This window comes from Tropicibacter naphthalenivorans, from assembly GCF_900176475.1.
Taxonomy (GTDB): Bacteria; Pseudomonadota; Alphaproteobacteria; order Rhodobacterales; family Rhodobacteraceae; genus Tropicibacter; species Tropicibacter naphthalenivorans.
On the sequence record NZ_FWXX01000001.1, the window covers coordinates 57,672 to 169,587 of the forward strand.

A 111,916-nucleotide genomic window follows, 5' to 3' on the forward strand; every position below is an offset into this window, starting at 1 on the left:
CCGCGATCTGCGCCAATTCGTTCGGCATCAAGGGGCGCATCCGCCGTCCGTCGAACTTGGACAGGCTGGAAAATGCGACGTGGTCAATATCAAGGTTCAACCCCATCCCGATCGCGTCGGTGGCCACCAGATAGTCGACCTCGCCGTTCTGATAGAGCTCGACCTGCGCGTTGCGGGTCCGAGGGCTCAGCGCCCCCATAACCACCGCCGCACCGCCCTTTTGACGCTTCAACAGTTCGGCAATCGCATAGACATTATCAATAGAAAATCCGACAATTGCTGTACGATTGGGCAGGCGACTTATCTTTTTGGAACCAGAATAGGCCAATTGGCTCATTCTCTCACGGCGGACAAATTCGACGCCGGGAACCAGAGCGCTGATCGGCCCGCGCATGGTGTCAGAGCCTAGGAAGAGCGTCTCATGGGTGCCGCGCATCCGCATCAGGCGGTCGGTGAACACATGCCCGCGCTCGGGGTCGGCGCAGAGCTGAATCTCATCGACCGCGACGAAATCGGCGCCCATGCCTTCGGGCATCGCCTCGACCGTGCAGACCCAATACTGGGCGCGCGGCGGCACAATGCGCTCTTCGCCCGTGACCAAAGCCACCACCGAAGGCCCCTTCAGCCCAACGATCTTGTCATAAACTTCGCGCGCCAGCAGGCGCAGCGGCAGACCGATGATGCCAGAGCGATAGCCGAGCATCCGCTCAATGGCGTAGTGGGTCTTGCCGGTGTTGGTCGGGCCGAGAACGGCCGCGATCCGCTTTTGCATGGCCATGCGTGGGGCCGCCTTTTATGTCAGAGCTGGACGCCCTTTACCTCAACTTCCAGCCGCTTCATGGCCTCGATCACTTCCGAGTCATGCGGCCGCAGCTGCAATACCTGTTCATAGGCCTCGTAGGCAAGAAATGGGTTGCCGGTCTGCTCGTTCAAGGCACCCACCCCCTTGAGCGCCGCGAAATGATGCGGGTTCAGGGCAAGGACACGCTCCAACGCTTCCATGGCCGGACCAAACCGTTCCGCCTGATAATAGGCCAGGGCCAGCCCATGCCAGCCCTCGGCGAACTCCGGCGCGTGGTCCGTCAAAGCGCGAAAATGTTCGGTCGCTGCCGAAAGATTGTCCACCGCCAGCGCATCCTGCCCCCGTTTAAGCAGCAAATCCATCGCCGCAGAGCCGCTTTTCGACCACTCGGTGAACAGCTGATTCTCGAGCCTTTGGGCGATTTCGGCGTTTTCCGCCTGCGCCAACTGGTCCAGTAGGTCGTCTGCGCGAGTTTGCGCCCATAAACCCGCAGGTAGGGAAATCATTACTATAGTGGCAAATGCCGTGACGGTAGATTTGTAATCCATGGGACCCGTGCTCATAACTTGGTTCGAGTGTAGCGCCTGTGTGCCGGTTTGCCAGCGCACAAATTCTTGAGACTGTAAGGAGCAACTATGAGCGACACCGTTAACGAAGCTGTCAAAGCCCTGAACGCCAAACTGGACGGCGAAGGGTTCGACGGCACCGCCAAGTTCGTGATCGAGGACGAAGGCAGCCTGATCATCGACGAAAACGGCGCCCATGCCGGGGACGAAGACGCGGATGTCACCCTCAGCGCCTCGCAAGAGACGTTCGAAGGCATCCTGTCCGGCGATCTTGATCCCACCTCTGCGTTTATGTCCGGTAAATTGTCTGTTGACGGCGACATGGGCGCCGCAATGCGTTTGGCACAGGTTCTGTCGTAATGAAGTTTCCCCCCGCACCCTTTTATTCCGATCTCTCCGAAGGCCCCGCCAATGCGCGCGGCTGGTGGGCGACGACCTCTGACGGGCTGCGCGTGCGTGTCGCGCACTACCCGTCCGATGGGGCGCGGGGGACCGTCCTGCTGTTTCCGGGACGTACCGAATACGTTGAAAAATATGGCCGAACCGCCGCCGATCTGGCCGCAGCGGGCTATCACACCCTGTGCATCGACTGGCGCGGCCAAGGGCTGGCCGACCGGATGCTGGACGACAGCCGCACCGGCCACGTCGACGTTTTTGCCGACTATCAAAAAGACATCAAAGCCATGCTGGAGCTGGCCGATTGGCTCGAAGTGCCCGGCCCGCGCCACCTGATTGCGCATTCCATGGGCGGCTGCATCGGCCTGCGCGCCCTGATGGAGGGGCTGGATGTGGCCTCGGCGGTGTTCACCGGCCCGATGTGGGGCATTCGCCTCGCGCAGCCCGTGCGCCCCGCCGCCTGGGCGCTGTCCCGGCTGTCGAAAACCGTCGGCCTCAGCCATCTTTACGCGCCCGGCACCAAACCCGTCGCCTATGTCGTATCCGAACCGTTCGAGGGCAACACCCTGACCACCGACGCCGATATGTTCGACTATATGCGCCGTCAGGTCGTCGCCATCCCAGAGCTGCAACTGGGCGGCCCCTCGCTGCATTGGCTGCACGAGGCGCTGTCCGAGACACGCGAACTGGCCCGCTGCAAATCCCCCGACGTGCCCTGCATCTGCTTTACCGGCACCAATGAACGCATCGTCGACGTGGACCGCATTCGTGACCGCATGGCGCGCTGGCCGCACGGTCATCTGGAAATGGTCCCCGAGGGCGAACATGAAATCCTGATGGAAGACCCGGCCACCCGCGCCCGCGTCACCGCCCAGATGATCGACCTCTTTCAGGGCGCAGGCCAAGCGCAGGCGTTATCTGCCTAAACCACCCGCTTAAACCACTGGAACCAAAGCGCGCGCCGCCTATTATCAACTCATGCGCGCGCCCGTTCTGACCTTTACCGACCACGGCATCTACTGCCCCGCTGGCGATTTCTACATCGACCCGTGGCGGCCGGTTTCGCGCGCGCTGATCACCCACGGCCATTCCGATCACGCCCGCCCCGGTATGGGATCGTACCTGGCGACCGACGCCGCCTTGCCGATCATCCGCCACCGCCTTGGCGAGATCACCGCCGAGGGCATTCCCTACGGCGAGACACGCCGGATCGGCGGGGCGAGCGTGTCCTTTCACCCCGCGGGCCACATCCCCGGCTCGGCGCAAATCCGCGTCGAGGTGGCGGGCGAAGTCTGGGTCGCCTCGGGCGATTACAAAGTCCTGCCGGACGGGCTGTCCGAAGCCTTTGAACCGGTCCCCTGCCACAGTTTCATCACCGAAAGCACCTTTGGCCTGCCGGTTTTTCGCTGGCCAGACCAGACAGAGGTCGCCCGCGAGATGACCGCTTGGTGGGCCGCCAATGCCGCCGCCGGGCTGACCACCTTTCTGGGCGCCTACTCTCTGGGCAAGGCGCAACGGCTGCTTCGGATGCTGGAGCCCATCGGCCCGATCCTCACCCACGGCGCGGTCGAGGCAAGCAACGCGGTGCTGCGCGCCCAAGGCTATGATCTGCTAGAGACACTCCCCGTGACGCCCGACCTTGATGTCAAAGCGCATCCCGGCGCGCTGGTGCTCGCGCCACCGTCGGCGCTGGGGTCACAGTGGGCCCGGCGGTTTGGCAAGGGCAGCACAGGCTTTGCCTCTGGCTGGATGCGCCTGCGCGGGGTGCGGCGGCGGCGGTCGGTGGATCGCGGCTTTGTCGTCTCAGACCACGCCGATTGGGACGATCTGCACCAAGCCATCAAGGCCACAGGCGCAGAAAACATATATGTTACACACGGTTACACGGATATCTTCACCCGTCACTTGATCGATCAGGGGTACAATGCCCAAGTGGTCCCGACGCAGTTCGGCGAGACCGAGGAAGAGCCCGCATGAAACGCTTTTCCGCGCTGTTCTCCGCGATTGACCAAAGCACAAAAACCACCGTGAAAACAAAGGCTTTGGCCGAGTTTTTCGCAACCGCCCCGGACGAAGACAAGCTGTGGACCATCGCACTGTTCTCGGGGCGTCGTCCCAAGCGCGCGGTGACAACAACGCAGCTGCGCGAATGGGCCGCCGAGGTGGCGGGCATCCCGCTGTGGCTGCTGGAAGAAAGCTACCCCATCGTAGGCGATCTGGCCGAAACGATTGCATTGATCCTGCCCGAGGCCACGCAGACCTCTGATCACAGTTTATCCCATTGGATCAATACCCTACACGCACTTCATGACATTCCGGCCGAGGACCGCAAGGCGCAAATCCTGGCCGCTTGGGATCAGCTTGATCCGACCGAACGGTTCTTGTTCAACAAGCTCATCACCGGCGGCTTTCGTATTGGTGTCAGTCGCAAGCTGATGACCCGTGCGCTGGCGCAGGCCACCGGACAGGATGAAGCCGAGCTTGCCCACAAACTCATGGGCGACTGGACCCCCGCCACCACCACCTACGCCTCCCTGATCGAAGCGGACGACCCGGCGGCGGCGCAGTCGCGCCCCTATCCGTTCTACCTTGCGCATCAGCTAGAGGACGCCCCGGAAAACCTCGGCGCGCCAAGCGATTGGCAGGCGGAGTGGAAGTGGGACGGCATCCGCGGACAGCTGATCATCCGCGACGAGCATCACCTGTGGTCCCGCGGCGAAGAGCTCATCACCGACCGCTTTCCAGAGTTCGCCCGCGCCAGGGATTTCCTGCCAAAGGGCACCGTTCTGGATGGCGAGATCGTCACGTGGGACGGCACCGCCCCCATGCCCTTTAGCACGCTGCAACCCCGCATCACGCGCAAGACCGTGCCCAAGAAACTGCTCAAGGAGGCCCCGGTGATCCTGCTCGCCTACGACCTTTTGGAACATCAGGGCCAAGACATCCGCAATCAGCCGCTGGAACAGCGACGCGCTGCGCTGGAGACGCTGCTTGACGCCATGTCAAGTGACGCCCCCGTGCGAGCTTCGCCCGCTATCACCTTTGACTCGTGGGAAAATCTCAAAGCCCTTCGCCAGACCTCGCGTGAGATGCGCGCCGAAGGTTTGATGCTCAAACGCAAGGCATCGCCCTACTTGGCAGGGCGTAAAAAGGGCGATTGGTGGAAGTGGAAGCTGGACCCGCTGACCATCGACGCGGTGATGATCTATGCCCAACAGGGCCACGGCCGCCGCGCCAACCTCTTCACCGACTTCACCTTTGCCGTCTGGAAAGGCAACGAACTGGTCCCCTTTACCAAGGCCTATTCGGGCCTGACCGACAAGGAATTCGCGCAGATCACCGCTTGGGTCCGCCGCAATACGCAAGCCAGGTTTGGCCCCGTCCGCCAAGTCACGCCCGAGCATGTTTTCGAGATCGCCTTCGAAGGCATTCAGGCCAGCCCCCGCCATAAATCCGGCATTGCCCTGCGGTTCCCACGCATGGCCCGCTGGCGGCAGGACAAACCCGTGCAAGAGGCCAACACTCTGGACGATTTGCACGCCATGCTGGCCACTTACGGCTAAAAGCTCTTTCCCACCCCCTCCCCCCGTGCCATTCTCGCTGCAAAGCAGAAAGCCCCCGATATGCGCCACGCCCTGATCGCTCTTTTCCTTGCGCCACTCGCCGCGCAGGCCCAGTCCTTGGACGTCACGGGACGCATCGCGCTGGGGGCGACGGACGCCTATGCGCATGGCGGGATCGGCACCGCCGATGTCACGCTGAGCCTGCCCATCACGCAAAGCGCGCCCCTAGGGTTCGAGATGGGCACCTACCTGTTTGCCCGCGACGGCAAGCGCCCGCATGAAACCTACGCCGCCTTTGTCTGGAACGATCAATGGCGCGCGGGCGTGGTGCGCCCCGCCTATGACAGCGTGCTGACCTCGGTGTTTGAACGCAGCGCGCCCTTCCTCGCCTACACCCGTGCCGAGTTCACGCGGGCCGAGACGACCACCGCCGCCATGCGCCGCACCGCCGTGCCTTGGGGGCTGAGTTTTACCAACACGGCCAATGGCTTGGGCTACGCAGTGTCGATCCATGACGCCAGCAAGGGCGACTTTCGCTCGGCCTCTGTTGCGCTGACCCAAGGTGCCGGCGCATGGCAGATCGCCGCCGCCATCGAGGGCGTCTGGAGCCGCAACAACACCTACGACGGGATCAACGCCAAGCTGGGCGCCCAGTATGACGCAGGCGGCCTGCGCGCCACGATCGCCTACCTGCACCCGGACGCCAACAACCGTCCCGACGCCATCGCCCTGAGCGCCCAGTACGACTGGACCAAGCTGTCCGTCGGCGTCATGGGCGAATTCACCGACGCAGGCCAGGACGATGCCTATGGCCTGTCTGCCGAGGTTCGCCTAGGCGGCAGCACCGGCGCAATCCTGTCGGCCACGGACGGCGCGGCGGGTCCGGCTTGGCACCTGACGCTGGACCACCAGTTCTAACACCTGCACGAAAAATTCACGTACATCCCTTAGCGATCCTGCGGCAAAGGCTTGAACCTTGCCTATGGGGGCGCTTACCTCTCGGGGACACAAATAGGAGACAGACATGACCATTCAGCCCACCTTTGACGCCAACGCCAATGCCGGTGGAAAGGATCTGGGCGGCCTGCCCGAGTGGGATCTGACCGATCTGTATCCGTCGGACGACGCCCCCGAGCTGAAACGCGATCTGGACTGGCTCGAAGAGGCCTGCCGCAGCTTTGCCGCCGATTACGAGGGCAAGCTGGCCACGCTGAGCGCCGATGAGCTGCTGACCTGCGTGCAGCGCAACGAGCGGATCGACAATATCGCCGGGCGGATCATGTCCTTTGCGGGGCTGCGCTATTACCAGCTGACCATCGACGCCGAGCGCGCCAAGTTTCTGTCCGATTGCCAGGAAAAGATCACCAACTTCTCGACGCCTCTGGTGTTCTTTACGCTTGAGCTGAACCGCCTCGAGGACGACCATCTGGACAAGCTTTTTGCCCAGAATGGCGATCTGGCGCGCTACAAGCCGGTGTTCGACCGCATTCGCGCCATGAAGCCCTACCAGCTGTCCGACGAGCTGGAAAAATTCCTGCATGATCTGGGGGTTGTGGGCGACGCTTGGGAACGGCTGTTCGACGAAACCATCGCCGGACTGACCTTCACCATCGACGGCGAAGAGCTGAACATCGAAGCCACGCTGAATTTCCTGACCGAGCAGGACCGCTCCAAGCGTGAGGCCGCTGCCCGCGAGCTGGCCCGCGTTTTTGCGGATAATATCAAGACCTTCGCCCGCGTTCATAACACGCAAGCCAAGGAAAAAGAGATCCTTGATCGCTGGCGCGGGATGCCCAGCCCGCAGATGGGCCGCCACCTGTCGAACCACGTGGAACCCGAGGTGGTCGAGGCGCTGCGCAACGCCGTGGTCGACGCCTACCCGCGCCTGTCGCACCGCTATTACGCGCTGAAAGCCAAGTGGCTGGGGCTGGAGACTATGGAGGTCTGGGACCGCAACGCGCCCCTGCCCATGGAAACCGACCGCATCGTCGGCTGGGACGAGGCGCGCCAGACGGTGATGGACGCCTACAACGCCTTTGACCCGCGCATGGGCGAGATCGCCACGCCCTTCTTTGACAAGGGTTGGATCGACGCGGGGGTGAAACCCGGCAAGGCGCCCGGTGCATTTGCCCACCCCACCGTCACCGACGTGCACCCCTACGTGATGTTGAACTATCTCGGAAAACCCCGTGATGTCATGACCTTGGCGCATGAACTGGGCCACGGCGTGCACCAGGTTCTGGCCGCAGGGCAAGGCGAGATGCTGTCCTCGACCCCGCTGACCCTCGCGGAAACCGCGTCTGTCTTCGGCGAGATGCTGACCTTCCAGACCATGCTCGACAAGGCCAAGGATGACGCCGAGCGCAAGGTCCTGCTGGCCGGCAAGGTCGAGGATATGATCAACACGGTGGTCCGCCAGATCGCGTTTTACGACTTCGAATGCAAGCTGCACGACGCGCGGCGCGGCGGCGAGCTGACCCCGGACGACATCAACGCGCTTTGGATGTCGGTGCAGGCGGAATCGCTTGGGCCGGTGTTCGACTTCATGGAAGGGTACGAGACCTTCTGGGCCTACATCCCGCATTTCGTGCACTCGCCGTTCTACGTCTATGCTTACGCGTTTGGCGACGGTCTGGTGAACGCGCTCTATGCCGCCTACCAGGAACAGCCCGAAGGCTTCCAGGACAAGTATTTCGACATGCTCAAGGCGGGCGGGTCCAAGCACCATTCCGAGCTGCTGGCCCCCTTTGGTCTGGATGCCTCGGACCCCAAGTTCTGGGATAAGGGCCTGTCGATGATCGAAGGCTTCATCGACCAGCTTGAGGCGATGGAAGCTTAGTGCCAGAACTCAGCATCAAAATTGTGAAGGAAGCGGCGGAGCGTTTTTTAGACGCTCCGCATTCCGCTGAGCGCCTAAAAAACAATATCAATTTAACCGCCCTCTTGGCTGACGGTAGGTTTAAAATTGCTCCAACAGGCTGGATACTCTCTGAAATTAACTACCCTGGAAGTGCCGCAAAACGTAGCAACCATTCCGTTCCAACTGTCGCTCGCAACAATTTTGAGGCGAAACTCCGAAAACTAGGATTCACAAGAGTCTCCGAATCGGATCCGGCGTTCCAGTCCCTTGTCGATCAATGGTCCGAGGCGGCTGAGCCCGGCGAGAGGAAAATATACCCCGTCTTCCTCGTCGCTCCCAACATTGTAGAGTCTGACGAAAACGTCGCTTTTCCTTCAGAAATTGAATCCCTTCCAGACAAAGAAGGTTCTGCCGTACAGATCACGACCAATCGCTATGAACGAAACCCCGCTCTTCGTACAGCCTGCATCAAACACTGGCGAAGCAAACACCATGGCTCTTTGAATTGCGCATCCTGCGGCTTTGATTTCGAAAAAACGTATGGACCACTCGGTGAAGACTTCATTCACATCCATCATTTGGACCCACTCGGGAACGGGCAGGAGGAACGTTTGGTAGATCCAACCAAAGACCTCATTCCGCTCTGTCCCAACTGCCATGCAATGGCACATCGCAACCTACGAATGGACGAACCACCAAGGACCGCAGACGAATTATCAAATATCCGAAAAGCTCGTGAATGAACCCGTCACTTCAACTGGCTGTCCTTGGACCCACGCCGGTTATAGCTAGATGCGCGCACCTCGCGCCCCTGCCGTTCGGACGCGCATTCCACGCACAGCTTGACTCCCGGCAACGCCAGACGCCGTTTTTCGGGGATCTCCTCGCCGCATTTCGCACACTCTAGAAAGCTCTCACCGGACGGCATCCGGCGCAGCTTCATGCGGTCCAGTTCCTCCTGGATCGAGGCTTCCATCTGCTCGTTTTCCGCGCCATCGCGGCTCCAACCACCGGCCATGTCCCACCTCTTTTGATCGCCCCACTGCACCACAGCCAGCGGCCTGTTTGCAAGCGTGGTTTGACCTTTCGCGCGACGCGCCTAGATCAATGCGAAACCGGAGACACGCCATGACCCGCCTTGCCGCCCTGTTCCTTGCACTTGCGCCGCTTGCCGCCCACGCCGCGCCGAGCTTTACCTTTGACAATATCGACGGCGGCACCCTGTCGCTGGACGACCTGCGCGGAAGCCCCGTCCTGGTGGTCAACACCGCCTCGCGCTGTGGGTTCACGCCGCAATACGACGGGCTGCAAGCGCTGCAAGACACCTACGGCGCGCAAGGGCTGGTGGTTCTGGCAGTGCCCTCGAATGATTTCCGCCAAGAGCTGGCGACCGGTGAGGCGGTCAAGGATTTCTGCGCCATCAACTTTGACCTGACGCTGCCGATGACCGACATCACCCATGTCAAAGGCCCGCAGGCGCACGCGTTTTACCAATGGCTCAAGGACACCCAAGGCTTTGAACCGTCTTGGAATTTCAACAAGGTGCTGCTGGATAAGGACGGCGAGTTCGTCGCCAGCTTTGGCTCGACCGCCCGCCCGCAGTCGCGCCCCATCACCTCGGCCATCGAAGCGGAGCTTGAATAGAAAACCCCCCGGCCAATCTGACCGGGGGCCTGTGAACCAAGTTCAGAACATCGTTCAGAACACTGTTCAGGATGCTTTCAGCAGCCCGTAAATCTCATCCTTCAGGGCCGAGCGTTCCTTGCGCAGCTGCTCTTCGGCCAGCTGTTCCATCGGCTCGACGTTGGTCTCTGCGCGGTGCACCTGACGGTTCACCTCGTGGTACTTGTCAGCCAGCTTGGCGAAATGCGCATCGGACGTTTTCAGCGCCGACATCTTGTCAGCGAATTCCGGGAACTCTTCGTGAAGCTCATGCGGGGTGTGGGACATTTGCGTCTCCTCCTTGTCATCTTGTTCGCAGTCAGAATGCCCCCAAGCGCAAAACAAGACTTTGACATCAATCAATCAGACAAGGTTTTCGGCGCAAAAATGCGAAGGGCCAGGGAGACCACTAACCCTTTGAATTTAAACACCTTTATTTCTTGGCCCGGCGCCATCCGCTGTCGATGGCATCCCTTTCGCTACAAAAATAACGCTCGCCCTTCTCCGGGGAAATCACCGTATCCAGGTAATACTCCTGCCCCGGAACGTGGTAGATTTTCTCGCCGCTGCGCAGGCTGATGTTGCCTTTGATCTGGCAATCTTCGGGCACCGAAGCTGCCTTTTGCGCGCGCAGCCCATCGCGGGCCGCCTTGCGAAAAGTTGCAGGCGTGGCGACGCCCGTGCCGAACAGACCGGCTTTGACATTGCGCGCGTGTCGCTCGTCCCCGACATAGTTCATGGAATACTTGGGGTAGGCAAAGGCCAAACCGCCGCGCACCAGCTCGCGGTTCAGGTCTCGTTCGCCGTCGTAACAGACCGCCACCATGCGTCCGTAGCGATCCACGTCACGCTCAAAGCACGACAGATCGCGCCCGCCATAGCGCGCCTTGACCTCGGCAGTCACCCACTTGCCGCAAGGCCACATGGGCGCGCCCTGCCCGCCGCACATCTGGTTTTTCTCTACGGCATCAATGCCATGCAGGCGAATGCGCACGTCGTCGATCACCAAGGTATCGCCGTCGACAATATAGGCCGGACCGGTCACCGCGCGTTCGGCAGAGGCAGCGCTGGACAAGGCCAGCGAAAATATCAGGGCAAGTCTTAACATGCAGTTAAGATCGGCAATTCAGGCCAAAGTTTCAACCCTAGCCTGAATTAATGATTAACGCTGCGAGGTCTCCCACGCGGGATTCACCCAAGGCTCGGCGTTTTCGGCGGGCAAACGCCGCCCCAGCACGTGATCGGCGATCTTTTCGCCCACCATAATCGACGGCGCGTTAAGGTTTCCGTTGGTAATCCGTGGGAAAATCGAGCTGTCGGCCACACGCAGCCCCCGCACACCGATCACGCGGCCTTCGGGGTCGACCACGGCCATCGGGTCGTCCGCCCGCCCCATCCGGCAGGTGCCGCAGGGGTGATAGGCGCTTTCGGCGTGCTGGCGGATAACCTCGTCAAGCTGGTCGTCGCTCTGCATCGCCTCGCCCGGCTGAATCTCGTGACCGCGATAGGGGGCAAAGGCCTCTTGCCCGAAAATCTCGCGCGTAAGGCGAATGGCCGTGCGGAATTCCGTCCAGTCATCAGGGTGCGACATGTAGTTAAAGAAGATCTTCGGCGCGGTCTCTGGGTCGTTCGAGCCAAGGGTGATCGCCCCGCGAGACTTGGACCGCATCGGGCCGGTGTGGGCCTGAAAGCCATGGCCCTCGGGCGCGACCTGCCCGTCGTAGCGCACGGCGATGGGCAGGAAATGGTATTGAATATCAGGGTATTGCACGCCCGCCGACGAGCGAATGAAACCGCAGCTTTCGAACTGGTTCGACGCCCCGGGCCCGGTGCGGGTCAGCAACCAGCGCGCGCCCACATAGGCTTTGCCCAAGAGGTTCCAGTATTTCGCCAGCGACACCGGCTGCGTGGCGGCCATCTGGATATAAAGCTCGAGGTGGTCTTGCAGGTTTTGCCCCACGCCCGCGCGGTCGGCGACAACCTTGATCCCATGTTCGCGCAAATGCTCCGCCGGGCCGATGCCAGAGTGCATCAGCAAGGCCGGAGAGTTGATGGCGCTAGCGGCCACGATCACCTCGGCGTTGGCGCGGATCACATCGACACGCGCGCCCCGGCGCAGTTCGACCCCCACGGCGCGCCCGTCTTCGATCACCACACGCCGCGCCAGACCGCGCACAAGCTGCGCGCCTTTTTGCACGGCGGGACGCAGGTAAGCCTTGGCGGCGGACCAACGCTCGCCCTTCCAGACCGTCATGTCAAAGGCGCCAAAGCCCTCTTGTTGCTGGCCATTATAGTCGCCGGTCACGGGATAGCCCGCCTGCCGCCCCGCCTCGACAAAGGCCTGCGTCAGCGGGTTGTCGCGCTTGCCGCGCGTGACGTGCAAAGGCCCACCCTGCCCGCGCCACGCGGCGTCCCCGCCGTGCCCGCCGTCGTGCCAGTCTTCCATGCGCTTGAAGTAGGGCAGAACGTCGGCGTAGCCCCAGCCGTCCGCGCCCTGATCCCGCCAGTGCTCATAGTCCAGCGCATGGCCGCGCACGTAGATCATCCCGTTGATCGAGGACGACCCGCCAATGACCTTGCCGCGCGGGGTGGCCATGCGGCGCCCGCCCAGCTGCGGCTCTGGCTCGGACCGGAATCCCCAATCGTACATCTTCATGTTCATCGGGTAGCTGAGCGCGCCGGGCATGTTGATGAACGGCCCCCAATCGCTGCCGCCATGTTCGATGACAATCACCGATTTGCCCGCCTCGGTCAGGCGATAGGCCATGGCGCAGCCCGCGCTGCCCGCCCCGATGATCACGTAATCCGCTTGCATGTGCTTGATCCCCTTGGGCTTTTAAAAGGCCGCTTCGACGTCGCCCATGCGGACGTAGACGCTTTTGAGTTGGCTGTAGTGTTCGATGGCCGCCTTCGAGTTTTCGCGCCCGACGCCGGACGCCTTGACCCCGCCAAAGGGCAGTTCCACCGGCGCGTCGTTGTAGCTGTTGATGAAACACGACCCGGCGCGCAGTTGGCCGATCACGCGATGGGCGCGGCTGATGTCGCGGGTAAAGACCCCGGCGGACAGGCCGAATTCGGTGGCATTGGCGCGGGCGATGACCTCTGCCTCGTCGTCGAATGTCAGCACCGCCATGACCGGGCCAAAGATTTCCTCGCGGGCGATGGTCATCTCGTCCGTGACGTCGGCAAAGACGGTGGGCTGGATGTAAAAGCCCGCGCCTTCGGGCGTCTCGCCCCCGGCGATCAGGGTTGCGCCTTCGGCCTTGCCCTTGGCGATATAGCCCTCGACGATGTCACGCTGGCGCTGGGACACCATGGGGCCGATGTTGGTGGCCTCGTCCTGCGGGTCGCCCATGACGATCCCGGCCATGCGGCCCTTGAGGCGCGCAAGGAAGGCGTCCTTGATGCTGGAATGCACAAAGACCCGCGTGCCGTTGGAACAGACCTGGCCCGTCGAGTAAAAATTGCCGTTGATCGCGCCGCCGACGGCGTTGTCGATCTCTGCGTCTTCGAATACGATCAGCGGGGATTTGCCGCCCAGTTCCATGGTGACGTGCTTCATGCCCTCGGCGGCGGCGGCATAGACCTTGCGGCCCGTGGGCACCGATCCGGTGAGCGAGACCTTGTCGACGCGCGGCTCTGTCACCAGCTTGCCGCCCACCGCGCCCATGCCCTGGATCACGTTATAAAGCCCCGCTGGTGCGCCCGCCTCGTGCAGGATTTCCGCGACTTTCAGCGCGCAAAGCGGCGTGGTTTCCGACGGTTTAAAGATCATCGCATTGCCGCAAGCCAGCGCAGGCGCGCCCTTCCAGCAGGCGATTTGCGTCGGGTAGTTCCACGCGCCGATGCCCACGCACAGGCCCAAAGGCTCGCGCACCGTATAGCCCCAGTCGCCGCCCAAGTTGACGTGCTCGCCCGTCAGGCTGCCCGCCAGACCGCCGAAATACTCCAAAGCATCCGCGCCCGAAGTCGCATCGGCCACCAGCGTTTCCTGCAAGGGTTTGCCGGTGTCAAAAGTCTCCAAAACAGACAATTCATGGTTGCGCTCGCGCATGATGTCCGCGGCACGGCGCAGCACACGGCCCCGCTCTGTCCCGGACATTGCGGCCCACTGAGCCTGCGCGCGGCGGCCCGAGGTGATGGCCGCCTCGATCACCGCATCGGTGGCCGCATAAACGCGGGCGATGACCTCGCCGGTGGCCGGGTAGATCACCTCGATCAGCTCACCGGCGGTGTCTTCGAGGTAGGCGCCATCGACGAAATGGCTGGCTTTGGGTTGCGTATCATACGCCATCAAAAAACTCCTTTCGGGGCGCGGTCCCTGCGGGCGCACCTGAGATTAGTGCGGAACGTCAGAGGGTTAATCGCCGCGCGGGAAGCGCTGGCTTTCCTCGAGATCGTTCAAATCCATGTGGTTGCGCATGTAGCGCTCGGACGCATCGCGCAGCGGCTGGAAGTCCCACGGGAAATAACCGCCCAGCCGCAACGCCTCGTAGACGACCCAGCGGCGGGCCTGCGATTGCCGCACCTCGGCGTCGAAACGGTCCAGATCCCAGCGGGCATCGGCCAGCGTTTGAAAGTGTTTCAGCGTCTCGGCATGGGCCGGATCACCCGCGAGGTTCTGCAACTCATGCGGGTCCGCCTCCAGGTCGAACAGCTGTTCGGGGTCCAGCTGACAGCGGGTGAATTTCCACCGCCCTTCGCGCAGGCACACCATCGGCGCATAAGACGCCTCGGCGGCGTATTCCATCGCCACGGGGGTGGTGCGCGCCTCGCCCTGCATCTGCGGCACGAGCGACTGCCCCGCCGTCCAAGGCTCCACCTCGGACATATCCACCCCGGCCAAATCGCAGAGCGTCGGGCAGACGTCGATGTTGGACACCGGCTCGGTGACCAAACCGCCCTCGCCCCCCGGCACGGCGATCATCATCGGCACCCGCGACGAGCCCTCAAAGAAGGACATCTTGAACCACAGGCCGCGCTCGCCCAGCATGTCGCCATGGTCGCTGACAAAGACCACGATCGCCTCTTGGCGGGTGTCTTCGAGCACCTGCAACAGCTCGCCGATCTTATCGTCGAGGTAACTGATGTTGGCGAAATAGGCGCGGCGCGACCGCTGAATATCGTCTTGCGTGATGTCAAAGTTGCGCCAGTCGTTGGCGTCGAAAATGCGCTTGGAATGCGGGTCGTGATCCTTGTAGTCCATGGCGGGGACTTCGGGCAGCAGATGGTCGCAATCCTCGTACAAATCCCAGTACTTACGCCGCGCAACATAGGGGTCATGCGGGTGGGTAAAGCTGGCCGTCAGGCACCACGGGCGGTCGTCCTTGCCGCGCGCCAGATCATAGAGTTTCATCTTGGCGTTATGGGCGACCTCGTCGTCATATTCCATCTGGTTGGAAATCTCGGCCACACCGGCGCCGGTCACCGAACCCATGTTGTGATACCACCAGTCGATGCGCTCGCCCGGCTTGCGGTAATCGGGGGTCCAGCCGAAATCGGCGGGGTAGATGTCGGTGGTCAGGCGTTCCTCAAAGCCGTGCAGCTGGTCCGGCCCGACAAAGTGCATCTTGCCCGACAGCGCGGTGTAATAGCCCGCGCGGCGCAGGTGGTGCGCGTAGGTGGGGATGTCGCTGGCGAACTCGGCGGCGTTGTCATAGACGCGGCTGACGCTGGGGAGTTGCCCCGACATATAGGACGCGCGCCCCGGCGCACACAAAGGCGAAGCGGTATAGGCATTGCGAAACCGGGTCGACCGTGCGGCCAGCGCCTTTAGGTTGGGCGCGTGCAACCATTCTGCCGGGCCATCGGGAAACAACGTCCCGTTCAACTGGTCCACCATAATGATCAGGATATTCGGTTTCATTGTGCCTCCGGGGTTAACAAAGCCTGTGCCACGCTCAGAACCTGCGCCTGAGCATCCCCTATCCCCGCCCCGCCAAGCGCGGCGCGCAGGTACACGCCGTCGATCAGCGCGCCGAGCGTGTCGGCGGTGGCCTCTGGGGTCGCGGTGCGCCCGCGCAAAGCGTGGATGAGATTGGATCGCAAACGTCCTTGGTAGATGCGCAGCAGGCGGGCCGCGTCGGGGTCGCGCTGCGCAAGGACGTAAAAGTTCAGCCACGCCGAAATCGTCGCGGGCTGGAAATGGGAAGGGTCGAGGTTGACGGCGATCAACGCCTCGAGCCGCGCCTCGGGGGCGGCGTCTTGCAGCGCCGCGCGCACGTCTTGGCCGTAGTCGGTCAGGATTTGGCGCATGGCCGCGAGGAAAATCTGCGCCTTGGAGCCGAAATAATGGTGCGCGAGCGCGCTGGACATCCCGGCGCGTTTGGCGATCTGGCTGACGGTCACGTCAAGCGATCCGGCTTCGCCGATCACTTCGATGGTGGCAGCGACCAGCGCCGCCCGTCTGATGGGTTCTTGTCCGACCTTGGGCATGAATCCGGTTTGAAGTTTATTGACTGACGCGTCAATAAAAATTCATCCGGCGCAAACCCGCAGATGCAGGACGCGCCTGTTTAGAGCCCAAAACCGACCTTCAAACGACCGCTTTAGATGGCAATCGTGCCCAAAACTTCGTTTTTCGGCAGTTTTGCGACCTCGATTCCCTCGTCCACCCGGCGCAGGTTGTAGCCGTAACCGCGCATCCGGAACCGCCATTCGGCCTCGGACAGGGTCTTGGCGCGCTCGTCCAGCAGGAACTCGGCGATTTCCAAAAGGTCGTGTGTGACCTTGTCGTTCGTAAACATGTCTGCATTCCCTCGAATTTATCTTTATTTTTCGAGGGTCCGCGACAATCGGGGCGAAAATGCGCCGAGCGTGGGGAGTTTTCGTGAATCGCGCACAATGCGTGTGAGGTTAGACCTTTGTTTCCGAAACCACCGGAGTGACGCGCCGTTTCAGCACCGCTTCGCGCCAGGTAATGAACACCACCGCCCCAAGGATCACAGAGCCCCCGGCGATGACCCAGGGGTCGACGGATTCGTCAAAGAACAGCGCGCCGATGGCCACCGACCAGACCAATTGCAGAAAGGTCACCGGCTGCGTCACCGTCACCGGGGCGGCGGCAAAGGCCAAGGTCATGGTGAAATGCCCCGCCGTGGCAAAGCAGGCCACGCCGAACAACACCGCCAGCTCGAACGGTGTCGGCCAGACCCAAACCGCGATGGCCAGGGGCGCAAGGCCAATGGTCACGGTGATCGACAGCATCCCGACGACGACCGAGGCGCTGACCTCGCCCGACAGGATCTTGGCCAAGAGATAGGACACCGCGAACAGCAGCGCCGTGATCAGCATGGCGAAATGCCCGGCGTCCAGCTCTCGGAACCCCGGACGCAGGATGATCAACGCCCCGACCATGGCGGCGACAATCGCCATGATCCGCCGCAGCGCCAGTTTCTCGCCAAGGAAAAACACCGCCAGAACAGTGACATACACCGGGTTGAGGTAGTTCATCGCAGTCACTTCGGCAATGGGAATGCGCGTCATGGCAAAGAACCACAAAACCACGCCGCCCGTGTGCACCAGCCCGCGCAGGCCGAACAGCTTCCACTGGCGCGCGCTTAGCCGCACCGCCCGCATGGACCCCCACATGGGGATCAGGAACACAAGGCCAAGCAGATAGCGCAAAAAGGCGCTCTCGCTCGCGGGGATACGCCCACCGCTGAGTTTCACCAGCGCCGTGACCATGACAAAGCACAGCCCCGTCAGGACCATCCAAAAGACGCCGCGCGCCGGGTTGTGATATTCGCTTTCCATAACCAAAGGCTTAGCCTGTCTGGCGGCAGCGGCAAGCGGTTAACCCCCCTTCAGCAGCGATAGGGCGATGGCGAACATGGTCAGGCCGATCAACAGGTCAAGAATGCGCCACGCGGCGGGCCGGGCAAAGACCGGCGCCAGCGCCCGCGCGCCGTAGCCAAGGGTCACGAAAAACACGCCAGAGGCGCTCATCGCCCCGATGGCAAAGGCGAGGCGGTCGTCATACCCCGCCGAAATCGCCCCCAGCATCACCACCGTATCAAGGTACACATGCGGGTTCAGCCAGGTCAGCGCGAGGCAGGTCAGCACGGCGCTTTGCCATGTGCCGGTCTCGCCGCCTGCGGTCAAAGCTTCGCCGCCGCGCCACGCCGACAGCAAGGTGCGCGCGCCGTACCAGATCAGGAAGGCCGCGCCAAACAGACGCATCCCCCATTCCAGCCCCGGCACCAACCGCGTCAGCGCGCCAAACCCCGCCACCCCGGCGGCGATCAGCACCGCGTCCGACAGCGCGCAGACCAGCACCACCGGCAAGACATGCGCCCGCCGCAGCCCCTGCCGCAGGACAAAGGCGTTCTGCGCACCAATCGCCACGATCAAGCCAAGGCTCAGGGCAAATCCGGCCAGTGCTGCGTCCATCGTTTGTTCCTCTTTTACGTCTTGCCAAGGGATTAGCCGCTGACGCATCCTAAGCCAAATTCATCTGGCTAAACCTGATTAAGAATAGCTAATGCGCTACGACCCTGCCCAACTGGCCGCTTTGGAGGCGGTGCTGCGCCTTGGGGCGTTCGATCTGGCGGCAGCGGAGCTGGGGGTGACGCCCTCTGCGATCTCGCAGCGGATACGCGCGTTGGAGGATCGGACCGGCGCGCCCTTGATCCTGCGCGGGCCGCCCGCGACCCCCACCGCCACCGGCGCGCGGCTGGCGCGGCACGCGCAGGAACTGGCCTTGCTGGACGCCGCCCTTGCCCGCGATCTGGGCGAGACGACGCAGACCCACCTGCGGGTCGCCATCAATGCCGACAGTTTGGACACCTGGGCCATTCCGGCCCTAGCGCGCACATCCTATCTATTTGATATCGTTGTCGAAGATGAAAGCGTTTCCGACCAGCGCCTGCGCAGCGGCGATGTGGTCGCCGCCATCACCAGCCGCGATACGCCAGTGCAGGGCTGCGATGTGATCCCGTTGGGGCAGCTGCCCTATGTGGCCACCTGTAGCCCCGATTTCCATGCCCGGCATTTCGCGGATGGCGTCACACCCGAGGCGCTGAAAACCGCGCCAATGCTGGATTTTTCCGGCAAGGACGTGCTGCAAAGGACGTGGCTGCGCGCTGTCACCGGGCAAACGCTTGCCCCGCCGACCCATCACCTGCCCTCGACCTTGGGCTTTGTCCTCGCCAGCCTGGCCGGCCTTGGCTGGGGGCTGAACCCGCGCCCGATGGTGGACCGCCACCTAAGCTCCGGCGCGCTGATCGCGATGCGGCCAGATCACACCCACAGCGTGCCGCTGTACTGGCAGGTGCGTAGCCTCATGGCTCCGGCCCTGCGCCCGCTGACCCGCGCCCTACGCCGCGCCGCCCGCGACAGCCTGCGCTAAACGCAAAAAGGCGGGCCGATCCGCCAAGGGAAAGGCCCGCCTTTTCATACCGTTAGACCAAACTCAGGAGTTTTCCAGAGCCGCCATAACCTCGTCCGAGGCTTCGAAGTTGGTGGTCACGCGCTGCACGTCGTCGTCGTCTTCGAGGGCGTCGACCAGCTTCATCAGGGTCTGCATCGCGTCCAGATCCAGCTCTGTGGTGGTGGTCGGTTTCCAGATCAGCTTGGTCGACTCGGATTCGCCCAGCTCTGCCTCAAGGCCCGTCGCCACATCGTTCAGATCGGTGTCGGCGCAGTAGATCGTGTGGCCATCCTCGGACGATTCCACATCCTCCGCGCCCGCCTCGATCGCCGCCATCATCACCGTGTCCGCATCGCCAACCGACGCCGGATAGGTGATCTCGCCCTTGCGTTCGAACATGAAGCCGACAGAGCCGGTTTCGCCCAAGTTGCCGCCGTTCTTGGTAAAGGTCGAGCGCACGGTGGACGCGGTGCGGTTGCGGTTGTCGGTCATCGCCTCGACGATCACCGCCACGCCATTGGGGCCGTAGCCCTCGTAGCGGATTTCTTCGTAATCCTCGCCCTCGCCACCGATGGCCTTTTTGATGGCGCGTTCAATGTTGTCCTTGGGCATGGACTGGCCCTTGGCTTCCTTGACTGCCAAACGCAGGCGCGGGTTCTTGTCCGGGTCGGGATCGCCCATCTTGGCCGCGATGGTGATTTCCTTGGAAAGCTTCGAGAACACCTTGGCGCGGATCTTGTCCTGACGGCCTTTGCGGTGCTGAATATTCGCCCATTTTGAGTGGCCAGCCATGGCACGCTCCCCTTTACGTCACATCTGTTTGCGCCTCTATAGGGCATGGGCCGGGGTCTTGCCAAGAGCGGCTGCGGCCTGCGACATGGGCGGCCCTTTCCCTTTGCGGCAAGGCGCGGTAGCGGTAGCGGCATGAGCCGTTTTCTGATCCTACAGCTGCGCCCCGAAACCGAGGCCAGCGATGATGAATTCCAAGCGATCCTGACCAAGGGCGGGCTGACCGAGGCGCAGACCCACCGCATCCGGCTGGATTGTGAACCGCTGCCCGAAGGCCTGAACCCTGCCGATTACGCCGGGGTGATTGTCGGCGGCGGTCCGGGCTGTGTCTCGGACGACCCCGCCACCAAGGATCCGGTCGAGGCGCGGATCGAAGCCGCCTGCCTGTCGCTCATGCCGACAATCACCGCGCAGGACATCCCCTTTATGGGGTGTTGCTATGGCATCGGCATTCTGGCGCATCACCTTGGGGCCGAGGTGTCGAAACGTCGATACGGCGAGCCGGTGGGGCCGACCACTTGCGTGAAAACGCCCCAAGGCGCGGCGGATCCGCTGCTGGCCGATCTGCCCGAGCGCTTTGACGCCTTTGTCGGCCACAAGGAAGCGGTCCAAGAGCTGCCGAACGGCGCGGTGCACCTGCTGGACGCCGCCCCCTGCCCGTTCCAGATGATCCGCTATGGGCAAAACGTCTATGCCACGCAGTTCCACCCCGAGGCGGACGCGCAAGGCTTTGAGACGCGCATTCGCATCTATAAGGACAAGGGGTACTTCCCGCCCGAGACCGCGCAGGACTTGATCGACATGTGCCGCGCCGCCGATGTGACCTGGCCCGAGCGGATCCTGTCCGCCTTTGTCCAGCGCTACGCCTAAAGGGGCCAGAAGACCGGGATCAGCAGCGCCGCCAGCACCCCGATGCTAAAGTTCAGCGGCAAGCCGACCTTGAGGAAATCCGAGAACTTGTAGCCGCCGGGGCCGTAAACCAGCGTGTTGGTCTGATATCCAATCGGCGTGGCAAAGCTGCACGACGCCGCGATCATCACCGCCACCACCAGCGGGCGCGGATCGACGCCGATGGCCTGCGCGAGGCCCACCGCGATGGGCGTGACCACCACGGCCACGGCGTTGTTCGACACGGTTTCGGTGAGCACGGACGTCAGCATGTAGATCGCCCAGATCAACACAGGCGCGGGCAAGGTCTGGATCAGCGGGGCCACCGCATCGACCACCATCGCCACCGCGCCGGACGATTGCAGCGCCGCGCCGATCGCCAGCATGGCAAAGATCAACGCAAGCAGCTGCCCTTCGACAAAGGAAAACGCCTCATCGGCGTCGATGCAGCGCGTCAGCAAAACGATGGCCACGGCGATCACCGCCAGCGCAAGGATCGGCGCCACCCCAAGCGCCGACAGCAGCACGATCCCCAGCAGCGCGCCCAAGGCGACGGGGGCGTGACCGCGGCGGAACGCCTTGGCCGAGGGGTGCGAGACGTCCACGAGGTTCATGTCCTCGGCAAGGCGCTGGATGTCGTCCGGGCTGCCTTCGAGCAGCAGGGTATCGCCCACGCGCACCACCAGCTCGTCCAGCTGGCGGCCAATGTTCTGGTTCCGCCGATGCACCGCCAAGGGGTAGACGCCATAGCGGCGGCGCAGACGCAACGCACCCAGACTGCGGCCAATCATCTTGCATCCGGGGGAAATCAGCACCTCGACCGTGGTGGTTTCCTTGGCCGAGACCTGATCCACGCGTTTCAGCGATTTGTTCCGTTGCAGCGACAGCAATTCGGTCATCTGCGTGCGCAAAACCACGCGGTCGCCCACCTGCAAGGTCACGTCCTTGAGGTCGCGGCGCAGCGATTCATCGCCGCGAATGACGTCGATCAGACGCACGCCTTCGCGTTTGAACAGCTGAACGCTGAGCACTTCGCGGCCAATGAGGTTGGATTCCGGCGGGATGACCGCCTCGGTAAAGAACTTCATCCGGCTGCGGTCCGACAGCATCCCCGCCATCGAAGAGCGTTCCGGCAGCAGTTTCGGCGCGATCACAAACAGGTAGAACATGCCCCAGGCGATCAGGATCACCGCCAGCGGGGTCACCTCAAAGATGGTAAACGGCTCTAGCCCCTGCGTCCGCGCGACCCCGTCCACCAGCAGGTTGGTAGAGGTCCCGATCAGGGTCAGCGTGCCGCCAAGGATCGCCGCATAAGACAGCGGGATCAACAGCTTGGACGGTGCGATGTCCAGCGCCTTGGCGATCTGCACGAACACCGGCAGCATCACGACCACCACCGGCGTGTTGTTCATAAAGGCCGAGGCAATGACCACCACGCCAAGGATACCCGCCATGGCGACCCGTGGCCGCTTGACCACCTGCGTCTGGGCATAGAGCGTAAAGGCGTCCAAGGCCCCGGTGCGCACCAAGCCGCCCATGACGATGAACATCGCCGCGATGGTCCAGGGCGCGGGGTTCGACAGCACCTCCAGCGCCGCGTCATAGGGCAGCACCCCCAACAGCAGCAGCGCGCCAACGCCGCCGATGGCCGTCACCTCGGTCGGGTAAATCTCGCGCACGAACAGCGCGAACATCACGATCACCACCGCGAGGGTTATGCCAGCCTGCGCGGTCTGGCTTAGCTCAATCCATTGCATCTGCGGGTTCTACTGCCTTGCTTTGCCTTGCTCTCAACCGGACGCATCTTGGCCGAGCGCGCCGCCCGGTACAAGCGCCTTGGGGCGCGGTTGCACGAGGGCGATGCCCGCCAGCATCAAGGCCAAAGCGCCCCAGATCCAGCCCGAATAGCCTTCGCCCAGGAAGGTGATCGCCCAGATCACCCCGAACAGCGTCACCAGATAACTGACCTGCGCGGCAAAGACCGACCCCGCCTGCCCCACCAGCCAGACGTAGCCGGAATAGGCAAAGGCGTGCAGCACCACGCTGGCCAGCAGCGCAAGGTCCGGCGCGCCCAGCGGCCAATGCGGCGCGATAAACTGCCCGGTCGTCAGGGCCAAGGGCGCGGTGATCAAGGCTCCAAGGATCGACGCCCCCGCCAGCACTTGGAAGGCATCCAGCCCAAGGGTGCCGTATTTGGCGACCAGATTGCCTTCGAGCGCGTAGCACAGCGAAGAGACCAGCGCGACCGGCACCCAAAGGGCGCTGATCCCCTGCGGCAGGCTGGCCTGCGGCAACACCAGCAGCGTAACGCCCGTCAGGCCGATCCCCAGCCCCAGCGCGCGGGTCCAGTGAAAGCGGTCGTTCCCCAGCGCCAGCGCGATGGGCAGCGCGAACAGCGGCACGGAACTGATGAGGATGGACATGACGCCCGACGGCAAATGCGCGATGGCGTTGTAGGAGGCGATGCCGGGCAGCACCGTGCCGACCACGGCGATAAACCCGTAAAGGATCAGCGCCCGGCGATCCCAAGCCAACCTGCGCCCGCGCAGCCAAGTGACCGTCACCAGCAGCACCCCCATCAGCGCGGTTTGCCAGAAAATCAGGCCAAAGTGGCGATAGCCTTCGGAGACGGCGATCTTGCCCAAGGGCTGCGTGCCGCCCCAGGCCGCGCCGATGATCACCAGCGCCGCAAAGGGCAAGGCGGTCTTCACGGGCCAGATTGCTCTAGCCGTCCACCCTGACGCACCATCTTGACGGTCTTGGCCTTGCCGGTGGCGTCGTCGGTTTCCACAAAGACGCCGGACAGGGTTGCCTCGCCCGTGGCGGGCTGAAAGCGCGACTTGACCATGCCCGTGACAAAGCGGCGCATGGGCTCTGCCTTGTCCATACCGATGACCGAATTGTAGTCGCCGCACATGCCCGCGTCGGACTGGAACGCCGTGCCGCCGGGCAGGATTTGCGCGTCGCCGGTGGGGACATGGGTGTGGGTGCCGACCACAAGGCTGGCGCGCCCGTCGCAGAAATGGCCCATGCCCATCTTTTCCGAGGTCGCCTCGCAGTGCACATCCACAAGGATCGCCTGCGCCTGACCGCCAAGCTTGCGGATCGTCTCGTCGACCGCCGAGAACGGATCGTCAAAGGCGCGTTTCATAAAGACTTGGCCGAGCACCTGGGTGACAAGGATCTTGCGGCCGCGGCGGTCTTCGAACAGGCCCGCGCCGCGCCCGGGGGCGGTTTTGGCGAAGTTGAGCGGGCGGATGATGCGTTTTTCGGTTTCGATGAAGGACAGCATGTCCTTTTGATCAAAGGCGTGGTCCCCAAGCGTGACCACATCGGCCCCGGCGTCGAGGATCAGCTTGGCGTGCTCGCCCGACAGGCCCATGCCGTTCGAGGCGTTTTCGCCATTCACGACCACGAAGTCGAGCTTCCATTCCTCGCGCAGCTTTGGCAGCCGTTCCGAGATCCCGGCACGTCCTGCGCGCCCCACTACATCGCCTAGAAAAAGTATCCGCATAGGGGCGGGATAGTGGGGTCCGGGGCGATTTTGAAGCCCTAAAGTGGTTTTGAACAAGTGGTTTCGCTCTCTTTGAGAGCGACCGGTTGGGGGCGCTGCCCCCAAACCCCCGGGATATTTGCCAAAGAGAAGAAGTTAGGGGTGGAGAGACCGCTTTGGCGTGGGATGCGGGTTTTTGGGAAGGCCGCGCAGTGAGGCTGGCGTCTGCGCACTCTCGACGGGCGCGGCGGGGGCTGTGCGCCGCGGGTGGGCGCTGGTAAAGGGCGCGGCGGTGGACGCGGCGCCCCCTTGAGGTTTTAGATCTGCTTTTCGGGCATACGGACCACGAGGCCGTCCAGCGCGTCGGTGACCTTGATCTGGCAGGTCAGGCGCGAGGTGTCGGGGTTCGGCTCAAACGCGAAGTCGAGCATGTCCTCTTCCATGTCTTCCTTGGCCGGGATCTTTTCGACCCACGCCGGATCGACGTAGACGTGGCAGGTCGAGCAGGCGCAGGCGCCGCCGCAGTCCGCCTCGATGCCCGGAATGCCGTTGTCGCGCGCGCCTTCCATGACCGTCAGGCCGTTGGCCACATCCACAACGTGTTCGGTGCCGTTGTGCTCAATATAGGTGATCTTTGCCATCTTTTCTGGTCTCCGTACTGAAGTCGCGCGTAGTGTTAGACACCTGACGCGCTGCCTGCCAGAGCCTTTTGCATCTTTTCCGCTGATAGCTCCTATCAAAACCTCCTGAAGGTTTGGTGAACGGGCTTGGCGGACTCCGCCAGATGTTCTACTTTAGTTCTCATGTCGTGGCCCCGCCCCCCTTTTGCTCTGCCTACCAGCCAGCTGGATCAGCCGCCCAACGGGGCGCGCGTCACCGTGGCGGGCATCGTGATCCTGCGGCAGCGGCCCGGCACCGCCAAGGGCGTGATTTTCCTCACGCTTGAGGATGAGAGCGGCGTGGTCAACGTCATCGTCTGGCGCGCCATGTATGAACGGTTCCGGCGCGCGGTGATCTCTGGGCGGATGCTGCGCGTGACCGGGCGCATCCAGCGCGACAATGGCGTCACGCATGTTCTGGCCGATACGATTGAGGATATCTCGCCACTGCTGGACCGGCTTTTGGACGACACCCTTTCCACAGAGGCACAAAGCCGCTAGGGTTGCACAAACCAAGGCACGAAGAGGCCCGAGCAGATGATCCGAGTTCCCGCCCCGCTGATCGCGATGGCGCTTGTGGCTGCGTGTAGCGCGCCCGAGCCGGTGAGCCGTGCCTCGACGCCTGAGCCGCAGCCGGTTGGCCCGCCGCCCATGGCGACCCCGTCCGGGGATGGCGGCTGCATCGCACATGAGATCACCCCCGCCGTTTACGAACAGGTCATGGGCGAAGTGCAGGTCATCCAGGCAGAGATCGCCCCCGATGGCACCGTCGTGCGCCCGCCTGTTTACCGCAAAGCTCCGGTTCCGCGCATCGTGCGGCCGCGCGCGCAGATCACCTTTGACGCGCCCTGCCCCGAGCAACTGACGCCCGAGTTCATCGCCTCGATCCAGCGGGCGCTTGGCGCGCGCGGGTATTTCTCGGGGAACGTCACGGGGATGCTGGATGCGCCGACCACCGCCGCCATCCGCCGCTACCAGTCGGACCGGGGGCTCAACAGCGCGCAGCTGTCGCTGGAAACCGCGCGCGGCCTTGGGCTGATCGCGGTGGAGCGCGACCAAATCCCCGGCTAACCCCCACACATGCAAAAAGGGCGCCCCGCAGGACGCCATTTTGTTTCGCTCAAGCCAAGATCACTCGTCGGTCAGGTTCAGCGCCATAAAGCGCGGATCCCCACCACGGCGCACCAGCAGCAACAGCGACTTGCGGCCTTCGTCCTTGGCCTCGTCGATACGCTCCTGGAACTCGTCCAGCGCCTTGACCGGGGACTGGCCCGCCTCGGCGATGACGTCACCGGCGCGCAGACCCTTTTCAAAGGCTTGCGAGTCCTCTTCGACGTTCATGACCGCCAGACCTTCGGTGCCCTCGGGCAGGTCCAGTTCAGCGGCGATTTCCGGCGTCAGCGGGCTAAGCGTCAGGCCCAGCAGGTCCAGCTTGGACGGCTCCACCGGGGCGTCCTGCGTGGCGGCGGCGGGGACAGCGCCCTGCGCCTCTTCGCGGCGGCCCAGCGTCACGCGCAGCGTTTCCGTCGTGCCATCGCGGTTGACCACCACGCGGACAGTTTCGCCCACCGGGGTGTTGGCCACAACGCGCACCAGCTGGCGGGTGTCCTCGACCTCAATGCCGTTGAAGCTGACGATGACGTCACCGGCCATCATGCCGGCGTCCTTGGCGGGACCATCGGGCACATCCGACACCAGCGCGCCGCGCGCCTGCTCCAGACCAAGCGCTTCGGCCACGTCGTCGGTCACGTCCTGGATGCGCACGCCCAGCCAGCCGCGGCGGGTTTCGCCGAACTCCTTGAGCTGCGCGACAACCTTGGTCACCACGTTGGACGCCATGGAAAAGCCGATGCCGATCGAGCCACCGTTGGGCGACAGGATGGCGGTGTTCACGCCGATGACGTCGCCATCCATGTTGAACAGCGGGCCGCCCGAGTTGCCCCGGTTGATCGCCGCATCCGTCTGGATGTAGTCGTCAAAGGTGCCGGACAGCGCCCGGTTGCGCGCGGACACGATGCCAGCCGAGACGGAAAAGCCCTGCCCCAGCGGGTTGCCCATGGCCATCACCCAATCCCCAACACGGGCCACGTCACTGTCGCCAAAGCTGACGAACTTCAGCGGGCCGTCGGCCTCGACCTTGAGCAACGCGATGTCGGTGTTGGGATCGGTGCCAACCAGCGTCGCGGGCAGCTCGAACCCTTCGAAGAACTCGATCTGGATCTCGTCGGCGCCTTCGATCACGTGGTTGTTGGTGACGATAAAGCCATCCTCAGAGATGACGAACCCCGACCCCAGCGCCGAAGAGCGGCGCGGACGGTCCGGCTGGCCCCGGTTCTGGAAGTCGCGGAACAGGTCTTCGAACGGGGACCCTTCGGGGACGATGCCCTGCGGGCCGGTGCGGCCTGCGACCACGGTGGATGTGGTGATGTTCACCACGGCGGGGCTGATGCGTTCTGCCAGATCGGCAAAGCTTTCAGGGACGCCACGCGCCGCCGCCATCAGCGATTGCGATACGATCAGGACCATGGACAGCGTCGTCAGCCAGAAAAGGCGAAGCGGCGTGGCCCGATCCCTACTCAGAGCGAGGGATTGCGGTTTCAAATTGATCTCCTTGTCTCTGCCAGCCAGCGGCGGTCTACCGCTGCCTGCCTCCTGTCTCAGTGTGCCTAACATAGGTGCGCGTTCGCAACACCAAAGACGGGAAAACCATTCCTCACGCGACCGTGACTCGAAAGTGAGCGGTTTTGCGCCCGTGCAGGGAACCCCACGGGTCGTTAAGATTTAAATAAAATTGGTTTAAAAAGCGCAAAGCGGGGGGATTTACGCATAAATCCCTAGGCCTTGGCGATCCACAGCAGGGTCACGCCGGTCACCAGCGTCACCAGACCCAAAGTCCGCCGCGCCTCTGGCGGCATCTCGCGCATCGCCTCGAGCAGGCGTTCCACAAGCGAAGGGGCCAGTGCGTACACCAGCCCCTCGATCACGAGGACCATGGCGATCCCCGTCAGTATGTCCGTTCCGGTCAATTGTCCGCCGGGACCGCAGGCGCGGTCTGAGCCGGTGCCGCCGGGGCCGCATCCTGCGCCGGTTCTGCCGGTGCTTGGGGTGCATCGGTCGCCGCTGCGGGTGCAGGCGCCTGAACCGCCGTCAAAGCGTTCTGCGAGACTTCGCCGTTGAAGTACTCAAAAAACTGGCTGTCCGGCGTAATGACCAAGCTGGAATTCCCACCCTGCAACGCGCGCTCATAGGCTTGAAGCGAGCGGTAGAAGGCAAAGAACTCGGGGTCGGCGCCATAGGCTTCGGCAAAGATGCGGTTGCGTTCGGCGTCGGCCTCACCGCGCGTGATGTTCGCGTCACGGTTGGCTTCGGAAAGCGTTTCGGTCCGGGTCCGGTCGGCCAGCGCGCGCACACGCTGCGCGGCTTCGCGGCCACGGGCGCGCTCGTCCTCGGCCAGACGTTCGCGGTCAGAGCGCATCTTGGCAAAGGTTTCGTTCAACAGCTGATCGGGCAGGTTGGTCTGCTTGAGACGCACGTCCACCACCTCGATCCCGAGGGTCATCGCCTGCGCGCGCGCGTTGTCGCGGATACGCTGGCTCAGGGCGCTGCGGTCATCGGAGAGGATGCTGTCAGAGGTCACCTGATCAGTGCCCAGAACCTCGCGGATCTGCGCGCTCAGGATACCTTGCAGGCGGGACTCGGCGCGGCGCACACCGCCCACACCCACCGCCTGACGAAAGCGCACCGGATCGGAAATGCGGTAGCGCGCAAAGGCGTCCACAACCAAGCGGCGGCTGTCCGAGGGCAGCACTTCGATGGTTTCGGTGTCCAGCGACAGGATACGGTCGTCGTAGTACACGACCTCCTGGATCATCGGGATCTTGAACGCCAGACCCGGCTTTTCCTTGACGGCCTTGATCTGTCCGAACTGAAGGACCAGCGCCTTTTGCTTTTCGTTGACGACAAAGATCGACGACATCAGGACGATGGCCGCGACCACCACGGCGGGGATGATAAAGGTTGTCTTGTTCATCTTAGTTCCCCCCACGCTGAAGCTCGTTCAGGGGCAGATAAGGCACAACGCCCCCTTCCCCGCCGGTCAGCGACGGATCAAGGATCATCTTGTTCACATCCCCAAGCACGCTTTCCATGGTCTCCAGGTACAGGCGGCGGCGGGTGACCTCGGGGGCCACAGCGTATTCCTGCTGCACAGAGGTAAAGCGCGCGGCCTCACCCAAGGCTTCGTTGATCACACGGGCGCGGTAGCCTTCGGCCTCTTGCAAAACCTGCGCGGCCTGACCACGGGCTTCGGCCACCACGCGGTTGCGGTAGGCTTCGGCCTGCTGCTCAAGGCGCTCGCGCTCTTGCTCGGCGGCGGTCACGTCGTTGAAGGATTCGATCACCTCGTCGGGCGGATCGACCGTTTCAAGGTTCACACGCACGATGTTGATGCCGGATTCATACTCGTCCAGCGTCGCCTGAATGCGCTCCATCGCGGCCTGCGCCGTTGCGGCACGCGCCCGGTTCAGGATCGGGGCCAGGTTCGATGCGGCGATGACTTCGCGCATGACCGCCTCGGACACCGCGCGCACGGTCTGTTCCGGCTCTGCGATGTTGAACAGGATCAAGGACGGGTCGGAAATGTTCCAGACCACCTCGAAATCCACCTCGACGATGTTCGCATCGGTGGTCAGCATCAGGCCGTTGTCGGCCCCGCTGCCCGCGCCGATGGTCTCGGTCTGCTCCGAGGTCACATCGACCACTTCGTAGGTCACGAACGGCCAGGGCGCAAAGTTCAGGCCCGGTTGGCCAATGCCCGAGAATTCGCCAAGGAACAACTCGACCGACTGCTCTTCGGGGCGGACGGTGTAAAAGCTGCTGAACGCCCAAAGCGCCAGCGCGCCCAGCGCCGCCAGACCGATGGAGCTTTTGTTAAAGCCGGGGCCACCAGCGCCGCCGGACCCGCCGCGACCACCCGTGCCGCCGCCATCCTTGCCGCCCATCAGAACGCGCAGGCGTTCCTGGCCCTTTTTCATCAACTCGTCGATCTCGGGGATCTGGTTATCCTCGGGTCGACGACCTCCTCCGCCGTTCGGTCCCTGGGGAGGGCGGTTGTTGCCGCCAGAGTTGCCACCGCCCCCCCAGGGGCCGCCGCTGTTTCCTGCCATGAAGTGCTTTCCTTCCTTGGTCGTAACTTTTGCGTGCTTGCCGCCTAAACTGTGCGCTTTCGCGCGAAATTCAAGATTTGCGCGTCGGATTGCGCATGGTGACGATCTCTTCGGACATGGTCGGGTGAACGGCCACGGTGCGGTCGAAATCCTCTTTGGTTGCGCCCATCTTGATGGCAATCCCCGCCAGCTGGATCATTTCGCCTGCGCCGGGCGCGACGATATGACAGCCCAAAACCTTGCGCGTCTCTTGCGAAACAATCAGTTTCATCATGACACGGTCCGGCTGATCGGCAAAGGCCGTTTGCATGGGCCGGAACGAGGCGCAGTAGACCTCGATCGGCTCCTGCTCGCGCGCCGCCTCTTCGGACAGGCCAACGGTGCCCATTTCCGGCTGGGTAAAGATCGCCGAGGGGATCAGCTCGTGGTCGACCTTGGTCGGGTTGCCGTGGAAGACGGTCTCGACAAAGGCCATACCCTCGCGGATTGCCACCGGGGTCAGGTTGACGCGGTCGGTCACATCGCCAATGGCATAGACCGACGGCACCGCCGTTTGGCTGTAGTCGTCCACCTCGATGGCGCCGTTGCGGGCCATCTTGATGCCCAGTTCCTCCAGACCCAGATCGTCGGAATTCGGCTTGCGGCCGGTGGCAAAGAACACCGCGTCAAAGGTCTGCTCTTCGCCGTTGGTGGCCTTGACCCGGATCGGCTTGCCGTTGGGGCCGGCCTCTTCGGCGGTCTCGTCGTGGCCGTATTGCGATTCCTCGACCGGCAGGGTCATGTCGTCGTGGCTGGCGGTGCCCATGGCGACGATGTCCGTCCCGGTATGCAGCTTGATGCCGCGCTCTTTCATGGCTTCGGCGATCAGGCCACGCGCCTCTTCGTCGAAACCGCGCAGGATTTGCGCGCCGCGATAGTATTGCGTCACCTCGACGCCGAGGCCATGCAGGATGCAGGCGAATTCGCAGGCGATATAGCCGCCGCCGATGATCAAGACCGATTTGGGCAGCTCATCAAGGTGAAAGATGTCGTCCGACACCATGCCCAGATGCGCGTTGGGCAAATCGGGGCGCACGGGACGGCCGCCGGTGGCGATCAGGATGTGCTTGGCGGTCTTGGTCTCGCCAGTCGAAAGCTCGACCGTATGCGCGTCTTTCAGTTTCGCGCGCGCGTCAAAGGTTTCCACCCCAGAGCCCGCCAGCAGCTTGCGGTAGACCCCTTCGAGCCGGTCGAGTTCCGCGTCCAGCTTGCCGCGGAAGGTGGTCCAGTTGAACTCGCCGTCCGCCATGTCCCAGCCGTAGGCACGGGCCTGGCCGGGCATTTCGCTGTACTCGGAGGCAAAGACCATCAGTTTCTTGGGCACGCAGCCCCGGATCACGCAGGTGCCGCCGTAGCGGTCTTCTTCGGCCAATGCGACCTTGGCCCCGGCCTCTCCCGCTGCCACGCGCGCCGCGCGCACACCGCCAGAGCCGCCACCGATGACAAACAGATCGTAGTCGAAATCGCTCATGATACGCCCTCATATTTGCTTGGGTCCGAGGTATTTCACAGCCCCCCACAGAAGGCCAGAGACCGCGCGGCGAAACCGCCTCACCTTTGCGCGTGCGATTATTACGGAACCTTTGCTGCCCTAACCCGCGTTAAGAGACAAAGAAGACCGGAGCCATCCATGACCTACAAACGCTTTTTCACCATGATCCTAGCCTCGACTGTCATCATGTTCGGGCTGATGTATTTGAACACCTACGCGCTGGGGCACATCTATTTCTCGGAAACCCGCAGCTATATGGCGGTGATGATGGGCGGGGTGATGGCCGTGGTCATGATGGCCTTTATGTTTGGACACTACCCCGTGAAGCGTACGAACTGGCTGATCCTTGGCGGCGGCGCGGTGCTGGCGGCGGGGATGCTGTATCTGGTTCGCGCGCAGGTGACGGTGGACGGGCTGAGCTACATGCGCGCGATGATCCCGCACCACTCGATTGCGGTGATGACCTCTGGGCGGGCGAATATTCAGGACGCGCGGGTGCGCAAGATGGCGGATGAAATCCTGATGGCCCAGCAAAAAGAGATTTCCGAGATGCGCTGGCTGAGCGCCGAGCTGGCCGCCGGGCGCTATGCGCCGGTGACCTATGTGGGCTCGGCCCCCGTTGAGGGCAGCATTGACGACGCGCTGACCCGCGCCCAGCGCAGCGCGATGGACCCGCAGCAGATGACGCTTGAGACGGCGCAGCGCGTGCTCACCGCGCCCACGTGCGCGTTTCGCTATACCACAGAGGCCGATCCGGTGCTGTGGACCGATGCCGATGGGACGCAAGGCGTGGCCATGTTGAATGACGTGTTGATCCCGCTGAGCGGCTCTGGCCAAAGCTTTAGCGCCAATGGGTTGCGCCTGTCGGTGACTGAGGTGGACAGCGACTGGCGGTATAACGCGACGCTCAGCTACACCGTGACGGGTGGTCCGCAGTCGGGCTTTGCCGGGGACTGGCGTTGTGATCAGTGACCGGATCGGGAAAAGTGCTGGTAATCCTTGAGCGATTGCCAGTCGCCGCCCCACCCCCAGCCGCGCGCCTTGAAGGCGCTAACCACCGGATCGCCGGCGCGGATGATGCCTTGGACGTCGGATGTGCGCTCGGCGGCCTCGTCAAAGGCTTTGCCCGCCGCAGGCGAGGTGCCGCCGCTGGTGACATAAGGGTTCTGCACCGGGTTGATGTCCATCGCCGTACCAAAGGCGTGCTGTGATAGGCGCGTCGTGCCCCCTACCACGCGACAGTTGAACGCGCTGGTGTTGTTGGCGGCCATGGACAGATCGTCCTTGCCAAGGAACATGTGCACAGGCTGCATCCGCTCGATGGGAAAGCCCGCCTGATGCAGCTCGTCAAAGATATCAAGCACCTCGGCGGCGACCTCGCCGGCGACGATCATCTGCCCCAACTGCTGCGCCCCGTCGAAACCGTTAAAAGGCACGGTCAACAGCCGCAGGGTCGCCCGCGCGGGACAGCCCATGCCCTCGTGCCAGGACACCCCTTGCATCCGCTGCCACATGGCGTCGGGCACATCGCTCTGGGTGCCGCGCTCGGCCCAAGCCGCCTGCCCTGCGAAAAGCGCCGCCATCAGGATCGCTGTCTTGCCCATACCCATCTCCGGTTCTTTGACCTTTATATGGAGGCAGAGGGCGCCGATTACAAAGTCAGGAATTCCGCACGAAAAAGGGGCCGATCCTTGCGGATGGCCCCATCGTTTCAACCCGTCAGGCGGGTTTATATGTCCTTGAAGAGGTTATCGTCCTCGACAAAGTCCATCTTGTCCTCTTGCACGGTGCCGGCGTTGATGTCGCGGGTTTCCACGCGGCCATCGCCGTAGCCGATCACAACCTGATCGCAGATGTCGATGAACAAACCGTTTTCCACCACGCCGGGGATCTGGTTCAGCACCATCGCCAGCTGGCGCGGATTGCCGATGCGCTGCAAATGCAGGTCGAGGATGTGGTTGCCCTCATCGGTGATGTAGGGGCGGTCGCCGTTCATGCGCAGGCTGGTCTGGCGGCCCATCACATCCATGGACACCAGGGTTTCCTCGATCAGCGCCTGAGAGGTCTGCCAACCAAAGGGAATCACCTCGACCGGCAGCGGGAAGGCACCCAGGTGCTCGACCTCTTTGGCAGCATCGGCGATCACCACCATCTGGTCGGACGCGGTGGCCACGATCTTTTCCTGAAGCAGCGCGCCGCCGCCCCCTTTGATCAGCGAGAGGTTCGAGTCGAACTCATCCGCGCCGTCGATGGTCACGTCCAGCCAGCGCGCCTCGTCGAGGCTGATGACCTCAATGCCCACTTCGCGCGCCAGTTCCGCGGTGCGGGTCGAGGTCGGCACGCCGCGAAAGCGCAGGCCTTCCTCGCGGACCTTCTCGCCCAGGCAGCGCACCAGCCAAGCGGCGGTGGAGCCGGTCCCCAGACCGACGCGCATTCCATCCTCGACGAACTCGGCCGCCCGTTTGGCAGCGACAAATTTGGCCTTATCGATCGGCGACAGATCTCCGGACATGGTCATCCCCTTTTGGTCCCGCAGTTGCGCGCCGTTATAGGCGCAGGCCGCCCTTGGTGCGAGTGCCAAAACGGCGCAAGCGCGGGGATTTGCGCGGCTTGAACGGGAAAATGACGGCACGCCTGCCAGTTGGGCGCGAAATTGGCGCGCCTGTCCGGGTCGATTCGCGCGGGCCTACCCGCCTGCGCCCACCAACAGCCCCGATGAAAACACCAGCCAAGCGATCCCCGCCCCGGCGATTGCGCCCAGCGCGTAGGGCAAGACCTGCCGCCAGATCGCCGGGGGCGGCGCGCCAAAGGCGGCCCGTTCGATGCGCCGCGCAAGGGCCGCGGGCGGCGTTTTCGGCGGGACCGTTTCCGTGAGGGTGGTCAAAAACCCCGCCCAAGCGATGACCTCTTGTTCCAACTCCGGGTCACCGTCCAACTGGCGCTCAAAGCCAAAGCGATCTTCCTCTGACAGCAGCCCCAAGGCGTATTCGGCGGCACTTGCCTCTGGCCCGCCGGGCAGATCGGTGATCTGGGTCATCGGCTCAGACACTCCCTGAGTTGCATCAGGCTGCGACGGAGGACGGGGCGCGCCTGCTGCTCTGACACGCCCATCTCGGCGCTTAGCTCGGCGTAGGTTGCCCCTTGTAGATAAGCCTTTTGCACCATGCCGGCGCGGTCGGGCGGCAGCTCGCGCAGGCAGCTTGCCAGCATCTGCCCTTCGGCAGAGGGGGCCGCGCCAGCCGCTCCCGTGTCGTCGAAATCAAGCGGCGCGGCCTGCCCCACCGCACGGCGCGCGCGTAAGCTGTGCACCGCCTCTTGCTGGGTGATCGTCAACAGCCACACCAGCGGGCCATAGCCGCCTGCGCGATATTTGCCCGCGCGCGTCCAGATCCGCTGGAACACCGCCTCCAGCACCTCTTCGGCGGCCCCATCATCGTCCACGATGTGACAGGCCAGCCCGAACAGCCGCGGCGACAGCGCCGCATACAGCGCCCGAAAGGCCCGGCGATCGCCCATCGCGATGCCAACAATCCACTCTTCGATCTGTTCTTGCTCGTGTTGCGGTTTCATATGGTTTGTTTATCCCGCTTGCCCTTGCCCATCTGCCGGATATGTTGCACCACGTGCAAAACATATTTGCCCGGACAAGAGGACGGATTAACCATGGCCGACGAGATGCTGGATATCAACGCGAAACCGACCGAAGAAATCTCGGTCCGTGAGGTCTTTGGCATTGATACGGACATGGTGGTGCATGGCTTTGCCGACCGCACCGCGCGCGTCCCCGAACAGGATTCGACCTACAAGTTCGATCCCGACACCACTTTGGCCATCCTTGCAGGCTTTCACCGCAACCGCCGCGTGATGATCCAAGGCTACCACGGCACCGGCAAATCGACGCACATCGAACAGGTTGCCAGCCGCCTGAACTGGCCGTCGGTGCGTGTGAACCTTGATAGCCACATCTCCCGGATCGACCTGATCGGCAAGGACGCGATCAAGCTGATCGACGGCAAGCAGACCACCCAGTTCCAAGAGGGCATCCTGCCATGGGCGCTGCGCAACCCCTGCGCCATCGTGTTCGACGAATACGACGCGGGCCGCGCCGACGTGATGTTCGTGATCCAGCGCGTGCTGGAAACCGACGGCAAGCTGACCCTGCTGGACCAGAACCAAGTTCTGACCCCGCACAAGTATTTCCGCATCTTCGCCACCGCCAACACTGTTGGTCTGGGTGACACCACGGGCCTGTACCACGGCACGCAGCAGATCAACCAAGGCCAGATGGACCGTTGGTCGCTGGTCGCCACGCTGAACTACCTGTCGATCGACGCCGAAACCTCGATCGTGCTGTCCAAGGCGCCGCATTACAACAATGAAAAGGGTCGCAAGACCGTGCGCCAGATGGTGACCGTCGCCGACTTTACCCGCCGTGCCTTTATGAATGGTGAACTGTCGACGGTGATGTCGCCGCGGACCGTGATCGCCTGGGCGCAAAACGCCGAGATCTTCCGCAACGTCGGCTACGCCTTCCGCCTGTCCTTCCTGAACAAATGTGACGAGCTGGAGCGCCAGACCGTGGCCGAGTTCTATCAGCGCTGCTTTGACGAAGAGCTGCCCGAAAGCGCGGCGTCCGTGTCGCTGGGCTAAGATCGTCTGACATTTCAAACTGTTAAGAGGGGTGCCGCCGGGCGCCCCTTTTTCTTTGCGCGTTTTGTGCAGGTATTTGATGTGGATTTGATGACACTTTAACGAAAAGTTTTCATTTCGATTAACGGGATGGCGGAACTTTTGGTGTACCGTCTAGTTTATGGGCGATCTGAAAACATATCTGTTTGGCCTGTTGATGGTCCTGATCGGCGCGGCGACGCCTGCGTTGGCCATGCCTGACACGGGGCCTGACACCGGCCCTAACGCGGGGCCCGACCGGGCGACGGAACAGGTCCGGCTGTTTGCCACCTGCCTTGGGCGCATGTCCGCCACCATGGAACACGAATGGCTCATGGGCCGCGACGGGGCGCAGGCGCGCGGGCAAAGGCAGCTTTTTGAAATGCTGGTCGAGGCGGTGATGCCCGACGCCCGGCGCGCGGGCCTGACCGGCGCGCATATCCTGCACCTGCGGATCGAGGCAAAGTTCGCGCAGGCCAAACTGTTGCAGGCCGCCAGCTTTGACCCCGACACGCGCCGCAAACGCTATGCTGCCAACCTTGCCCAGCGGGAAATCGGCGCGTGCAATTCACTGGCTTTGGGCTAACGCGCCCTCTTGCCAATTGCGCGCCAAAAGGGGAAACCTGACCCCATGGCACAGAAAAGCGACAACCCCGCAGATCCTTTCAAAAAAGCCCTCGCCGAGGCGACCAAGGTGATGGCCGACGACCCTGACCTGTCGGTCAGCTACACCGTCGATCCCGCCGGGGTCTCGGGCGATGCCATGCGCTTGCCGCAGATCAGCCGCCGCATGTCGCGCGACGAGGTTCTGCTGGCGCGCGGCACCGCCGACGCACTGGCTCTGCACCGCCGCTATCACGACAAGGCGACCCACGCGCGCTATGTGCCGCAGGGCGACATGGCCCGTGACCTGTACGAGGCGATGGAAACCGCCCGCTGCGAAGCCATGGGCGCGCGCGACATGCCCGGCACCGCCGGCAACATCGACGCCAAGATCAGCGCTGACGCCGCCCGCGCGGGCTATGGCCAGATTCGCGACAAGGCGGACGCGCCCCTTTCTGTCGCCGCCGGTTACCTGATCCGCCACCTTGCCACGGGCCGCGACCTGCCGCCCGACGCCGCCAACGTCATGGAACTGTGGCGACCTTTCATGGAACAATCCGCCGGCGACGCGCTGAACGCCGTGGACGACACGCTGGCCGATCAAGCCACCTTTGCCAAGTTCGCCCGCCAGATCATCAGCGATCTGGGCTATGGCGACCAGCTTGGCGACGACCCGGACAACCTTGATGACGAGGCCGAAGAAGACGGTCAGGAAGAGGGCCAGGAAGAAGAGCAGCAGCCCGATTCCACCGGCGATGAGGACCAAGGCGACGAGGCCGACGCCTCGCCCGAGCAAGCGCAGGACGAGCAGCAGGATTCTTCGCAGGCGCAGGTTTCTGCCGACGATATGGCCGACCAAGAGATGGGCGAAGAGGTCGAAATGCCCGAAGGCGAGGCCCCGATGGAGCCCCCCGCCCCCGCGCCGATCTCTGACGCCGATCCCGATTACAAGGTCTATGACACCACCTGCGACGAGGAAATCGCCGCCGAAGACCTCGCCGAGCCGATCGAGCTGGAACGCCTGCGCGCCTATCTGGACCAGCAGCTCGAACCGCTCAAGGGCGCGGTCAGCCGTCTGGCGAACAAGCTGCAACGGCGTCTTCAGGCCCAGCAGAACCGGTCGTGGGAATTCGACCTCGAGGAAGGCATCCTTGACGCGGGCCGCCTTGCCCGCGTGGTCGCCAACCCCACGACGCCGCTGTCCTTCAAGCAGGAAAAAGACACCGAGTTCCGCGATACCGTGGTGACGCTGCTGCTGGACAACTCTGGCTCCATGCGCGGGCGTCCCATTAGCATCGCGGCGATCTGCGCCGATGTTCTGGCCCGCACTCTTGAACGGTGCAGCGTCAAGGTCGAGATCCTCGGCTTTACCACCCGCGCGTGGAAGGGCGGGCAAGCGCGGGAGAAATGGCTGAACGAGGGCCGCGAGCAGCAGCCCGGTCGCCTCAACGACCTGCGCCACATCATCTACAAGCACGCCGACGCCCCGTGGCGCCGCACCCGCGACAACCTTGGCCTGATGATGAAAGAAGGCCTGCTCAAGGAAAACATCGACGGTGAAGCGCTGGAATGGGCGCACCGCCGGATGGTTGTCCGCCCCGAGGCGCGCAAGATCCTGATGGTGATTTCCGATGGCGCGCCGGTGGACGATTCGACCCTGTCGGTGAACCCGGCCAACTACCTGGAAAAGCACCTGCGCGACGTGATCGCCATGGTCGAAAAGCGCCGTCAGGTCGAATTGCTGGCGATCGGCATCGGCCACGACGTGACCCGCTACTACGAGCGCGCCGTGACGATCACCGACGTGGAACAGCTGGCCGGGGCGATGACCGAACAGCTCGCCAGCCTGTTCGATGCAGACCCGCGCGCCCGCGCCCGCGTGATGGGAATCAAGCGCGCCAGCTAGCGCGCGTCACCCCAGCGCGGTCTTGCGGACCTCGTCCTGCATGGCCTCCGCCTCGCGGGTGTTGTCCACCTGGTGCGGCGCGACGGCCAGCGCGACCTTGATCGCCAAGTCCTTGGAAATCATAGCGTTCAGCGCCATGGAAAAGCGCGGGCGACGCTTGGCCCGGCGGCGCAGGCGCGCCACGTCCCAGACCAACACCTCGGCCCCCGCAGGCAGCCGCGTCGTCGCCGAGGACCGCATCCCCGTCAGGTAAGCGACCTCGCCCACGAACACCCCGGCGGGCATCAAGAACCGCTCGCCGCGCTTTTCCACCTGCAACTTGCCCGAGACGACAAAGTACAGCTTGTCGACCGCCACGCCTTCGCGGGTGATGACCTCTTCTTCGGTCAGGGTATAGCGCCGCGCCTGCCCCACCAGCTCGCGAAAATCGCCGGGCGGCAAGTCCTTGAACCGCTTGTAGATATCGCGGTGCGCGCGCGGCACGATCAGCTTGGACTCGCGCAGCAGCAAGCCCGACAGGCCAATCAGGTTCGCCGTGCCCATCACTGACGAGGTCAGGATCGCCTCCCACAGGGGGCGGTCGGCGGCAACAAAGTAATACCACAGGTAAAACCCGGTCCCGATCAGCAGCAGCACGCGCAGGATCTTTTGGTTGATGACCAGATACCCCAGCGTGAAAAACACCCCTGCGGTCCACACAAGATACTGCGGGGCGATGAAATGCGCATCCATGGTTCACAATGTCCCAAACTATCCTTTCAGCCCTACGCCTCCATTCCCCACCAAGCAAAGGAAAAATTCGCCCGTCAACGCTGGCGTGTGCGCCGTAATCAGGTATCAATGACCGGCCAGTCACCAAAACCAGTCACCAAAACCACCCACCCGCGAAGAGGCCCCATGTTCCAGACGTTCCAAGACACCGCCAGCCCGGACCAAGGCCCCGCGCGCCTCACCGCTTTGCGCGCCGCGATGGCCGCCGCTGGGGTTGATGGGTTTCTTGTGCCCCGCGCCGATGCGCATCAGGGCGAATACGTCGCGCCGCACGATGACCGCTTGGCTTGGTTGACGGGGTTCACCGGCTCGGCGGGCTGGGCGGTGGCCTTGGCCGCACGCGCCGCCGTGTTCGTCGACAGCCGCTACCGCGTGCAGGTCAAGGCGCAAGTAGCGGATTGTTTTGAGAAAATCGACTGGCCAGAGGTCGCCCTGTCCGACTGGATCGGCGAAGCCTTGGCCGAGGGGGCCATCGGCTTTGACCCGTGGCTGCTGACCGTGGATCAGCTCGAACGGATGCAGACCGCCCTGCCGGGCCTGACCCTGACCCGCTGCGAAAACCTGATCGACGCCATCTGGGACGACCAGCCGCGCCCCCCGCAAGGCGCTGTTTTTGCCCAGCCGCTGGAGCTGTCGGGCGAGGCGCATGAGGACAAGATCACGCGGTTGGCCAAGGATCTGACCAGCGATGCGGCGATCCTCACCCTGCCGGACAGCATCGCTTGGCTGCTCAACATCCGTGGCAGTGACATCCCGCGCAACCCGGTGCCGCATGGCTTTGCGATCCTGCACGGGGACGGCCGCGTGACGCTTTATATGGACGCTGGCAAGCTGGCGAATTTGGGTGATCACCTTGGCCCGCGCGTCACCCTCCGCGCGCCCAAAGACTTCCTGAACGATGTTCACGGCCTGCAAGGCACCGTCCAGATCGACCCGGCCACCTGCCCCGTCGCCGTCGCCGTCGCCGACGCCCTCACCGCAAAGATCACCCACGGCGACGATCCTGTCAGCCTGCCCAAGGCGCGCAAAAACGCCGCCGAGCTGGCCGGAGCGCGGGCCGCCCACCTGCGCGACGGGGTGGCGATGGTGCGCTTTCTGGCGTGGCTCGACGCCCAGCCGCCAGGCAGCCTGACCGAGATCGACGTGGTCAAAGCGCTCGAAGAGGAGCGCCGCGCCACCAACGCCCTGCGCGACATCTCTTTCGAGACGATCTCTGGCGCGGGGCCGAACGGCGCGATTGTCCACTACCGCGTGACCGAGAAAACCAACCGCAAGGTGAATGACGGCGAGCTGCTGCTGGTGGACAGCGGCGGGCAATACGTCGACGGGACCACCGACATCACCCGCACCATGGCCATCGGCACGCCGGGGGACGAGGAACGCGACGCCTTTACCCGCGTGCTCAAGGGCATGATTGCGGTGTCGCGGCTGCGCTTTCCCGCAGGCCTTGCGGGGCGCGACATTGACCCCTTTGCGCGCGCCGCCCTGTGGGAGGCGGGGCTGGACTATGGTCACGGCACCGGCCACGGCATCGGGTCGTACCTGTCCGTCCACGAAGGCCCCCAGCGCATCGCCCGCAGCGGCACCGTCCCGCTGGAGCCGGGGATGCTGCTGTCGAATGAGCCGGGTTTCTACAAGGAAGGCGCTTATGGCATCCGCATCGAGAACCTGATCGCCGTCCAGCAGGCCGAGCCCCTGCCCGGCCAGACCGTCCCGCAGATGCTGACCTTTGAGACGCTGACATGGGTGCCGATTGATACGCGGCTGGTGAACGTGGCGCTGCTGACGCAAGCGGAACGGGACTGGCTGAACGCCTATCACAGCGAATGCGAGGCCCGGTTGGCCCCACATTTGCAAGAGAAAACAAAGCTTTGGCTGACGCAGGCCTGTAAGGCTATTTGACACAGCGCTTTTACAATCCGCGTGGGATAAAAGCACATCGAGAGAATGGGAGACGACTATGACCAAGAACATCACGATCACGCCGGCCACCGGTACCTGGGTTGTCCGCGCAGGCGGCGCGGTGCTTGGGGAATCGAGCAACGCGTTGGAACTGCACGAGGGCGATCTGCCGATGGTCATCTATTTCCCGCGCGATGATCTCGGGATGGCTTTCCTTGACAAGACCGATCACAGCACGACCTGCCCGCACAAAGGCGCGGCGTCGTATTTTTCGATCATGTCGAAATCGACCACCTATGAAAACGCCGCATGGAGCTATGAAGACCCCAAGGACGACGTGGCCCAGATCAAGGGCATGATCGCCTTTGAGGTGCAGGATGGTGTCGCGGTCGAGCAGGTCTAAGACCCGCCAAGGCACATACAGCCGAACCAAGAGCCGGGCCACAGCGCCCGGCTTTTTGCGCCCGAAATTTGGAACTGGCTTTTTGAAACGGGGGGCGTGCGCCAGATCACAGCCGCACCGCCGGGGCCGTGACACTCTGGACGTGTATTTCACGCAGAGGATTATCGGCATGAACGTGACGGTCCACGCTTCGGTGTTTCATGGCGGCGGCCAAAAGGGCGATTTCGGTTGGATGCTGGAACAGCCCGAATACGACGGCGCCTTTTTCATCTTTAACGACAACGAGGGCGAGTTTCTGGCCTATCAGTCGGATCAGGGCAAATCCGGCCCCGGCTGTATGCCCGGTGGCGGCAATGCGGCGATCCGGCCTTGGCAATGCGCGACCCCGCCGCGCGCGGGCGGCATTCCCACCGGCAGCTACAACATCACCGATGCAAACGGCAACCACGGCTATCCCAGCCTGACCCCAGAGGTCAAAGGCTACATCGACACCGCCGTGGCCTTTATCGCCAAGCGCATCGCGGACACTGGCTGCACCGACGTGTACTACAGTTCGGACGGGAACGGCGGGCTGGGCACGCATATCTTTAGCCCCTCACCCGAGGTCACCAGCTATATCGTCAGCAAGATCAACAGCCTGGGCACCGTTGATAGCTGATAACAGGCGCGCCGCGGGGGGCGGATATTGCCTAGCCCCGCCGCTGCGCCGACCCTTGGCACATCGCTTTTGAACAAAGGATGTTTGCCATGTTTCGTCTTGCTGCCTTGCTGTGTGCGCTGCTCTTTGCCAGCGCCGCCAGCGCCACCACCCTGTGGGTCAACGCCCCCAAGGATGGGTTTTTGAACCTGCGCACGGGGCCGTCCACCGGCTATCACGTGATCCAGAAGATGCCGCACGCCAGCCGCGTCGAAGTGCTGCGCGCGCCCGGCAAATGGGTCAAGCTGCGCGCCGCTTCGGGGCGTGTGGGCTGGGCGCACAGCGGCTGGCTGAGCCCTCAGCGCCCGCATGTCAAACCTGACACGCACACCGCCCAAGGGGTGCGCTTTGTCGATGCGCCGCGCCATGCCGGGCTGAACCTGCGCAGCGGTCCCGGCACCGGCTACACCGTTGTCAAGCTGATGCGCGATGGCGCGCGGGTCGAGGTGCTGGGGCGCAAAGGCCAGTGGCTGTTGGTGCGGCACGCGCGCTCTGGCCACGTCGGGTACGCCCATCGCGCCTATCTGTCGAAACAGCGCCCCCATCGCCTGCGTCAACCGCACCACGGGGCCGAGCGCGGGTACGAGCACCAACACGCGCCTCGCGGCCAAGCTGCCCCGGACCTCGCGCAAATCCTGCTGGCCTGCCAGGGCCGCCCGCCGCGCGCGACCCAGGCCTGCATCGCGCAGCGCCTGAACGGCCATCGTTGAACGCAAAAAAGGCGCGCCGCCCCATGCCGAGCAGCGCGCCCTTGGCAAGCCCCTTAGAGGCGCTCGCTCTCCCTGCTGGCTGCGGTTACGCGGCCAGTTTCACGGTGTCTTTTGCCTCGATGAACGCGCCATGCAGCGCCTTGATCGTCGGCTGTAGGTCGTCGCGTTCCAGAATGAACATCACGTCCACGTTGCGCGGCCCTTGGCTGGCGCCGATACTTTCCATCTCGGCGTCCGCAATCGCTTGCAGGCCGCGCGTCAGCACCGAAAGACCGCGCAGATCGCGCCCCACCACCGACGCCATGGCCAGCGTGCGCGAGCACACTTCGGCGGAGGGGTACAGCGCGTTGAGATCCTTCTCGACCCGGCGCATCTTTTTCAGCGACGCATCAACGTAATGCGTGATCGTATTGGCGTTGGACACCTTGGACACGATGCGCACGTCATGGCGCGTGAGCACGTCGAGAATTGCCGCGTCATAGCCTTTGACGCCGACCATGTCCTGTTCGAACACTTCCAAGGCCACGATATCAAGGCCCGTCACGATCTCGACCGCCGCCTGCGTGGCGGGGCAATCGTCGATCAGGGTGCCGGGGTCTTCGGGTTCGAACGCGTTGGTGACGCGCAAAGGCACCTGCGCCTGACGCAAGGTCTTGGCCGCCTTGGGGTGGATCGCCTCCATCCCGAGGTTCGACAGCTGGTCCGCCACGTCATAGTTGGTCCGGCCCAGCTTGCGCACGGCATCCTGCCCCACAAGGTTCGGGTCCGCCGAGGACAGGTGGAATTCCTTATGGATGATCGCCTCTCGCGCGCCGGTCAGGGCCGCCAGCTTCGAGAAGGTCACCTCGGAGTAGCCCCGGTCAAATTCACGCATCAACCCTTCGGCGCATTGCGCATAGCCGGTGACAATCGGGATTTCCGACGCCGGATCAACGCCTTGCATGGCCGAGAGGATGCGCTCGTCAAGGCTGACATCGCCCTCGTCGCGCCAGCCCGACAGATCCACGAGGCGCGCCTGCGCCCCCGCCCGTTGCAGCATCAAAACCGTGACAAAGGCGGAATGCGCCTCGCCCAAGCCGCTCAGCAGCTCGCGGATTTGCAGCATGTGCTCGGACAGGCGAAAGTGCCCGTAGGCACACAGCCGTTGCAGATCGATCAGGCAGTTGCGCGCGCCTTCGATGCGGTCGCGCACGAACTCGGTCGCTTGCAGGATGTCCGCAGGGTGGTCCAGCACCTTTGTGTGGGCCTCGACCATCGCCTCGGACACACGCGCCAAAGCGTCGTGCCAGCCATGCCCGGTATCCGCATCCGCGAACTGGGCATAGACCCCCGGCGCGCCGGTTTTCTTGTGCTCCAGCAACAGGTTGGTGATGCCGCCAAAGGCGGACACCACGTAGATGCGGCCATAGGGATCATCGTCGCGCAGCAGCAGCGTGTCGCGCAGCTCATGCACACGGGACATGCTCGTCCCGCCGATTTTCTCGACTGTATGGCTCATGCGCTCTCCAATTCCTCGGGGGCAGCATAAGATCCATCCTCGCGGTGGACCTCTTTGCCCGTCACCGGCGGGTTAAAGCAGCAGGCCATGACCAGCTCTTTGTCAGCGCGCAGGATGTGGCGGTCGTGCTGGTCCAACGCATACATCACGCCGGGTTTGATCGCGTGCGTCTCGCCGGTGGCCAGATCGGTGATCGAGCCTTCGCCCTGCATACAATACACGCTCTCAAAGTGGTTCTTGTACTCAAACGTGTGCTCAGACCCTTCTTCGAGGAAGGTGATGTGAAAGCTAAAGCCCATGTTGTCATCGGCCAGAAGCATCCGCACCGAAGACCACTGCGCATCGTTCACCACACGCTCGCGTTCGTTTTTCACGATCTCGTTGAAATCACGTACAATCATTGGGGTTACTCCGCTGCAATCTTGTGTTGTTCCAGAACCTCGTCCGCTGCGTCGAGCAGGATCGAAAGGCCCTTTCGGAAGGTTTCTTCAGGGGTGGTCAGCGGTGCGAGGACCTTGACCACTTCGTCATTCGGGCCAGAGGTTTCGATCACCAGCCCCTTTTGGAAGGCGCGGGCGCAGATCTCTCCGGCCAGCGCGCCGCTGCCCACATCGACGCCCTGCATCAATCCGCGCCCCTTGAGGTAGGCGCCGTCGATCTTGTCCGCCAGCTCTTGCAGGCCGGTGGTCAGGACCAGCGCCTTGGTCGCGAGGCTGTCTTGGAACGCGCTGTCAGACCAGAACTTTTCGATGGCGACCTGCGCGGTGACAAAGGCGTGGTTGTTGCCACGGAAGGTGCCGTTGTGCTCGGCCGGGCCAAAGACGTCATGCTGCGGACGCACCAAGGTCAACGCCATGGGCAGGCCATAGCCCGAGAGCGATTTCGCCATGGTGATGATGTCCGGCGTGATGCCCATCTCTTCGAAGGAAAAGAAGGTGCCGGTGCGGCCACAACCGGCCTGAACATCGTCCACGATGACCAGCGCGCCGTGTTCATGCGCCAGATCGCAGACCTTCTTGACCCATTCGGCAGAGGCGGCGTTGAGGCCACCCTCGCCCTGCACGGTTTCGAACAGGATCGCGGCGGGCGCGTCCATGCCCGACGAGGCGTCACCCAGCATCGCTTCGAGGAATTTCGAGGTGTCGCAGCCCTCACCCATGTAGCCGTCAAACGGCATCCGGGTGACGTGACCGCCCACCGGCAGACCCGCGCCGCCCCGGTGATAACCGTTGCCCGTGGCCGACAGCGCACCCATGGTGACGCCGTGGAAGCCATTGGTAAAGCTGATGATATTGGTGCGGCCCGTGGCCTTGCGCGCCATCTTCATGGCGGCCTCGACGGCGTTCGCCCCGGTCGGACCGGTGAACATCACCTTGTGGTCCATGCCCCGCGGCTTGAGGATATGCTGCTCGAACGCGCGCAGGAAATCCCCCTTGGCGTCGGTGTGCATATCCAGCCCGTGGGTCATACCATCACGGGTGATATGCTCGACAAGGGCCGCCTTCATATCCGGGTCGTTGTGGCCATAGTTCAGCGAGGAACAGCCGGCCAGAAAGTCGATATAGGTGTCGCCATTGGCGTCGGTCATCTCGGACCCGGTCGCCTTGACGAAAGTGGTGTCAAACCCCCGGCAATAAGAGCGCGCATCGCTCTCGCGGCGTTTGAAAATCGAAGGTTTGGGCGTGTTGGACATGTCGTTCGGCATGGAACGTCCTTTCGGTAAAATTCGGTGCTTAAAAAGAGGAAGGGATCAGGCAGCGCTTTTCAGCACGATCTCTTCGCTGGGCAGCGTGATCGTCACCAAGTGCTCGGTGTCATGCGCCCCGCCAAAGTGGTCGTCGCTGTGGTAATGCGGCGCGTCGATCAGATCGCCGCCCACGTCGCGGGCAAAGCTGCGGAACAGCCCCCAAGAGGCGGCGTTGTCCTCGGTGATGGTGGTCTTGAGCGTCTGCGCCTCGGCGCACTCGTCCCGGTTGATCAGGTGAGCCAGCATCTGCTTGCCCAGACCCAGACCCCGCGCCGCCTCGCCGACAGCCACCTGCCAGACGAAAAAGGCGTTCTGCCCGGGGATCATATGACCGGAAATCCAGCCGACGATCTCGCCATCCAGTTCGGCAACCACGCAGGTGTCACGGAAGTGATCCGCCTGCACGAGGTTGCAGTACATGGAGTTCTCATCCAGCGGCTTGCAGGCGCGGACAAGCTCCCAAATCGCGGCCCCATCCGTCACATCAGGCTTGCGCAGACGGGGCGTTTGCGTTCGGGGGGCAGAAACATCTTTCGGCATGGGCGATCCTTACTCCTCATTCGGTTCGAGAGGCTAACTAACATCCTTCGATAAAAGTTTCAACTTCCAAAGCAGTTTTTTGCGTGTATAGCGGATTATCACGCCAAAACTTGAGGTATTCGCTTTATTTGACTAAGCATTCAAAGATCACATGCTTTGATACGCAAAGCAATTAAGGAAATATGAAGGAGTCTGGCCCATCTTACCAAGACATGCGACATTAGCGGCCTTCCCAGAGGTGGACATGGACCGACTAGACGAAAGCCTGATTGCCCTGCGGCGCATCCTGCGCTCGACAGAGCTGTATTCCAAAGACCTGGCCCAAGCGGCCGGCGTAACCCCGGCACAGCTGCGGGTTCTTCAGATTTTGCAATCCAAAGGCGGCAGCGCCACGCCCAAGGCCTTGGCGACGCAAATGGGCGTCTCGCAGGCGACGGTGACCGCCCTCGTGGACAAGCTGCAAAGTCGCGGCATGATTGAGCGGGTGCGCTCGGAACTGGACCGACGCCAGACCAATGTGACCATTACACAAGCGGGTCTCAGCACCACGGACGACGCGCCGGACGCGCTGCAACAGCGCTACGTCAAGGAATTCACCAAGCTCGACGATTGGGAACAGGCGATGCTGGTGGCCGCGCTGGAACGTGTGGCTGCCATGCTGGACGCAGACGACATGGACGCCTCTCCGGTTCTGACCATCGGTGATATCCACGGCCGCCCGAGCCACTGAGCGCGCCCAAATTCCTTCCAAGGAATTTGCAAATCTTTTGAAAAAGATTTGGCCCGCGCGCTAGCTGTGCTCTTCGCGCGCCGTCGCCGCCAGCGCTTGGTTATAGCGTTTCAAGGCATCCACCTGGAACAACGCGCCCTGCAACACGGGCGTGCTCTCTTCGCCCTCCAGAGCCACCACCGGCAAAAAGGCCACGCCAGACCGGTCGAACATCGGCAAGGCCACCTCCAGCGTTGCTTGCCCTTGCAGGAACAGACCCTGCTCGATCATCCGCTGGCACGCATCGGGGTCCGCCGCCCCCTCGTCCCCCAACTTGCGCATCACGCCGCTGACCCGGAACATGGCAAGCAGATAGGCCTGCGGCCCTTCAGCCAGATGCACGTTGCGCCGCTCCAGCTGGGTCAGGAAAAAGCTGCGATCTACCACCCGCGACGCCAGCGCAGTGGACATGGACACGGAAATCATCACCGCCAACCCCGTCTGCCAGTCGCCCGTCAGTTCGAACACGATCAAGGTTGTCGAAATCGGCGCCCCCAACACGGCCGCCGCCACCGCCCCCATCCCCGCCAAAGCGTAAAGCGTAAAGGCCGAGGACGCATCGGGGAAAAATCCGGTGGCAATATGCCCGAACACAAGGCCCGTCAGCGCCCCAACCATCAGCGACGGCGAGAAAATCCCGCCCCCCATGCGCCCCGCCATGGTAATTGACACCGCCGCCACCTTGACCACCGCAAAGATGAACGCCGCCCCCAGCCCGAGGTTGCCGGTCAGCGCCAGAGAGGTTGTCTCATACCCCACGCCAATCACGTGCGGAAAGTAAATCGCAATCACCCCCAGCAGCAGCCCCGCCACCGCCGGGCGCATCCAATGCGGCAACCCAAGCCGCCGCTGCAACGCGGTTTCCAGATCATCCGCAAAGAAAATCGTGCGCATCATGATCACCGCGATCAGGCCGCACACCAGCCCCAGCAGGAAAAATGCCGGCAATTCGAGGTAGAATTCCACCGTGGTTGTGCCCGGCAAGACAAACTCGGTCACGTCGCCGTAGACCAGCCGGTTGATCACCGTCCCCGCCGCCGAGGCCACCACGATGGGCGCAAAAGCGTGCAAGGCAAAGTGGCGCAAGACCACTTCAAGCGCGAACAACGCCCCGGCGATGGGCGCGTTGAACGAGGCAGAGACCGCCGCCGCCACGGCGCAGCCCAAAAGGTCGCGACCCGTCACTCCGTCAACCCGCAACACATTGGCAATCCAAGAGGAAAACATCGACGCGATATGCACAACCGGGCCTTCGCGCCCCGTGCTGCCCCCCGTCGACAAGGTGATCCACGAGCACAGGGCCGAGGCGATCCCGGCCTTTTTCTCGACCCGGCCGTCGTTCAGAGCGGCCCCTTCGATGACATCAGCCACCGATCGCACGCGCCCGTCCGGCGTGGCCCAATGCAGGATAATCCCCACGGCAATGCCGCCAAATGCGGGAATCAGCAGCACCCAAATCCACGGCAGGGTTTCTGCAAAGCTTGCCAAAAGGTTGACGTTCTCGGTGCCGTAGATTGTCGCTTGCAGCCACTCGACCGCCGCGCGAAAGGCAATCGCCGCAAGCCCGCTGGCCACCCCCAGTCCCAGCGCAATGAACCAGAACTGGATCTGGCTCGGCCCTTCTTGCCGTACCAGCCGCCAGCCGCGTCGAAACGCGTTGCGCATACTGTGCACCTGCTGCCGCACCAAGCCTTGCAATCGGACCTCCCCGGAACCAGTGGCTTTTCTCTGTTGTCACCGCCCGTTAACATGTCGCGAAACGAGGCAAGGACCAAGAACAGATGGCCATCGCACAGGCGCTTGAAGAGTTACACAATCTCCTAGGCGAACGGCTCCGTCGGGCCAAGCCCGAACTGGACGCGCATGGCCATTCCGAATCCTATTTCCCCAATACGCCGCCCGATGCGGTCGCCTATCCGGTGTCCACCGACGAAGTGCGCCGCCTTGTTAACATTTGCGCGGCCCATAACTGCCCCATGGTCGGCTGGGGCGCGGGCACCTCCCTAGAGGGGCACGGGTTGGCGGTGCGCGGCGGCGTCGTCGTCGATTTCAGCCGCATGAACAAGGTTCTGGAAATTCGCCCCGCCGATATGGACGTCACCGTGCAGCCCGGCGTCACCCGCGAAGCGCTGAACGAAGAGCTGCGCGCCACCGGCCTGTTCTTTCCCGTGGACCCCGGCGCCAATGCCTCGATCGGGGGGATGGCCATGACGCGGGCGTCTGGCACCACCACCGTCCGCTATGGGTCCATGCGCGATAACGTCATGGGATTGCAGGCGGTTTTGGCCGATGGCCGGGTGATCCACACCGGCAGCCGCGCCCGCAAATCCGCCGCCGGATACGATCTGACGGCGATGTTTGTCGGCTCCGAAGGCACTTTGGGCCTCGTCACGGAACTGACCCTGAAACTGCATGGCATCCCCGAGGCGACCTCGGCCGGGATTTGCAGCTTTGAGCGGATCGAAGACGCCGTGAACTGTGTTCAAGAAACGATCCAGATGGGGATTCCCATGGCGCGGATCGAATTCGTCGACGCCGCGACCACGCAGGCCTTTAACGCTTATGCCGGGTCGGACATGCCCGCCGTGCCGCACCTGATGGTGGAATTCAACGGCTCGCCCGAGAGTGTCGCGCAGGACGCCGACCGCTTTGCCGAGATCGTCGCCGACCACGGCGGCTCGCCTTTTCAATGGTCCGCCCGCGAAGAGGAACACCGCGCGCTTTGGGCCATGCGCCACAACGGCTATTACGCGATCCTCGCCTCGCGCCCCGGCGCGCGGGCTATTGTCACCGACATTTGCGTGCCGATTTCCCGTTTGGCGCAAGCGGTTAAGGAGACGCAGTACGACATCGCCGCCAGCGATATTCCCGGCCCGATCCTTGGGCATGTGGGCGACGGGAACTTTCACACCATCCTGTTGATCGACCCCGACCAGCCCGCCGAGATGCTCGAGGCCAAGCGCCTGTCCGACGCCATGGCCGAGCGCGCCATCCGTCTGGGCGGCACCTGTACGGGTGAACACGGCGTCGGCATGGGCAAGACCGCCTTTATGCGCCAAGAGCACGGCGATGCCTGGGACGTGATGGGCAGCATCAAGACCGCGTTGGACCCGCGCGACCTGATGAACCCCGGCAAACTGGTCCCGCAGGGGTAATCCACGCACGATTTCGGGCGTTTTGCGTACGAAACCCCGCCATCAAGGGCATTTCCCGCACAAAATCGGTCACTCCGCCAATCGCTCCGCCAAATCCGCAGCACTCACCGCCCGCACGCGCCGCGCCGCCTCGTCTGGCAGCGGCATCGCCCCCGTGGCGCAGCGGATCTGCCAGTCCCCGACCAACAGCCCGAACCACAGGTCCACCGACACGCCGGGGGCCAAGCGCCCCACCTCGGACGCCACTTTTGGGAACACACGCCCCCGCCCCTCTTGGGCCAAGGCGGCGCCAAGCTGGTCCGACGCATCCGCCGCCGCCGCCCGGTTCAAAGCCACGGCGCGCGGGCTGAGCAACATCGCCAACAGCGCCTCACCCAACTCGGTCAAATCGGCGTATCCCCCGGCGTCCAGCCGCTCTTCGACCAAGCCGGCATTGCGCTGGATCAGCGCGCGGAACAGCCCGGTCTTGTCGCCGTACCACCGATAGAGCGTCTCATTCGACGCCTTGGCCCGCTTGGCCACCGCCAGCATGGACAAGCCGCCAAACCCTTTGTCTGACAGGATTTCATAGGCCGCATCGGCGATCTGCGCCGCGCGGGCTTCCTTGGCATCTGGCCCCATCCCGGCCCCCTTTCGCAAAAACCTCTTGACGCAAACCGTACACCTCAATACGCCTAAAGGGCAAGCGTACACATGGTTACGCCTTAACGAAGTGAAAGGATACCCAATGACCGACCAACGCCCGACGCGCGCCGCCTTGGCGATGCTGATCACCGTTCAAACCCTGATGCTGGGCAGCCTCTATGCCGGGGTGGAACCGCACCCGCCTGCGACCATCCCGCCCTTTGCGCTGGCCCCGTTCCTCAGCGTTGCCATCGGCACCTGCGGGACGGCGTGGATCATGGGCGACAGCCGCGCCGGACGTATCCTGAGCGCGCTCAGCGCCGTACTGGCGCTGGTCTCTTTCGGTCCTCAGAAGTACTTTGACCCGGCCTTTCCGCTGATCTGGCCCGCCGTCATCGCCGCGCAGATCAGCGTCGCCACCCTGCTCGCGCAGCTCAGCCCGCGCCTCCAGCGCAGCGCCCGAACGCAGGCCGCCTAGCGGGACGGTGGGCGGGGCGATGTGCCACCGGCACGAGCGCCGAACAGCGTCAGCCCAGCAAGGACCGCGCCGCCGCCCGCGCCTCTGGGGTCACCGTATCGCCCGATAGCATCCGGGCGATCTCATCCTCGCGCTCTTGCGGCGCGAGGGGCACGACCTCGGACAGGGTCACATCGTCCACAACGCGTTTCGCCACGCGCCAGTGATGCGCGCCAAGGGCCGCGACCTGCGGCGAGTGCGTCACCACCAGGACCTGCCCGCCTTCGGCCAAAGCGGCCAAGCGCCGCCCCACGGCGTCCGCCGTCGCCCCGCCAACGCCCCGGTCGATCTCGTCGAAAATCATCGTCACGCCGGCGTCGCGTTCCTCGGACAAGCACACTTTCAACGCCAGCAAGAAGCGCGACAGCTCCCCGCCCGAGGCGATCTTGTTCAACGGTCCAGACGGCGCGCCGGGGTTGGTCCCCACGGTGAACTGCACCGCGTCGCGGCCTTCCGGGCCTTCGGGGGCGCGAGACACTTCGGTGCGGAACACCGCGCGCTCCATTTTCAAAGGGGCAAGCTCTGCCGCCACCGCCGCGTCCAGCCGCTCTGCTGCCGCCGCGCGCGCCTCGGTCAAGGCGTCCGCCGCCGCATCATAGGCGCGCTCAGCCTCGCGCACGGCCTTTTCCAAACCGTCGATCTGCGCCTCGCCCGCGTCCAAGGCCGCCAGCCGCGCACCCAAAGTCTCGGCCAAACCCGCCAGATCATCGGCCAAAACCGAGTGCTTGCGCGCCAGCCCACGCAGGGCAAAGAGCCGCTCTTCGGTCTCTTCCAGCTCTGCCGGGTTAAACTCCAACGCATCGAGACAATCGGCCACCCCGCGCGCCGCATCGTCCAGCTCGGCCATGGCGCGCACCAGCGCCTCCATCGGGGCGTCCAGCCGCCCGTCGGCCTTGTCCGCCGCCCCTTCGAGCCAGCGCAGCGCGCTGGACATGGCCCCTTCGGCCCCGTCGTATCCCAGCGCCGAGGACGCCTGCGCGATGTCCTCGCGGATCTTTTCCGCCGACTGCATCATGCGGCGCTTGGCATCCAGCTGCGCCTCTTCGCCGGGTTCGGGCGACAGCTTGTCCAGCTCGGCCACCGCGTGCCGCAGGAAATCCTCTTCGGCCTGCACCGCCTCGAGCGCTTTGCGCGCCGCGTCCAGCTCCTTGCGCGAGGCGCCCAGCGTTTTCCACGCCGCGCGCACCGCCTGCGCCTGAGGCTCATACGTGCCGTAATCGTCCAGGATCGCCCGGTGCCCTTTCGGGTCCAACAACCCGCGATCGTCGTGCTGGCCGTGCAGCTCCACCAGCGTCTCGGACAGCCGACGCAGCACCTCGCCCGAGACACGCCGGTCATTGACCCAGCCGGTCTTGCGCCCGTCGGCGGTATTGACCCGCCGCAGGATCAGCTCATCCCCCGACGGCAAGCCCGCCTCTTCCAGCACACCGCGCGCCGCATGGCCGCTGGCCAGATCGAACACGGCGGTCACCTCGCCCTGCGCCGCGCCCTTGCGCACCAGTTCAGCGCGCCCGCGCCAGCCCAGCACGAACCCCAGCGAGTCCAAAAGGATCGACTTGCCCGCCCCGGTTTCCCCGGTCAGCACGTTCAATCCCGGCTGAAACGCAAGGTCCAGCCGTTCGATGATCAACATATCTCTGATTTCAAGCGCGCGCAGCATGTCTGCCACCTATCAAAACCGCGCCGCCCGCAAAACCCGTTTGCAGGCGGTCCGCAGTGGAAAGTCCATAAGTCATCGGAAAAGACCAGCGCAAAGAGCGGCCCGTCAGAGCCACTCGCCCTTGATCATCTGGCGGTACACCGCACCCAACCAGTTGTCCTTGAACACCTTCGGCTCCAGCCCCTGGCCGGTCAGCAACTTATAGCTGTCCTCGTACCAATCGGTGGACTGGTAGTTGTGGCCAAGGATGGCGGCGGCGGTCTGCGCCTCTTGGGTCAGACCCAGCGAGAGGTAGCTTTCCACCAAGCGGTGCAGCGCCTCGGGGGTGTGGGTCGTGGTCTGGAAATCCTCGACCACAACGCGAAACCGGCTGATCGCCGCGCCGTAATGCGCCCGCTTGAGGTAGTAGCGCCCGATCTCCATCTCTTTGCCAGCAAGGTGGTCAAAGGCGAGGTCGAATTTCAAAATCGCCGAGCGCGCATATTCGCTGTCGGGATAGCGTTCGATCACCACGCGCAGCGCCTGCAACGCCTGAAAGGTCAAGCCTTGGTCGCGGCCCACCAGCTCGATCTGGTCGTAGTAGGACAGCGCCAGCAGGTACTGCGCATAGGCTGCGTCGTCATCCGCCGGGTAAAAGTCGATGAACCGCTGCGCCGCGGCGCGCGCCTCTTCGTAGGCTTTGTCCTGATGAAAGGCGTAGGCCTGCATGATCAACGCGCGCTTGGCCCAGTCGGAATAGGGGTAAAGCCGCTCGACCTCGCCAAAGTAATAGGCGGCGTCCTCGTTGTCCTTGCGCGACAGCTCGTATTCGCCACGCTCAAAGATCTGCTCGGCGGTGAACGTCTCTAGCGGTGCGCCGTTCGGCCCCTTGCCCTTGGCTTGGAATTCCCCGCAGCCAGACAAGGTCAAGGCACACAAGGCCACCCCGATCACGAACTTATGCGATCTTCCCCCTGCCATGCTCGACGTCCCTCTACTGCGACCCAAGCGGTTTATGCACCGCGTTTCGACAGTGGTCTAGCACATAAAATCGCGAGGCAAAATGTCTTAACCGTGAATTAATCCACAGCGTTGCAAAGCGGGCCGGTTTCACGCCACCGCCGGGATGTCGTGCCGTTCGACGCCTGCGCCGGGCAGTTGCTCTGCCATGGCTGCATCGCAGGTCACCACGCGGTAAGCGTCTGGATTCGCGAAGAGTTCGCGCAGCAGGGCGTTGGTGATCGCGTGGCCCGCCTTGTGGCCATCGTAGTGGCCGATGATCGGCGCACCGGCCAGCGACAGATCGCCGAGCGCGTCCAGCATCTTGTGACGGACGGGTTCATCGTCGTGGCGCAGGCCCGCGCCGCTCTCGACCTTGTCACCGTCAAAGACAATGGCGTTCTCGCCGGGGATGCCCCCCAGCGCCAGACCATTGGCCTGCATGTAATCCACCTCGGCGCGGCGGCAAAAGGTGCGGCAGTTCGACAGCTCGCGCACAAAGGTGCCATTGGCGAGGTTCAGCGCCTTGGTCTGCTGGCCGATGGCTTCGTCGACAAAATCGATGTGGAACTTCATGGTGAAGCCCTGCCCCGGGCTGAGCATCGCCCAGCCGCCCGCCGTGTGCACCGCCACCGGGTTGAGGATCTCGATCGCGCGGACCGGCGCGGACAGGCTGCGGACCCCGCGCGCGAGGATGGCGCGCACGAATTCGGCGCTCGACCCGTCGAGGATCGGCACTTCGGGACCGTCGATTTCGATCAAGGCGTTGTGCACGCCGCAGCCCGCCAGGGCCGCCATGACATGTTCAATGGTCGAGACAAAAACGCCGGCGCCGTTGACGATCTTGGTGCACAGCGGCGAGACCTCGACCGCGTCAAAGCGCGCCGGGATCATCGTGTCGCCCAGCGAGATGTCCGTGCGTTTGAACCACACGCCGTAATCAGCGCTGGCCGGGTGAATGGTCATGCGCGCGGGTTGGCCGGAATGCAGGCCAACGCCGGTAAAGGTGATTGCGGATCGAACAGTTGTTTGCACGGGTTATCCCATCTTTCACTCGCAGTCCCCCCACGGAATGCGGCATTGACCATGTGTTAAGGGATCAGGCGGGGCGGCCTCAAATCAAAGTTTGTAACCGCTTGAAACATGCCAATTCCCTTGTCGGCGGAACCTTGCCAAAAGAGATTTCCAGCGCCTTAAGGCCCTGATTTCAAATCCTTTTTAGGGGTAGGAATCGGTTAACCACTCCCACTTATCCACAGAGTTTTCCCGGCCAATTCGCGCCCACTCGGACGATTGTTCACGGGAAACTGTTACAACCCGTAACAAGCGGCCTTTCCCTGTCACAAAAAGAAAACGCCCCCACGAGGGGGGCGGTTCCAAAGCGATTTGAATTTGGGCCTAGAGGCTTAGTTTGCCAGATCAGTTTGCTTGGCGGCGCAGGAAGGCCGGGATTTCGATCCGGTCTTCTTCCGGCTCGGCCTGCGGCTGCGGCGCGGGGGCCGGACGCTGGGCCTGCACCGGCGGCTGGCGGCGCGCGGCTTGCTGCGGCTGATCTGCCGGGGCGTTGCCGCCCTGCCCGGTCATGCGGCCAATCAGCGAGTTCACGCTAAAGCGCGGCTTTTCCGCCTCGGGCTGCGGCGCAGGTGCGGGTGCCGGAGCAGCCTGCGGGGCGTCGTCACGGGTGCGGGCAGCCGCTGCCTTGAGGCGGGCCAGAGCATCGGGGCTGGGCGTGCCGGGGGCCGGAGCGCGCGGCGCGACAAAGTCGTTCGGGTCAGCCTCAATCGTGTCGCGGGTCGGGTTGAACTCTGCCACGGCGGGGCGATAGGCGGGCGGCGGCAGGTCGTCGTCCTGCGCAACCGGCGCGGGCTGCGGTGCCGGAGCCGGAGCCGGAGCGGGCTCTTCAAAGACATGCTCCATCTGCTCATGCGCGGCGGCACGCTCGGTTTCCATCCGCTCGAACAGCGAGGGCTCTTCGTCCTCGTACTGCTCAACGCGCGGCGCGGGGGCTTGCGCTGCGACCGGCTGCGGAGCAGGCGCGGGTGCAGGCTCGGGCTGCGGCGCAATCTGCTGCGGCTGCTGAAGCGGCTGCTTGAGCGAGCGGCGCGGCACCGGGGTGTCGGCGATGTTGTCGGACGCGTCGATGCCAGTGGCCACAACGGACACGCGCATCATGCCGCCCATGCTTTCGTCCAGCGTCGAGCCGACGATGATGTTGGCGTCCTGGTCCACTTCTTCGCGAATGCGGTTGGCCGCTTCGTCCAGTTCGAACAGGGTCAGATCGCCACCGCCGGTGATGTTGATCAGCACGCCGCGCGCACCTTTGAGCGAGATTTCGTCCAGCAGCGGGTTCGCGATGGCCTTTTCGGCGGCCTGGATGGCGCGATCTTCGCCCTCGGCCTCGCCGGTGCCCATCATGGCCTTGCCCATCTCGTCCATCACGGCGCGCACGTCCGCAAAGTCGAGGTTGATGAGACCCGGACGGACCATCAGGTCGGTCACACCCTTGACGCCTTGGTACAGAACGTCGTCGGCCATGGAGAACGCCTCGGTGAAGGTCGTCTTTTCATTGGCCAGACGGAACAGGTTCTGGTTGGGAATGATGATCAGCGTGTCGACGACCTTTTGCAGCGCATCGACGCCGTCCTCGGCCTGACGCATCCGCTTGTTGCCTTCGAACTGGAAGGGCTTGGTCACGACGCCAACGGTCAGAACGCCCAGCTCACGCGCGGCCTGCGCGATGATCGGGGCCGCGCCGGTGCCGGTGCCGCCTCCCATGCCCGCGGTGATAAAGCACATGTGCGCGCCCGCAAGATGGTCAACGATCTGCTCAATGCTCTCTTCGGCGGCGGCGGCGCCAACAGTCGCGCGGGCCCCTGCCCCCAGACCTTCGGTCACTTTGACGCCCAGCTGCACGCGGCTGACAGCCCGGCTTTGCTGAAGCGCTTGCGCGTCCGTGTTGGCCACCACGAAGTCAACGCCTTCGAGTTGCTTTTCGATCATGTTGTTGACCGCGTTACCGCCTGCGCCACCGACGCCAAAGACCGTGATACGGGGCTTCAACTCTTCCTGACCGGGCATGGAGAGGTTCAATGTCATGCTTCTGTCCGCCTGTGCTTGATCACCTGTCGGGTCTATTTTTGACCCGTTTCCTTGACCTTACCGTCTGCGGGGCGTCACGTCACGCGAAAATCGGCAAATTTACACCAAATCTGCCATGATTTTGCCATGATTTCGCGAGTTTTCGCCGACGCATCAACATGCTGTGGGCCGACGTTAAAGCACCACAAAAGGCGCGACAGACCCTTGGGTCGTGGCGCGCGTTCATCGCGGGGTTGTTTTGGGATCCTGCCCGATCCACCTGAGGCGTCTCAACGCGCCGATTTCCACAGAATCTTAACAGAACGATCCACAGGGTAAAGTCTTGATTTGCCCCTGATTTGTTCTGATTTTTGTTCTTATGCGGCTCCCCCGGCACAAACCTGCACCGAGGGACGTTGTTTCAAAGGGTATTTACCAGTTTTCGCGGAACCACTGCACCGCCCGCTTGAGGCTGCGCGCCGGGTAGCGGTCAACGGGCACCTCAAAGTCCCACCACTCGTCCTGCGGGTGCGCTGCAAACAGACACAGGCCCACGGCGCTGGCAAAGCCCGGCCCCGTCGCCGCCTGCGGCAGGCCATGCACGCGCAAGGGCCGACCCAGACGCACCTGCTGTCCCAGCATTTTCGACGCCAGCCCATCCAGCCCCGGAATTTGCGAAGCCGCCCCGGTCAGAACGATCTTCTGGCTTGGCAGATGCTCAAAGCCCGCCGCGTCCAGACGCGCCTTGACCTCTTCGAGGATCTCTTCGACGCGCGGGCGCATGATGCCGATCAGCTCGGCGCGGCTGACGGTGCGACGGTCGTGTTCCCAATCGCCGGTCTCGCCGCCGGTCTCGATCATCTCGCGGTCGTCCATGCCGGTGGCGTGCACCCCGCCGTAAAAGGTCTTGATCCGTTCGGCGGTGGCGGTGGGCACTTGCAGGCCCATAGAGATGTCCTGCGTGACGTGATCGCCGCCCATGCGCACGCTGTCAGCAAAGATCATGTGTTTCTTGATAAAGATCGACACGCCGGTCGCGCCGCCGCCCATGTCGATGCAGGCCGCGCCCAGTTCCTGTTCGTCCTCGACCAGCGCGGCAATGCCCGACGCATAGGCCGACGACGCAAGACCCGCCAGTTCCAGATCACAGCGCTTGACGCAATGGGCAAGGTTCTGGATCGACTGCGCGTCAACGGTCAGCATGTGCATGTCACAGGACAGCTCGTTGCCGATCTGCCCACGCGGGTCGATCAGGCCAGAGCGGTGGTCCAGCGCAAAGTTCACCGGCTGCGCGTGCAGCACCTCGCGGCCATGGCCGTAATCCGGCACATCGCAGGCGGACAGAACGCGCGCGACGTCCTGTTCGTCCACGGTGACGCCCTGCACCTCGACATTGCCCGCCAGACCATAGCTGCGCGGCCCTGCCCCGCTAAAGCAGGCGATCACGTGATCGACACGGATACCGGCCATCTTTTGCGCCGCCTGCACGGCGGTGCGAATGGCGCGCTCGGTCTCGGACATGGAGTGGATTTCGCCAAAGCGCACCCCGCGAGAGCGCGTGGTTGCAGCGCCAATCACCCGGAACCCGGACTGGCCCGCAAGGCTGCCGATGCCCTCTTCGGACGGGTCGGTGCCGTCGAAACGCAGCACGAGGCAGGCAATCTTGGAACTGCCCACGTCCAGAATGGCCACAACTCCGCGCTGCATCGCCGCCTTGCGCATGTTGCGCATCGCTCTTTGGGATTCGTAGAGCTCGATCATTGTTTTTGTACTCCACCTGCCTCGATTGCCTTGATCCGCCACATCTCTTGGGTGGCGTTCTGGCTCATTCTGATTGTTGGCCGCCGGGGCAGCCGAAGGTCGACCACGGTCAGATCGCGCGACAGCATGTCGACGGCCTGATCCATGGCGATAATGCGTTCCAATGCCTGCACCGCGCCGGTGTCCGGCAGCATGATGCGCTGATCGCGGTCCAGCACCACGTCCCAGCGCCGGGCGCTCATCCGTTCAAAGCCGCGCAAGCGGGACCGGATCGGGCCGGTGACGGCGTAGAGGCGCAGCGCCTCTGCCACCGCGTCCTCGGCCCCCTCGCCGGCGATCACCGGCAGCTGGGCGTATTGCGCGCGGGCGGCGGCGGGGCCCACAAGGATACCCTTGGCGTCCAGCAGTTGCAGCCCGTCCTGTCCGCGCCACAGCACAGACGGGCGGCGTTCGGTGATGTCCACATGCAGCACCCCGCCTTGGCGGATGCGGACCTCGGCCTGTTTGACCGGATCAAGCGAGGCGATGGTGTCTTGGAGCTCTTCGAGGTTCAGATCGAAGGAACTGATGGGAAAGGTGATGCTCAGCTCTTCGCGCACGGCGGCGGCGACCACGTCGCTGGCCCCGTCCACGGCCATCAGGTTGACCTGAAACTCGGGACGGCTCTCGATCGTGGCGCGCACGTCGTTGACCATGGCGCCAAAGGCTTCGCGGTTGCTGTCAGAGGAAAACCACAGGCCGACCGACCCCGCCGCCAGCGTGAACGGCAAAACCACCCGCAAGGAAAAGCGGAAGAGCGGCGTCAACATGAGCCGCTCCATCCGGTATTTCAGGCGCGTCCCCTTGGGGTCGATGCGCGCCATCTGTGGCCCGTCGGTCATCGGTCGCATGACGCGTCCCCCACCATCCAGGCACACAGCTGGCCAAAGCTCATGTCGATCAAGCCCGCCTGTTCCGGCGTCAAAGAGGTCGGCGTCATGCCAGGCTGGGTGTTGGTTTCCAGCAGGATCAGACCGTCCAGCCCCTTGGCTTCGTCCCAGCGGAAATCGGTGCGGCTGACGCCCCGGCACCCGAGGGCATTGTGCGCGCGCAGGGCGTAGCTCTTGCAGGCCTCGGTGATCTCGTCGGGCAGCTCGGCCGGGCAGACGTGGCGCGACCCGCCCGCCTTGTATTTCGCGTCGTAATCGTACCAGCCGTCGGTGAGGATGTCCGTCACCCCCAAGGCGATGTCGCCGCGCACGGTGCAGGTCAGCTCGCGGCCCGGAATGAACGCTTCGACCATGACTGTCTCGGGCATGTCATCGGACAGAACCGGCGGCTCGGCCCCCTCTTCGATCAGGTACACCCCGACAGAGGAGCCTTCGTTATAGGGTTTGACCACGTATGGCGCGGGCAAGACATGCGCCGCCATAACTTCGGCCTTGGACGCCAGAACGCTGGCCGCCACCGGCAGACCCGCCTCGCGGTAGACCTGTTTGGAGCGCTCCTTGTCCATCGCCAAAGCCGACGCCAGAACGCCGGAATGAGTATAGGGAATGCGCATCCATTCAAGGATGCCCTGCACACAGCCGTCCTCGCCCCAGCGCCCATGCAAGGCATTAAAGACCACATCGGGCCGCGCGTCAGCCAGCTGTGCCGCAAGGTCCGGCCCTGCGTCCAGCTCGATGACTTCAAATCCTTCGTCCCGCAAAGCAGCAGCGCACTCCCGACCGGAAACCAGCGACACCTCGCGCTCAGCCGAAGGTCCGCCCTTAAGTACCACCACTTTCGGGAGTGTCCTGCTCGACATCCCAAATCTGCCTTATATTGCCGGGGTTTATCCCCGTGCTGCGACCTTGCCTGTTGCCGCGATTTTGATTGCTGTGGTTGGCGCCCTGTGTGGGGTTTACCCCTTAGCCGGTTCGCCAACCCGCATGATTTCCCAATGTAACTCTATTCCGCTGTGTTGGAAAACCTTTTTTCGCACTTCTTCCCCTAGATCTTCCAAATCTGCGGCAGTCGCGCCACCGGTGTTCACAAGGAAGTTACTGTGCATGGGGCTCATCTGCGCGCCGCCTATCTTTGCCCCACGCATTCCGGCGTCGTCGATGACCTTCCACGCCTTGAGCTCGTGGCTGTCATCCGCCTTGCCGGTGCTGGAAAAGCCCGCCGGATTGCGAAAGGTGCTGCCCGCGGTGCGATCCTTGGTGGGCTGCGTCTCGTCCCGCTTTTTCAGCTGCGCTGACATGCGTGCCTCGAGCTCTTCCGGGTCGCCCTGCGCACCCTCGAACACGGCCTCGGTGATGACCCAGCCCTCGGGCAGGTCGGTCTGGCGGTAGCGAAAGTTCAGATCCGCGGCGGCCAGGGTCACCGTCTCGCCCGCGCGGGTGATCGCCGTCGCCTCGACGAAATGATCCGCCACGTAAGAGCCATAGCAGCCCGCGTTCATCCGCACCGCGCCGCCGATCGCGCCGGGGATCGTGCGCAGGAACGTCAGGTCCACCCCCGCCTGCGCCGCGCGTTTGGCCACATGCGCATCCAGCGCCGCAACGCCTGCGCGCACGCGGGTGCCCTCGACCTCGATGTGGTTAAAGCCCCGCCCCATGCGCACCACCACGGCGCGAATGCCGCCATCGCGCACGATCAGGTTCGACCCGACGCCCATGGGAAAGACCGGCACCTCTGGCGGCAGATCGCGCAGGAACGTGGCCAGATCCTCGGGATCGGCAGGCTGGAACAGCCAATCCGCCGGCCCACCCACGCGCAGCCAGGTGAGGTCGTTCAAAGGACGGTCAGGCGTGATCCGCCCACGGGTCTGGGGAAGCTGTGTCATGGCGCTTTGCTATTGCGCCCCCGGCAAAAGGGCAAGGGGCGGTTAGTCAGACAGGCTCTTGTCCGCCGGGCGAAAGCCCCGCTTGACCCAAGCGGCCAGATAGCGCAGCGGCCAGCGCAGCACGCTCATCCCCGCGACCAGCACCACAAGGCCGACCCACGGGCCGTTTTCGTAGGTGACAAAGCCAACCAAGGGGATGCCCACCGCGATCAGCACATAGGCCCGCGTCCAGTGATTGTCGTTCGAAGGGATCATCGCCAGCACATTGGCCAGCAGCGCCCAGGCGCATGCCAAAATCAGCGAGATGGTCATCTTGCTACCTCTTCGATGCCCCCCGCAGGCACAGGTATCATGCGGCAAAATGGCCGTTTAGACAAGGGGTTCCGGCGCGATCACCCGAAAATCGACAGGCTGAGGGCCAGCAAGGATAGCCCCAGCCCCGCCACGGGCACCCCCATCGGCACCTCGAACCGCGCCCGCGCGCCGCTGCGTTTCACCGCGATCAAGGCCGTGTTGACCAAGACGAACACCACAAGCAACACCGAAGAGGTCAGCCCCGCCAGCACCGCCACCGGCAAAGCCAGCGCCGCCACGATCACCGCTCCGCCAACGACCGCCGTCGCCAAGACCGGCGTGCCAAAGCGCGGATGCGCATGGTGAAACACCGCCAACCCGCGCGACCGCTTGCCAAGGCCGAACAACACCCGGCTCGCCATGACGATCTGCGCGAGGACACCGTTCAGCGCCGCAAACACCGCAATCCCCGACAGGAACCGCGCTTCTCCGCCGCGCGCCCTCTCCCACACCAGCGCGAGGGGCTGCTCGGACGCGCCCAGCTCGGCCAAGGGCACCGCCCGCACCGCTGCCCAGACCACCAGTGCGTATAAAACGCTGGTCACCGCCAGCGAAATCAGGATGGCGCGCGGCATGATCCGCTCAGGCTCGCGCACCTCTTCGGCCATGTTCACGATGTCCTCGAAGCCGATGAAGGCAAAGAACGCCAAGACCGCCGCCGCCGCGATCCCGCCCACCGGCACCGGACCCGCCACATGCTCCACCGGCACGGCCCCCGCCCCGGCCCAAACCACCAACGCCAAGCCGCAAACCTCGATCACCGTGAACACCGCCGCCAAGGCAAGGCTCTCCAACACGCCCATCACCGCAACGCCGGTCAAAACCAACCCAAGCGCAACCGCCGTCACCCCAAAAGGCAGTTCCACCACGCCCAGCAAATACCCCGTCCCGCCGCGCAACACCGCCGCCGCCGAAATCACCCCCGTCGCCACGATCATCAAGCCCACGGCCACGCCGACCCAGTCGCGCCCAAACCCGCGCGCCACAAAGGCCGCCTCGCCCGCCGCCTCGGGCAAGCGCGTGGAAAACTCGGCGTAGGACAAGGCGGTCGGCGCCGCCACCAGCCCCGCAAGGACAAAAGCCAACGGCGCCCAAACCCCGGCCAATCCCGCCACCGCCCCGGTCAAAACGTAAATCCCCGCCCCGACCATGACGCCCACGCCATAGGCCACCAAAACCCACAACCCAATCCGCCGCTTCAATTCATCTGCCATAGCGCGCCTCCTGCCCTTGCACCCTATCGCCAAAACGCACCGCCGATATGACTTGAATCAGCTTCCGGTCTTCTTCTCTTTCCAAATATCCAAATTCCACCCTCGCAACAAAAAAGAGGCCCCAAAGGGCCCCTTCCACACCGCTGCAAAAGGCGCTTATCCCAGCCGCGCAGGCAGGTTATTGGCCCAAGCGGAAATCGTCCCGGCCCCAAGGCACACAACCATATCGCCGGGCTGCGCCTGTTCGCGGACCAGACGTTCCAGATCGTCCTCATGATGCAGCGCGCGGGCGTGGCGGTGGCCGTGACGCACCAGACCCGCCACCAGATCATCGCGGGACGCGCCCTCGATGGGCGCTTCACCAGCGGCAAAGACTTCGGCGATCGCCACCACATCCGCTTCGTTAAAGCAGGTGCAGAACTCGTCAAAGTGATGCGACAGGCGGCTGTAGCGGTGCGGCTGGTGCACGGCAATCACCCGGCCTTCGGTGGCCTGACGCGCCGCTTTCAGCACGGCGGCAATCTCTACGGGATGGTGGCCGTAATCGTCGATGATCGTCACGCCGTTCACTTCGCCCACCTTGGTAAAGCGCCGGTTCACCCCGCCAAACGCCGCCAGGGCCGCGCGGATTTCCTCGCCCGACATGCCCAAGTGATGCGCCACGGCAATCGCCGACAAGGCGTTGGACACGTTGTGATCCCCCGGCATCGGCAGGGTGCAGCCTTCGATCCGCACGCCTTCCACCTGGAAATCCACGTCGAAATGCGCCACGCCCTTTTCATAGCGCAGGTTCACCGCGCGCACGTCCGCCTGCGCGTTAAAGCCATAGGTCACCACCCGGCGGTCGGTGACCTTCCCGACCAAGGCCTGCACCTCGGGGTGGTCGGTGCAGCACACCGCCAGACCATAGAACGGGATGTTCGAGACAAAATCGTAAAAGCCCTGACGCAGGTTCTCGATGCTGCCCCAATGCTCCATGTGCTCGGGGTCGATGTTGGTCACGATGGCAATGGTCGCGGGCAGACGGTTGAAGGTGCCGTCGCTCTCGTCGGCCTCGACCACCATCCACTCGCCCTCGCCCATGCGCGCGTTGGAATCGTACTTGTGGATGATGCCGCCGTTCACCACCGTCGGGTCAAAATTGCCCGCGTCCAGCAGCGTCGCCACCATCGTCGTGGTGGTCGTCTTGCCGTGGGTGCCCGCGATGGCGATGTTCGACTTCAGCCGCATCAGCTCGGCCAGCATCTCGGCGCGGCGAACGACGGGCAAACCGCGACGGCGCGCCTCATCCAGCTCGGGGTTGCCCGGCTTGATCGCGCTGGAAATCACCACCACCTCGGCGTGCTCAAGGTTCTCGGCGCTCTGGCCTTCGAACACATGCGCGCCCAGACGTTCCAGCCGCTGGGTGATCTTGGTCGATTTCAGGTCAGAGCCCTGCACCACATAGCCATGGTTCAGCAGCACCTCGGCGATGCCGGACATGCCAATGCCGCCAATGCCCACAAAGTGGATCGGCCCCACGTCACCCGGTAGTTTCGTCGCGCCCATCATGCGTGTGCCTCGGTCAAGTTCCAGATCCTTCATAGCCCGCCTCGTTGTCGTTGTTATCGTTAAATCCCGCCAGCCGTTCGACCAGCGCACCCAATTCCTCGGCCGCCTCGGGTTTGCCCACGCTCAGCGCCGCCTGCGCCATGCGGATGGCGCCTTGTTCGTTGTCGAGGATCGCCCAGATCGCCTCGGACAGGCTTTCGACCGTCAGCTGGCTTTCGGGGATCTTGACCGCTGCGCCTGCCTCGACCAGCCCGCGCGCGTTGGCGTTTTGATGGTCGCCCGCCGCAAAGGGATAGGGGATCAGGATCGAGGGCCGCCCGATCACGCTGAGGTCCGCCACGCTCGACGCGCCAGAGCGCGAGATCACCAACTGCGCCTCGGCCATGCGGTCTGGCACATCGTGAAAGAACGGCTGCACATCGGCGCTGACACCATTCTCGGCGTAATAGGTATCGACGCGCTCAAGGTCTTCGTCGCGGGCCTGATGGCTGACGCGCAGGTTGCGCACCGTGTCCAAGGGCAGCAGGGCAATCGCCGGCGGCACGAGGTCCGACAGCGCGCGCGCGCCTTGGCTGCCGCCAATCACCAGCATCGACATCGGATACGGCCCCGGCGCGATATAGCCCGCCCCGGCCCGGTCGCGCACCGCTTGGCGCACCGGGTTGCCCACGTGAATGCCCTCGACCCCTTCGGGCAGGTCGGTCGGCCATGTTCCGCAAGCGATCTGGTCGACGCGGCTTGCGAAAATCCGGTTCACCTTGCCCAGGACGCCGTTTTGTTCGTGGATCATCCGAGGCTTGCGCAGCATCCACGCAGCCCCCAGCGCCGGAATGCTCGGGTAGCCGCCAAAGCCCACCACCACGTCGGGCCGGTCGCGCAGCATCCGCCACGCCATGCTAAAGACGCCGCCGATGATCTTGAACGGCGCGGCTAGCTTGCCGACAATGCCGCCGCGGGCAAAGGTGCCGCTAGAGACGACCTCGATCTCGACCCCCTCGGGGAAAGCGCCGGTATAGCGCGCCCCGCGCGGATCGGTGGACAGTTTCACGCGCCAGCCGCGCGACAGCATCAGCTCGGCCAGGGCCTGCGCCGGGAACATATGTCCCCCGGTGCCCCCCGCCGCCATCACCAACAAAGGCTTGCGCTGCATCTGTCCCACTCCGTCACTTGTTCCGCGGCACATAGCGAATTGCCTGCCTTAGGGCAATTGTTCGCATTTTCCACTCGGCAGAGGGTCGCTCACGCCGGTGTGAAAGACAAGGGGGGCGGTTTAACGCGCCCGCCCCCGCAGGATATCGCCAATCTCGCCCTGGGGCCGCGCGCGGGTAAAGGCCAGCAACATGCCCACCGCGATTCCCGTCGCGATCAACGAAGAGCCGCCATAGCTGACAAACGGCAAGGTCATGCCCTTGGCGGGCAGCAGGCGCACCGCGACGCCCATGTTGATCATCGCCTGCACGCCAAACATCGCCGCAAGGCCGGTGCCGCCAAGGCGGATAAACGGGTCACGCTCGCGCATCAGCCGCACAAAGGACCGCACCACGATGGTCGCGTACAGCGCAATGATCGCCAGAACCAGCACGAGGCCATATTCCTCGGCGGCCACGGCAATGATGAAATCGGTGTGCGCATCGGGCAGCGACCACTTGACGGTGCCCTCGCCGACGCCAACGCCAAAGAAACCACCCTCTTGGATCGCGTTGGTCGCATAGCCCATCTGGGTGTTCGGGTCGATGTCCGGCGACAGGAACCCGTCGATCCGCCGGGCAAAGTGCTGCGACGAGTTATAGGCGAACATCCCGCCCAGCACGACCAGCCCCGCCAGCCCCAGCAGCAGGACCATCGGCGCACCGCCCACGAACCACATGACGCCCCAGCCAAACAGCACAAGGGACGCCTGCCCAAAGTCCGGCTGCATCGCCAGCATCAAGACAATCGCCACCATCAAGGCAAAGGAATACGTCCGCCCCGGAGGCCCGCCCAGCTCTTGGCTGGCGGCCATCAACCACGCGGCGGCAATGCAGAACATCGGTTTGAGAAACTCGGACGGCTGCACCGAGGCGAACCCAAGGCTGTACCAGCGCACCGCGCCCTTGCCAAAGTCCGTGCCGAAAATTGGCAGGAAAACCAAGGCGATAAACGCCCCGATAAAGCCGATCACCGCCAGTCGGCGCACCATCAACGGGCTCAGCATCGACGTCAGCATCATGGCGATCATCGCCACGCCCCCAAAGAACGCCTGACGTTGCACATAGTGAAACGGGGTCAACCCGTTGCGTTCGGCCAAGGGCACCGACGCGGCCAGGCCCAGCAGGATTCCCGTGCCAAACAGCATCAGGATGCAGGACAGGCTCCATTTATCAACGGTCCGCCACCACTTGGGCAAAACCGGCTCGCCACCGCGCACGGGAACCGTGCCGTAAACCATCTCTGTCATGAGACCACCGCTCGAAAAACTGCCTCGGATACGCCCGGTTAGCCGGGTCTGTTCATGTAGTTTATCCAAGAATGTCCCGTCAGGCTAGGATAAAGAGGTTAACCAGCGGATTTCACCGTTAACGTTGTTTTTGGTGGCCAATCGCCGTTTTTGGGCCTAGGGGGCGGGCTATGGACGTGAAAACCTTGATCCTTGGCGCCGGCGCGGCTGGCATGATGACAGCGGCCCACGCTGGCCCCGGTGTGCTGGTCGTGGACCACGCCAAAGCGCCGGGTGAAAAGATCCGCATTTCTGGCGGCGGGCGCTGCAATTTCACCAATATGTACTGCGAGCCGCAGAATTATCTTGGGGAAAACAAACACTTCCACAAAAGCGCCCTGTCGCGCTACACCCAATGGGATTTCATCGAACTGGTCGGCCAGCACGGGATTGCGTGGCATGAAAAGACGCTTGGGCAGCTGTTTTGCGACGACAAGGCCACGCAGATCGTGTCGATGTTGCTGGCGGAAATGGACAAGGCGGGGGCCGATTTGTGGCTGCAAACCTCGGTTCTAGAGGTCGCCCACCGCGATGGCCACTTTGTCACCCGCATGTCGCGCGAAGGGCGCGAGGTGACCGTCACCTCCGACGCCTTGGTTCTGGCCACAGGCGGCAAGTCGATCCCCAAGATGGGCGCAACCGGTCTGGCCTACGACATCGCCCGCCAGTTCGGTCATGAGGTGACAGAGACCCGTCCGGGGCTGGTGCCCTTCACCTTTGACAAGGGACGTTTCAGCGCTTTGTCAGGAACGGCTGTGAACACCCGGATTTCCAACGATAAAGCGGGCTTTGAAGAGGCGATGCTGTTCACCCACCGCGGCCTGTCCGGGCCTGCGATCTTGCAAATCTCCAGCTATTGGCGCGAGGGCGAAGAGGTGGTGATTGACCTGCTGCCCCAAACCAATCTGGCCGAAATTTTGCGCACGAAACGCCGAACAGAGGGCAAGCGCGCCCTGACCACCGAACTGGGCCACCACCTGCCCAGCCGCGTTGTCGAGCACCTGAGCGAAACCTTTGATTTCAAAGGGAACCTCGGCGATCTATCCGACAGCCGCATCGACGATCTCTGCACATTCCTCGGTGCTTGGGCGCTAAAACCCACCGGAACCGAAGGGTATCGCACCGCCGAAGTCACCCTTGGCGGGATATCCACAGAAGGTTTGTCTGCCAAGACTATGGAATCCAAGCACATCCCCGGTTTGCACGTGGTTGGCGAGGCCGCCGATGTCACCGGCTGGCTGGGCGGATACAACTTTCAGTGGGCATGGTCATCCGGTTGGGCCGCCGGTCAGGCGATCCGTCAACGCAGACAATAGCTTGGGCCGCGCTCTGCATCCATTACCTTCAGATTTACGTGATCTTTACTTAGGTAAAGCATCCTGCACGTTGCGGGTGAAATCCTGCCCGCGCAGTTCAAAGTTATCGTATTGGTCAAAGCTCGCCGCCGCCGGGGCCAGCAAGACCACCTCGCCCGGCTGTGCATCCGCCATGGCCCGCGCCACAGCGGTCGCCATGTCCCCGCAAATGTCCGCCTCAACCCCCGGCAATTGCAGCGCAAATGCTTCGGGTTCGCGGCCGATCACGTAGGCTTTGGTCACATGGGGCAATCCGGCGGCCAGTCCGCCAAGCCCTCCCTCTTTCATCAACCCGCCGCAGACCCAGCGGATCTTGTCGAACGCCTGCAAGGCTTTGAGCGCGGAATCCACGTTGGTCGCCTTGGAATCGTTAACGTAACGCACCCCATTCGCTTCGGCGATCAACTGGCTGCGGTGCGGCAATCCAGCAAACGACCGCAAGGCCGCCTCAATGTCCCGCGGCGCAAGCCCCAGCGACCGACACGCCGCATAAGCCGCGCAGGCGTTCTGATGGTTGTGCGCGCCGGGCAGCCCCGAAATCTCGCGCAAATCGATAGAGGCAACCTGCCGCCCCTTGCGCCACTCTGCCAAAAACCCTTTGCGTGCAAAGACATACCACCCCGGCCCCAACAGCTTGCGGCCCGATGAAATGCGGATCACACGGTCGTCGCTCCGCCCTTCGGACAGCTGCCCCGCCAGGAAACGGCCCTCGGGTTCATCCACACCGATGACCGCCCGATCGGGACCACCTTCGGCAAACAGCCGGCGTTTGGCCGCAAAATAGCCCCCAAGCCCAGCGTGCCGGTCCAAGTGATCCGGCGAGAGATTGGTAAACACCGCCACATCAGGGGTTAACGCCCGTGCGAGCTCCGTTTGGTAAGACGACAGCTCCAGCACGATCATGCCCCCGTCCCCCGGCGGATCAATGTCTAGGACCCCGCGCCCGATGTTGCCCGCCAGTTGGCTTTCGCGCCCCGACGACGTCAGGATGTGATGCAACAAAGCCGAGGTGGTTGATTTGCCGTTGGACCCGGTGACCGCGATCACTTTGGGTGCGCGGTCATACATCTCCCATCCGGCGCCTAAGCTACGGAAAAATAGGCCAATATCGTTGTCGACCGGAACGCCTGCGTCCAACGCTGCAGCGATAACCGGGTTCGGTTCGGGGTAGAGATGCGGGATGCCGGGAGAGACCACGAGGCAGGCCATTTCGTCCATGGCTCGCCGCAAATCTCGCGCCTCGAACCCTTCGTCCGTAGCGCGTTCGCGGGCGGCGATGTTGTCGTCCCAAACAAGCACCTGTGCGCCGCCCTCGCGCAGCGCGCGTGCCGCGGAAAGGCCGGACCGGCCCAAGCCCAAAACGCCAACGACGGCGCCCTCAAACCCCGAAACCGGTATCATGTCTTACCCTCTGCGGCTGTTCGTTAAAACTTGCTAAATGCTCAACACAAGCGCAAGCACCTCGCAAGCAGTATTAACGCACCTTCAGCGTTGCCAGACCGATCATCGCGAGGATCAGCGAAATGATCCAAAAGCGGATGACAATCTGCGGCTCGGCCCAGCCTTTTTTCTCGTAGTGGTGATGGATCGGCGCCATGAGGAACACGCGCTTACCCGTTCTTTTAAAATACAAAACTTGGATGATGACCGACAGCGCTTCGACCACGAAAAGACCGCCGACGATGCCCAGAACCAGCTCGTGTTTGGTGGCGACCGCAATCGCGCCCAAAGCGCCGCCAAGCGCCAGAGAGCCGGTATCCCCCATGAAAACGGCCGCAGGCGGCGCGTTGTACCACAGGAACCCAAGCCCGCCACCGACAACGCCCGCAGCAAAGACCAGGATCTCGCCCGTTCCGGGGACGTAGTGGACGTCTAGATACTCGGTAAAGTCAACGCGGCCAACGGCATAGGCGATGATCCCCAGCGTTGTCGTCGCAATCATCACCGGCATGATGGCCAGCCCGTCCAGCCCGTCCGTCAGGTTTACGGCGTTGGCCGATCCCACGATCACGATCATCGCGAAGGGGATAAAGAAGTAACTCATGTTAATGAGCGTATCCTTGAAGATCGGCAGAGCCAGTTGATAGCTCAGCTCCGAGGGGTGGTACTGCGCGGCCCAGAAACCGGCGATGCCTGCGATGATAAAACCCAACAAAAGCCGGACCTTACCGGACACGCCGTCGGTGTTTTGCTTGCTGACCTTGGCGTAATCATCGGCGAACCCGATCAACGCGTAGGCGATGGTCACGAACAGCACCATCCACACAAAGGGATTGTCCAGCCGCGCCCACAAAAGGGTCGACGTCACGAGCGCGCCAATGATTAACAAACCACCCATGGTCGGGGTGCCCGCCTTAACGAAATGCCCCTCGGGGCCATCGCTGCGGATCGGCTGCCCCTTGCCCTGTTTGCGGCGCAAAACGTTGATCAGCGGCAGGCCGAACAGAAATCCGAACACCAGCGCGGTCAGAAAAGCGCCCCCAGCGCGAAAGGTGATGTACCTGAAAAGGTTGAAGAAATCACCACCATCACTGAGTTCGGTCAGCCAGTACAGCATAACAAGTCCCTACCCTTCTACGTCCGCCGGGGCTTGGCGCATTTTGCGGATCGCGTCAACCACACGGCCGACCCCCATGCTTAACGACCCCTTTGCCAGCACAACGTCCCCGGCATCCAGATCATGCGCCACGCGCGCAACCATCTTGTCGCTCGTCTCGGTCCAATGGCCGCGTTTGTGCTCTGGCAGCGCCAGCCACATCTCGCGCATCAGCGGCCCCATGCAGTGAACAAGGTCGATTTTTTCCATGCACGGCAGCGCGGCAATCGCTGCGTGCAAGGCTTTTTCCCGCGCGCCGAGCTCTTTCATGTCGCCCAAATAGGCGATCCGGCGCCCCTGGGAAATCCGCCCCAAACCATTGCGCGGCTCGGCTGCGGCCAACACTTCAAGCGACGCGCCCAGCGAGGCCGGGTTCGAATTATAGGCGTCATCAATCAACTCAAAGCTGAGCCGCGAATCGACAGGGTCCAGCTGAATCCGCTCGCGCAGACCGCGTCCCGCTCCTGCTTGCCACTGCGCCAAGGACGCAATCGCCAGCGCGCGATCCCGCCGCAGGGCGTGCACAACGGCCAAAGCACCCATGGCGTTCACCGCAAAATGCCGCCCCGGGACCATGACTTTGAACAGGATCGGCGTGCGCCAAGCGCGCCCCTGCGCCACGGTGCAGGTGTCCTTGATGGTCACCTCTTCGACGCGGTGGTGGTTCCCAACCGCCTCGCCAAAGGAAATCAGACGCGCGCCAGCGTGCAAGGCCGCGGCGCGCAAAATCGGGCTAACCTCAAGATCGCCGTTGAACACCGCGACGCCATTCGGCTCAAGCCCTTCGAAAATAGCGGCTTTTTCGCGCGCGATGCCCTGGATGCTTTCAAAGGCCGCCAAATGGGCCGGGGCCACAATCGTCACCATCGCCACATGCGGGCGGGCCATCCGGGCCAGCGGCGCAATCTCGCCGGGGTGGTTCATGCCGATCTCGATCACGGCAAAATCCACGTCGCGCGGCATCCGCGCCAGTGTCAGCGGCACGCCCCAATGGTTGTTGTAGCTTTTCTCGGCGGCGTGCACCGTGCCCTGCCCGCCCAGAACCGTGCGCAGCATTTCCTTGGTGCTGGTCTTGCCCACAGAGCCGGTCACCGCAACAACCTTGGCGCGAGTGCGCGCGCGGGCGGCGCGGCCCAAATCCTCAAGCCCTGTCAGAACATCGTCGACCAGCAGCAGCGGCGCGTCCTCTGGCACGCCGTCAGGAATGCGCGACACCAACGCGGCCCCTGCCCCGGCGGCCAAGGCCTGCGCCACAAAGTCATGGCCATCGCGCGCCGCCTTGAGCGCCACGAACAGATCGCCGGGTTGAATCGTGCGCGTGTCGATGGACACGCCCGACACCTCGAACGGCGCAAGAGCGCGCCCGCCGGTGGCCTCTGCCGCCTCTGCCGAAGTCCACAGCATCACAAGCCCTTTCCGTCCAGCGCCGCCACCGCTACGCTGGCTTGTTCAACGTCATCAAAGGGATAGACCGTGTCGCCCACGATCTGCCCGGTCTCGTGGCCCTTGCCGCAAATCAGCAGCGCGTCCCCCGGCCCAAGGCCATCAACGCCGCGCAGGATCGCCTCGGCGCGGTCCGCGATGTTGAGCGCCTCGGGGCAGCCTTCCATCACGGCGGCGCGGATGTCGGCCGGATTTTCCGAGCGCGGGTTGTCGTCGGTGACGATCACCATATCCGCATGGTCCGCCGCCGCCTGCCCCATCAAGGGCCGTTTGGAGCTGTCACGGTCGCCGCCCGCGCCGACGATCGCCACAAGCCGGCCCATCACGTGGGGGCGCAGCGCCTGGATCGCGGTTGCCACGGCGTCGGGCGTGTGGGCGTAATCGACAAACACCGCCGCGCCGTTTTCGCGCGTGGCGGCCAATTGCATCCGCCCGCGCACGGTGCCCAGCAAGGGCAGCATGTCGAACACGTCCTCCGGCTCGCCACCAGAGGCGATCACAAGACCCGCCGCCAGCAGCACGTTTTCCGCCTGGAAACCGCCGATCAGTTGCAGGCGCTCTTGGCGCACAAGCCCTTCAAAGCTCAGCCGAATTTCCTGCCCCGTCGCGTCAAAGCGTTGCGCGGTCAGGCACAGGTCCGCCGCCTCGCGCCCCACGGTCAAGACCTCTTGGCCACGCGCGCGCGCAATCGCTAGCATGTCTACGCCGCGCGGATCGTCGATGTTGATCACGGCCACGCCGTCTTCGGGCAGCACGCGCGCGAACAGCCCCGCCTTGGCATCAAAATACTCGTCAAAGCTGTGGTGGTAGTCCAGATGGTCCTGCGTAAAGTTGGTAAATCCGGCGGCGGTCAGTTGCACCCCGTCAAGGCGGCGCTGCGCGAGCCCGTGCGAGGATGCCTCCATCGCGGCGCATTCCACGCCCGCCTCTGCCGCGCCGGACAACATGCGGTGCAGGGTGATCGGCTCGGGCGTCGTATGTTTCGACGGCGCTTGCCAGTCGCCTTCAACCCCGGTGGTGCCGATGTTGACCGCGCGAATGCCCATCTCCTGCCAGATCTGGCGGGTAAAGGTCGCAACGCTCGTCTTGCCGTTGGTGCCGGTGACGGCCACCACGCACTCGGGCTGACGGCCAAACCACAGCGCCGCCGTATAGGCCAGCGTCTGGCGCGGGTCTTCGGCGATGACCACGGCGGGGTCGAATTCCTCGATCACCTCGGCGGCAATGCGCGCGCCCTCGGCGTCGGTCAGGATCGCGCCCGCCCCCTGCCGCAGGGCGAATTGGATAAATTCCGCCCCATGCACCCGCGTGCCGGGCAGCGCGGCGAACAGGAACCCATCCTGCACTTCGCGGCTGTCCACAGCCAACCCGGTCACGGACACCTCTCGGCCCCCGCGCGCGGTCAATCCCAAGTCTGCAAGGCTTTGCACTCGCTGGTTCATGAAAGCACCCCAGCCTTCTTTAAATATTAACGCCGTGCAGCCCTATTGAGAGATTTGCACGATGCCTTCCAATTGCCCCAACTGGTACTCCGGGCGCAAGCCCAGCAGCGGCGCAATCCTGCCGATCATCTCGGCGGCCACCGGAACGGCGGTCCAACCGGCGGTGCGGCGCGGTTTTTCCCCGCTGGTCTCAATCGGCTCGTCCAAGGTCACCACCAGCACGTATTTCGGGTCATGCGCCGGGAACATGCTGGCGAAAGTGGTGATCGTCTTGTCCTTATAGTAACCGCCGCCGCGCTCCTTAGGCTTGTCGGCGGTGCCGGTCTTGCCGCCCACGTGATAGCCCGGAACCTCGCCAAAGCTGGCGGTGCCTTCGGTCACGACCTTGCGCAGCATGTCCTGCGCGGCCTGTGCGACGGCGGGGCTCATGACCTGCGGGCCGTTCTGCGGGCCGCGCTGTTTCAGCAGGGTCGGCGTGATCGCGCGCCCGCCGTTGGCGATGGTCGCATAGCCCGCCGCCAGATGCAGCGGAGTGGTCGAAATCCCGTGGCCATAGGAAATCGTCACCGCCGACAGGTCCGTCCAGCGCTGCGGCAAGAGCGGCTGACCGCCCTTGGCTTCGACCATCTCCAGCGGGACCGGCTCGAAAAAGCCAAGCGACTTGAGGAACTCTTGCTGCCGGGTCGGGCCAATGGCCAAAGCCATCTTGCCGGTGCCGCGGTTCGACGATTTCACGATAATCTGCTCGACGGTGGCTTCGCCGTAGTTGTGGTTTTCAAACTCGCCAATGCGGTGGCCGCCAACCTTCATCGGCGGGCGCGTGTCGATCACCGTTTGCGGATGCACAAGTCCAAGTTGCATCGCCTGCGCGGCGGCAAAGATCTTGAAGGTGGAGCCAAGCTCATAGACCCCCTGCACGGCACGGTTGAACAGAGGACTGTCAGAGGGGCTGCCTTCGGTGGGTGGACGGGGGCGGTCATTCGGGTCGAAATCCGGCAGGCTCACAAGGCTGATCACCTCGCCCGTCTGCACGTCCATCAACACGCTCGCCGCGCCTTTGGCGTTGAGCAGCTTCATGCCCGTGTCCAGCACTTCCTCGGCGGCGGCTTGCACGGTCAGGTCGAGGGACAGCTCCAGCGGCGCGCCCTCGCGGGCCGGATCACGCAGCTTGTCCTCAAAGAATTTCTCGATCCCGGCGGTGCCGATCACCTCGGCGGAATGCACGCCTTCCTTGCCGAAAGACGCGCCGCCAAGGACGTGCGCGGCAATGGCACCGTTCGGATAAAGGCGCATCTCGCGCGGGCCGAACAAGAGACCAGGATCGCCGATGTCGTGCACCGCCTGCATCTGCTCTGGGCTGATCTTTTTCTTGACCCAAAGGAACTTACGCTTGGGGTCGGTAAATCGTTTGGCCAGCTTTTCCGCATCCAGATCGGGGAAGATCTGCGCCAATTCCTGCGCCGCGCGGACGGGTTCGATCATTTGCTGCGGGTGCGCGTACAGCGAATGCGTGGTCATGTTGGTGGCCAGCACCCGGCCCCGCCGGTCGACGATATCGGCGCGGCTGGCGACGATGGACGCCCCGGTCGAGGCGGCGCGCGGCTCTGCCGGTTCGGACGCCGACAGCATCCCCATGCGCGCGCCCACCACGGTGAACGCACCAAAGAACATCACCGCCAGAACCAGCAAGCGCCCCTCTGCGCGCACCCGCGACTGGTCGCGCATCTGCTCGTGCCGAATGCGCAGGTTCTCGCGCTCGATGGCGTCAGGGTTCTCGCCCTTTTGACGGGCCTCAAGGATACGCGCCAAGGGGCGCAAAGGCGTGCGGATCATTCGCTTGTCCCCGTGCTGATGACATCCACAGGTTGTGTCACATCAATCTGTTCGAGCGGCGGATAGGACACCTGATCGACGCGGCCAAACTGGTCCGGGCGCAGCGCCAACAACCCCAGCTTGTCAAAGTTCAAATCCGCCAAGTCGCGCAGCCGGTCCGGACGGTTCAGGTAGGCCCACTCGGCCCGCAGGATCGCCAGACGCTCGCGCGCGCCGCCAATCTCGCTGCGCAGGTCGTCGACGCGGTCCAATTCGGCCTGCGTCGCGTAGTTTTCGTGGTAGGCCCAATAGCCCGACCCGATCACCGCCAGAGCGGCGAGGATGAAAAGAAGGCTGCGCATTCACGTTCTCCTGTTCATATCTGGCATCGACAAATCCGCACCGCTGATCTCTTGCGCGGGAAGGCTCGTCCGCCGCGCCACGCGCAACTTAGCCGAGCGCGACCGGGGGTTCTCAGACAGCTCTTGCGCGTCGGGCCCAACGGCCTTGCGGGTGAGGATTTCAAAGGGCGTCTCGACCGCCGCTTCGTCCTCGCGGGCGTAGCGGTTTTTCTTGACCTTCTTGTCGCCATGCGCCTGAAAGAAGCGTTTGACCATCCGGTCTTCGATCGAATGAAAGGTCACCACGGCCAGCAAACCACCCGGTTTCAAGACCCGCTCGGCGGCCATCAAGCCTTGCCACAGCGCGCCGTATTCATCGTTCACCGCGATGCGCAACGCCTGGAAAGACCGCGTCGCCGCGTGCGCCTGCCCCGGCTTGGTGCGGCCAATGGCCTTTTCGATCAATTCGGCCAATTGTAGCGTGGTTTCAAAGGGTTCCAGCGCGCGGGCGTCGACGATCTTGCGCGCGATGCGGCGCGATTGACGCTCTTCCCCGTAAAGAAACAGGATGTCCGCGATCTCATCCGCCGACGCAGTGTTCACAATGTCCGCCGCGCTCGGGCCGTCCTGCGACATGCGCATATCCAGCGGCCCGTCGCGCAGGAAACTAAAGCCCCGCTCGGCCAAATCGAGCTGCATCGAGGACACGCCAAGGTCCAGCACAACGCCGTCTACGGCGTCGGCCACCTGATCCATTTGCGCGAAATTCGCCTGCACCAATTCGATCGGCCAATCGCCGATCCACTCGGCGGCCATGCGATGTGCCAGCGGGTCTTGGTCGATACCGATCACCTTGTCGGCCCCAGCTTCGATCAGCCCACGGGTGTAGCCCCCGGCCCCGAACGTGCCGTCAATCCAGACCCCCTGCACCGGCGAGACCGCTTGCAGAAGCGGCCGCAAAAGAACAGGGACGTGCGGCGCGCTGTTTTGGGTCATCACAGGGCCTCGTCTTCGTCGTCTTCGTCCAGCAGCATGAGCGGATCGAAATCGTCGTCCTGCTCATCAAGGTATTCCTCGGTCGCGCCGAGTTCCTCTTCGCGGTAGGTGTCGGGCTGCCAGATCTGGAAGGTGTCGACGTTGGACGCAAACTGCGCCTCGTTCGAGATGCCGATCTTGTCGCGCAGCTTGGCGGGCAGCACGATGCGGCCCGTCTCATCGACGCTGGTGGTCAGCGACTGGGTCGAAAACAGACGTTCAAGGATGCGGCGTTTTTGGCTGCCGCGCTTCATCCGGCTGATGCGGTCCTCGACGTCTTCCATTTCCTGAATCGTGTAGCATTCCAGATACTTACGGCGATGGTCGCCGTAGACGATCACGAAATTGGGGTTCTGACCTTCGGCCCAATCGGGGTCACCCGCTTCGAGGACACGGCGAAAGGGGGCTGGGATAGATACCCGCCCCTTGGTGTCCACCTTGTTGGTGAACTCGCCTCTGAACCTCAGCCTGCGGCCCAACGATCGGCCCCTTTCACTGCCCCCTTAAAACGAAATACGGCGGGTTGATCTGCTGCCACTGATCAACCCGCCGCTGACCCGCTGTGCGGGTGTCTCCGACTGCGCGCGCCACCTGGGGGGATGTCTGCTCGCCCGCGCGCCGGATCCTTGTTGTCACGATGAAGGCGGTGCCTGTATGAAACCTGCTCATTTTATTGTTTTGGAGTTTGCATCGGGATCGTTTGGTGTCCCTCGTTCCGCTCTCCATCGTGTGAACTATGGATGCCATGGGAATTCGTGGGAGGCAACAGGTTTCTGTGGGACTTTGCCCCTTCATCTTGTCCGGGAGCCCCCTGAAAAACAAGATATTGAGGCGAAATTGGGGCAATTGTGGGTAAATCCGGTGTCGATGCCGCCTATCCACACAAGATATAGGCGAGCTACAGCGCTCAAATTTTTTCCCACTTTTTCCCACGGCGATCACAAAGGACGTGATCTGTTCGCCACAGTTCTTAGCAGACAGTTAACAGATAGAGAGTTATCCACAGGATTCCAGCCCCGCTTCGGGGTTTCAGAGTCGCCTGAGCGGGGTTTTGCCGAATCGGACTCGCGAATCTGGCCGTGTTCCCACCTGCGTCCCAAGAATTCCCATACGGTCCACCCAGTCCCATCCCATCCCGTCCCATACGGGACCAGAGATTTCGGGAAATCATGGGAAACGCCCCAGCAAAGGGGCCAAAAGCGCCTTAGCGCAGCACCAAGGGCTGCTTCATCCAGGCGCGCAGGGCGTCGCTGGTGGCATCGGCGGCTTCGAGCATGGGAAAATGCCCCGCCCCGCCGATCACCTGCAACTGAGCGCCGGGGATCAGTTCGGCCATAAAGCTGTGGCGTTTGACCGGATAGCGCACGTCGTCCTCGCCGCACAGGATCAGCGTCGGCACAGCGATGCGCCGCAGCGTCCCTTGCTGGTCGCGCCGCCGTTGCAGCGCGCGGCACTGGCGCACGTAACATTCCGGCCCCTGCCCCCGCGCCATGTCATAGATCAGCTCAAGGATCTCGGACCGGTACGGCCCCGGCGGCAACAGGTCGATGTGGTACTCTTCGCGCATCACGTCATCGAACTTGCCCGCACGCACGCGAATGATCCGCGGGTCACGCTCGGCGGCCTGCTGCGGCGTCTCGGCCAGCGGCGAGGTGCTCAGCAGCGCCAGCCGCGTCACCCGATCCGGCGCGCGGCGGATGATCTCCATCGCGACGACACCGCCAAGACCCCACCCCGCCAGGGCGCAGCGCTTGGGCAACACGTCCAGCACGCTCGACGCGATCTCTTCGATCCTCTCGCCTTGGGAAATGGGCGCGACCATCACCGCGTGATCGCGCGACAGGTCCGCGATTTGCGGACCAAACAGGCGGGCGTCACACATCAACCCCGGCAAAAACACAACAGGCTCACGCATGGCGCGGCAATCCCTTGCAAACAGGGCCGGTGGGGCGCGGGTGGGTGTTGCTCATGCCAAGCGTCTCACCGAAATTCGTGGCGATTTGCAACAGCTTATCAAAGCGCTCGGCGAGTTAAAGCCGACAAACGCAAAACCGGCGCGTTTTGGCGCGCCGGCTTACGGATGCCCCCGTCTTGGGCAGGGACGTCTGGAGAAAGGGTCAGTTCGACTTGATCTGCTCCCAGAACACGCCAAGGTGCTTGTTCACGATCTCGGCGTAGCGGTCGCTTTCCTTGAGCTTGGCCAGCCCTGCGTTAAAGCGGTACAGGAACGTCGTCCCGCGCCAGTGCTTTTTCGAGATGATGACATGCATCCCGGCGGTGGACAGCGGCCGCTCCATGGCGACCACGCGCCCTTGCAGCCCCTGTTCCTTAATGACCTGCGCGCCAAGGAACACGTTCAGCGACACCGCGTCGACCTCACCGGCCAAGAGCTTGTCAAAACACTCCGCCTCATTGTTGGCGCGCACCAGTTGGACCTTGCCGTTTTGCAGCCAATCGCGCCCCGGACGGTCCAGATCAAAGGTCAAAAAGCCATGCGGGCGGCAGATCGACTTGCCCAGCAGATCGTCGTCGCTGTCGAACTTGAACCCTTCGTCAGAGCGTACAAACAGCATCAGCAGCACTTCGACCAGCGGGTCCGAAAAGTGAAAGTTGGCGCAGCGCTCGTTGTCGGGCATCTGGTCGCAAGGCGGCTTGTACCACGGAAAGCCCATGTCGAACTGCTTGGAATCCAGCCCCGGAAACAGGTGCTTGGACCAGTCGTTTTCCCAGGTGATCGAATAGGTCACCGGGTCGGGGGTCGTCTCCATCGCGGCATTGACGATCTCGGTCAACATGCCCTCGCCGGGCCAGGCCAGATCGGTGAACGGCTCGTAGTTGGACCCGGTCAGCAGCTTCAGCTCGGCGCCGGTTTCCACGCGCAGCGGCGTCGCATCCGCCTGCTGAGAGCCCGGCTCGCAGGGGATGTCCAAGACATCGCCCGGCGTGACCTGAAACACCGACGCCTGCAAAGCCGCCTCGTTGGCGTAGTAAATCAGCGTCCATTTCTCGGGGTCGCCGTATTTCGCCTGCGCAATGGTAAAGACCGTGTCGCCGGGCTTCACCGTGTAGGCATCCGTCCCGCATTGCGCCTGCGCCTGCGCGCCGATTGCCATCATCACCGCAGCTGCCGCGCTGGCCGCTGCCCTCCTCCAGATGTGACGCATGGCTTACAGCCCCGCCCAGATCGACGACATGTGCTTGTCGATGACGGTCAGGTACTCGCCGCTGTCGCGCATCGCGGCCAGCCCGTCGTTAAAGGCATCGACCACGGCCTGCCCCTGCGGGTTGTCCTTATGCGCCACCGCGTGCAGGCTTTCGATCGCCAGGGGGCGGCTCAGCTGCAATTCGACGGCCTGCGAGATGCCCATATCCTTGGCGACGATGCGGCCGGTGAATTCGTTCATGGCCACGGCGTCCGCGCTGCCCGCCATCAGGCGGGAAAAGCATTCCTCGGCGCTGGCAGGTTGCTGCAACCGCGCGCCCACCGCCGACAGGTACCTGGCGCTGGTGCCCTTGGCGTTGTGCCCGATGGGGGCGCAGACGCGCAGGCCCGCAAGGTCCGCTTCGCCGGCGTATTTCACGCCAGAGCCCTTGGCCGTGAACAGCACCACCAGCATCTCGAACATCGGCTCGGAGTAGATGTAATCGGTGCACAGCGCGTTGCCCGCGTCGGCCTCGCAGTCGGGTTTCTTCCACGGGAACGCCATGTCGACCATACCTTCGCTCAGCATCGGGTCCAGATGCGCCGCGCGGTCGTTGACCCAGTAAAACTTATGCGCGCCGGTGTCCTCGTTTGCCACAAAGGCGCGGTTGACCAGATCGGTGATCAGGCCCGAAGACATCTGCATCCGGTTGGTAAAGGGGCGGAAATCGTCGCTGGCCAGCAGCTTGACATCAACGCCCTGCTGGCGCGCCTCGGCTGCCTTTTCGCGCTGCACCTGCGCGGTACGCGTGTCGACCTGCGGCGCGGGCTCTGCGGCCAAGGCCTCGATCTTCTCGACCGGGGTGCCGCCCTTGAGGCCCGTGGGCAAGCCGTTGATGCACGGCATCCGATAGGACTGCCCGACGCGGATCGCATCCGGCGCGCTGATCTTGTCGATGTTGGATCGGTAGATCGCCGTCCACTGGCCGACGTCCTTATAAAGCTTGTCTGCGATCAACGACAAAGAGTCGCCCGGTCGCACCTTGTAAAACCCGCCGCAGGTCTCCTGCGCCGCCACTGATACTGTACCCGCCGCCAGCATGGCTGCTGCAAGCGCCACAGTTCGCGTTGTCATAGCTCTTGTCCCCCAGATTTTGGATGAAAATCGCCCATGTTGTGGTGCGGGTCAATCTTTCCTCTATGGGGTGTAGGTATACCCTTTATTTTCAAGGCGTTCGCGTTAACGCATTGGTAAGGATTTGGCGGCGACACGCGGGTCAGTGGCAGTTATCCACAGAATCATTCACCGATCCGGGTGGATAATTCCCCGGAACGGCGGGAAATCCGCATAGCGGGCGCGGCGCTGCTCTGGCGTCTCTGCGGGGTCGCCCCCGGCACGCAGCAGGCTCCCCTTGGGCGCGATATAGCTGTCGATCCGGCGCAACGGCTCAGGCCGCCACGCGATGTTGAACGCGCAAAGCTTGGGGAAAAACCACACCTCCGAGAACGGCAAATGGTCATACAGCCACCACGCCAGATCGCGCCAATCGCGCCCCTGCGCGTAGCGCTCCGCGAACCACGGGATCACGATGGACGCCCCCGCCACGGGCCGATCCGGCAGATCCCAGATGTGGCACTCTAGCGGATTATCATTGCGCGCGCAGTTCAGCCCGCCTTCATTGCCGAACGCATTCAGCGCCGCCGAGCGATACCCCGAGCGCACAAAAATGCGCCCAAAGGTCTCTTCCAAAGGGTCCAGCAGCGCCCCAGCAAAGGCCCGCCCCCGTTCAAGTGCCAGATCAGGATCGTTTGGCACGTTGCTGATCTGGTGGAAGTTTCCGATCTCGGAGTACAAAAACTCGCGCATCCAAAAGTGCCGGGACAGGCGCTCCCGTCCCAGCGTTTCCAGCGACCACATGGACCGGGGCCGCCGCATGGCGTTACTCGAACCCGCCCCAGCGGAATTCGCCGTTCGGCCCCAGTTTGGAAAACGGGTTCCACGCCACTTCCCAGACGTGGCCTTCGGGGTCGGCGAAATACCCGATATGCCCGCCCCAGAACACGTCCGACGCCTCGCGCAGGATCTTGCCGCCAGCGGCGCGGGCGCGGTCAAGCACTTGGGCCACCTCGTCTTTTTCGCGCACATTGTGGGCGTAGGTCGCCGCGCCAAACCCAAGGCTCTCCTCCGGCACGCCCATGTCCTCGGCCAGCTTGTCCAGCGCATACAGCCCCAAGGCCTGCCCGATCAGGTCGAACACGACGATGTCGTCCTGCGACGGCAGCTGTTTGAATCCCATCGCCTCGTAAAACGCCGCCGTCGCCGCCACGTCGCGGCAGCCAAAGGTCAGCAAGCTTACACGTTGTTCCATAAAATCTCTTTCGTTACAAAGTCTTGGCCCATGACAGAACCTTGTCCGCTAAGGGCTGGGTCATACCGGGCGACATAATATCCCCGGCAATCACGTGGTGGCCGGGGTCGTCCTGCGGACCCACCGCGACCTTGAACACCTCCGCCCGCGCGCCCCACTGCTCTGCCACCTGCGCCGTGCGCGCATGGTTCACGGTCTGGTCCTTGGGGTCAAAGATGAACAGCGCAGGCGTGCGCATCCGGCTGTAATCCAAGGCAAAAGCCGCCCTCACGGCGGCGGCCATGGTCAGCACCGCCTCGACCGGATAGCGAAAGGTCCAGAACCGCGCTTGTTCGGGCGATTGCGGTTGCCAGCTGCGCTCGCGCCCCGCGATGTGCCGCAGCCACAGCCGCGCGCCGGGCCATGTCAGCACACGCGCGCCGCGCGCCCGCACCTGAAAGTTGGGCGAGACGAACACCGCCCCGGCGACACCCTGCCCCATCTGTTCGGCCAGCGCCAAGGCGGTCAGCGTGCCCCCGGTCGAGCAGCTGATGACCAGCACCCGCTGGCCCACCTGATGGGCAATCGCCAAAGCTTCGGCCATATTGTCCATCCACCCCTCGACGCTGGTTTTCGCCAGATCGACGCCGAGCCGCCCGTGGCCTTGCAGCCGCGTGAACACAAGGTTCGCCCCCAGCCCCTCGGCCACCAGATCAGGCAGCGGGCGCAGCTCTTCGGACGTGGCGGAAAACCCGTGGATATAGACCACCGCCCAGGGCGTCGGCGCCTCTGGCAGACCCGCCCAAAGCACGCGCTTTTCCGTGCCGGGGGTGATGTCGTGGATGCGCGCCTCGCTGGCCTCCAGGTAGGGGGCCACCCCCTCGGCCAGCTTGGACATATCGAACGACACATCCGTCACGACCGGCTCGCGCGGCAGGGCAAACCACAGCAGCACCAACGCCGCGATCAGGGCAATCGCCACGCCCATGGGTTAGCCCAAAACGTCCAAAATCGCCGCTTCGATCACGCCCAGACAGGGCCCGTCGGAAAAGCGGTGGTCCGCCCCTTTGACCAAGGTCAGCCGCACGTCCTCCCCGTCGATATGGTCCAGCAGGGCCAAAGCGGTCTCGCGTTTGACGGCCTCATCCTCGGTGCCTTGGACCAGCCGCACGGGCCACGCCATCGGCAGCGGCTGGCGCAAGACCAGATGATTGCGCCCATCCTCGATCAGCTTTTTCGACACGTAATAAGGGTCATCATAGGCCGAGGGCAGCTCGACCCGGCCCTCTTCCATCACTTGGCGGCGCTGGTCCTCGTCAAAGCCCGCCCAAAAGCTGTCTTCGGTAAAGTCTGGTGCTGCGGCGATACCAACAAAGCCAGCAACCTCAAGACGTTGCGACAGGATGCAACCGATCCAGCCGCCCATGGACGACCCGACCAAGACCACCGGACCAGAGGTCGCGGCGCGGATCACCGCCTCGGCGTCCGATGCCCAATCACCGATGCAGCCGTCCTCGAACACGCCGCCCGACTGGCCGTGTCCGGCGTAATCCAGCCGCAGAAAGGCGCGGCCTTGCTGGGCGGCCCAAGCTTCGAGATGCACGGCCTTGGTGCCTTCCATGTCGGATTTGTAGCCGGACAGAAACACGATGCACGGCCCCTGCCCCGGCGTGTAGGCATAGGCCAGCCGATCACCGCGCGGGCCGTTCAGATAGGCAACGTCTGCCATGGGATGCTCCTTGCTTTTGCGGCCACCATAGTGATCGCGCGCAGGAAGCCAAAGGGGTTATGTGCGCTCGACCTCATCGAGCCCCAGCGCCAGCACCCCGCCCAGCACGCTGAGCGCCGCAAAGCCGATCAGCGCGATCTGCGGCCCCAGCGCCGCCAAGGCCCCTCCCAAGGCGCCCACGATCAGCAGCAAGGTGCCAATCGCCGTGTTCGCCAGCGCCGCGTAGGACGACCGCGTGTCCTTTGGCGCCATGTCCACAAGATAGGTCGACCGCCCTTGCCGCACGCCGTGGTAGGCGATCATCAGGCCAAAGAGGATCACCGGGATCACCCAGACCGGCCCGGCCCAGCCCATCACGTCCGCCACAACCGCCAGCGCCATGAACCCCGCGGCGATGAACCCCGACAGCGCCAGCACCCAGCGCGAGGACCGGTCCGCCAGCCGCCCCCATATATATGAGCTGAGGAACGACGCCGCAGAGGAGGCCAAGACCAAAGCCCCCAGCGCCTGCAACGCGCTTTGCCCGTCGCCGAGCAGCACGAAATACGGCGGGGCGAGCGCGGTGACGGTCAGCGCCCCGCGCGTCGCGATGAAGCGGCGGAACTGCGCGTCCTCCTTCAAAGGCGTCAGGTCAATGGCGGGCGCGTCGCGGTCTTCGGACGGCTTTTCGTCCAGCGTCGCGAACAGCGCAGCCGCCCCGATCCACAAAGCGGCAGCCAAGCCGATGGCCACGATCACCGGGCCTTTTTCCTGCCCGACGCCAAATATCAGCAGCGCCGCAAAGGCGAGGACCGCCAAAGCCGACACCGACCCCGCAACCCCTGTGACCGCCCCGCGCCGGGTCTTGGCGACGGTTTTGCCTTGGATGTCCTTATAGCTGACCGAACAGGCCGCGCGGCTGACGGCAAACACCGCCAAAGCCGCCGCGATCGTCAGCCCCGCCGCCATCCCCGTCAGCGTCAGGGCCGCCAAGACAATCACCACCGCCATCAGGCCTTGCCCCACGGACCCCGCAACCCAGAACCACTTGCGCTGCTCCATCCGCTGCAAGCGCCCCGCCATCAGGATCTGCGGCAACAGCGCCCCCGCCTCGCGGATCGGCACCAAGAGGCCCGTGATCGCTGCCGGCACCCCCAAAGCACCGGTCAACCAGCTGAGCACCAGCTTGGGGTCAATCAAACCGTCCGCAATCTTGGTCATCGACAGCGACACCATGTGGCGCAAGCCGTTGCGCGCCTCGACCGCGCTGACCTCATCCGCGCCGGTCAGCTCTTCGAATACGGTCTCTGTGGTGTCGGTCATGGGGTAACTCTTTGTTTGCTATCTTGGGGTAGTCGAACGATGATCCACCGGATCAACGAACCGCGCGCCAATCGGTTCCCGCGCCGCTTGACAGTGGTTAACACCGGGGCCAAAAGGCAGGTCCAACACATAACCCGCAACCGGGCGTTCCGTGGGCGCCAAACTGACGAGGAGCACGGCCAATGGCCCAAGTTTCCCTGACATTCCCCGATGGTTCCAAACGCGACTATGACGCAGGCGTCACCGCCGCCGAAGTCGCCGCAAGCATCTCTAAATCCCTTGGCAAAAAGGCCATCTCGGCCCAGGTCGACGGCGCGCATTACGACCTGCAATGGCCGATCACCGCAGACGCCTCGATCGCCATCAACACCATGGCCGACGACGCCCCGGCGCTGGAGCTGATCCGCCACGATCTGGCGCATATCATGGCCCGCGCCGTGCAGGAAATCTGGCCCGACGTCAAAGTCACCATCGGCCCGGTCATCAAGGACGGCTGGTACTACGACTTTGACCGGACCGAGCCCTTCACCCCCGAAGATCTCGGCGCGATCGAGAAAAAGATGAAGGAAATCATCAACAAGCGTGACGCCGTCCGCACCGAGGTGTGGGACCGTGACGTGGCGGTGAAATACTATCAGGACCGCGGCGAGCCCTATAAGGTCGAGCTGATCGAAAGCATCCCCGGCGATGAGCCGCTGCGCATGTACTGGCACGGCGACTGGCAGGATCTGTGCCGGGGTCCGCACCTTCAGCACACCGGCCAGGTGCCCGGCGATTCCTTCAAACTGATGTCCGTGGCGGGCGCGTATTGGCGTGGGGACAGCGACCGCGCCATGCTGCAACGCATCTACGGCGTCGCCTTCAAGAACAAGGAAGACCTGCGCAAGCATCTGAACATGCTCGAAGAAGCGGCCAAACGCGACCACCGCAAGCTGGGCCGCGAGATGGACCTCTTCCACATGCAGGAAGAAGCGCCGGGTCAGATCTTTTGGCACCCGAACGGCTGGAAAATCTACACCACCCTTCAGGATTACATGCGCCGCCAGCAGGAAAAAGGCGGCTACGTCGAGGTGAACACGCCGCAGGTGGTCGACCGCAAGCTGTGGGAAAAATCCGGGCACTGGGAAAAGTACCAGGAAAACATGTTCATCGTCGAAGTGGACGAAGAGCACGCCCGCGAAAAGGCGATCAACGCGCTCAAGCCGATGAACTGCCCCTGCCACGTGGAAATCTTCAAGGTGGGTCTGAAATCCTACCGCGATTTGCCGCTGCGCATGGCCGAATTCGGCTCTTGTGCGCGCTATGAACCCTCGGGCGCGCTGCACGGCATCATGCGGGTGCGCGGCTTTACGCAGGATGACGCACATATCTTTGCCACCGAAGATCAGATCGCGTCGGAATGCCAAAAGTTCATCGACTTCTTGTCGGAAATCTACCGCGACCTCGGCTTTGAAAAGTTCGACATCCTGTTCTCGGACCGCCCCGAAACCCGCGCCGGGTCGGACGAGGTCTGGGACAAGGCCGAAACCTCGCTGCTCGAGGCGACCCGCGCGGCAGGCATTGAACCCACGCTGAACCCCGGCGAAGGCGCCTTCTACGGCCCCAAGCTGGAATTCTCGTTGACCGACGCCATTGGCCGCGTCTGGCAGTGCGGCACCTTCCAAGTGGACTTCGTCCTGCCCGAACGTCTGGACGCGACCTACATCGGCCAGGACGGCGCGAAACATCGCCCCGTGATGCTGCACCGCGCCTGCCTTGGTTCGTTCGAGCGCTTCATCGGCATCCTGATCGAAGAGCACGCGGGCAAGCTGCCCTTCTGGCTCGCCCCGCGTCAGGTCGTCGTGGCCTCGATCACCTCCGAGGCGGATGACTACGTCCACGAGGTTGTCGAGACGCTGGTCAAGGCGGGCGTGCGCGCCGAAGCCGACACCCGCAACGAAAAGATCAACTACAAGGTGCGCGAGCATTCGCTGGGCAAGGTGCCGGTGATCCTCGCCGTGGGCCACCGCGAAGTCGAAGAGCGTACGGTGTCCGTCCGCCGCTTGGGTCAAAAGCAGACCTCGATGGCCACGCTGGACGAGATCGTGTCCGAGCTGAGCGTCGCGGCCAAGGCGCCTGACCTGTTGTGAAATTACAATTGTCAGACATTTAATTGTCAGACATTTAAACCGATGAATGGGCGGCCTTTGGGTCGCCCTTTTTCTTGGGTTGGCGACACAGGTTCTCCCCCTGAAACATCGCTGACAAACCGCGTGAGGCGGCGCGAGCGCGCAACCCCTGAGCGATTTTGTTTTGTAACAAAACGCCGAAAGGTACCCCGTTACCCCGCAGGAATGTTTCAACTCCGTGTCCTAACCCCCTGAAATTACATATGTCTTCGCTCACGCAGCGTCGGTTTCGCCTGACACGCGTGTGATGCACGGCGCTGTGAGTGGCGAGTTTCCGCCGATCCGATCAGGTTGAGGTCACCGCCCCGGCACAGCGCCGGACGGGACGAAACATCAACCTCAAAACCGGAGGAATTCACATGTCCAAAACTCTTCACGCCGCCGCCCTGATGGGTGCCCTCGCCGCCTCGATGGGCGCCACCAACGCCAGCGCCCAAGCACAAGAAAAGTGCTATGGTGTTGCTTTGGCAGGGGAAAATGGCTGCGCCGCTGGTCCCGGCACGACCTGCGCAGGCACCTCGACCGTCGACTATCAGGGCAACGCATGGTCGCTGGTCGCCGAAGGCACCTGCCTTGAGATCGAACTGCCCGCCATGGCCGACGGCCACGCCCGCATGGGCTCTCTCGAGGCGCTGGATCGCGACCTGCCCCAGACCTGATCTTGCTGGGCGGGGCCTGTCCCCGCCCGCTCTCACCGCGCAAGAGGCCCGTCATGTTTGACCACCCCCGCACCCTGCCCGCGCAGCCCGGCGTTGGCTACAAACCGCAACATTTTCAACAGATTATGAGCGATCCCAGCCCGGTCCAATGGCTGGAAATCCACGCCGAGAACTACATGGGGCAAGGCGGCCGCCCCCTCGCGCAACTGCGCGCGCTGGCCGAACGCTTTCCCATCTCGGTGCACGGCGTTGGCCTGTCGATCGGCGGCCCGCAGCCGCTGGATCTGGACCACCTCGCGCGGCTGAAAACCCTTGTCGATTGGCTAAACCCCGCCAGCTTTTCCGAACACCTCGCCTGGTCCACCCACGACGCCCATTTCTTCAATGATCTCTTGCCCTTGCCTTACACAGCTGACACCCTGACCCGCGTCTGCACACACATCGACCAAGTGCAAACGACGCTGGGACGGCAGATGCTGCTGGAGAACCCGTCGAGTTACCTCGCCTTTGCCGAAAGCACGTGGTCCGAGCCGGATTTCCTGCGCGAGATCGTGCGCCGGACGGGCTGCGGGCTGCTGCTGGACATCAACAACGTCTTTGTCTCGGCGGTGAATTTGTCCTTTGCGCCAGAGCGTTACATCGACATCTTCGCCTTGGACGCAGTCGGGGAAATCCACCTTGGCGGCCATGACCAAGACGCCGACGACCACGGCGCACCGCTGCTGATCGACAGCCACGGCAAGCCCGTCGCCGATCCGGTCTGGGCTTTGTTGGATTACGCCTTGGCCCGCAGCGGCCCCAAACCGATCCTGATCGAGTGGGACACGGACGTGCCAGAGTGGCCCGAACTGCGCACCGAAGCCGCCCGCGCCGCGCACGCCTTGGTGCCCGCATGACCGCCGTCACACAGACCGAAACCGCCTTTCGCACAGCGCTATTGGCCCCTGACATGGCCAGCCCAGAGGGGCTCACCGATGCCAAAGGCCAGCCCGCAGGCCGCCGCTTTGACGTCTATCGCAACAACGTTGCGGTTTCGTTACGCGACGCGCTGGAGACCGGATTTCCCGCCGTGCGCGCCCTGATCGGCACCGAAAGCTTTGCGCAAATCGCGCGAGGATTCATCCGCCTGTCGCCACCGCGCAGCCCCGTTCTGGCGCTGTATGGCGAGGGGTTCCCGGCCTTCATAGACACCATCAAACCCCTGAAACATATAGGGTATCTATCGGATGTGGCGCGATTTGAGCTGGCTGTGCGCAGCAGCTATCACGCCGCGGACACTGCCCCCTTTGCGCTGCCCCGCCTCGCCCCCGAAAGTCTCGCCACCGCGCGACTGACCTTGGCCCCGGCGGTGCGAATCCTGCAATCAAACTGGCCCGTGCTGTCGATCCATCGCTACACCTTGCAGCCGGGCAGTCCAAAGCCCGCCGCCCGCGCCGAGGACGTTTTGATCACCCGGCCCGAGTTTGATCCCTCGCCGCATTTGCTGCCCCCTGGCGCCGCCGCGCAGATTTTGGCGTTGCAAAAAGGCGCAACGATGCAGGACGCCGCCGCCCGATCAGAGGCGGATTTTACCGAAACCTTAACGCTGCTGGCGGCCTCTGGCGCGATCGGCAGCATCGACACATGAGGTGCGCAATGAACGCCGTTCAGCTCTATGATTCCACGGTCCAAGCCTTGAACCGAAGCGGCCCGCAGATCTTGCCCGTGCTGTTGCGCGCGCTTTTTGCAGCAACCTTGCTGGGCTATTTCTGGGCCTCGGCGTTAACCAAGCTTGGCCCCGGTCTGCTGGGGATTTTCAAGCCGTCCTTCAACGCCTACACCCAGATTTTCCCGCGCCAGATGGAAGCAGTGAGCTATGATGCCTCGCAGCTTGGCTGGCTGCATTGGGCCGTGGTCGTCGCTGGCACTTGGGCGGAATTTATCCTGCCGTTTCTGATTGTTATCGGCCTTGCCACACGGGTTTCGGCGCTGGGGATGATCGGCTTTGTCATTGTGCAGACGCTGACCGACCTGATCGGGCATGGCGCGGCGCGGCACCCCGAAACATTGGGCGCGTGGTTCGACAAAACCCCGGACGCGCTGATCGCCGACCAACGCGCCTTTTGGGTGGTTCTGTTAACCGGTTTGGCGCTGTTCGGCGCGGGACGCCTGTCGGTGGATGCGGCCCTGCGCGCTCAGGTCAGATCGGCCTGAACGTCCTTGCCCCAGCCCAGCCACATCCGGTCCCCGTCGACGATCAACGGCCGCTTCATCAGGGTGGGATGCCCGGCCAGCAGGTCAAGCGGCGCGCCCGCGCGCTCCTCTTCGGACAGGCCGCGCCACGTGGTCGACCGCGTGTTCACCAAAGCCGCGCCGAACCGCTCATAGGCCTGCGCCAGAACCTCGGAAGGCACGCCGTCGGCCCGAACATCCACCACCTGCGCGTCCGGCAGGGCTTTGGTCGCCTTGCGGCAGGTATCACAGGTTTTCAGCCCATAAAGGATCATATCACGCTGCCCTTTTGCTCATTTACGTTAACTAAGTTCACATAAATCGCCTCGGATTGAAACACGAGGGAGTTTTGCTTGATTTTTCCCCCTAACGCGAAATCCTATAAAATGTGGCTTTCAAAGATTGCGCCGGAGTCAACATAGACTTGGATCTTGCTCATTTCTGACAAGCCGCAGGGCGGTTTCGCACACTGCGAGACCATACGACAAAGTTGGAAAGGAGCACGGGGATTATGCCAAGCGGCACCGTGAAATGGTTTAATACCACCAAAGGCTACGGCTTTATCGCACCGGAAGAAGGCGGCAAGGATGTGTTTGTGCACATTTCTGCGGTCGAGCGTTCGGGTCTAACCGGCCTCGCCGATAACCAAAAGGTCGAGTACGAACTACGCGAAGGTCGCGACGGTCGTCAGATGGCCGCTGATATCAAGGCTGTTTAACACACCGGATTAGATCACAATTTTATACAAAAGCGCCGGGCCGCTGTGGTGGCCCGCACCGTCTATCTTGCCGCGACGCAAGGTCCGCTAAGCATCTTGGACGACGCACCGCCGCCTCTTGATGCTGAGTTTACCATCAGACTCGTTTACAATCGGTGAAGCCACCCCAGAGGTGTTAGGCCATTCTTATCTGTTGATAAGGTACTGGTCATGAAATCCACCACGGTTGCGTCCTTTTTCGTCTTGATCATTTCGGCGTCCCTGGTGGCGGGCATACAGCTGTTGCCGCCCTTGACGGCGCCGGGCGGTTTGCCCGTGATCAACCTTGCCGCCCGCCCCCCCAGCGCGCGCGTTAACGAAATGGCCTATTGCAAAGCCAATCTGCCGGGCATTGACTGCGGCTGTTTCGCACATCACGCGGGTACCGTCCTGAACGAACCGCGCGCAACCGTCATCGGCACAAGCTACAAAAATCGCTGGGATTTGGCGCGTTTCCAAGGGATTGAAAGCTGTTCTTGATCCTGAACGCACCGGACAAACGCCGCTTGGCGACAATTGTCGTTAAATCTACGTTAAAAGCACGGGGCAATTCATTCGGGAAACGCAGCCCACTGAGTTAACCTGAGGCACCTTTCAAAGGAGCCTCGCCATGAAGACCGAACATATTGCCGCCGCGATTTCCGGAACCCTGGCTGCGGGCATGGTGGCTGCGGTCATTATGATGCCGCCCCTGACCTCTCCGACCGGACAATTGCCCGAAGAGACGATGACCTACAAAACCGCCGCGGCGCAGATTGATGGCGGCGATTACTGCCGCACCAACCTGACTGGCGTGGATTGCGGCTGTTTTGCGTATCGCACGGATCTCGTCCTGAATTCCAACCGCATTTACATTCAGGGCCACAGCTATCTGGACAAATGGACCCTCGCGCTGATCCAAGCCAAGGAAAGCTGTTCCTAAGCCTCTTGCAACTTTTTCGCCTCGGCCCCGGCCAAGGCGATCAGGCGCTTCATATAGGGTTTGTCCAGATCCTCGGTCCGGGTCGCCGCATATAGCCGCCGGGTCGTGCCGTCCTTGGTCAAGGGGCGCGTGACGTAATCCGAGTTGTACTTGACCTCGCGCACCACCCAGTCGGGCAGCACCGCGACCCCTCGGTTTGACGCCACCAGCAAAAGGATCACCGCCGTCAGTTCGACCTGCCGGATCGCCGCCGGCTCGACCTTGGCCGGGGTAAGCAGCTGGCTAAAAATATCCAGCCGCGAGCGTTCCACCGGATAGGTGATCAAGGTCTGCCCGCGAAAGTCCTGCGCCTCGATATAATCCTTTTGCGCCAAGGGGTTCTGCGCCGAAGCCACGAACACCGGGGAATAGTCGAACAAGGGCGTAAAGGTCACGCCAAGCAGTTCTTCGGGGTCGGAGGAAATCACCACGTCCACGTCTTCCTTCATCAGCGCGGGCAGCGCGTCAAAGGCCAGACCGGGGCGAATGTCCACGTCCACGTCGGGAAAGCTCTTGCGAAAGCCTTCGAGCACCGGGAACAGCCATTCGAAACAGGCGTGGCATTCGATGGCGATGTGCAAGCGCCCGCTGGAGCCCTGCCGCAGCCCGTCGAACTCGGCCTGCAAGGCTTCGACCTGCGGCAAGACCTGTTCCGCCAGACGCAGCAGCCGCATCCCCGCCGCCGACAGGCGCATCGGCTTGGACCGACGCACAAACAATTCGACCCCGGCCTGATCCTCCAGCCCCTTGATCTGATGGCTCAGCGCGCTTTGCGTGATGTTCAGCACATCCGCCGCCTTGGCCACCCCACCATGGTCGTGAATCGCTTTGATCGTCCGCAAATGGCGAAATTCGATGTGCATTTTCAAAACATCCTTGCTCTGCGAGCCTGCGCGGAACCGATCCGCCGCCGCTGTCGTTTCTTACCCAAATCAACCGCAAATTCCAGCGCATCCCCCTGAAGACACGCAAAAAAACCACGCCGCGCCACCATGCAAAAACGACCCATACAGCCAGCAAAACGACCCGGCAGACCGCTCAAACCCAACCATTTTCATGTTGTTGATGAGTTTTATGAGTTTGTCTCACAAAGCGGGATATGCGACAAGGTCCACAAGCAACAAAGGTTCTCGTCATGAAACGCCCCGACATCTCTTTCGAATTCTTCCCGCCCAAGAACATCGAGGGCACCTTTCGGCTGTGGGACACCACCCAGGTGCTCGCCCCGCTGAACCCCAGCTTTGTCTCCGTGACCTACGGCGCAGGCGGCACCACCCGCGATTTGACCCGCGATGTGGTCGCCACGCTGCACAAGCATTCGGGCCTGCGCACCGCCGCCCACCTGACCTGCGTCGATGCCACCCGCGAAGAAACGCTCAAGATCGCCCAGGACTTCGCCGATGTTGGCGTGACCGACATCGTCGCCCTGCGCGGCGATCCCCCCAAGGGTTCGAGCGGCTTTGTCCCCCACCCCGAAGGCTTCGCCAACTCGGTCGAGCTGATCGAGGCGCTGGCCGCCACCGGCAACTTCACCATCCGCGTCGGCGCCTACCCCGATGTCCACCCCGAGGCGGCCAACGCCAAGGCCGACATCGACTGGCTCAAGCGCAAGCTCGACGCCGGCGCGACCGAAGCTCTGACGCAGTTCTTCTTCGAGGCTGAAACCTTCTTCCGCTTCCGCGACGAATGCGCCAAGGCGGGCATCGACCACGCCATCGTCCCCGGCATCCTGCCGATCGAAAACTGGAAGGGCGCGCGCCGCTTTGCCGAAAGCTGCGGCACCAAGATCCCGGCATGGGTGATCGAAGCGTTTGAGACCGCCGAGCGTGACCACCGCACCGACCTGCTGGCCACGGCGATCTGCACGGAACTGTGCTCGGAATTGCTCGAAGGCGGCGTGGAAAAGCTTCACTTCTATACGCTCAACCGCCCCGAGCTGACCCGCGACGTCTGCTACGCCCTCGGCGTCACCCCCGAGACCAAGCTCGAAAACGTCGCCTAACGACCAACGGGGCGGCCCAACCTGCCGCCCCAAATCCCCTTCCCGGCTTCTTCTCTTTAAAAATATCCCGGGGGGAGGCCGCAGGCCCGGGGGGCAGAGCCCCCCTTCTTTTTTGACTGCACACCTAACGGTGTGACGGGCAGAGCCCCCCTTCTTTTTTGACTGCACACCTAACGGTGTGACGGGCAGAGCCCCCCTTCTTTATGACTGCGCACCTCCGGTGCGACGGGCAGCGCCCCCTCCTATTCAGAAGCGCCCCCCCCTCAAACAGGCGCGCGCTTCACCAACCCCAGCTTCTCGCGCACCTCCGCAGGCCCGATCACCCGCGCGCCCAGCCGCTCGATGATCCCCACCGACCGGTCCACCAACTGCGCATTGGTCGCCAAAACGCCCTTGTCCAAGAACAAGTTATCCTCCAGCCCCACGCGCACATTCCCGCCCGCCAAGACACTGGCCGCCACAAACGGCATCTGGTGCCGCCCCAACGCAAAGGCGCTGAACGTCCAATCGTCCGGCACCGCGTTCACCATCGCCAGGAACGTGTTCAGATCATCCGGCGCGCCCCACGGCACCCCCATACACAGCTGCACCAAGGCCGGCGCGCTCAGCACCCCTTCGGCCACCAACTGCTTGGCAAACCACAAATGCCCGGTGTCAAAGGCTTCAATCTCCGGCTTCACCCCCAAGGCCTCCATCATCCCGCCCATGGCGCGCAGCATCCCCGGCGTGTTGGTCATCACGTAATCGGCCTCGGCAAAATTCATGGTCCCGCAATCCAGCGTGCAAATCTCGGGCGAGCATTCGGCCACATGGGCCACCCGCTCCTCGGCCCCGATCATATCCGTCGCCGCCGCATTGACCGGAAAGGGTGCCTCCACCCCGCCAAAGACGATGTCCCCCCCCATCCCGGCGGTCAGGTTCAGCACCACGTCGACCTCGGCATCACGTATCCGATCGGTCACTTCTCGGTACAGCGCCAGCCGCCGCGACGGCGCACCGCTCTCGGGGTCACGCACATGGCAATGTACCACCGCCGCCCCCGCCTTGGCCGCCTCGATCGCGCTGTCTGCAATCTCGCGCGGCGAGCGCGGCACATGCGGCGAGCGGTCTTGCGTGCCCCCCGATCCCGTCACCGCACAGGTGACAAACACCTCTCTATTCATCTCCAACGGCATCCACGCGCTCCTTATGCCCCAGTCCACCCGGCACACTCGACACTGCGCGCCCCCTCTCGTCAACCAGCGCAGAAATCACCAAAGAAAACTTAAAAAGCGCATTAGTATTCCTTAATTGCTCAAACCCCTCCTGCTTGCCAAAAGTCACTCAAAATCGCGTGAAAAACGCCGGAGGAGACACATGCAAACCGACACCGCCCACAGCGGCTCGAACACCAGCCTTGCGCGCCGTGCCTGGTCGATCCGCCGCACCGCCCTGCGCATGGGCGAAGTCCAGGGCCAAGGCTACATCGGCCAGGCCCTCGGCGTCGCGGATGTGCTCGCCACCAGCTATTTCCACGCCCTCAGCTACCGCGCAAACGACCCCGAATGGGATGGCCGCGACCGCTTCTACCTGTCCATCGGCCACTACGCGATCGCCCTCTATGCCGCCCTGATCGAAGCCGGGATCCTCCCCGAGGACGAGATCGAGACCTACGGCATGGACGACAGCCGGATGCCCATGTCCGGCATGGCCGCCTACACCCCCGGCATGGAAATCACCGGCGGCAGCCTCGGCCATGGCCTTGGCATCGCGGTCGGCGCGGCCCTCGGCCTGAAACGCAAACGCTCCGATGCCTTCGTCTACAACCTCATGTCCGACGGCGAGTTGGGCGAAGGATCAACATGGGAAGCGGTCATGTCCGCCGCCCAGCACCAGCTGTCCAACCTGATCTGCATCGTCGATTTCAACGACCAACAGGCCGACGGACCAACGACCCAAGCCCTCGCCACCACGCCCGAAGCGCCCAAATGGCAAGCCTTTGGCTGGCACGCCCAAACCGTCGAAGGCAACGATCTCGATGCCCTCGTCACCGCCTTCGACGCCGCCCGCAGCCACCCCGGCCCCCAGCCGCGCGTCATCATCTGCAACACCCTGATGTGCAAAGGCGTCCCCTTCCTCGAGGCCCGCGAAAGCAACCACTTCGTGCGCGTCGACGCAGACGAATGGGCGCAGGCCATCGCCCACCTCGACGCCAATATCCCCGCCTGACCGCCGCTTCTTTTCTTTCAAAATATCCCGGGGGGCTCCGCAGGAGCCGGGGCAGCGCCCCACCCCCACCACAAGGGACACCGCCATGACAGATCTCGCCCCCGGCCCCAGCAGCCGCCGCAAATCCAAATACACGCCCCGCAAGGCCCCCGACCAGAAACTGGCCACCTCCGCCATGATCGCCTCGCTCGACGCCGAAGGGCGCGAGACCATCGCCGCCCCCTTGGGCACCGCCCTGTGCGATCTGGCCAAAACCCGGGACGACATCGTCGGCCTCTCGGCGGACCTGTCGAAATACACCGACATGCACGTCTTTGCGAACGCCTACCCGGACCGCTTCTACCAGATGGGCATGGCCGAACAGCTGCTGATCTCCGCCGCCGCCGGCCTCGCGCGCGAAGGCTTCACCCCCTTCGCCACCACCTACGCCGTCTTTGCATCGCGCCGCGCCTATGACTTCATCTTCATGGCCATCGCCGAGGAAAACCTGCCGGTCAAAATCGTCTGCGCCCTGCCCGGCCTGACCACCGGCTACGGCCCCTCGCACCAAGCGACCGAAGACCTCGCGATCTTTCGCGGGATGCCCAACCTCACAATCGTCGACCCCTGCTGCGCCACGGAAATCGACCAAGCCACCCGCGCCATCGCCGACCACCCGGGCCCCGTCTACATGCGCCTCCTGCGCGGCAAAGTCCCCAACGTGCTTGGCGAATACGGCTACCAGTTCAAACTGGGCCAAGCGCAGATGATCCACGATGGACGCGACGTGCTGATGATCTCAACCGGCTTTATGACCATGCGCGCCCTCGACGCCGCCAAAGCCCTGCGCACGGACGGAATCGACGCCGCCGTCCTGCACGTGCCGACGATCAAACCCCTCGACGTGGACACCATCCGCGCCGAGGCCGCGAAAACCGGCCGCCTCGTGGTCACGCTCGAAAACCACACCATCGTCGGCGGCCTCGGCGAAGCCATCGCCGCAGACCTCTTGCGCAGCAACATCACCCCCGCCTTCAAATCCATCGCCCTGCCGGACGAATTCCTCGACGCAGGCGCGCTGCCCACGCTGCACGACCAATACGGCCTGTCCGTCCCCGCCATCACCGCCCGGATCAAATCCTGGCTCTGACCACCGCCCCCGGTTTCTTCTCTTTGGAAATATCCCGGGGGAGTCGACGCAAGGCGACGGGGGCAGCGCCCCCTCCCCGCCCCAAATATAGGACCAACCCCATGAAACTGCTCGGAAACAAAACCGCGATCATCACCGGCGCCGCCTCGGCGCGCGGCCTTGGCAAATCCACCGCCAAGCTCTTTGCCCAGCACGGCGCGCGCGTCGCCATCCTTGACCTCGACGCCGACGCCGCCTTGGCAGCGGCCAATGACCTGCCCGGCTCGGGCCACATGGGTCTGGCCTGCAACGTCACCGACTTTGAGGCCTGCAAACACGCGGTCGAAGTCGTCCTCGGCAACTTCCCTCAGATCGACATTCTGGTGAACAACGCGGGCATCACCCAGCCGCTGAAACTCATGCAGATCGAACCGGCCAACTACGACGCCGTGCTCGACGTCAATCTGCGCGGCACGCTCTACATGACCCAGGCCTGCCTGCCCGCCATGCGCGCGCAAAAATCCGGCGCGATCGTCAACATCTCTTCGGTCTCGGCGCAGCGCGGCGGCGGCATCTTTGGCGGCCCGCACTACTCGGCGGCCAAGGCGGGCATCCTCGGCCTGACCAAGGCCACCGCCCGCGAATGCGCGCCCGACGGCATCCGTGCCAACGCGGTCTGCCCGGGCTTTATCGCCACCGACATCACCGGCGGCGCGCTGACGGACGACATGATGACCCAAATCCTTGATGGCATCCCCATGGGCCGCGCGGGCGAAGCCTCTGACGTGGCGGGTTGCTGCCTGTTCCTCGCCTCGGACCTGTCCGCCTATGTGACCGGCTCCGAAGTGGACGTGAACGGCGGCTCGCTAATTCACTGACGCGAAAGCCCCGTCTTTCGGGGCAGAGTGGGCAAGGTCATGCCTGCCAAGGCGTGACAGCCCACACCCTCGCCGCATCGCCACAGGCCGGAGGCCAGCGCAACCGCCAGTTCAGCCCCACGCGCGCGGGGCTGTTCCTTACCCGCTCTCGCCGCGCAGCAATTCCTCTTGCGGATCAAGGCGTTCTACCTGCAAACCATGCAGCGCCACCAGCCGCGCCACCTCGGCCCCGTGCGCTTCGGCCTGCTCGGCCAGCCAGCCCAGAAAGCCGCGCACCACGCGCCGGTTCAGGTGCCGCGCCGGGCACAGCGCCCAATAGGCCGGGAACTGCAAAACCGGCAGCGCGGGCAGCATCGGCACAAGCCGCCCTTCGGCCACTTCACCCGCCGCCAAGGCCAGCGATTCCAGCACCACGCCCGCCCCGTCGACCGCCAGCTGCAAGCCCATGGACGAGCGGTCCATCAAGACCTTCTTGCGGTTCGCGGCCACGTCCAAGCCATTGCGCAGCAACCAAAAATCCCACTGGCACAGGGCGCGGGCACTGTCGATCAACCGGCATTGCTCCAGCATCTCGGAAGGCGTGCCGGGGGTCAAAGACGCCAGATAAGACGGCGCCACCAGCGGCAGGACCGCGTCCTCCAAAACCGGCTCGGCGTGAAAGCCCTGCCACGCGCCGGTGCCGTAGCGGATGTCCAGATCCATGATCTCGCGGTCGAAATCGGTGGGGTCCGGGGCGGCGTCCACCCGCAGATCCCAATCGGGATGCAACCGCAGAAAATCCGCCAGACGCGGCCCCAGCCAGCGCACGCCGAAACTGGGCGAGACCCGCAGGTTCAGCCGCCGCATCTCGTGCTTTTGGCCAAGGGCCGCCTGCGCCTCTCGCAGCATCCGGATCGCGGTGGCCGAGGCTTGGAACAGCTGCTCGCCCTCCAGCGTCAGGCTCAGCTTGCGGCCCTTGCGGCGGAACAGTTTGACGCCCAGCTGCTCTTCCATCAGGCGCACCTGCTGGCTGACCGCCGAGGGCGAGACCGACAGCTCTTCGGCGGCGCGCGACAGCGATCCGCGCCGCGCCACGCATTCGAAATACAGATGGGCATTGAGTGAAGGAGGCCGCGCCATACCGCTTAATCCCCTAACCTACCAGAGTTTCACGAAAAAAGGCCGCCCCGCGCGGGAACGGCCCTCCCCTGCCGATGGGCAAGGTTACTCCGCCGCGACAGCGGTCTGCTTTTGCGTGCCCAGCTTTTCGACGGTGATTTCCATCACGTCGCCGGGTTTCAGGAACCGCTGCGGGGTCATGCCCATGCCCACACCCGACGGGGTGCCGGTGGCGATGATGTCGCCCGGTTGCAGCTTCATGAACTGGCTCATGTACGACACGATTTCGCGCACGCTAAAGATCATGTCCGAGGTGTTCGAATCCTGCACCGTCTCGCCGTTCAGCTTGAGCGACACGTCCAGTTTTTGCGGATCACCGATTTCGTCGGCGGTCACCAGATAGGGGCCAACGGGGCCAAAGGTCGGGGCGGATTTGCCCTTGATCCACTGGCCCAGCTTCTCGATCTGGAATTCCCGCTCGGAGACGTCGTTGATGGTGCAATAACCCGCCACGTAATCCAGCGCGTCCTCTTCGGAGACATACAGCGCCTCTTTGCCGATGATCACGCCCAGCTCGACTTCCCAGTCGGCCTTGGTGGATTTGCGCGGGATGATCACGTCGTCGAACGGGCCGGACAGCGCCGAAGACGCCTTGGAGAACAGGATCGGTTCCGCCGGGGCGTCCATGCCCGATTCCTTGGCGTGCAGCGCGTAGTTCAGGCCGACGCAGAAGAAGTTCGGCACCGAGGCAAGGCAAGCGCCGATGCGGCCCGGATTTTCCACCACCGGCAGGGTTGTGACGTCGATCTTGGCGATCTCGGCCAGCGCCTCGAGCGACACGCCCGCGCCCGCGAAATCGGCGACCTTGCCGGACAGATCACGCACATTGCCATCCGCATCCACGATGCCCGGCTTTTCCTGCCCTGCCGGGCCAAAACGCAGCAGTTTCATTAGGTTACCTTCCTCTCTGGTGTCTTACTTGGCGGGGGGTTCCACCCGCTCGGGTGTCTCTGGGGGCAGCTCTTCGCCCTCAAGTTTGAAATACTCTGTGACGTTGTCCAGCAGCGCTTCGAGGTGCGCATAGAGCGTCGATTGCGCCGCCTTTGGGTCGCGCGCGCGCAGCGATTGCACGATCTCGTCGTGCTGGCGCAGCACCCGATCGCGCGAGCGTTTGCGCGTCGCCGACAGGTAGCGCGCACGCCACAACCGGGCGAGGATCGCGCGGTGCGCCTCGGCCAGAACCGGGTTGTTGGACGCGCGTGCGATGGCGCGGTGAAACTCCATATCCAGCTCGAACACGTCGATCATGTCGAGGGTGTCATAGTCGCGCGCCATGCGGCCTGCGACCTCGGCGATCTCGTCGATCTGCGCATCGGTCGCCCGTTCCACCGCCAGCTTGGCCGACAGCAGTTCGAGCGAGGTCAGCACCTCGATATTGTCCGCCACCTCGCGAAAGGTGGGCTGCGCAACAATGGGCGAGCGCGCCGGACGCAGCGTCACAAGCCCCTCTTTCGCTAAAATCCGAATCGCCTCGCGCATCGGAGTGCGACTGACACCCATCTCTGCGGCGTTGTCTCTTTCCTTGACTTGCGATCCCGGCGCCAGATTCCCCCTCAGGATCTCGCGCCGGAGATGATTCGCGATATTTTCCGCGAGCGTTTCATCCGACATGTATGCGGCCCTATCCTTTTGGTTTTGCGATGTTTTCGCCGCTTTCTCAGCGCCCTGCAAGAGCGCCCTCCCATAAGTGAAATTTGGTATACCAAAAATCCTTGCCAGTCCACACTGCTTTGGTTAGCTTGGGTTTGCGAGATGGTATACCATCTGGAAATGGCAGGGTCCGAGCCACCCTGCCAGCATCTACGAAAGCGGTCTGAGGAGGCCGCACAGGGAGGATAAAAATGAAGCTCAAGTCGATTCTCAAATCGGCGGCCGTTGCGGCTGTCGCATGTGTGGCCACCGCGGCCAGCGCGCAGGACGTGACCCTGCGCATCCAGACGCACTACGCATCCGAGCACCCGTCGGGCAAGCTGGCGGCGCAGTTCATCGACGACATTCAGACCATGTCGGGCGGCGAAATCGCCATCGAGATGTTCTACAGCTCGTCCGTCGTGGCCACGACCGAAACCTTTGACGCGGCGATCAACGGCATTCTCGACTGCGACATGACCGGCGGTGCCTACCAGACCGGCAAGAACGCGGCGTTCCAGTTCGTCGGCGACATCATGGGCGGCTATGACACCCCGTGGCAGCAGATTTCCTGGCTGTACTACGGCGGCGGTTACGACGCGGCGCAGGAGCTGTACAACCAGAACGACATGCAGCTGATCGGCTGGTGGCTGTACGGCCAGGAATCGCTGTCCTCGTCCAAGCCGATTGCCGGCCCCGAAGACCTCAAGGGCTGGAAGTTCCGCTCGCCCCCCGGTCTGGAAACCGAGATCTTCACCGAGATGGGCGCATCGCCGATCGTGATGGACTTTACCGAGATCTTTACCGCGCTGGAAACCGGCATCATCGACGGGGCGGACGCCTCGGGCCTGTACAACAACGTCGGCCTTGGTCTGTATGACATCGTCAAGCACGCCACCTACCCCGGCTTCCACTCGATGCCGTCGGACCACCTGGCGTGCAACAAGGGCGTTTGGGACGGTCTGTCCGAAAAGCACCGCCGCATCATCGACACCGCGATGCAAAAGCTGACGCTGCACACCGCCCTGTCGAACGAGAAGAAGAACGCCGAAGCCGCAGCACAGCTGACCGCCGCTGGCGTGACGCTGCACGACTGGTCCGCTGAAGACCGCGCAGACTTCCGCAAGGCCGCTCAGGCATCCTGGGCTGGCTGGGCTGAAAAGTCCCCCGAAGCGGCTGCTCTGGTTGAAAGCCACAAGGCGTATCTGACCGATCTGGGTCTGATCACCGAATAAGCGCTGGCCCCATCGCCACGTTTCAAAAGCGCGGCGAGCCCTTGTAGCGGGGCTCGCCGTTTCTTTACCCGCCCGTCCGCCTCCGAGCAGTTTGACCATCCGTCAATGTGAGGTGTGCTGCGAACGACAACCCTTTCATGACAGTGGGGAGACTGCGCATGGAACAGGAAAGCGTCTGGCTGGGGTCCTTCCGAAAACCGATCCGTCTTGGGATGATCGGCTTTGGAGGTCTGACCTTGATCCTCTTCGCCATACTGATTTTGAACCAGTTCATTTCGGCCGATGCGGTCGGGATGCACGAAATGATCCGCCCGGCGGGTCGTCCTATCGTCTTGGTCACGCTGGTGTCCCTGGCCTTGGCGCTGCTATTTGCCTCGCTGTTTCTCAGCGACGACAAGGGCGCGATCGAACCCGAACGCGACGGCTTTTTCGACATCCTGTCGCTGGTGTGTTCGCGCCTTGCGATGATGTCCATCGCCTTTATCGTGATCGTGATGTTCTACGAGGTGGTGTCGCGCTACGTGTTCTCGCGCCCGACCCTGTGGGCGAACGAGCTGTCGCTGTGGATCGCGTCGTTCGTGTTCCTGCTGGCGGGGCTGTATGCCATGCAGCAGCGCAGCCACATCCGCATCTACGTGATCTACGACATGATGCCCCGCTGGATGCAAAAGGCGGCGGACGTGATTTCCGTCTTTTTGATCTGGGTCTTTACCTTTGCGCTGATCTGGGGCGGCTACAACGACGCGCTGCGCCGGATGCTGCGGATGGAAACCTTTGGCACCGCGTGGGATCCACCCATCCCCGGCACGCTGAAACCTGCCCTGCTGTTTATCATCCTTCTGGTGGCCATTCAGGCTTTGTCGAACCTGATCGCCGACTGGAACAAAGAACCCGAAGTGCACACGGATGAGCCCGACGAGGCCGAAATCGAAGCGCTCCGCCGCACTCTAGAGGACCCGAAGTAATGGTCGATATCGGTACACTCTCCCTTATCCTGCTGCTGGCAATGTTCGCATTGCTGGCCATCGGGATGCCGCTTGGCTTTGCGTCGGCGTTCCTCGCCGTGGTGACGCTGGTGCTGAAATTCGACGTGGACATCCTGTTCCGCACCTTTGGCCAAGGCCCGTTCAGCGTGCTGGGTCAGGCGGTCTACCGCCAGATGACGAACTACGTGCTGATCTCGGTGCCCCTGTTCATCTTTATGGCGGCGCTGCTGGAACGCTCGGGCATTGCGCGCGACATGTATTCGTCCTTGAACGTCTGGCTCAGCCGCACCCGTGGCGGCATCGCCATCGTGACTTCGGTCATGGCGGTCATCATGGCGGCCATGTCGGGCATCATCGGCGGCGAAGTGGTTCTGCTGGGCCTGATCGCCCTGCCGCAGATGCTGCGCCTTGGCTACAACCAGAACCTCGCCATCGGCACGATCTGTGCGTCCGGTTCGCTGGGCACCATGATCCCGCCGTCCATCGTTTTGATTTTCTACGGTCTGGTGACCGAAACCTCGATCAAGGCGCTGTTCACCGCATCCTTCCTGCCGGGCTTTATGCTGGCGATGTTCTTTATCATCTACATCATCGTGGTGACGCAGCTGGACCCGTCCAAAGCCCCTCTGCCCCCCGAAGACCCCACCCAGCCCAAGGGCGGTGAAAAGGGCAAGATGTTCCTGGCGTTTGTGGCCAAGTTCGTCTTTCTCGGCGCGCTGTGGTTCATCGGCCTGCTGCTGCTGATCTCGCTCTTCTCGGGTGGCAAGATGTCGGACGACGGGGTGCGCACCGTGTGGGAAGCCAACCTCGGCACGATCATCAAGCTGGCGATTGCGGGGGCCCTTGGCTTTGGCGCGACGCTGCTGCTGGGCCGCGAGCGTACCAAGGCGGGTTGGGACATGGGCAAAGGCCTGATCGCGCCCATCGTGGTGGTCGGCGTTGTGCTTGGCTCGATCTATGGCGGCATCACCGGCATCACCGAAGCCGCTGCCATGGGGGTGATCGCGGTCTTTGTGATCTCGGTCGTGCGCCGCGAGATGACGTTTGAAATCGTCTGGGACAGCCTGATGCGCACGCTGAAATCCACCGGCACCATCATCTGGGTGACCATCGGTGCCGCAGCGCTGGCGGCGGCCTATACGCTGGCGGGTGGCCCGACCTATGTGGCCAACCTGATCGTCGGTGCGGACATGCCGACCATGGGTGTGATCCTGCTGATGATGCTGATCTTTTTGATCATGGGGATGTTCATGGACTGGGTGGGCATCGTGCTGCTGATCATGCCGGTGTTCCTGCCCATCGTGACCCGCCTGCCCGCCGAGGAAATCGGTTGGCTGGGGTCGATTGATGCGCGCTACATCCCGATCTGGTTCGGTGTGGTGTTCTGCATGAACATGCAGGTCAGCTTCCTGTCGCCGCCCTTTGGCCCGGCTGCCTTCTACCTCAAATCGGTTGCCCCGGCGCATATCTCGCTGACGGATATCTTCCGCGGGTTCCTGCCCTTCATCGCGCTGCAATTGCTCGCGCTGCTGGTGCTGCTGGCCTGGCCGCCGATCATCACGATCTTCCTCGACTAAGGGGAACTTGGGCCGGGACGTGAACGCGCCCCGGCCTTTTCTTTGACGACCATTCCTGAACGCATGAGAGCCCCATGAACACCGTCCGCCTGTCCGACGCCGACAACGTCGTCACCGCCATCCAAGCGCTGGAGATCGGCCAAGAAGGCGCGATCCAGCCCATCCCGCGCGGGCACAAGATCGCCACCTGCGATATCGCCAAGGGCGCGGCGGTCACCAAATACGCCCAAGTCATCGGCTACGCCGCCGAGGACATCGCCAAGGGCAGCCATGTGCACACGCACAACCTGGACTTCCGCAATGTCGACACCGCCTATGAGTTCGGCACCAACCTGCGCCCCGTGGCCCCGGCGGCCACGCAAGACACCTTTATGGGCTACCGCCGCGCCACGGGCCGCGTAGGCACGCGCAACTATATCGCCGTGCTGACCTCGGTGAACTGTTCGGCCACCGCCGCGCGCAAGATCGCCGCGCATTTCACCGATGAGCTGCTGGCCGAGTACCCCAACATCGACGGCGTGGTGGCCTTTGTGCACGGCACCGGCTGCGCCATGGGCGGCGATGGCACGGGCTTTGAGGCGCTGCAACGCGTGCTCTGGGGCTATGCCCGCAACCCCAATATCGGCGGCGTGCTGCTGGCCGGTCTGGGCTGCGAGATGATGCAGATCGACTGGCTGATCGAAGCCTACGGCCTGAAATCCGGCCCCACCTTCCAGACGATGAACATCCAGGACGTGGGCGGTTTGCGCAAAACGGTCGAGCTGGGGATTTCCAAGATCGAAAAGATGCTGCCGGTGGTCAACGACGTGCAGCGGACCGAATGCCCGGCGTCCGAGCTGATGGTGGCGCTGCAATGCGGCGGCTCGGACGCCTGGTCCGGCATCACCGCCAACCCCGCCGTGGGCTATGCCTGCGACCTGCTGGTGGCGCAGGGCGGCACGGGCGTGCTGGCCGAGACCCCCGAAATCTACGGCGCCGAACACCTGCTGACCGCCCGCGCGGTGGACCGTGCCGTGGGCGACAAGCTGATCGGCCTCATCAAGTGGTGGGAAGACTACACCGCGCGCAACAAGGGCTCGATGGACAACAACCCCTCGCCCGGCAACAAGAAGGGCGGGCTGACCACGATCCTCGAAAAGTCGCTGGGCGCGGCAGCCAAGGGCGGCACCACGCCGCTGACCGGGGTCTATAACTACGCCGAGCCGGTGACCGCCAAGGGCTTCACCTTCATGGACAGCCCCGGCTACGACCCGGCCTCGGTGACGGGGCAGATCGCCTCGGGCTGCAACCTCGTGTGCTTCACCACCGGGCGCGGCTCGGCCTTTGGCGCGAAACCCTCGCCGTCCATGAAGGTCGCCACCAACACCGAGATGTACAATCGCCTGCACGAAGACATGGACGTGAACGCCGGGACCATCCTGTCCGAAGGCCGCAGCGTCGAAGAGGTGGGCCGCGAGATCTATCAGATGTGGCTGCGCATGGCCTCTGGCGCGCAAACCAAGAGCGAGGCGCAGGGTCTGGGCGATTTCGAGTTCGTGCCGTGGCAGATCGGCGCGGTGATGTAATGACAGTGCGGGGCGCGACCAAATTCCTTGCAAGGAATTTGCAAAACTCTTGCAAGAGTTTTGGTCCCGCGCGCGAAGAAGAGGTGCACCCATGACCCTACCCTTGTGCGTGATCGGAGCGGGCTCCATCGGCCAGCGCCACATCGAAGTGGCAGGCCTGTCGGACCACGTGCGCCTCACCGCCGTTGTGGAACCCAACGCGGGCCTGCGCGACCAGCTCGCCCAAACCGGCCTGCCCATGGTCGCCGCGCTCGACGATGTCCCCGCAGACACCCGCGCGGCAATCATCGCAACCCCCACTCAGGACCATGCCCTCAGCGGCGCGGCCTGCATCGCGCGCGGCTGGGCCACCCTCGTGGAAAAGCCCACCGCGGGCACCTTGGACGCGGCCCGCGCCCTCGTCACGCAAGCCGACACCGCCGGGGTTCCGCTCTTCACCGGCCACCACCGCCGCTGCCATCCGTTCTCGATTGCCGCCCGCGAGGCCTTGGCCCAGATCGGCGATCTGGTGGGCGTCCAAGGGCTGTGGTCCTTGCGCAAGCACACCACCTATTACGACGCCGACTGGCGGCGCGCGCCCGGCGCGGGGCCTTTGCTGACCAACCTCACCCATGAGATTGACCTGATGCGCTTTCTCGTCGGCGAAATGCTCGAGGCCTCGGCCCTCCTGTCCTCGGCGCAGCGCAGGTTCGTGATCGAGGACACCGCCTCTATCGCCTTCCGCTTTGCCAATGGCGCTTTGGGGTCTTTCCTGATCTCGGATGCCGGGGCCAGCCCTTGGTCCTTCGAGGCCGCCAGCCATGAAAACCCCGCCATCGCCGGATCGGATCAGGACTACCTGCGCTTTGTCGGCAGCGACGGCGCGCTGGCCTTTCCCTCGCTCACCCGTTGGGGGCGGTCCGGCCCGGGCGAGATCGAGTGGTCCAAGCCGCTGACAAAACTCCCCGGGCAAAGCTTCCCCAGGATCGACCCCCTTCTGGCACAGATCGACCGCTTCGCCGCCGTGGTGAACGGGGCTGCGGATGACGTCCTGTGCACCGGCGCGGACGGCATCAAGGCCATGGAAATGACGCTGGCCGCCGCCCTCTCGGGGCATCGCGGCCACCCCGTCAAAGCGGGCGATGTGCCCGGCAATTACACCGGCGTCTGACGCGGGCCATCAGGCCCGAGGAAGCGCCCCAAGACAGACCATAGGAAGACAACCATGAGACTACAGGGCAAACGCGCCTTTATCACCGCCGCCGGTCAAGGCATCGGCCGCGCCATCGCCGAAGGCTACATCCGCGAAGGGGCCACCGTCATCGCCACCGACCTCAACGCCGATCTGCTGGCGGGGCTGGACTGCGAAACGCAGGCGCTGAACGTCATGGACAAAGCCGCCGTGTTCGACGCCATCGGCCCCGCCGGCCCGGATATCCTCGTGAACTGCGCAGGGTTCGTGCACGCCGGGACCATTCTGGAGGCCACCGACGACGAGTTCGACTTTGCCTTTGGCCTGAACGTCAAAGGCCAGTTCCACACCATGCAGGCCGCCCTGCCGGGGATGCTGGAACGCAAGGGCGGCTCCATCGTCAACATCGCTTCAGTCGCAGGCTCGATCCTCGCCGCCCCCGGCCGCTGCGTCTATGGCGCGTCCAAAGCCGCCGTCATCGGCCTGACGAAATCGGTCGCCGTGGATTATGTCAAGGACGGCATCCGCGTGAACTGCATCTGCCCCGGCACCGTGGACAGCCCGTCGCTGCACGACCGCCTGCGCGCCATGGGCGACTACGACGAGGCCCGCAAAGCCTTTGAGGCGCGCCAGCCCATGGGCCGCATCGGCACCCCCGAAGAAATCGCGCATCTGGCGATCTACCTCGGCTCGGACGAGAGCGCCTTTACCACCGGTCAGGCGCATGTGATCGACGGCGGCTGGGCGGCGGCCTAAACCTGCGGGCGGGGCGCTGTCCCCGCCGCTTTCCCAAAGGCAAGACATGGCACACCCCCAACCCAGAGAAGAGCGCACCGCCGCTGGCGTCCTGCTGATGGCGCTGGCGGTCCTGTGGTTCACCTGCATCGACAGCTCGGCCAAGTGGCTGATCCTCGGCGGGCTGCCCGCGCTACAGGTGGTGTTCACACGCTACGTGGGGCATTTCCTCATCGCCGTGCTGGTCTATGGCACCCGAGACCGCGCGGCGTTCCGGTCGAACGCGCCGGGCAAGCAGCTGCTGCGCTCGCTGTTCCTGCTGGGCAGCACGGTGCTGAACTTCTCAGCGCTGCAATTCCTGCCGATCACGGTGACAACGACGATCATGTTCGCGGGGCCCATCGTGGTGACCCTACTGGCGATCCCGATCCTGGGCGAGCGCGTGGGCCTGCGGCGGCTGGTGGCGGTCTGCGTCGGCTTTGTCGGGGTACTAGTGGTGATGCAGCCATGGGGAGCGAGCTTTCACCCGGCGATGTTTTTGACCCTGGGGGCGCTGTGCATGGCGTCCATGTATTTCATCATGACGCGCCTCTTGGCAGGGGTCGAGGCCAACGCCACGCAGCAGATCTGGTCCTCGGGGATTGCGTCTTTGGCCTTGGCACCGTTCGTCTGGCAAGCGTGGGTCTGGCCGACGGGCAACGGCTGGATCGCGTTTGTGTTGATCGGAGCCTTTGGCGCCATGGGCCACATCGCCGCGACAACAGCGCACCGCTGGGCCGATGCGTCGATCCTCGCGCCGGTGATCTACATCCAGATTTTCTTGGCGGCGGCAGCGGGGGTGATGCTGTTCGACACATGGCCGACGGTATGGACGCTGGGTGGCGGGCTGATCATCGTCGCTTCGGGCTTGTATATCTGGCAGCGCGAACGGGCGGTGCGCGGCAAAGTCAGACGTCCCGTTCCGGCCACGCGCTAAGCGCAAAAGAAATGGGGAGGGCGCTGCCCTCCCCAAACCCCTCCCGGGATATTTGCAAAGAGAAGAAGCCTAGCCCCGCCCGATATACGGCATGTTGGTTGCCATGACGGTCATGAACTGAACATTGGCATCGAGCGGCAGGTTGGCCATGTGCAGGACCGAATTGGCGACATGGGCCACGTCCATGACGGGCTCGATGGCGATGGAGCCATCCGCTTGCGGAACACCTTGGGTCATCTTCTCGGCCATGTCGGTCAACGCGTTGCCGATGTTGATCTGCCCACAGGCGATGTTGTACGGGCGCCCATCCAGAGAGATGCTGCGCGTCAGTCCGGTGACCGCGTGCTTGGAGGCCGTATAGGGCGCAGAGCCCCAGCGCGGCACGTCCGCCGACACCGAGCCGTTGTTGATGATCCGCCCACCTTGCGGGTCCTGCGCCCGCATCCGCTTGAACGCCGCCCGCGCGCAGATGAACGCGCCAGTGACGTTGACCTCCATGCAGCGTTTCCAGTCGGCCACGTTGATCTCGTCGATGGTCGCGCCCATCACCGACACGCCCGCATTGTTGAACAGCGCATCGATACGCCCCCACTCTGCCGCCGCCCGGTTAAAGATCTGCTCCACCTGCATTTCCTGCGCCACATCGCCCGGCAAAACCAACGCGTTCTTGTGACCCGCCGCCACCTCTTCCAAAGGCCCCGGCTGCCGCCCCACAAGGCCAACCTTCCAGCCCGCCTCCAGAAACACCTTCGCACAAGCCTTGCCAATCCCGCGCCCGGCGCCGGTGATGATAATCGTCTGCGTCACCCCAGACCCCTCCCCTAACTGTCTTCTTCTCTTTCAAAATATCCCGGGGGTGAATGCGCCACCGGCGCAGAGGGGGCAGCGCCCCCTCCCCCACCCCGAGGCACGCGACCGCCTCAGTGGTTATCTCGCGGCAAATCCCGGGCGACCTTCTGATAGGCCGTCGCCAGTTCCAGACAGCCACCATCGGACAGCTGCCCCACATGCGTGCGGTAGATCTCTTGCCACGGGGTCTGATGCCGCAATTCGGGCGCTTTCCAGGCGGCAACCCGCTCGGCCCACTCCGCCTCATCGACCAAAGCGTTCATGCTCGACGTGTTCAGGTCCAGCCGCACTGTGTCGCCCGTTTTCAAAAACGCGAGCCCCCCGCCGACCACCGCCTCGGGTGAGGCGTTCAGGATCGAGGGCGACTCGGACGTGCCCGACTGCCGCCCATCCCCCACCG

General features: G+C 63.5%; 113 protein-coding genes (2 of these 113 only partly in view). 43 read left to right on the forward strand and 70 right to left on the reverse strand.

What is annotated here, in order from left to right:
• A protein-coding gene (locus tag B9A11_RS00205; RefSeq protein ID WP_058246349.1) for a helicase-related protein crosses the window boundary here: on the reverse strand, positions 1–778 show its 5' portion. 2,183 nt of this gene lie to the left of the window's left edge; only the first 778 of its 2,961 coding nucleotides appear in the window; its start codon is at positions 776–778; the stop codon falls past the left edge of the window.
• A 20-nt stretch (positions 779–798) separates the two neighbouring features.
• Complete coding sequence (locus B9A11_RS00210) at positions 799–1,350, reverse strand: tetratricopeptide repeat protein (protein WP_234988697.1); 552 nt, start codon at positions 1,348–1,350, stop codon at positions 799–801.
• A gap of 87 nt (positions 1,351–1,437) precedes the next feature.
• On the opposite strand from B9A11_RS00210, the gene B9A11_RS00215 reads away from it, so the two are divergent.
• The 7 genes from B9A11_RS00215 (at position 1,438) to B9A11_RS00245 (ending at position 8,930) form a co-directional block, all read left to right on the forward strand.
• The gene (locus B9A11_RS00215; RefSeq protein WP_058246347.1) at positions 1,438–1,728 is read left to right on the forward strand and encodes an SCP2 sterol-binding domain-containing protein; all 291 of its coding nucleotides are present in this window, start codon (positions 1,438–1,440) and stop codon (positions 1,726–1,728) included.
• A complete protein-coding gene (locus tag B9A11_RS00220; protein WP_058246346.1) occupies positions 1,728–2,690 on the forward strand; it encodes an alpha/beta fold hydrolase in 963 nt (320 codons plus the stop codon). Before B9A11_RS00215 ends, B9A11_RS00220 begins: the two co-directional genes overlap by 1 nt.
• A 52-nt stretch (positions 2,691–2,742) precedes the next feature.
• A complete protein-coding gene (locus tag B9A11_RS00225; protein ID WP_058246345.1) occupies positions 2,743–3,741 on the forward strand; it encodes a ligase-associated DNA damage response exonuclease in 999 nt (332 codons plus the stop codon).
• On the forward strand, positions 3,738–5,327 hold the full coding sequence (locus tag B9A11_RS00230; protein WP_058246344.1) for an ATP-dependent DNA ligase: 1,590 nt from the start codon (positions 3,738–3,740) through the stop codon (positions 5,325–5,327). Before B9A11_RS00225 ends, B9A11_RS00230 begins: the two co-directional genes overlap by 4 nt.
• 60 nt (positions 5,328–5,387) lie before the next feature.
• A complete protein-coding gene (locus B9A11_RS00235) occupies positions 5,388–6,245 on the forward strand; it encodes a hypothetical protein (RefSeq protein WP_058246343.1) in 858 nt (285 codons plus the stop codon).
• Positions 6,246–6,351: 106 nt separating this feature from the next.
• The gene (locus tag B9A11_RS00240) at positions 6,352–8,166 is read left to right on the forward strand and encodes a M3 family oligoendopeptidase (protein WP_058246342.1); all 1,815 of its coding nucleotides are present in this window, start codon (positions 6,352–6,354) and stop codon (positions 8,164–8,166) included.
• Complete coding sequence (locus tag B9A11_RS00245) at positions 8,166–8,930, forward strand: HNH endonuclease (protein WP_083499752.1); 765 nt, start codon at positions 8,166–8,168, stop codon at positions 8,928–8,930. Before B9A11_RS00240 ends, B9A11_RS00245 begins: the two co-directional genes overlap by 1 nt.
• 5 nt (positions 8,931–8,935) lie before the next feature.
• On the opposite strand, the gene B9A11_RS00250 is transcribed toward B9A11_RS00245, so the two are convergent.
• Entirely contained in the window at positions 8,936–9,205 is a 270-nt protein-coding gene (locus B9A11_RS00250) for a DksA/TraR family C4-type zinc finger protein (RefSeq protein ID WP_058246340.1), read from the reverse strand.
• A gap of 110 nt (positions 9,206–9,315) precedes the next feature.
• On the opposite strand from B9A11_RS00250, the gene B9A11_RS00255 reads away from it, so the two are divergent.
• On the forward strand, positions 9,316–9,831 hold the full coding sequence (locus B9A11_RS00255; RefSeq protein WP_058246339.1) for a glutathione peroxidase: 516 nt from the start codon (positions 9,316–9,318) through the stop codon (positions 9,829–9,831).
• Between the two features lie 66 nt (positions 9,832–9,897).
• Here the strand turns inward: B9A11_RS00255 and B9A11_RS00260 are convergent, their stop codons facing one another.
• The 9 genes from B9A11_RS00260 to B9A11_RS00300 all read right to left on the reverse strand — a co-directional run bounded on the left by B9A11_RS00260 (position 9,898) and on the right by B9A11_RS00300 (position 18,240).
• Positions 9,898–10,137: a YdcH family protein gene (locus B9A11_RS00260; RefSeq protein ID WP_058246338.1), complete on the reverse strand. Its 240-nt coding sequence runs from the start codon at positions 10,135–10,137 to the stop codon at positions 9,898–9,900.
• A gap of 145 nt (positions 10,138–10,282) precedes the next feature.
• Positions 10,283–10,957, reverse strand: a complete 675-nt coding sequence (locus tag B9A11_RS00265; RefSeq protein ID WP_058246337.1) for a thermonuclease family protein — start codon at positions 10,955–10,957, stop codon at positions 10,283–10,285.
• 54 nt (positions 10,958–11,011) lie between these two features.
• Entirely contained in the window at positions 11,012–12,664 is a 1,653-nt protein-coding gene (gene betA, locus B9A11_RS00270) for a choline dehydrogenase (protein ID WP_058246336.1), read from the reverse strand.
• A 21-nt stretch (positions 12,665–12,685) separates the two neighbouring features.
• Positions 12,686–14,143, reverse strand: a complete 1,458-nt coding sequence (gene betB / locus B9A11_RS00275; RefSeq protein ID WP_058246335.1) for a betaine-aldehyde dehydrogenase — start codon at positions 14,141–14,143, stop codon at positions 12,686–12,688.
• Positions 14,144–14,209: 66 nt separating this feature from the next.
• Entirely contained in the window at positions 14,210–15,715 is a 1,506-nt protein-coding gene (gene betC, locus B9A11_RS00280; RefSeq protein ID WP_058246334.1) for a choline-sulfatase, read from the reverse strand.
• Positions 15,712–16,284, reverse strand: a complete 573-nt coding sequence (gene betI / locus B9A11_RS00285) for a transcriptional regulator BetI (RefSeq protein ID WP_058246333.1) — start codon at positions 16,282–16,284, stop codon at positions 15,712–15,714. The genes betC and betI overlap by 4 nt, the downstream gene beginning before the upstream one ends.
• A 113-nt stretch (positions 16,285–16,397) precedes the next feature.
• Positions 16,398–16,595 carry a hypothetical protein gene (locus B9A11_RS00290; protein ID WP_058246332.1) on the reverse strand — a complete coding sequence of 66 codons (198 nt, stop codon included), beginning with the start codon at positions 16,593–16,595 and terminating at the stop codon, positions 16,398–16,400.
• A gap of 109 nt (positions 16,596–16,704) precedes the next feature.
• Positions 16,705–17,604 carry a DMT family transporter gene (locus tag B9A11_RS00295; protein WP_058246331.1) on the reverse strand — a complete coding sequence of 300 codons (900 nt, stop codon included), beginning with the start codon at positions 17,602–17,604 and terminating at the stop codon, positions 16,705–16,707.
• A gap of 39 nt (positions 17,605–17,643) precedes the next feature.
• The gene (locus B9A11_RS00300; RefSeq protein ID WP_058246330.1) at positions 17,644–18,240 is read right to left on the reverse strand and encodes a LysE/ArgO family amino acid transporter; all 597 of its coding nucleotides are present in this window, start codon (positions 18,238–18,240) and stop codon (positions 17,644–17,646) included.
• Between the two features lie 91 nt (positions 18,241–18,331).
• Here B9A11_RS00300 and B9A11_RS00305 point away from each other — a divergent pair, with 91 nt between their 5' ends.
• Entirely contained in the window at positions 18,332–19,198 is an 867-nt protein-coding gene (locus B9A11_RS00305; RefSeq protein ID WP_058246329.1) for a LysR family transcriptional regulator ArgP, read from the forward strand.
• Positions 19,199–19,261: 63 nt separating this feature from the next.
• Here the strand turns inward: B9A11_RS00305 and B9A11_RS00310 are convergent, their stop codons facing one another.
• Positions 19,262–20,011 carry a YebC/PmpR family DNA-binding transcriptional regulator gene (locus tag B9A11_RS00310; RefSeq protein ID WP_058246328.1) on the reverse strand — a complete coding sequence of 250 codons (750 nt, stop codon included), beginning with the start codon at positions 20,009–20,011 and terminating at the stop codon, positions 19,262–19,264.
• A 132-nt stretch (positions 20,012–20,143) separates the two neighbouring features.
• Here B9A11_RS00310 and B9A11_RS00315 point away from each other — a divergent pair, with 132 nt between their 5' ends.
• Positions 20,144–20,878, forward strand: a complete 735-nt coding sequence (locus B9A11_RS00315) for a glutamine amidotransferase (protein ID WP_058246327.1) — start codon at positions 20,144–20,146, stop codon at positions 20,876–20,878.
• Here the strand turns inward: B9A11_RS00315 and B9A11_RS00320 are convergent.
• The 4 genes from B9A11_RS00320 to B9A11_RS00335 all read right to left on the reverse strand — a co-directional run bounded on the left by B9A11_RS00320 (position 20,875) and on the right by B9A11_RS00335 (position 25,030).
• A complete protein-coding gene (locus tag B9A11_RS00320; RefSeq protein ID WP_058246326.1) occupies positions 20,875–22,653 on the reverse strand; it encodes an SLC13 family permease in 1,779 nt (592 codons plus the stop codon). The genes B9A11_RS00315 and B9A11_RS00320 overlap by 4 nt on opposite strands.
• A gap of 33 nt (positions 22,654–22,686) precedes the next feature.
• Positions 22,687–23,607: a DMT family transporter gene (locus B9A11_RS00325; protein ID WP_058246325.1), complete on the reverse strand. Its 921-nt coding sequence runs from the start codon at positions 23,605–23,607 to the stop codon at positions 22,687–22,689.
• A complete protein-coding gene (locus tag B9A11_RS00330; RefSeq protein WP_058246324.1) occupies positions 23,604–24,410 on the reverse strand; it encodes a TIGR00282 family metallophosphoesterase in 807 nt (268 codons plus the stop codon). The genes B9A11_RS00325 and B9A11_RS00330 overlap by 4 nt, the downstream gene beginning before the upstream one ends.
• Positions 24,411–24,706: 296 nt before the next feature.
• Complete coding sequence (locus B9A11_RS00335) at positions 24,707–25,030, reverse strand: 2Fe-2S iron-sulfur cluster-binding protein (protein WP_058246323.1); 324 nt, start codon at positions 25,028–25,030, stop codon at positions 24,707–24,709.
• A 162-nt stretch (positions 25,031–25,192) separates the two neighbouring features.
• Between B9A11_RS00335 and B9A11_RS00340 the strand changes: the two genes are divergently transcribed.
• Both B9A11_RS00340 and B9A11_RS00345 read left to right on the forward strand, forming a co-directional pair.
• The gene (locus B9A11_RS00340; RefSeq protein WP_058246322.1) at positions 25,193–25,549 is read left to right on the forward strand and encodes an OB-fold nucleic acid binding domain-containing protein; all 357 of its coding nucleotides are present in this window, start codon (positions 25,193–25,195) and stop codon (positions 25,547–25,549) included.
• Between the two features lie 36 nt (positions 25,550–25,585).
• Positions 25,586–26,119 (forward strand): peptidoglycan-binding domain-containing protein, encoded by a 534-nt coding sequence (locus tag B9A11_RS00345; RefSeq protein WP_058246321.1) that lies wholly within the window; start codon positions 25,586–25,588, stop codon positions 26,117–26,119.
• Positions 26,120–26,179: 60 nt separating this feature from the next.
• On the opposite strand, the gene B9A11_RS00350 is transcribed toward B9A11_RS00345, so the two are convergent.
• From B9A11_RS00350 to B9A11_RS00370, 5 genes are all read right to left on the reverse strand, one after another.
• Positions 26,180–27,649 carry a DegQ family serine endoprotease gene (locus B9A11_RS00350; RefSeq protein WP_234988698.1) on the reverse strand — a complete coding sequence of 490 codons (1,470 nt, stop codon included), beginning with the start codon at positions 27,647–27,649 and terminating at the stop codon, positions 26,180–26,182.
• Between the two features lie 233 nt (positions 27,650–27,882).
• Positions 27,883–28,074 carry a DUF2065 domain-containing protein gene (locus tag B9A11_RS00355; protein WP_083499750.1) on the reverse strand — a complete coding sequence of 64 codons (192 nt, stop codon included), beginning with the start codon at positions 28,072–28,074 and terminating at the stop codon, positions 27,883–27,885.
• Positions 28,071–29,078, reverse strand: coding sequence for a protease modulator HflC (gene hflC, locus B9A11_RS00360; protein WP_058246320.1), 1,008 nt, complete (start codon positions 29,076–29,078; stop codon positions 28,071–28,073). Before hflC ends, B9A11_RS00355 begins: the two co-directional genes overlap by 4 nt.
• Position 29,079: 1 nt before the next feature.
• The gene (gene hflK / locus B9A11_RS00365; protein ID WP_058246319.1) at positions 29,080–30,213 is read right to left on the reverse strand and encodes an FtsH protease activity modulator HflK; all 1,134 of its coding nucleotides are present in this window, start codon (positions 30,211–30,213) and stop codon (positions 29,080–29,082) included.
• 70 nt (positions 30,214–30,283) lie between these two features.
• Positions 30,284–31,723: an FAD-dependent oxidoreductase gene (locus B9A11_RS00370; RefSeq protein WP_058246318.1), complete on the reverse strand. Its 1,440-nt coding sequence runs from the start codon at positions 31,721–31,723 to the stop codon at positions 30,284–30,286.
• Positions 31,724–31,882: 159 nt separating this feature from the next.
• On the opposite strand from B9A11_RS00370, the gene B9A11_RS00375 reads away from it, so the two are divergent.
• Positions 31,883–32,716: a DUF305 domain-containing protein gene (locus B9A11_RS00375; protein WP_058246317.1), complete on the forward strand. Its 834-nt coding sequence runs from the start codon at positions 31,883–31,885 to the stop codon at positions 32,714–32,716.
• On the opposite strand, the gene B9A11_RS00380 is transcribed toward B9A11_RS00375, so the two are convergent.
• From B9A11_RS00380 to B9A11_RS00395, 4 genes are all read right to left on the reverse strand, one after another.
• Positions 32,710–33,348 (reverse strand): M15 family metallopeptidase, encoded by a 639-nt coding sequence (locus tag B9A11_RS00380; protein ID WP_234988699.1) that lies wholly within the window; start codon positions 33,346–33,348, stop codon positions 32,710–32,712. The genes B9A11_RS00375 and B9A11_RS00380 overlap by 7 nt on opposite strands.
• A gap of 125 nt (positions 33,349–33,473) precedes the next feature.
• Positions 33,474–34,256 carry a ribose-5-phosphate isomerase RpiA gene (gene rpiA / locus B9A11_RS00385; protein WP_058246435.1) on the reverse strand — a complete coding sequence of 261 codons (783 nt, stop codon included), beginning with the start codon at positions 34,254–34,256 and terminating at the stop codon, positions 33,474–33,476.
• A 174-nt stretch (positions 34,257–34,430) separates the two neighbouring features.
• On the reverse strand, positions 34,431–34,781 hold the full coding sequence (locus tag B9A11_RS00390) for a hypothetical protein (protein ID WP_058246315.1): 351 nt from the start codon (positions 34,779–34,781) through the stop codon (positions 34,431–34,433).
• Positions 34,778–35,314, reverse strand: a complete 537-nt coding sequence (locus B9A11_RS00395) for a sigma-70 family RNA polymerase sigma factor (protein ID WP_058246314.1) — start codon at positions 35,312–35,314, stop codon at positions 34,778–34,780. Before B9A11_RS00395 ends, B9A11_RS00390 begins: the two co-directional genes overlap by 4 nt.
• Before the next feature lie 93 nt (positions 35,315–35,407).
• Between B9A11_RS00395 and cobS the strand changes: the two genes are divergently transcribed.
• The 3 genes from cobS (at position 35,408) to cobT (ending at position 38,921) form a co-directional block, all read left to right on the forward strand.
• The gene (cobS, locus tag B9A11_RS00400) at positions 35,408–36,394 is read left to right on the forward strand and encodes a cobaltochelatase subunit CobS (protein ID WP_058246313.1); all 987 of its coding nucleotides are present in this window, start codon (positions 35,408–35,410) and stop codon (positions 36,392–36,394) included.
• Positions 36,395–36,554: 160 nt separating this feature from the next.
• Positions 36,555–36,998: a hypothetical protein gene (locus tag B9A11_RS00405; protein WP_058246312.1), complete on the forward strand. Its 444-nt coding sequence runs from the start codon at positions 36,555–36,557 to the stop codon at positions 36,996–36,998.
• A 45-nt stretch (positions 36,999–37,043) separates the two neighbouring features.
• Positions 37,044–38,921 (forward strand): cobaltochelatase subunit CobT, encoded by a 1,878-nt coding sequence (gene cobT / locus B9A11_RS00410; protein ID WP_058246311.1) that lies wholly within the window; start codon positions 37,044–37,046, stop codon positions 38,919–38,921.
• Positions 38,922–38,927: 6 nt separating this feature from the next.
• Here the strand turns inward: cobT and B9A11_RS00415 are convergent, their stop codons facing one another.
• On the reverse strand, positions 38,928–39,653 hold the full coding sequence (locus B9A11_RS00415) for a cyclic nucleotide-binding domain-containing protein (RefSeq protein ID WP_058246310.1): 726 nt from the start codon (positions 39,651–39,653) through the stop codon (positions 38,928–38,930).
• Positions 39,654–39,818: 165 nt separating this feature from the next.
• Here B9A11_RS00415 and B9A11_RS00420 point away from each other — a divergent pair, with 165 nt between their 5' ends.
• The 4 genes from B9A11_RS00420 to B9A11_RS00435 all read left to right on the forward strand — a co-directional run bounded on the left by B9A11_RS00420 (position 39,819) and on the right by B9A11_RS00435 (position 43,404).
• Positions 39,819–41,594 (forward strand): aminopeptidase P family protein, encoded by a 1,776-nt coding sequence (locus tag B9A11_RS00420; protein ID WP_058246309.1) that lies wholly within the window; start codon positions 39,819–39,821, stop codon positions 41,592–41,594.
• 58 nt (positions 41,595–41,652) lie between these two features.
• Positions 41,653–41,997 (forward strand): DUF427 domain-containing protein, encoded by a 345-nt coding sequence (locus B9A11_RS00425; RefSeq protein WP_058246308.1) that lies wholly within the window; start codon positions 41,653–41,655, stop codon positions 41,995–41,997.
• Positions 41,998–42,166: 169 nt separating this feature from the next.
• Entirely contained in the window at positions 42,167–42,655 is a 489-nt protein-coding gene (locus B9A11_RS00430) for a hypothetical protein (RefSeq protein ID WP_058246307.1), read from the forward strand.
• A gap of 89 nt (positions 42,656–42,744) precedes the next feature.
• Positions 42,745–43,404: an SH3 domain-containing protein gene (locus B9A11_RS00435; RefSeq protein WP_058246306.1), complete on the forward strand. Its 660-nt coding sequence runs from the start codon at positions 42,745–42,747 to the stop codon at positions 43,402–43,404.
• Between the two features lie 85 nt (positions 43,405–43,489).
• Here the strand turns inward: B9A11_RS00435 and B9A11_RS00440 are convergent, their stop codons facing one another.
• The 4 genes from B9A11_RS00440 to ectA are packed head-to-tail and all read right to left on the reverse strand — an operon-like array spanning position 43,490 to position 47,189.
• Positions 43,490–44,902 carry an aspartate kinase gene (locus B9A11_RS00440; RefSeq protein WP_058246305.1) on the reverse strand — a complete coding sequence of 471 codons (1,413 nt, stop codon included), beginning with the start codon at positions 44,900–44,902 and terminating at the stop codon, positions 43,490–43,492.
• Positions 44,899–45,303: an ectoine synthase gene (locus B9A11_RS00445; protein WP_058246304.1), complete on the reverse strand. Its 405-nt coding sequence runs from the start codon at positions 45,301–45,303 to the stop codon at positions 44,899–44,901. The genes B9A11_RS00440 and B9A11_RS00445 overlap by 4 nt, the downstream gene beginning before the upstream one ends.
• A 5-nt stretch (positions 45,304–45,308) precedes the next feature.
• On the reverse strand, positions 45,309–46,607 hold the full coding sequence (gene ectB / locus B9A11_RS00450) for a diaminobutyrate--2-oxoglutarate transaminase (RefSeq protein WP_058246303.1): 1,299 nt from the start codon (positions 46,605–46,607) through the stop codon (positions 45,309–45,311).
• 45 nt (positions 46,608–46,652) lie between these two features.
• Positions 46,653–47,189, reverse strand: a complete 537-nt coding sequence (gene ectA, locus B9A11_RS00455) for a diaminobutyrate acetyltransferase (protein WP_058246302.1) — start codon at positions 47,187–47,189, stop codon at positions 46,653–46,655.
• Positions 47,190–47,433: 244 nt separating this feature from the next.
• Between ectA and B9A11_RS00460 the strand changes: the two genes are divergently transcribed.
• Positions 47,434–47,919 (forward strand): MarR family winged helix-turn-helix transcriptional regulator, encoded by a 486-nt coding sequence (locus tag B9A11_RS00460; RefSeq protein WP_058246301.1) that lies wholly within the window; start codon positions 47,434–47,436, stop codon positions 47,917–47,919.
• A 60-nt stretch (positions 47,920–47,979) separates the two neighbouring features.
• Here B9A11_RS00460 and B9A11_RS00465 read toward each other — a convergent pair whose 3' ends face one another.
• Positions 47,980–49,623, reverse strand: a complete 1,644-nt coding sequence (locus B9A11_RS00465; protein WP_058246434.1) for a chloride channel protein — start codon at positions 49,621–49,623, stop codon at positions 47,980–47,982.
• Between the two features lie 116 nt (positions 49,624–49,739).
• Here B9A11_RS00465 and B9A11_RS00470 point away from each other — a divergent pair, with 116 nt between their 5' ends.
• Positions 49,740–51,113: an FAD-binding oxidoreductase gene (locus B9A11_RS00470; RefSeq protein ID WP_058246300.1), complete on the forward strand. Its 1,374-nt coding sequence runs from the start codon at positions 49,740–49,742 to the stop codon at positions 51,111–51,113.
• Positions 51,114–51,182: 69 nt separating this feature from the next.
• On the opposite strand, the gene B9A11_RS00475 is transcribed toward B9A11_RS00470, so the two are convergent.
• Positions 51,183–51,734 (reverse strand): TetR/AcrR family transcriptional regulator, encoded by a 552-nt coding sequence (locus tag B9A11_RS00475; protein ID WP_058246299.1) that lies wholly within the window; start codon positions 51,732–51,734, stop codon positions 51,183–51,185.
• Positions 51,735–51,840: 106 nt separating this feature from the next.
• Between B9A11_RS00475 and B9A11_RS00480 the strand changes: the two genes are divergently transcribed.
• Positions 51,841–52,215, forward strand: a complete 375-nt coding sequence (locus B9A11_RS00480; RefSeq protein ID WP_058246298.1) for a hypothetical protein — start codon at positions 51,841–51,843, stop codon at positions 52,213–52,215.
• A gap of 49 nt (positions 52,216–52,264) precedes the next feature.
• On the opposite strand, the gene recN is transcribed toward B9A11_RS00480, so the two are convergent.
• From recN to ftsW, 13 genes are all read right to left on the reverse strand, one after another.
• On the reverse strand, positions 52,265–53,914 hold the full coding sequence (gene recN / locus B9A11_RS00485) for a DNA repair protein RecN (RefSeq protein WP_058246297.1): 1,650 nt from the start codon (positions 53,912–53,914) through the stop codon (positions 52,265–52,267).
• Positions 53,915–54,019: 105 nt separating this feature from the next.
• Entirely contained in the window at positions 54,020–54,874 is an 855-nt protein-coding gene (locus B9A11_RS00490; protein WP_058246296.1) for an outer membrane protein assembly factor BamD, read from the reverse strand.
• Between the two features lie 129 nt (positions 54,875–55,003).
• The gene (lpxC, locus tag B9A11_RS00495; protein WP_058246295.1) at positions 55,004–55,927 is read right to left on the reverse strand and encodes a UDP-3-O-acyl-N-acetylglucosamine deacetylase; all 924 of its coding nucleotides are present in this window, start codon (positions 55,925–55,927) and stop codon (positions 55,004–55,006) included.
• Positions 55,928–56,311: 384 nt separating this feature from the next.
• A complete protein-coding gene (ftsZ, locus tag B9A11_RS00500; protein WP_083499748.1) occupies positions 56,312–57,988 on the reverse strand; it encodes a cell division protein FtsZ in 1,677 nt (558 codons plus the stop codon).
• Between the two features lie 414 nt (positions 57,989–58,402).
• Complete coding sequence (gene ftsA / locus B9A11_RS00505) at positions 58,403–59,731, reverse strand: cell division protein FtsA (protein ID WP_058246293.1); 1,329 nt, start codon at positions 59,729–59,731, stop codon at positions 58,403–58,405.
• Entirely contained in the window at positions 59,728–60,621 is an 894-nt protein-coding gene (locus B9A11_RS00510; RefSeq protein WP_058246292.1) for a cell division protein FtsQ/DivIB, read from the reverse strand. Before B9A11_RS00510 ends, ftsA begins: the two co-directional genes overlap by 4 nt.
• On the reverse strand, positions 60,609–61,520 hold the full coding sequence (locus B9A11_RS00515; RefSeq protein ID WP_083499747.1) for a D-alanine--D-alanine ligase: 912 nt from the start codon (positions 61,518–61,520) through the stop codon (positions 60,609–60,611). The genes B9A11_RS00510 and B9A11_RS00515 overlap by 13 nt, the downstream gene beginning before the upstream one ends.
• 96 nt (positions 61,521–61,616) lie before the next feature.
• Positions 61,617–62,543 (reverse strand): UDP-N-acetylmuramate dehydrogenase, encoded by a 927-nt coding sequence (gene murB, locus B9A11_RS00520; protein ID WP_058246290.1) that lies wholly within the window; start codon positions 62,541–62,543, stop codon positions 61,617–61,619.
• A 42-nt stretch (positions 62,544–62,585) separates the two neighbouring features.
• Positions 62,586–62,855 carry a DUF2484 family protein gene (locus tag B9A11_RS00525; protein ID WP_058246289.1) on the reverse strand — a complete coding sequence of 90 codons (270 nt, stop codon included), beginning with the start codon at positions 62,853–62,855 and terminating at the stop codon, positions 62,586–62,588.
• 80 nt (positions 62,856–62,935) lie between these two features.
• The gene (locus B9A11_RS00530; protein ID WP_058246288.1) at positions 62,936–64,111 is read right to left on the reverse strand and encodes an APC family permease; all 1,176 of its coding nucleotides are present in this window, start codon (positions 64,109–64,111) and stop codon (positions 62,936–62,938) included.
• Between the two features lie 156 nt (positions 64,112–64,267).
• Positions 64,268–65,662 carry a UDP-N-acetylmuramate--L-alanine ligase gene (murC, locus tag B9A11_RS00535; RefSeq protein WP_058246287.1) on the reverse strand — a complete coding sequence of 465 codons (1,395 nt, stop codon included), beginning with the start codon at positions 65,660–65,662 and terminating at the stop codon, positions 64,268–64,270.
• A gap of 13 nt (positions 65,663–65,675) precedes the next feature.
• Positions 65,676–66,812 carry a UDP-N-acetylglucosamine--N-acetylmuramyl-(pentapeptide) pyrophosphoryl-undecaprenol N-acetylglucosamine transferase gene (locus B9A11_RS00540; RefSeq protein ID WP_058246286.1) on the reverse strand — a complete coding sequence of 379 codons (1,137 nt, stop codon included), beginning with the start codon at positions 66,810–66,812 and terminating at the stop codon, positions 65,676–65,678.
• Between the two features lie 120 nt (positions 66,813–66,932).
• Complete coding sequence (gene ftsW, locus B9A11_RS00545; protein WP_058246285.1) at positions 66,933–68,099, reverse strand: putative lipid II flippase FtsW; 1,167 nt, start codon at positions 68,097–68,099, stop codon at positions 66,933–66,935.
• A 170-nt stretch (positions 68,100–68,269) separates the two neighbouring features.
• Between ftsW and B9A11_RS00550 the strand changes: the two genes are divergently transcribed.
• Positions 68,270–69,454 carry a BaiN/RdsA family NAD(P)/FAD-dependent oxidoreductase gene (locus B9A11_RS00550; protein WP_058246284.1) on the forward strand — a complete coding sequence of 395 codons (1,185 nt, stop codon included), beginning with the start codon at positions 68,270–68,272 and terminating at the stop codon, positions 69,452–69,454.
• A 45-nt stretch (positions 69,455–69,499) separates the two neighbouring features.
• On the opposite strand, the gene murD is transcribed toward B9A11_RS00550, so the two are convergent.
• The 16 genes from murD to B9A11_RS00630 form a co-directional block, all read right to left on the reverse strand.
• Positions 69,500–70,894 (reverse strand): UDP-N-acetylmuramoyl-L-alanine--D-glutamate ligase, encoded by a 1,395-nt coding sequence (gene murD, locus B9A11_RS00555; protein ID WP_058246283.1) that lies wholly within the window; start codon positions 70,892–70,894, stop codon positions 69,500–69,502.
• 73 nt (positions 70,895–70,967) lie between these two features.
• Positions 70,968–72,050 (reverse strand): phospho-N-acetylmuramoyl-pentapeptide-transferase, encoded by a 1,083-nt coding sequence (gene mraY, locus B9A11_RS00560; protein ID WP_058246282.1) that lies wholly within the window; start codon positions 72,048–72,050, stop codon positions 70,968–70,970.
• Between the two features lie 9 nt (positions 72,051–72,059).
• On the reverse strand, positions 72,060–73,496 hold the full coding sequence (locus B9A11_RS00565) for a UDP-N-acetylmuramoyl-tripeptide--D-alanyl-D-alanine ligase (RefSeq protein ID WP_058246281.1): 1,437 nt from the start codon (positions 73,494–73,496) through the stop codon (positions 72,060–72,062).
• A complete protein-coding gene (locus tag B9A11_RS00570) occupies positions 73,493–74,974 on the reverse strand; it encodes a UDP-N-acetylmuramoyl-L-alanyl-D-glutamate--2,6-diaminopimelate ligase (protein WP_058246280.1) in 1,482 nt (493 codons plus the stop codon). Before B9A11_RS00570 ends, B9A11_RS00565 begins: the two co-directional genes overlap by 4 nt.
• 42 nt (positions 74,975–75,016) lie before the next feature.
• Complete coding sequence (locus tag B9A11_RS00575; protein WP_058246279.1) at positions 75,017–76,807, reverse strand: peptidoglycan D,D-transpeptidase FtsI family protein; 1,791 nt, start codon at positions 76,805–76,807, stop codon at positions 75,017–75,019.
• Positions 76,804–77,148, reverse strand: a complete 345-nt coding sequence (gene ftsL, locus B9A11_RS00580; protein WP_058246278.1) for a cell division protein FtsL — start codon at positions 77,146–77,148, stop codon at positions 76,804–76,806. The genes B9A11_RS00575 and ftsL overlap by 4 nt, the downstream gene beginning before the upstream one ends.
• On the reverse strand, positions 77,149–78,123 hold the full coding sequence (rsmH, locus tag B9A11_RS00585; RefSeq protein ID WP_058246277.1) for a 16S rRNA (cytosine(1402)-N(4))-methyltransferase RsmH: 975 nt from the start codon (positions 78,121–78,123) through the stop codon (positions 77,149–77,151).
• Entirely contained in the window at positions 78,123–78,641 is a 519-nt protein-coding gene (gene mraZ, locus B9A11_RS00590; protein ID WP_058246276.1) for a division/cell wall cluster transcriptional repressor MraZ, read from the reverse strand. The genes rsmH and mraZ overlap by 1 nt, the downstream gene beginning before the upstream one ends.
• A 725-nt stretch (positions 78,642–79,366) precedes the next feature.
• Positions 79,367–80,077, reverse strand: a complete 711-nt coding sequence (locus tag B9A11_RS00595) for an alpha/beta fold hydrolase (protein ID WP_058246275.1) — start codon at positions 80,075–80,077, stop codon at positions 79,367–79,369.
• 202 nt (positions 80,078–80,279) lie between these two features.
• The gene (locus tag B9A11_RS00600; RefSeq protein WP_234988701.1) at positions 80,280–81,278 is read right to left on the reverse strand and encodes a transporter substrate-binding domain-containing protein; all 999 of its coding nucleotides are present in this window, start codon (positions 81,276–81,278) and stop codon (positions 80,280–80,282) included.
• Between the two features lie 51 nt (positions 81,279–81,329).
• Positions 81,330–82,439 carry a LysM peptidoglycan-binding domain-containing protein gene (locus B9A11_RS00605; protein WP_083499746.1) on the reverse strand — a complete coding sequence of 370 codons (1,110 nt, stop codon included), beginning with the start codon at positions 82,437–82,439 and terminating at the stop codon, positions 81,330–81,332.
• Between the two features lie 168 nt (positions 82,440–82,607).
• Entirely contained in the window at positions 82,608–83,222 is a 615-nt protein-coding gene (locus B9A11_RS00610; protein ID WP_058246272.1) for a hypothetical protein, read from the reverse strand.
• 22 nt (positions 83,223–83,244) lie between these two features.
• Positions 83,245–83,673: a VOC family protein gene (locus B9A11_RS00615; RefSeq protein WP_058246271.1), complete on the reverse strand. Its 429-nt coding sequence runs from the start codon at positions 83,671–83,673 to the stop codon at positions 83,245–83,247.
• Between the two features lie 13 nt (positions 83,674–83,686).
• Positions 83,687–84,640, reverse strand: a complete 954-nt coding sequence (locus tag B9A11_RS00620; protein WP_058246270.1) for an alpha/beta hydrolase — start codon at positions 84,638–84,640, stop codon at positions 83,687–83,689.
• Between the two features lie 3 nt (positions 84,641–84,643).
• Entirely contained in the window at positions 84,644–85,381 is a 738-nt protein-coding gene (locus tag B9A11_RS00625) for an alpha/beta hydrolase (protein ID WP_058246269.1), read from the reverse strand.
• Positions 85,382–85,438: 57 nt separating this feature from the next.
• Positions 85,439–86,683 (reverse strand): MFS transporter, encoded by a 1,245-nt coding sequence (locus tag B9A11_RS00630; protein ID WP_058246268.1) that lies wholly within the window; start codon positions 86,681–86,683, stop codon positions 85,439–85,441.
• A 182-nt stretch (positions 86,684–86,865) separates the two neighbouring features.
• Between B9A11_RS00630 and thrS the strand changes: the two genes are divergently transcribed.
• The 5 genes from thrS to B9A11_RS00655 all read left to right on the forward strand — a co-directional run bounded on the left by thrS (position 86,866) and on the right by B9A11_RS00655 (position 91,703).
• Positions 86,866–88,812 (forward strand): threonine--tRNA ligase, encoded by a 1,947-nt coding sequence (gene thrS, locus B9A11_RS00635; protein WP_058246267.1) that lies wholly within the window; start codon positions 86,866–86,868, stop codon positions 88,810–88,812.
• Between the two features lie 398 nt (positions 88,813–89,210).
• Complete coding sequence (locus tag B9A11_RS00640) at positions 89,211–89,510, forward strand: BufA1 family periplasmic bufferin-type metallophore (RefSeq protein WP_058246266.1); 300 nt, start codon at positions 89,211–89,213, stop codon at positions 89,508–89,510.
• A 53-nt stretch (positions 89,511–89,563) separates the two neighbouring features.
• The gene (gene bufB / locus B9A11_RS00645) at positions 89,564–90,406 is read left to right on the forward strand and encodes an MNIO family bufferin maturase (protein ID WP_058246265.1); all 843 of its coding nucleotides are present in this window, start codon (positions 89,564–89,566) and stop codon (positions 90,404–90,406) included.
• Positions 90,403–91,137: an HvfC/BufC N-terminal domain-containing protein gene (locus B9A11_RS00650; RefSeq protein ID WP_058246264.1), complete on the forward strand. Its 735-nt coding sequence runs from the start codon at positions 90,403–90,405 to the stop codon at positions 91,135–91,137. The genes bufB and B9A11_RS00650 overlap by 4 nt, the downstream gene beginning before the upstream one ends.
• An 8-nt stretch (positions 91,138–91,145) precedes the next feature.
• Positions 91,146–91,703, forward strand: a complete 558-nt coding sequence (locus B9A11_RS00655) for a DoxX family protein (RefSeq protein ID WP_058246263.1) — start codon at positions 91,146–91,148, stop codon at positions 91,701–91,703.
• On the opposite strand, the gene B9A11_RS00660 is transcribed toward B9A11_RS00655, so the two are convergent.
• A complete protein-coding gene (locus B9A11_RS00660) occupies positions 91,685–91,996 on the reverse strand; it encodes an arsenate reductase family protein (RefSeq protein ID WP_058246262.1) in 312 nt (103 codons plus the stop codon). The genes B9A11_RS00655 and B9A11_RS00660 overlap by 19 nt on opposite strands.
• 236 nt (positions 91,997–92,232) lie before the next feature.
• Here B9A11_RS00660 and B9A11_RS00665 point away from each other — a divergent pair, with 236 nt between their 5' ends.
• From B9A11_RS00665 to B9A11_RS00675, 3 genes are all read left to right on the forward strand, one after another.
• Positions 92,233–92,439, forward strand: coding sequence for a cold-shock protein (locus tag B9A11_RS00665; RefSeq protein ID WP_058246261.1), 207 nt, complete (start codon positions 92,233–92,235; stop codon positions 92,437–92,439).
• A 210-nt stretch (positions 92,440–92,649) separates the two neighbouring features.
• Positions 92,650–92,958, forward strand: a complete 309-nt coding sequence (locus tag B9A11_RS00670) for a hypothetical protein (protein WP_058246260.1) — start codon at positions 92,650–92,652, stop codon at positions 92,956–92,958.
• A gap of 130 nt (positions 92,959–93,088) precedes the next feature.
• Complete coding sequence (locus tag B9A11_RS00675; RefSeq protein ID WP_058246259.1) at positions 93,089–93,400, forward strand: hypothetical protein; 312 nt, start codon at positions 93,089–93,091, stop codon at positions 93,398–93,400.
• Here the strand turns inward: B9A11_RS00675 and B9A11_RS00680 are convergent.
• Entirely contained in the window at positions 93,397–94,302 is a 906-nt protein-coding gene (locus B9A11_RS00680; RefSeq protein WP_058246258.1) for a LysR family transcriptional regulator, read from the reverse strand. The two genes, B9A11_RS00675 and B9A11_RS00680, sit on opposite strands and share 4 nt — an antisense overlap.
• A 272-nt stretch (positions 94,303–94,574) precedes the next feature.
• On the opposite strand from B9A11_RS00680, the gene metF reads away from it, so the two are divergent.
• Complete coding sequence (gene metF / locus B9A11_RS00685) at positions 94,575–95,441, forward strand: methylenetetrahydrofolate reductase [NAD(P)H] (protein ID WP_058246257.1); 867 nt, start codon at positions 94,575–94,577, stop codon at positions 95,439–95,441.
• 263 nt (positions 95,442–95,704) lie between these two features.
• On the opposite strand, the gene B9A11_RS00690 is transcribed toward metF, so the two are convergent.
• Entirely contained in the window at positions 95,705–96,616 is a 912-nt protein-coding gene (locus B9A11_RS00690; RefSeq protein ID WP_058246256.1) for a 3-dehydrocarnitine:acetyl-CoA trimethylamine transferase BcoG, read from the reverse strand.
• A 181-nt stretch (positions 96,617–96,797) separates the two neighbouring features.
• On the opposite strand from B9A11_RS00690, the gene B9A11_RS00695 reads away from it, so the two are divergent.
• The 3 genes from B9A11_RS00695 to B9A11_RS00705 all read left to right on the forward strand — a co-directional run bounded on the left by B9A11_RS00695 (position 96,798) and on the right by B9A11_RS00705 (position 99,635).
• Positions 96,798–97,649: a transketolase gene (locus tag B9A11_RS00695; RefSeq protein ID WP_058246255.1), complete on the forward strand. Its 852-nt coding sequence runs from the start codon at positions 96,798–96,800 to the stop codon at positions 97,647–97,649.
• A gap of 85 nt (positions 97,650–97,734) precedes the next feature.
• Positions 97,735–98,778: a transketolase family protein gene (locus B9A11_RS00700; RefSeq protein WP_083499745.1), complete on the forward strand. Its 1,044-nt coding sequence runs from the start codon at positions 97,735–97,737 to the stop codon at positions 98,776–98,778.
• Positions 98,779–98,879: 101 nt separating this feature from the next.
• Positions 98,880–99,635 carry an SDR family NAD(P)-dependent oxidoreductase gene (locus tag B9A11_RS00705; RefSeq protein ID WP_058246254.1) on the forward strand — a complete coding sequence of 252 codons (756 nt, stop codon included), beginning with the start codon at positions 98,880–98,882 and terminating at the stop codon, positions 99,633–99,635.
• Between the two features lie 138 nt (positions 99,636–99,773).
• On the opposite strand, the gene B9A11_RS00710 is transcribed toward B9A11_RS00705, so the two are convergent.
• The 3 genes from B9A11_RS00710 to B9A11_RS00720 form a co-directional block, all read right to left on the reverse strand.
• Positions 99,774–100,754 (reverse strand): LysR substrate-binding domain-containing protein, encoded by a 981-nt coding sequence (locus tag B9A11_RS00710; RefSeq protein ID WP_058246253.1) that lies wholly within the window; start codon positions 100,752–100,754, stop codon positions 99,774–99,776.
• Between the two features lie 84 nt (positions 100,755–100,838).
• The gene (locus B9A11_RS00715; protein WP_058246252.1) at positions 100,839–101,684 is read right to left on the reverse strand and encodes a fumarylacetoacetate hydrolase family protein; all 846 of its coding nucleotides are present in this window, start codon (positions 101,682–101,684) and stop codon (positions 100,839–100,841) included.
• A gap of 24 nt (positions 101,685–101,708) precedes the next feature.
• On the reverse strand, positions 101,709–102,404 hold the full coding sequence (locus B9A11_RS00720) for a GntR family transcriptional regulator (protein WP_058246251.1): 696 nt from the start codon (positions 102,402–102,404) through the stop codon (positions 101,709–101,711).
• Between the two features lie 230 nt (positions 102,405–102,634).
• On the opposite strand from B9A11_RS00720, the gene B9A11_RS00725 reads away from it, so the two are divergent.
• The 7 genes from B9A11_RS00725 to B9A11_RS00755 all read left to right on the forward strand — a co-directional run bounded on the left by B9A11_RS00725 (position 102,635) and on the right by B9A11_RS00755 (position 110,667).
• Positions 102,635–103,657: a TRAP transporter substrate-binding protein gene (locus B9A11_RS00725; RefSeq protein ID WP_058246250.1), complete on the forward strand. Its 1,023-nt coding sequence runs from the start codon at positions 102,635–102,637 to the stop codon at positions 103,655–103,657.
• 158 nt (positions 103,658–103,815) lie between these two features.
• On the forward strand, positions 103,816–104,622 hold the full coding sequence (locus tag B9A11_RS00730; RefSeq protein ID WP_058246249.1) for a TRAP transporter small permease subunit: 807 nt from the start codon (positions 103,816–103,818) through the stop codon (positions 104,620–104,622).
• Positions 104,622–106,220, forward strand: coding sequence for a TRAP transporter large permease (locus B9A11_RS00735; protein ID WP_058246248.1), 1,599 nt, complete (start codon positions 104,622–104,624; stop codon positions 106,218–106,220). Before B9A11_RS00730 ends, B9A11_RS00735 begins: the two co-directional genes overlap by 1 nt.
• Positions 106,221–106,294: 74 nt before the next feature.
• The gene (locus tag B9A11_RS00740; protein WP_058246247.1) at positions 106,295–107,785 is read left to right on the forward strand and encodes a UxaA family hydrolase; all 1,491 of its coding nucleotides are present in this window, start codon (positions 106,295–106,297) and stop codon (positions 107,783–107,785) included.
• A gap of 91 nt (positions 107,786–107,876) precedes the next feature.
• Positions 107,877–108,935, forward strand: coding sequence for a Gfo/Idh/MocA family protein (locus tag B9A11_RS00745; protein WP_058246246.1), 1,059 nt, complete (start codon positions 107,877–107,879; stop codon positions 108,933–108,935).
• 54 nt (positions 108,936–108,989) lie between these two features.
• Entirely contained in the window at positions 108,990–109,712 is a 723-nt protein-coding gene (locus tag B9A11_RS00750; RefSeq protein ID WP_058246245.1) for an SDR family oxidoreductase, read from the forward strand.
• Between the two features lie 46 nt (positions 109,713–109,758).
• A complete protein-coding gene (locus B9A11_RS00755) occupies positions 109,759–110,667 on the forward strand; it encodes a DMT family transporter (protein WP_058246244.1) in 909 nt (302 codons plus the stop codon).
• A 69-nt stretch (positions 110,668–110,736) separates the two neighbouring features.
• Here the strand turns inward: B9A11_RS00755 and B9A11_RS00760 are convergent, their stop codons facing one another.
• Together B9A11_RS00760 and B9A11_RS00765 are read right to left on the reverse strand one after the other, a co-directional pair.
• Positions 110,737–111,474, reverse strand: a complete 738-nt coding sequence (locus B9A11_RS00760; RefSeq protein WP_058246243.1) for an SDR family oxidoreductase — start codon at positions 111,472–111,474, stop codon at positions 110,737–110,739.
• A 113-nt stretch (positions 111,475–111,587) separates the two neighbouring features.
• Positions 111,588–111,916, reverse strand: the final stretch of a protein-coding gene (locus B9A11_RS00765) for an IlvD/Edd family dehydratase (RefSeq protein ID WP_058246242.1). 1,453 nt of this gene lie beyond the right edge of the window; the window shows 329 of its 1,782 coding nt (coding positions 1,454–1,782); its start codon lies beyond the right edge, outside the window — the gene reads right to left on this strand; the stop codon is at positions 111,588–111,590.

Excerpts from the sequence above, each read along its gene's own strand:
- B9A11_RS00210 (WP_234988697.1), bottom strand. The coding sequence starts at position 1,350 with ATGGATTACAAATCTACCGTCACGGCATTTGCCACTATAGTAATGATT.
- B9A11_RS00215 (WP_058246347.1), top strand. The coding sequence starts at position 1,438 with ATGAGCGACACCGTTAACGAAGCTGTCAAAGCCCTGAACGCCAAACTG.
- B9A11_RS00220 (WP_058246346.1), top strand. The coding sequence starts at position 1,728 with ATGAAGTTTCCCCCCGCACCCTTTTATTCCGATCTCTCCGAAGGCCCC.
- B9A11_RS00225 (WP_058246345.1), top strand. The coding sequence starts at position 2,743 with ATGCGCGCGCCCGTTCTGACCTTTACCGACCACGGCATCTACTGCCCC.
- B9A11_RS00230 (WP_058246344.1), top strand. The coding sequence starts at position 3,738 with ATGAAACGCTTTTCCGCGCTGTTCTCCGCGATTGACCAAAGCACAAAA.
- B9A11_RS00235 (WP_058246343.1), top strand. The coding sequence starts at position 5,388 with ATGCGCCACGCCCTGATCGCTCTTTTCCTTGCGCCACTCGCCGCGCAG.
- B9A11_RS00240 (WP_058246342.1), top strand. The coding sequence starts at position 6,352 with ATGACCATTCAGCCCACCTTTGACGCCAACGCCAATGCCGGTGGAAAG.
- B9A11_RS00250 (WP_058246340.1), bottom strand. The coding sequence starts at position 9,205 with ATGGCCGGTGGTTGGAGCCGCGATGGCGCGGAAAACGAGCAGATGGAA.
- B9A11_RS00255 (WP_058246339.1), top strand. The coding sequence starts at position 9,316 with ATGACCCGCCTTGCCGCCCTGTTCCTTGCACTTGCGCCGCTTGCCGCC.
- B9A11_RS00260 (WP_058246338.1), bottom strand. The coding sequence starts at position 10,137 with ATGTCCCACACCCCGCATGAGCTTCACGAAGAGTTCCCGGAATTCGCT.
- B9A11_RS00265 (WP_058246337.1), bottom strand. The coding sequence starts at position 10,957 with ATGTTAAGACTTGCCCTGATATTTTCGCTGGCCTTGTCCAGCGCTGCC.
- betA (WP_058246336.1), bottom strand. The coding sequence starts at position 12,664 with ATGCAAGCGGATTACGTGATCATCGGGGCGGGCAGCGCGGGCTGCGCC.
- betB (WP_058246335.1), bottom strand. The coding sequence starts at position 14,143 with ATGGCGTATGATACGCAACCCAAAGCCAGCCATTTCGTCGATGGCGCC.
- betC (WP_058246334.1), bottom strand. The coding sequence starts at position 15,715 with ATGAAACCGAATATCCTGATCATTATGGTGGACCAGTTGAACGGGACG.
- betI (WP_058246333.1), bottom strand. The coding sequence starts at position 16,284 with ATGCCCAAGGTCGGACAAGAACCCATCAGACGGGCGGCGCTGGTCGCT.
- B9A11_RS00290 (WP_058246332.1), bottom strand. The coding sequence starts at position 16,595 with ATGTTTACGAACGACAAGGTCACACACGACCTTTTGGAAATCGCCGAG.
- B9A11_RS00295 (WP_058246331.1), bottom strand. The coding sequence starts at position 17,604 with ATGGAAAGCGAATATCACAACCCGGCGCGCGGCGTCTTTTGGATGGTC.
- B9A11_RS00300 (WP_058246330.1), bottom strand. The coding sequence starts at position 18,240 with ATGGACGCAGCACTGGCCGGATTTGCCCTGAGCCTTGGCTTGATCGTG.
- B9A11_RS00305 (WP_058246329.1), top strand. The coding sequence starts at position 18,332 with ATGCGCTACGACCCTGCCCAACTGGCCGCTTTGGAGGCGGTGCTGCGC.
- B9A11_RS00310 (WP_058246328.1), bottom strand. The coding sequence starts at position 20,011 with ATGGCTGGCCACTCAAAATGGGCGAATATTCAGCACCGCAAAGGCCGT.
- B9A11_RS00315 (WP_058246327.1), top strand. The coding sequence starts at position 20,144 with ATGAGCCGTTTTCTGATCCTACAGCTGCGCCCCGAAACCGAGGCCAGC.
- B9A11_RS00320 (WP_058246326.1), bottom strand. The coding sequence starts at position 22,653 with ATGCAATGGATTGAGCTAAGCCAGACCGCGCAGGCTGGCATAACCCTC.
- B9A11_RS00330 (WP_058246324.1), bottom strand. The coding sequence starts at position 24,410 with ATGCGGATACTTTTTCTAGGCGATGTAGTGGGGCGCGCAGGACGTGCC.
- B9A11_RS00335 (WP_058246323.1), bottom strand. The coding sequence starts at position 25,030 with ATGGCAAAGATCACCTATATTGAGCACAACGGCACCGAACACGTTGTG.
- B9A11_RS00340 (WP_058246322.1), top strand. The coding sequence starts at position 25,193 with ATGTCGTGGCCCCGCCCCCCTTTTGCTCTGCCTACCAGCCAGCTGGAT.
- B9A11_RS00345 (WP_058246321.1), top strand. The coding sequence starts at position 25,586 with ATGATCCGAGTTCCCGCCCCGCTGATCGCGATGGCGCTTGTGGCTGCG.
- hflC (WP_058246320.1), bottom strand. The coding sequence starts at position 29,078 with ATGAACAAGACAACCTTTATCATCCCCGCCGTGGTGGTCGCGGCCATC.
- hflK (WP_058246319.1), bottom strand. The coding sequence starts at position 30,213 with ATGGCAGGAAACAGCGGCGGCCCCTGGGGGGGCGGTGGCAACTCTGGC.
- B9A11_RS00370 (WP_058246318.1), bottom strand. The coding sequence starts at position 31,723 with ATGAGCGATTTCGACTACGATCTGTTTGTCATCGGTGGCGGCTCTGGC.
- B9A11_RS00375 (WP_058246317.1), top strand. The coding sequence starts at position 31,883 with ATGACCTACAAACGCTTTTTCACCATGATCCTAGCCTCGACTGTCATC.
- B9A11_RS00380 (WP_234988699.1), bottom strand. The coding sequence starts at position 33,348 with ATGGGCAAGACAGCGATCCTGATGGCGGCGCTTTTCGCAGGGCAGGCG.
- rpiA (WP_058246435.1), bottom strand. The coding sequence starts at position 34,256 with ATGTCCGGAGATCTGTCGCCGATCGATAAGGCCAAATTTGTCGCTGCC.
- B9A11_RS00390 (WP_058246315.1), bottom strand. The coding sequence starts at position 34,781 with ATGACCCAGATCACCGATCTGCCCGGCGGGCCAGAGGCAAGTGCCGCC.
- B9A11_RS00395 (WP_058246314.1), bottom strand. The coding sequence starts at position 35,314 with ATGAAACCGCAACACGAGCAAGAACAGATCGAAGAGTGGATTGTTGGC.
- cobS (WP_058246313.1), top strand. The coding sequence starts at position 35,408 with ATGGCCGACGAGATGCTGGATATCAACGCGAAACCGACCGAAGAAATC.
- B9A11_RS00405 (WP_058246312.1), top strand. The coding sequence starts at position 36,555 with ATGGGCGATCTGAAAACATATCTGTTTGGCCTGTTGATGGTCCTGATC.
- cobT (WP_058246311.1), top strand. The coding sequence starts at position 37,044 with ATGGCACAGAAAAGCGACAACCCCGCAGATCCTTTCAAAAAAGCCCTC.
- B9A11_RS00415 (WP_058246310.1), bottom strand. The coding sequence starts at position 39,653 with ATGGATGCGCATTTCATCGCCCCGCAGTATCTTGTGTGGACCGCAGGG.
- B9A11_RS00420 (WP_058246309.1), top strand. The coding sequence starts at position 39,819 with ATGTTCCAGACGTTCCAAGACACCGCCAGCCCGGACCAAGGCCCCGCG.
- B9A11_RS00425 (WP_058246308.1), top strand. The coding sequence starts at position 41,653 with ATGACCAAGAACATCACGATCACGCCGGCCACCGGTACCTGGGTTGTC.
- B9A11_RS00430 (WP_058246307.1), top strand. The coding sequence starts at position 42,167 with ATGAACGTGACGGTCCACGCTTCGGTGTTTCATGGCGGCGGCCAAAAG.
- B9A11_RS00435 (WP_058246306.1), top strand. The coding sequence starts at position 42,745 with ATGTTTCGTCTTGCTGCCTTGCTGTGTGCGCTGCTCTTTGCCAGCGCC.
- B9A11_RS00440 (WP_058246305.1), bottom strand. The coding sequence starts at position 44,902 with ATGAGCCATACAGTCGAGAAAATCGGCGGGACGAGCATGTCCCGTGTG.
- B9A11_RS00445 (WP_058246304.1), bottom strand. The coding sequence starts at position 45,303 with ATGATTGTACGTGATTTCAACGAGATCGTGAAAAACGAACGCGAGCGT.
- ectB (WP_058246303.1), bottom strand. The coding sequence starts at position 46,607 with ATGCCGAACGACATGTCCAACACGCCCAAACCTTCGATTTTCAAACGC.
- ectA (WP_058246302.1), bottom strand. The coding sequence starts at position 47,189 with ATGCCGAAAGATGTTTCTGCCCCCCGAACGCAAACGCCCCGTCTGCGC.
- B9A11_RS00460 (WP_058246301.1), top strand. The coding sequence starts at position 47,434 with ATGGACCGACTAGACGAAAGCCTGATTGCCCTGCGGCGCATCCTGCGC.
- B9A11_RS00465 (WP_058246434.1), bottom strand. The coding sequence starts at position 49,623 with ATGCGCAACGCGTTTCGACGCGGCTGGCGGCTGGTACGGCAAGAAGGG.
- B9A11_RS00470 (WP_058246300.1), top strand. The coding sequence starts at position 49,740 with ATGGCCATCGCACAGGCGCTTGAAGAGTTACACAATCTCCTAGGCGAA.
- B9A11_RS00475 (WP_058246299.1), bottom strand. The coding sequence starts at position 51,734 with ATGGGGCCAGATGCCAAGGAAGCCCGCGCGGCGCAGATCGCCGATGCG.
- B9A11_RS00480 (WP_058246298.1), top strand. The coding sequence starts at position 51,841 with ATGACCGACCAACGCCCGACGCGCGCCGCCTTGGCGATGCTGATCACC.
- recN (WP_058246297.1), bottom strand. The coding sequence starts at position 53,914 with ATGCTGCGCGCGCTTGAAATCAGAGATATGTTGATCATCGAACGGCTG.
- B9A11_RS00490 (WP_058246296.1), bottom strand. The coding sequence starts at position 54,874 with ATGGCAGGGGGAAGATCGCATAAGTTCGTGATCGGGGTGGCCTTGTGT.
- ftsZ (WP_083499748.1), bottom strand. The coding sequence starts at position 57,988 with ATGACATTGAACCTCTCCATGCCCGGTCAGGAAGAGTTGAAGCCCCGT.
- ftsA (WP_058246293.1), bottom strand. The coding sequence starts at position 59,731 with ATGATCGAGCTCTACGAATCCCAAAGAGCGATGCGCAACATGCGCAAG.
- B9A11_RS00510 (WP_058246292.1), bottom strand. The coding sequence starts at position 60,621 with ATGCGACCGATGACCGACGGGCCACAGATGGCGCGCATCGACCCCAAG.
- B9A11_RS00515 (WP_083499747.1), bottom strand. The coding sequence starts at position 61,520 with ATGTCGAGCAGGACACTCCCGAAAGTGGTGGTACTTAAGGGCGGACCT.
- murB (WP_058246290.1), bottom strand. The coding sequence starts at position 62,543 with ATGACACAGCTTCCCCAGACCCGTGGGCGGATCACGCCTGACCGTCCT.
- B9A11_RS00525 (WP_058246289.1), bottom strand. The coding sequence starts at position 62,855 with ATGACCATCTCGCTGATTTTGGCATGCGCCTGGGCGCTGCTGGCCAAT.
- B9A11_RS00530 (WP_058246288.1), bottom strand. The coding sequence starts at position 64,111 with ATGGCAGATGAATTGAAGCGGCGGATTGGGTTGTGGGTTTTGGTGGCC.
- murC (WP_058246287.1), bottom strand. The coding sequence starts at position 65,662 with ATGATGGGCGCGACGAAACTACCGGGTGACGTGGGGCCGATCCACTTT.
- B9A11_RS00540 (WP_058246286.1), bottom strand. The coding sequence starts at position 66,812 with ATGCAGCGCAAGCCTTTGTTGGTGATGGCGGCGGGGGGCACCGGGGGA.
- ftsW (WP_058246285.1), bottom strand. The coding sequence starts at position 68,099 with ATGACAGAGATGGTTTACGGCACGGTTCCCGTGCGCGGTGGCGAGCCG.
- B9A11_RS00550 (WP_058246284.1), top strand. The coding sequence starts at position 68,270 with ATGGACGTGAAAACCTTGATCCTTGGCGCCGGCGCGGCTGGCATGATG.
- murD (WP_058246283.1), bottom strand. The coding sequence starts at position 70,894 with ATGATACCGGTTTCGGGGTTTGAGGGCGCCGTCGTTGGCGTTTTGGGC.
- mraY (WP_058246282.1), bottom strand. The coding sequence starts at position 72,050 with ATGCTGTACTGGCTGACCGAACTCAGTGATGGTGGTGATTTCTTCAAC.
- B9A11_RS00570 (WP_058246280.1), bottom strand. The coding sequence starts at position 74,974 with ATGAACCAGCGAGTGCAAAGCCTTGCAGACTTGGGATTGACCGCGCGC.
- B9A11_RS00575 (WP_058246279.1), bottom strand. The coding sequence starts at position 76,807 with ATGATCCGCACGCCTTTGCGCCCCTTGGCGCGTATCCTTGAGGCCCGT.
- ftsL (WP_058246278.1), bottom strand. The coding sequence starts at position 77,148 with ATGCGCAGCCTTCTTTTCATCCTCGCCGCTCTGGCGGTGATCGGGTCG.
- rsmH (WP_058246277.1), bottom strand. The coding sequence starts at position 78,123 with ATGACCCAAAACAGCGCGCCGCACGTCCCTGTTCTTTTGCGGCCGCTT.
- B9A11_RS00595 (WP_058246275.1), bottom strand. The coding sequence starts at position 80,077 with ATGCGTGAGCCTGTTGTGTTTTTGCCGGGGTTGATGTGTGACGCCCGC.
- B9A11_RS00600 (WP_234988701.1), bottom strand. The coding sequence starts at position 81,278 with ATGATGGCAATCGGCGCGCAGGCGCAGGCGCAATGCGGGACGGATGCC.
- B9A11_RS00605 (WP_083499746.1), bottom strand. The coding sequence starts at position 82,439 with ATGACAACGCGAACTGTGGCGCTTGCAGCAGCCATGCTGGCGGCGGGT.
- B9A11_RS00610 (WP_058246272.1), bottom strand. The coding sequence starts at position 83,222 with ATGTGGTCGCTGGAAACGCTGGGACGGGAGCGCCTGTCCCGGCACTTT.
- B9A11_RS00615 (WP_058246271.1), bottom strand. The coding sequence starts at position 83,673 with ATGGAACAACGTGTAAGCTTGCTGACCTTTGGCTGCCGCGACGTGGCG.
- B9A11_RS00620 (WP_058246270.1), bottom strand. The coding sequence starts at position 84,640 with ATGGGCGTGGCGATTGCCCTGATCGCGGCGTTGGTGCTGCTGTGGTTT.
- B9A11_RS00625 (WP_058246269.1), bottom strand. The coding sequence starts at position 85,381 with ATGGCAGACGTTGCCTATCTGAACGGCCCGCGCGGTGATCGGCTGGCC.
- B9A11_RS00630 (WP_058246268.1), bottom strand. The coding sequence starts at position 86,683 with ATGACCGACACCACAGAGACCGTATTCGAAGAGCTGACCGGCGCGGAT.
- thrS (WP_058246267.1), top strand. The coding sequence starts at position 86,866 with ATGGCCCAAGTTTCCCTGACATTCCCCGATGGTTCCAAACGCGACTAT.
- B9A11_RS00640 (WP_058246266.1), top strand. The coding sequence starts at position 89,211 with ATGTCCAAAACTCTTCACGCCGCCGCCCTGATGGGTGCCCTCGCCGCC.
- bufB (WP_058246265.1), top strand. The coding sequence starts at position 89,564 with ATGTTTGACCACCCCCGCACCCTGCCCGCGCAGCCCGGCGTTGGCTAC.
- B9A11_RS00650 (WP_058246264.1), top strand. The coding sequence starts at position 90,403 with ATGACCGCCGTCACACAGACCGAAACCGCCTTTCGCACAGCGCTATTG.
- B9A11_RS00655 (WP_058246263.1), top strand. The coding sequence starts at position 91,146 with ATGAACGCCGTTCAGCTCTATGATTCCACGGTCCAAGCCTTGAACCGA.
- B9A11_RS00660 (WP_058246262.1), bottom strand. The coding sequence starts at position 91,996 with ATGATCCTTTATGGGCTGAAAACCTGTGATACCTGCCGCAAGGCGACC.
- B9A11_RS00665 (WP_058246261.1), top strand. The coding sequence starts at position 92,233 with ATGCCAAGCGGCACCGTGAAATGGTTTAATACCACCAAAGGCTACGGC.
- B9A11_RS00670 (WP_058246260.1), top strand. The coding sequence starts at position 92,650 with ATGAAATCCACCACGGTTGCGTCCTTTTTCGTCTTGATCATTTCGGCG.
- B9A11_RS00675 (WP_058246259.1), top strand. The coding sequence starts at position 93,089 with ATGAAGACCGAACATATTGCCGCCGCGATTTCCGGAACCCTGGCTGCG.
- B9A11_RS00680 (WP_058246258.1), bottom strand. The coding sequence starts at position 94,302 with ATGCACATCGAATTTCGCCATTTGCGGACGATCAAAGCGATTCACGAC.
- metF (WP_058246257.1), top strand. The coding sequence starts at position 94,575 with ATGAAACGCCCCGACATCTCTTTCGAATTCTTCCCGCCCAAGAACATC.
- B9A11_RS00690 (WP_058246256.1), bottom strand. The coding sequence starts at position 96,616 with ATGCCGTTGGAGATGAATAGAGAGGTGTTTGTCACCTGTGCGGTGACG.
- B9A11_RS00695 (WP_058246255.1), top strand. The coding sequence starts at position 96,798 with ATGCAAACCGACACCGCCCACAGCGGCTCGAACACCAGCCTTGCGCGC.
- B9A11_RS00700 (WP_083499745.1), top strand. The coding sequence starts at position 97,735 with ATGACAGATCTCGCCCCCGGCCCCAGCAGCCGCCGCAAATCCAAATAC.
- B9A11_RS00705 (WP_058246254.1), top strand. The coding sequence starts at position 98,880 with ATGAAACTGCTCGGAAACAAAACCGCGATCATCACCGGCGCCGCCTCG.
- B9A11_RS00710 (WP_058246253.1), bottom strand. The coding sequence starts at position 100,754 with ATGGCGCGGCCTCCTTCACTCAATGCCCATCTGTATTTCGAATGCGTG.
- B9A11_RS00715 (WP_058246252.1), bottom strand. The coding sequence starts at position 101,684 with ATGAAACTGCTGCGTTTTGGCCCGGCAGGGCAGGAAAAGCCGGGCATC.
- B9A11_RS00720 (WP_058246251.1), bottom strand. The coding sequence starts at position 102,404 with ATGTCGGATGAAACGCTCGCGGAAAATATCGCGAATCATCTCCGGCGC.
- B9A11_RS00725 (WP_058246250.1), top strand. The coding sequence starts at position 102,635 with ATGAAGCTCAAGTCGATTCTCAAATCGGCGGCCGTTGCGGCTGTCGCA.
- B9A11_RS00730 (WP_058246249.1), top strand. The coding sequence starts at position 103,816 with ATGGAACAGGAAAGCGTCTGGCTGGGGTCCTTCCGAAAACCGATCCGT.
- B9A11_RS00735 (WP_058246248.1), top strand. The coding sequence starts at position 104,622 with ATGGTCGATATCGGTACACTCTCCCTTATCCTGCTGCTGGCAATGTTC.
- B9A11_RS00740 (WP_058246247.1), top strand. The coding sequence starts at position 106,295 with ATGAACACCGTCCGCCTGTCCGACGCCGACAACGTCGTCACCGCCATC.
- B9A11_RS00745 (WP_058246246.1), top strand. The coding sequence starts at position 107,877 with ATGACCCTACCCTTGTGCGTGATCGGAGCGGGCTCCATCGGCCAGCGC.
- B9A11_RS00750 (WP_058246245.1), top strand. The coding sequence starts at position 108,990 with ATGAGACTACAGGGCAAACGCGCCTTTATCACCGCCGCCGGTCAAGGC.
- B9A11_RS00755 (WP_058246244.1), top strand. The coding sequence starts at position 109,759 with ATGGCACACCCCCAACCCAGAGAAGAGCGCACCGCCGCTGGCGTCCTG.